Below are 81857 nucleotides of genomic sequence, written 5' to 3' on the forward strand. Positions count from 1 at the left end.
GAGCACGTGAACCGGTTGCCGGAGATTCACCTCGACCTGCTGTCGCATCGCCACGACCTGCGCCCAGAGGATCTCATCGGCCAGCAGGTCAAGATCCGGTTCGACCAGCAGGCGCGCCTGTCGACGCTCGAGCGCGTCGTCGCATCGGGCGCCGCCGACAACGATCGTTACTTCGACGGCTACGTCGCGTCGTTCGACCGCGCCGGCAACCCCGGCAACGTCACGCAATATCATCTGACGGCGGTGCCGTGGTTCTGGTTCCTGACGCGCTCGACCGACTGCCGGATCTTCCAGAACAAGACCGCGCAGGACATCCTCACCGAGATCTTCCAGGAGCACGGCTTCTCCGACTTCGTATTCGATATCCGGACGAGCCAGAAGCCGCTCGAGTACGTCGTGATGTACCAGGAGAGCTACTACAACTTCTGCGCGCGGCTGATGGAGCAGGAGGGGCTGGTCTGGACGCACCGCTACGAGAAGGACAAGCACATCCTGGTGATCGGCGATTCGAACCTGCTGTTCCGCCCGATCGACGGGCTCGCGACGGTGCCGTTCGCGGCCACCGAGGCGAGCGAGGACAGCGGCATCGACCAGTTGCACGAAGGCCGGCGCTTCGGCGTGGGCAAGGTCACGTTCCGCGACTTCAACCACCAGAATCCGTCGTCGCCGCTGATGCTGGTGGAGGCCGGGCCGCAGAACCTCAAGCATGCGCGGCTCGACGCGACCGAGCGGTTCGAGCACCAGTCGCTGTACGACCACGGCGACGACGGCAACCGCTACGCGCGTTTCGCGATGGAAGCCGAGGAGGCGCAGGCCCATCGCTATACCGGCGGCGGCTACGCGTGGCGCATGACCACGGCGGGCGCCGTCACCGTGGCGAATCACCCGGTGCTCGAGAACAACCAGGAATACGTGATCCTGCACGTGCGTCACGAGGCGGTGAACGATTACACGCAGCACAGCGCGAAGCTGCCGTATCGCAACAGCTTCGCGCTGCTGCCGAAGAAGATTCCGTACCGTGCGCCGCGCGGCACGCCGAAGCCGGTGATTCACGGCACGCAGTCGGCGATCGTCGTCGGTCCGAAGGGCGAGGAAATCTACACGAATGGCAGCGCCGTGAAGGTGCATTTCCCGTGGGACCGGCGCGGCAAGAAGGACGGCTCCGATTCGATGTGGGTGCGTGTATCGCAACCGTGGGCGGGCGACGGCTGGGGCGCGGCCGCGATTCCGCGGATCAAGCAGGAAGTGCTGGTGGCGTTCAATCAGGGTGATCCGGATAACCCGGTGATCGTTGGTCGTGTGTTCAACGGCGAGCAGGGCAACCCGTACCATGGGGCGGCCGGCGAGACGATGGGGATCAAGAGCCAGACGCACAAGGGGCAGGGGTCGAACGAAATCCGCATGACCGACACGAACGGCATGCAGGAGTTCTTCATGCATGCGCAGAAGGACATGAACACCGTCGTCGAGAACAACGAGACGCACAAGGTGCTGGGGCCGATGCGTACCGTGCTGGTGGCAACGGGGAGTGAAGAGAAGCAGATCCCGCAGGGCAACCTGACCGAGACGATCGCCGAGAAGCGCAGCACGACCGCGACCACCGTCGAGGTGATGACGCCGACCAAGGATGGCGGCGGCGGCACTCAGGTTTACATGGCCGAGCGCGGCATCCTGCTGAAGGTGATGGACAGCTCGATCTCGCTCGCGCCGGAAGGCATCCGCCTCGAGCACAAGGGCTCCGTGATCCTGATGACCGACGACGGCGTGATGATCAACGGCACGCGCATCGATCTCAACAAATAACTCGAACGAAACCAGCCATGCACTACGCAATCCACGAAGGCACCTTCGAACTGCCGGACGCGGCGCTCGACCGCACCGTCAACATCCTGATGATGAACGTCGGCCCCGGCGGCCTCAATCTCGTGATCGCCCGCGGACGGTTGCGCGACGGGGAGAATCTCGACGCGTTCGTCGCGCGCGAATGGGAAGTGGCGTCGCGCGATGCCAGGATGCTGACCGAGAAGGCGCGTCGGCCGGTGACGGTCGGTTCCCGTGCGGGCGTCCAGATCGATTCCACGCTCGAGCGGGACGGCAGGCTCTGGCATCAGGTTCAGACGATGTTTCCGTCGGACGACGCCGGCCGCGTGCTGGTGATGACGTTGACCAGCGCGGCGCCGCTGACCGAAGAACAGCAGGCGATCGCCGAACGCATGCTCGCCAGTTTCCAGCCGCGCGCGGCGCGGCCGTCCCTGCTCGGGCCGGGTGACGCGTCGTGAGCGCGGAAAACTTCGCGGCCGCGCGCTTCGAAGATCCGATCCAGCACACGTCGTTCCTGGGTGAGCTTGTCGGCACGGTCGGGTCGGTGGTCGGCGGGGCCATCGTCGGTGCGTTGGTGGCAGAGGCGATGGAGGGGCTGATATTCGCCGGCCTCGCCGCGCTCGAGATCGGCACGGCAGGGTTGGCGACGCCGCTCGTGATTGCGATCGGTGTAGGCGTGGCGGTCGGCTCCGGCGCGCTGATGGAAGCGAGCGGCATGAACGATGCCATCGACGACGGCGCGAAGTCGGTGGCCAATTCGCTCGTGCCGCCCGAGATCAAAGGCAAGATCGCGAGTGGGTCGGGGAACGTCTACGTCAACAACAAGCCGGCGGCGCGGGCGGCGAAGCCGGGCGATCTCGATACCGTTGCGTGTACCGATCATCCCGGGCCGCAGATGATTGCCGACGGGTCGGGCAGCGTTTATATCAACAATCAACCGGCCGCGCGGGTCGGTGACAAGACGACATGCGACGGGACGATTGCCGAAGGCTCGGACAACGTTTTCATCGGCGGTGGGACGCAGCGGGTGCGGGATGTGAAGTCGGCTACTCGGCTCGGGTGGCTGGGGGCTGCGCTCGGTATCGCGCTCGCGGTGTGCGGCCGCGGGAAGATGAGCTGGGGCGACTTCCTGAAGAGCAAGGTGCCGTGTATCGCGATGAATTTCGCGGCGGGTGCGTTCGGTACCTGGCTGGGTAGTCTGGCGAGGCCTTCGGCGGGCCATCCGGTTAACGTCATTACCGGCAGCAAGGTTCTCGATGGCACGGACGATACCGATTTCGTCCTGCCCGGGCCGCTGCCGATCGTCTGGCAGCGTTTCTATAGCAGCCTCGATGATCGCGCCGACAGCCTGTTCGGGACCGGGTGGAGCGTGCCGATCAGCGTCGAGCTGCGACTCGCGCGTGAACATGGCGAGGTGGTGTCGATCACGTACTGGGACGAGCAGGGGCGCGATATCGTGTTCCCGGCTGTGCCGCCGGGTGAGAGCCATTTCAGCGTGCCGGAAGGCATTTACCTGATCTGCACCGAGGGCGGCCACTATGTGGTCGAGACGGTCGACGGTGTGTATCGCGATTTCGGTCGTGCCCGTACCGATGCGGATGGCGAGACGCTCAAGCTCTGGCGCCTTGAGGATCGCAACGGTAACTGGATCGAGGTCGAGCGAGAAGCGCACGATGAGGTTGTGCGGCCTGCGCGGTTGCACGATAGCGCCGGCCGCTTGCTGACGCTGTCGTACGACAAGTTGCATCCGCAACGTATTGCCGCGATCGAACTGACTCGTGGTGTCGACGGTGAACAACCCGACACGCTGGTGCGGTATGCGTATAGCAACGCCGGCGAGCTGGCGGCCGTTACCGATCGGAGCGGTCATATCGGGCGGCGCTTCGCATACGAGCATGGACTGATGGTCCAGCACACGTTGCGCGGCGGCCTGCAGTGTTTTTATGCGTGGCAGGGTGTCGGTCGCGACGCGCGTGTGGTGCGCCACTGGACCAACGACGGCGAAGCGTACACGTTCGACGCGGATCTCGCGCAGCGCTCGGTGACGATCACCGACCAGATCGGTCGCGTGACGCGCTGGACGTGGAACGAGGACCAGCAGCCGACGAGTCATACGGATGCCGAAGGCCACGTGTGGCAGCTGGAGTGGAATGCAAAGCGGCAGTTGGTCAGCACGACCGACCCGGCCGGGAACACGACGCGCTTTGAATACGACGAGCGCGGGCGTCAGACGCAGCGCATCGATGCGCTCGGGCAGGTCGAGCGGACCGAGTGGAACGGGTACTACGACCTGCCCGTAGCGGAAACCGATCCGGCGAATTCGCGCTGGATCTATCGCTACGACGATCGCGGCAACCTGACGATGACGCGCGATCCGGCAGGTTTTGCGACCGAGTATCACCGGGACGAGCGTGGGCTCGTGCACACGATTCGCGATGCGCGGGGTGGGTACAAGTTCCTTGAATGGAATGGCCGTGCGCAGTTGACGTCGTATACCGATTGTTCCGGCAAGGTTACGCGGTTTGCGTATGACGCACGCGGTGCGCTTTCGCGTGTGACTGATGCGGCTGGACAGTCGACCGTGTACGAAACGGATGCGATGGGGCGGGTCACGGGGATCGGGACGGCCGATGGTGCTCGTCAGGCGTTTCGGTATGACTTGGCCGGGCGTCTTGTCGAAGTTGTCGACGCGAATCAGCGCAGCACGCGGTATGAGATCAATCCGCGCGGGCTGCTGCTTTCTCGTACTGACGCGGCTAATCGTGTCGTGCGATTCGGGTACGACGATGCGTTCCGGCTCGCGAGCTTGACCAACGAAAACCGCGAGTCGTATCGCTTCCAGTATGACCGTCGCGACTTGGTGGCTGCGCAGATCGGGCTCGATGGCCACAAGCGCACATACGAATACGACGTGTGCGGCCAAGGCACGGTCGTGCGGGATGGAAAGATCGAGACGCGATACGAGCGCGATGCGATCGGTCGACTGACGGCGAAGCAAGCTACGCATGAGCGATGTGAGTACCTGTACGACAAGGCGAGCCGAATCGCGTCGGCCGAGTTGTACACGCTGGGGGCTCGCGGTTCGTCGCTGAAGAATCGGGTCAGCCTGAAGTACGGCGCGCGCGGTGAGGTGCTCGAGGAGTACACGCCGACGGGCTGGCTTGCGCATACCTACGATGAGCTTGGTAACCGCGTCAGCACCACGATCTCGGGCGAGCGCACGATCGACTGGCTGCATTACGGGTCGGGCCATGTGCACCAGATCCGCGTTGACGGTGCCGCAGTCGCCGACATCGAGCGCGATGATCTGCATCGGGAAGTTCTGCGGACGCAAGGCAAGCTGACGAGTCATTTCGGGTACGACGCGGTGGGCCGTCGTGCCCGGCAAGTTGCACAGCGAGGCAGGGCGGCGGACGAGTTGCTGGCGAAGCAATGGCAATACGACGCTGTGGGAGATGTGATCCAGAAGCGGGATCTGCGCTATGGCACGACGAGCTATCGGTATGACCCGACCGGTCGCATTGAACAGGCGGCCGGGCCGGGATTGCCGTCGGAAGTGTTTCGTTGGGACGCGGCAGCCAACCTGGTGTCGAGCGATCACCCGGGAGGCTTCGTAGAGCACAACCGGCTCAAGATGTTCGAGGACAAGCGCTTCGAGTACGACGTTTATGGGCGGTTGGTTCGCAAGTTGAGTGGGCACGGGCCGGCCAAAGAGTTGGTACTTGAGTACGACGATTGGAACCAATTGAAGACCGTCGTGACGAAGGACCGGCTTGGTGTCGGGACGACGCACTTCGAATACGACGCGTTCGGTCGGCGGATTCGGAAGCTCAATGGCGGGTATGCGAGTACGGATTTCCTGTGGGACGGCATGCGGCTCGTGCAGGAGACGTACCACGACCGTCAGGGCGAGGAAGCGCTGACGTACTTGTATGAGTCGAATAGCTATGTGCCGCTGGCGCGGATCGACCAGGGCAAGGCGGCGGCTAACGACGCCAATGCGCGGGATGCGGTCTACTATTTCCACAACGATGTGTCGGGGTTGCCGGAGGAACTGACTAACGCTGAAGGCGAGTTGATTTGGCAGGCGCGATACAAGGTTTGGGGCAACGCGGTGCAGGAGGAGTGGATCGCGCGGGCTCCACAGCAGTCGGTGCCGGAGTGGGGCGAGGTGCAGCCAACTACGCCAACACCTGCTTACTTACCGCGACCGCAGAATTTGCGTTCGCAGGGGCAATATCTGGATCGCGAGACGGGGCTGCACTACAACACGTTCCGGTTCTATGATCCGGACATTGGCCGCTTCATTAACCCCGACCCGATCTCGTTGCGGGGCGGGATCAACCTCTATCAATTCGCGCCGAACCCGATCTCTTGGATTGATCCGTGGGGGTTGACAGGATTCTTCACCCCATCGGTGTTTACTGCTCCGTCCGGGAGTACTCATACTGTTTATCAACAAGCGATTGATTGGGATTTGCCGGTAAACACGCGAAGCGGAACAGTAACGAATCTCGACTTGGCTGCAAGTGGGAAAAGTCCATTTGTTGTGAAAAACGGAGTTTATTCACAGCTTAACCTGCATCATTCAAACCAAGATGGGCTGGGTTCCTTGTTTGAATTGTCGGCGGACACCCATCAACGGTATTATGGTAGCAAGGCGCTGCATCCCTATTTGCCTAATCCGCACCCAGTGAATCCAGTGAATAGAGATACATTCAATGCGGACCGTGAGGAGTATTGGAGGCAGCGTGCTGCCGCTGAAACGGAACGAAGAAAAGCTGCTGTCCGATGTGGAGGTTGATATGCTGTCAAGCAAAATTGTTTCATTTTGTCAGGGTAAGAATTGGTGGTTTGATGATATTGAACCGACATATAGGGATGCCCTCTTAAGGATAGGGGTTGATGTTTCATCAGATTTTTCGCAATTTTACTTGCACGTCGAGGATGGCCCAACATTCACGTCGCGCAATGGTGAGATATATCAAATCTGCTGGTTTTTGAACAACTCTGACTATGATGGCAGATTGAGGGTAGTTCGAGATGTTCTTAAAATTCCAGAGCCATATATTCCGTTGGATTCGTTTTCCGGGGAGCGGGGTTATTTCTGTAATACGGAAACCGGTGAGGTTTTTGATATTGGGCTGGGGGATTCGTTGAGGGATTTTTTGGGTGGAAATATGAAGGCTAGATGGAATGGGTTCAATGAATTTATTGAGTGGTTTTTTGATATTTGATTATTGAGGAAATCAATTTATTTTGAGGTAGTGAGGCTGGTGGATTCTGTTATGTGTGAGGAAGTGGGGTGATGCGGGAAGTCGCGATTTTGTTCGGATCAAATGATTCATGACGCTGAATAGATTGGGACTTTATGTGGACAATTCGATCGAAGCAATGTGCATCACTGAAGAGCGTGGCCATAGCGATATGGGGAAGGCACGATGCTAGACAAACTTACGCAACTCGGAGCTGCTCCGATCGATTTGCCACTAAAGACGAAGACGCATCTGCTGGCCGACTTGGAGGCTCAAGTTGGTCCGCTTCCAGATGACTACAGAAATTTATTGCACCACTTTGGTGGAGACATTGAGTTCACTTCGTTCATCAAATTTCGTACCGATGAGCCGTCGCCATGGGCCGCAGAAGATGGCACTGATGCTCTGGAGATCCTCTACGGACTAGTGAGCAAGTACGGTTTGTCGATGCTCCAGATGTTTGAGACGTATAAGGGGCGTATCCCAGCGGGTTGGATTCCGATAGGAGAAGCGCCGGGTGGTAACCAAATCTGTTTGAGGATCGATACGTCGGACGATTCTCAATCGGTTGGGTTCTGGGACCATGAAAGTGAGGTAGGGCCGGGATTGATGCCCAGTGGTAGCGGTTTAACGAAAATCGCTGGTTCGATAGGGGATTTCGTTAGTCGCCTTACACGAGAGGGCCCACCAGAGAACACGCGTCGCGCTGTCAAGGTAGATCTTCAGTTTTGAAAGGAGCGGGCCCGCGTCCGGCACCCCCAATATGGGCAGCTTGTTCACAAGTTGAGTGATCGCGGGCCTGCGAGGAACTGGTTGTTGCCGTCGTAACGACGACAATGACTGTTATACCGACGTCTGTGGCAACCACAGCCGACCACCCCCAACCCCTCACCAACCGATATTGCAAGACGACCGCGACGTCCCCGCACCGCCCGTCGCCGTGCACTTCGTCCCCGCGCCGTTGTCATAAAACGTCCGCGTTTCCGGTTGCGGCACCGAAGGATCGAACGGATTCGGCGCGCCATGCGGACCGCGCGGCGCATCGTACGGGCGCTGCGGCGCATATGAACCGCCACTACCAGCGGGCCGAGAGCCATTCGCCCGCAGGTATTCATTCCAGTTCTCCGCGCGCTGTTCATAGCCAGGCACTGCACGACCAAAACTATCCGTGCCACCCGCGCCGAGCGCGACTCGGTTCGACGGCAATACCAAATCGGGCTCGTGCTCAACCGAAGGCGTCGGCACCACAAGCGCATCGCCCGTCACCCGCAACGGCCGCGTATCCGGCGTATCGAATGGACCGCGCTCCACCGGCGCGGCGTACTCCAGGCGACTATGGCCCATCCGCGCCGCATGCCCGTCATCCCGAGCCGCAGCCCGACGCTCCGACCGAAACACATTGGCACCCACTGACCGATCGGTCAGCGAATCGTGTCCGGAAGCATCGGCGGTAGAAACAGAAAGCGCACACGCGATCGCGGCGGCGGAAGAAAAGCAGAAAGGGTGATTCATCAGCGTTCCGAAGCAGGTGATATGCGATGAGAAAAAAACGGCAGATCACTGGCTGGCGGCTGGGCGACGGACGGGCGTCGAAGCGGCCCTGAAGCGGCTGCGAGGCGCGGCGTACGCGACTCACAGGAAGGCTGGCTGGATTGCAGAAGCGAATTCGTATTATTTCATATAAATAACAACTAGCTTCCAAATGTTTAGTTTTGTTTGTAAACAGTAGGATTGCCCGCCTCGACCGACCGCCCCGAGTTGGTGCCAACCTAAGCAATCATCAGTTGATTGATTTTCAGCGATCAGACCGTTAGCAACCCGAAAACGCACCGCACGAAAATCCCAGATCGCCGAAAGCCAAGCCCAGCAAGGCATCAACCCAACCCGACCCACCCCATAGCAACCCAATTGCACCCCAGGCAAACGTTCTCGCCCCGCACGCGGTTGCGCCCCCATCGCCACCGCCACCCCCAAAACCCTCCGTGTTTTCCCTCGGTCGACCGGCATTTTTGACAGACGATTTAAAAACGCCCATATAATTTCGACTGCCTTGCCAACGGCTGTCGGACCATCCCTCCGAACAAGCGATTTGGCAAGCGGGGCAGGCGAAACGCTTGCGCAATGCAAGACGCATCACGATGTCTTTCCGAACCAGACGTCCCCTTTTGGGGACTGCAAGAGCCGGGCCCCGCTACGCAACATTCCGCTGGAGTTCCGTCTTCTATGTGTCTCGGGCGTGTCCCATGTCCTCGCCCCGGGTGCTGTTCGATTGCGCAAGTCATGCCGCCTTTGCCCGTATGACTAAACAACATCGAGGAGCTCCCAGATGACGCTGTCCCGTCTTACGTCCATTTCCGCCGCCGTGCTGTTCGCCGCCGGCGCCGCCGCCGCGCAAGCGGAAACCGTGAAGATCGCCATCGCTGGTCCGATGAGCGGTTCGGTCGCCCAATACGGCGACATGGTGAAGGCCGGCGCGCTGACCGCGATCGAGCAGGTCAACGCTGCAGGCGGTGCGGGCGGCAACAAGTTTGAAGTCGTGATGATGGACGACGCATGCGAACCGAAGCAGGCCGTCGCCGTCGCCAACAAGATCGTCAGCCAGAAGATCAAGTACGTGATCGGCCACGTGTGCTCGGGTTCGACGATCCCGGCCTCGGACATCTACGAGAACGAAGGCATCGTGATGGTCACGCCGTCGGCCACCGCGCCGCAGCTGACGGAAGGCAAGAAGCGCCACTTCATCTTCCGCACGATCGGCCGTGACGACCAGCAAGGTCCGGCCGCCGCGCACTACATCATCAACAACGTGAAGCCGAAGAAGGTCGCGGTCCTGCACGACAAGCAGTCGTACGGCCAGGGCATCGCGTCGTCGGTGAAGAAGGACCTCGAAGCCGCGAAGATTCCGGTCGTGCTGTTCGAAGGCATCAACGCCGGCGATTCGGACTACTCGGCGATCATCACGAAGCTGAAGTCGCAAGGCGTCGACTTCGTCTACTTCGGCGGCTACCACCCCGAAATGGGCCTGCTGATGCGCCAGGCGCGCGAGCAGGGCGTGAAGGCCACGTTCATGGGGCCTGAAGGCGTGGGCAACAAGGACGTGACGGCGATCGCCGGCCCGACCTCGGAAGGCATGCTCGTCACGCTGCCGGCCGACTTCTCGGCCGATCCGGCCAACGCGGCGCTCGTGAAGGCGTTCGCGGACAAGAAGCGCGACCCGAACGGCCCGTTCCAGATGCCGTCGTACGCTGCGGTGAAGATCATCGCCGACTCGATCGCCGGCGCGAAGACGACCGATCCGACCAAGGTCGCCGCGTACATGCACAAGACGACGTTCGACACGCCGATCGGCAAGGTCGCGTATGACGCACAGGGCGACCTGAAGGCGTTCAAGTTCGTCGTGTACACGTGGCACAAGGACGCGACGAAGACCGCCGCCAAGTAATACGGAGTACCCGCCCGCGCATTCCGCCCTGTCCGCGACCCGGACGGGGCGGGTGCGTATTGTCCACGCATCTGCCCATTGCGCGGCCATGGGGCGGCCCGAGACGACACCGTGCGTTGCGCGCGGCCACGCCGTGATCCGGCGACGGCAGGCGACACAACGCCAACGGGAGCTTCCCGCACATGACTGACTTCTTTCCTCAATTCGCCCAGCAGCTGGTCAACGGCCTGACGCTGGGTGCGATCTATGCGCTGATCGCCATCGGCTATTCGATGGTCTACGGCATCATCGGCATGATCAACTTCGCCCACGGCGAGATCTACATGATCGGCGCGTACGTGGGCCTCGTGACCCTCACTGCAATCGGCATCTCGGCCGGCTATCCGCTGCCGCTCGTGCTCGGCGCCGCGCTGATCGTGTCGGTGATCGTCACCGGCCTGTACGGTTTCGCGGTCGAGCGCGTCGCGTACCGGCCGCTGCGCGGCGGCCCGCGCCTCGTGCCGCTGATCTCCGCGATCGGCATGTCGATCTTCCTGCAGAACTACGTGCAGATCGGCCAGGGCGCACGCGACGTGTCCGTGCCCGTGCTGATCTCGGGCGCGTTCGACATCCATCTCGGTGGCGACTTCGACGTGACCATCCCGTACTCGCGGCTGATGATCGTCTGCGTGACGCTCGTGCTGATGATCGCGCTCACGCTGTTCATCTCGCATTCGCGGATGGGCCGTGCGTGCCGCGCATGCGCCGAGGACATGAAGATGGCGAACCTGCTCGGCATCGACACGAACCGCGTGATCTCGTTCACGTTCGTGCTCGGCGCGATGCTGGCGGCCGTCGGCGGCGTGCTGATCGGGCTGACGATCGGCAAGCTGAACCCGTATATCGGCTTCGTCGCGGGCATCAAGGCGTTTACCGCCGCGGTGCTCGGCGGGATCGGCAGCATCCCGGGCGCGATGCTCGGCGGCGTGCTGCTCGGCCTCGCTGAAACCTTCGCCGCAGGCTATATGCCGGCCGAGTACAAGGACGTGGTCGCGTTCGGCCTGCTCGTGCTGATCCTGCTCTTCCGCCCGACCGGCCTGCTCGGCAAGTCGGACATCGAAAAGGTTTGAGGGAGACGCAGATGAGTCAAGTCATTTCCGTTCGCCGCCCGGTCGCCGACGCATCGATCGGCCAGGCGCTGAAAAATGCCGTGGCCGCCGCGTTCCTGACGGCGATCCTCACGATTCCGGTGCTCGGGTTGCAACTGAAGCTCGAAGGCTATCAGGTGGTGCTCACGCCGCACTGGCGGCCGGTGTGGATCGCGGTCGCGGGCGTGTTCCTGTTCCAGCTGTTCAAACCGTGGCTCGTACGCGCGAAATCGTCGGTGAAGCTGCCGGCCATGCCCGCGATGGGCGCGCAGCAGCAGCGCGTGATCGTCTGGGTGCTGCTCGCGGTCGGGCTCGTGTGGCCGTTCTTCGGCTCGCGCGGCGCGGTGGACGTCGCGACGCTCGCGCTGATCTACGTGATCCTCGGCCTCGGGCTGAACATCGTGGTCGGTTTCGCGGGGCTGCTGGATCTCGGCTATGTCGGGTTCTACGCGGTCGGCGGCTATACGTACGCGATGCTGAACCAGTACTTCGGGCTGTCGTTCTGGGAATGCCTGCCGCTCGCCGCGATCGCGGCCGCGACGTTCGGCTTCCTGCTCGGCTTCCCGGTGCTGCGGCTGCGCGGCGACTATCTCGCGATCGTCACGCTCGGCTTCGGCGAAATCATCCGCCTGCTCGCGAACAACCTGACGAGCCTCACCGGTGGCCCGGACGGCATCTCGGGCATTCCGAAACCGACCGTGTTCGGCTACGAGATGGCGCGCAGCGCGAGCGTCGAAGGTGCGAAGACCTTCCACGAACTGATCGGGCTGGAATACAGCGGCGACCACGTGGTGATCTTCCTGTACCTGCTTGCGCTCGTGCTGGTGGGCTTCACGCTGTTCGTGACGAGCCGCCTGATCCGCATGCCGATGGGTCGCGCGTGGGAAGCGCTGCGCGACGACGAGATCGCGTGCCGTTCGCTGGGCCTGAACCCGACGCGCATCAAGCTGTCGGCATTCACGCTCGGCGCGGCGTTCGCCGGTATCGGCGGCGCGTTCTTCGCGGCGCGCCAGGGCCTCGTTAATCCTGAATCGTTCACCTTCATCGAATCGGCGCTGATCCTCGCGATCGTCGTGCTCGGCGGGATGGGCTCGCAGCTCGGCGTGATTCTCGCGGCGATCCTGCTGACCGTGCTGCCGGAAGTCGCGCGCGGCTTCGCCGAGTATCGGATGCTGATCTTCGGTCTCGTGATGGTGTTGATGATGATGTGGCGTCCGCAGGGCCTGCTGCCTGCGAGCCGTCCCCACGTGGAGCTGCCCCAATGAGCGCGAATACGGAACTGTTGAAGGTCGCCGGGCTGCAGATGCGCTTCGGCGGGTTGCTCGCGGTGGACGGGATCGATTTCGACGTGCGTCGCGATGAAGTGTTCGCGATCATCGGGCCGAACGGCGCGGGCAAGACCACGGTGTTCAACTGCGTCGGCGGCTTCTACAAGCCGACCGGCGGCGACGTCGTGCTCGACGGCCATGCGATTGGCGGGCTGCCGAGCCACAAGATCGCGTTGAAGGGTCTCGTGCGGACGTTCCAGAACATCCGCCTGTTCAAGTCGCTGACCGTCGTCGAGAACCTGCTCGTCGCGCAGCACCGCAAGGTGAAGGCGGGGCTGCTGCCCGGCCTGTTCTCGACGCCCGCGTATCGCCGGGCCGAGAAGGAAGCGCTCGAACGCGCGGCCGTGTGGCTCGACCGAATGGGGCTGACGTCGGTCGCCAACCGGCCGGCGGGCACGCTGTCGTACGGGCACCAGCGGCGTCTGGAGATCGCGCGCTGCATGATCACCGAGCCGCGCCTGCTGATGCTCGACGAGCCGGCGGCCGGCCTCAACCCGCAGGAGAAGATCGAACTGCAGCACCTGATCGACAAGCTGCGCCGCGAGTTCGGCGTATCGGTGCTGCTGATCGAACACGACATGAGCCTCGTGATGGGCGTGTCCGACCGCATCCTGGTGATGGAGCACGGCAGGCCGATCGTGATCGGCACGCCGGAAGCGGTCCGCAACGACCCGCGCGTGATCAAGGCGTATCTGGGGGAAGAGTGATGCTGAAGCTGGAACAGGTCCATACGCACTACGGCGCGGTCGAGGCGCTCGCGGGCGTGTCGATCGAGGTGAACAAGGGCGAGATCGTCACGCTGATCGGCAGCAACGGTGCCGGCAAGACGACGCTGATGATGACCGTGTGCGGCACGCCGCGCGCGTCGTCGGGCCGCGTGCTGTTCGAGGGCAAGGACATCACCGCGATGTCGACGCACCAGATCATGCGGCAGGGGATGGCGATCTCGCCGGAAGGGCGGCGCGTGTTCCCGAGCCTGACGGTGCTCGAGAACCTGAAGATGGGCGGCTTCTTCGCGAGCCGTCACGAGATCGACGACGGCATCGAGCACGTGTTCAAGCTGTTTCCGCGCCTGAAGGAGCGCGCGACGCAGCGGGCCGGCACGATGTCGGGCGGCGAACAGCAGATGCTGGCGATCGGCCGCGCGCTGATGAGCAAGCCGCGTCTGCTGCTGCTCGATGAGCCGACGCTCGGTCTCGCACCGCTCGTGATCGCGCAGATCTTCGACATCATCCGCACGATCCGCGACGAAGGCGTCACGGTGTTCCTCGTCGAGCAGAACGCGAACAAGGCGCTGGGTGTGGCCGATCGCGGCTACGTGCTCGAAACGGGACGCGTGGTGCTCGCCGATACGGGCGCGAACCTGCTCGCGAACGATCGCATCAAGCAAGCCTACCTCGGCGGTTGATGCCGAAAGCCGCCGGCCTGCAACGGGCCGGCGGCGCTTCCTCTTTCGCTTTCTCATGCAAGGCCGGTTCCCGGCCTTGTCTTCATCCGATCCTGAACGTGCTTTTCAGTACGTCGCGCAGATGCAGCGCGGCGCGATTGCTGTCGTCCGTCAGGATGGTGATCAGGTGCGGCGGGAGATCGGGCAGCACGATCCCGGCGACGTGGCTCGTCAGGTTGCCGGACACGCGATCGTGTTCGATCAGGCCGACCGCGAGGCCGTTCGCGATACACGCCTCGACCGCCGGCGAGCTGGCGCTTTCGAGCAGCATCCGGTGCGGGATCTTCGCCTTCTTCAGCGCATTCAGTGCGGTGTCGCGGTACGGGCAGCCCTGCAGTTGCACGGCGATCGGCAGCGGTGCGTCGGGATTGAACTTGAAGGTTCGCGCGGCGACCCACACCGGATGGGTCTTGCTGAGCAGCTCGCCGTGCGGCGTCGCTTTCGGCACCACGGCGATCGTGATGTCCAGCTGGCCGCGCGAGAACAGCGACTGCAGCTCTTCGCTGGAGCGCGCCTCGACCGTCAGTTCGAGCAGCGGCCGGTCGGCGGCGAAGCGCGGCAGGAATTCCGCCATGAAGTGCGCGGCGTACGAATCGGGGATGCCGAGCCGCAGCTTGCCGGTCAGCATCTGCGGCGACAGCGATTCGACGAGCCGGTCGTGGCTCAGCAGAAACTCGGTGGTGTCGCTCAGCAGCTTGTGGCCGTACTGCGTGAGTTCTACGGCCTGGTTGTTCCGCGTGAACAGGCGCTGCGCGACCATTTCCTCGAGCTTCTGGATCTGCGCGGTGACCGACGACGGGCTGCGATTCACATGAGCGGCCGCATCCTTGAAGCGGCCGAGCTTCGCGACGGCGTGGAAGGTTCGCAGCAGGTCGACGTCCAGGGTGCGCGGCATGATTTGGTTTTTCCGAATCAGTGATTCAGGTAATGTCGATTGACGGAATTATTGGGCATCCCATATTCTCGGTCAACAGGCAGACAACGGCAGGCAGCCGGTCGCGCGTTGCACGTATCCGGGGAACGATTCATGTCGATCAATGATTTCGTTGTAGATGCATTGGTGCGGGACAGGAAGTTGAAGGCCGAGTCGGTATGGACGGTCGAGAATCACGAAAAGTATTCGACGCTCAAGCGCAGCGACGATGACGCGAGGAGAAAGGAAGCAGGGCGCGAGGTGTTTTCGCTGATGCGCAACCTGAACGAGCTGGGCGTGCGGAGCCCCGCGCTGTGCGCGGACCGCGACGGCAACGGTTCGTTGCGCGAAGCGATCGGCCAGTTGAGCGAGCGGCTCGCGACGTTGTCGCGCGGCCGCGATGTGCATTACATCGAGCTCGGGCCGGAGCCGGTCAAGACGACCGAACTCGTGAAGGCCGTCAGCGGCTGCGGCCCGGACCATCTGCGCTATACGGCCGTCGACATCAACGAGTCGTCCGAAGACGCGATGCGGCACGCGATCATGCCGTTCCTGAAAACGCCCGGCTGTTTCAACTACATCGCCGACGATTACCGGAACGTGCAATGGAACCACATCGACGTGGGCCAGGACGTGACGTTCATCACGATGCTCGGTTTCCAGGAAGGCAACGAATTGCCCGTGACGATCGGCCGGCTCATCCGCAATCTCGGCGGCAAATCGACCTACGTCGTGTCGGAGATGCAGTTGCTGGTCGAGGGGAGAGAGGAGCCCATCTACAACTTCTACCGGAACGAGAACATGGTGCGGTTTTCCGAAGTCGTCAGCCGGCAGCAAGGCTTCGAACCGCTCGGCGAGCACCATGTATCGATCGTCCGGCTCAATCTGCTCGGCGACCAGTTCCACGTGGCGGTCACGTTGCAACCGGTATCGAAAGCCGGGGCCGACGGGCATCTGATCACCAACGTCTGCCTGAAATACACGCCGGAGCAATTCCGTCACGTGCGCCACAGCCATGCCAATTGCCGCGTGATCGACGAACTGCACAGCGGCGACGGCAGCGTCGTGTACCAGATCGCCCAGTTCAAGGGCTGAATGCCGCAACCACGACAGCGAGGCACGCGATGAACAAGGGAAATGCATTGCCGGTGTTTGCGCGAGGGTTCGATCGGGTGAGGCTTGCGCTGCAGACGTCGCTGTCCGGCGGCGCGAATGTCGACGGCTCGCTGGACGCCGCGACGGAACCGATGCGCTGGGGCAGCGCCTGCCTGCGCGACGGCTATGAAGTGCGATACCGGCGCAATCTCGACGCCCTCGGCTATCGCGGCGTGCCGATGCGCGGCACGCGCTCGGACGCGCTCAACGCGGTGTGCCATCTTCGCGGCTTGTTTTCGGACGAAGCGGTTCATGCGCTGCGCGAGATCGGCCGCGCGCTGGAGCGCAGTGCGTCGAGCAGCAACTGGATCATCTCGAAGCGCGTGCGTGCGGTGACGGAGCGCTCGCGGTTCATCGACGACATGATGCACGACCGCGCATTCCTGCTGAGGGTGTCGCGTCTGGCCGGTGTGCCGCTGATTCCGTATCCGATGGTCAATGCGCGGTCGCAGTTCAACTACTACTACCCGACGGATCAGCGCGACGGCAAGGAACAGCTGGGCATGTGGCATACCGACGGCACCAGCTTCGTGCTGAACATCGTGCTGTCGGATCGATCCGACTACGAGGGCGGAAACTTTCTGTTCTACGAATCGACCGCGGAGACGTTCGACCGCCACGATCGCGAACGCCGGCATGTGAAGACCGCGAACCTGGACAACGCGGGCGACGCGCTGCTCATCTACGGCAGCAAGCTGTTCCATGGCGTCGAACCGGTCGAGGCGGGACGGCGCATGTCGCTGGTGCTGTCGTTTCATTGCCCGACCACGCGGGAGGACGACAACGGGTTCTGGCATCTCGCGTCGGACGACGGCATCCCGCGCACGGTCGTCAACTGGCTGGCGCTGCAGCGCGCGCTCCGGGACGACGCCGAACTGCAGTATCACCGCCTCGGGATCGAACCGATTCGCCCCGGGGATCTGGCAGACCAGCGTCTGTCCCCGGCAACTTTCTGAGAGCCGTCGCGCCATGCGGTTATTCCTGCTCCAGCTCGTTTTCGTGTTGTCGTGGAGTTCCGGCTTCATCGGCGCCAAGCTCGGCGCGGAGACGGCCGGCGCGTTCAACCTGCTGTTCTGGCGGTTCCTGCTCGTCACGCTGTGCCTGGCGATCGTCCTCAACCGGCAGCTCGGGCGCCTGACGTGGGAGAAGCTTCGCTATCACGCGGTGATCGGCTTCCTGTCGCAGTTTCTTTACCTGGCCTGCGTGTACGTCGCGATTCAGCATGGCCTGCCGCCCGGCATCGCCGCGATCGTCGCCGCGATGCAGCCGCTCATCACGGCCGCGATGACGGCGGTGGAAGGCAGCGAGCGCAGCGGGGCGCGCCAGTGGGCCGGGCTCGTCGTCGGGTTCGTCGGCGTGGGCATCGTGATCGGCGGGCAATATGCGCTGCCGGCCGGGTCGGTCGGGCTCGTGATGTACCTGCTGCCGCTGGTGTCCGCATTGGGGCTGTCGATCGCGACGATCTATCAGCGGCGCCGCGCGCTGACGGCCGCGCGCAGCAACGAGGACGGCCTGTTCCTGCCGCTGTTCGTGCAGGGATGCGTGAGCCTCGTGCTGTTCGCGGTGTGCGGGATCGTCACGGGCGACCTGCACGTGCCGACCCAGCCGAACGTGTGGGTCTCCGTCGTGTGGCTGACGGTGTTCTCGACCTTCATCGCCTACCTGTCGCTGTGGGCGCTGCTCAAGCGCATGCCCGCGACGCGCGTGGCGACCCTCGTCTATCTCGAACCGCCCGTGACGCTGATGTGGGCCGCATGGATGTTCGGCGACCGGATCGAGGTGACGACCTATCTCGGCATCGTGGTCGTCGCGATCGGCGTGTGGCTGGCCGGCAAGCGCGTGGAGCGGCCCGCGCGGGCGCGGCGGGCGAACATGGAGGCGGCCGGCCGCTGACGCACTGGTTGCGCGGGCCGTTCCGGTGTAGCGTCGCGGTACTGTCACGACCCGCGCAGGCACCCGATGAAAGTCAAACGGATCGTCGCCAATATCGACACCCGATCAGTCGACGATGCAAAGCGTTTCTACCAACGGATCTTCGGCCTCGACCTGCTGATGGATCACGGCTGGATCGCGACCTACGGCAATGCCGAGCAGATGGACGTGCAGATCAGCTTCGCATTGGAGGGCGGATCGGGCACGCCGACGCCCGATCTGTCGATCGAGGTCGACGACGTCGATGAAGCACTCGCGCGTGTGCTTGCGGCCGGGATTCCGGTCGAGTACGGCCCGGCTGACGAGCCGTGGGGCGTGCGGCGGTTCTATGTGCGCGACCCGTTCGGCAAGCTCGTCAACGTGCTCGCGCATCGCTGAATCGGGCCGCCGGGGCGGCTTCGCCGGCGTTTAAGCATGCAACGCCAGCCCCTTCACGGCTTTCTCCACCGCCTTCTTCGGCCCACGCAGCGCCAGCCCGACGAAGTCGAGATTCTCCGCATCGCCGGCGCGAAACACTTCGCGGTTGGCCGCGTCGTGCCCGGTCAAAAACATCGCATGCACGTAGGGCACGATCGTGAGTTCGCGCGACAGCGCCTGCCGGTGTGCGGCCTGCAGGCCGTTCAGGTCGGCCGCGAACACCAGCATCGGCTGGCCCAGCATGCGGCCGTAGCGGCGTCCCGCCGCATCCTCGTACGGCTCGCCGAGTGCTTCGGGTGCTTCGGCCGCAATGCCTGTCGCGAGAAACGCGACGACATTGAGTTTTTGCCACGCGGCGAGATCGTCGCGCACGATCAGCGCGACCTTGGTATCGAACATGAGTGCTCCTTGTAGAGACGCTCATGATCGGATGCCGCGCACGATCAGTCTGGAACGTTTGTGCACAGTTGCCGGTAGGCGGCCGGTGTGATCCGGTACGCGCGGCGGAACCAGCGGCCCAGGTGGCTCTGGTCGGCGAAACCGACGTCCGCGGCGGCCTGCGCGGGCGTGCGGCCGGCCGCCAGCAGCCGGCGCGCGGCACGCAGCCGCAAGCGCACCAGGTACGCGTGCGGCGACGTGCCGAACGCACGCTGGAACAGCCGCGTCAGCCGGAACCGGTCGATCCCGGCGACGCTGGCCAGCTCGTCGAGCCCGATGTTGCCGTCCATGTGTTCATGCAGCAGATCGCGCACGCGTGCGATCGCGGGCGGCACGACGGCGCTTTCCAGCACGAGCGGCCCGCGCAGTTCGCCGCCGAGCCGGATCAGCAGGCGGTCGAGCGTCTGGTCGCGCGCGAGCTTGCCTTCGTTGCCGTGGATCGCGAGAAACGCCTGGCGGATCGCGTCGACGAGGCCGCGATCGTCGACGAGTGTATGGCCGAACGACGCCTCGACGCCGACGAGGCCCGGCAGGTCGAGCCGGCGCGCCGCGCACTCGACCCACGCTTGCGGCAGGTACAGCATCCCGTAGGTGAAGCCGCCGGCTTCGGGCGCATGGCCATCGTGCAGTGCGCCCGGCTCGATCAGGATCGCGCGGCCCGGCACGCTCGTATGCATCGACCGGTGGCAGTGGAATTGCTGTACGCCCTGTTCGGTGAAGCCGACCAGCATGTCGTCGTGATCGTGCGCGTCGTATGCATGGCCGTTGAAATGCGCATGCAGGCTTTCGATGCCGGTTTCCGCATCGCGCCGCGCGACGAGCCAGTGGTCGGGTGCGCCGACGTCCTTTGCCGTTGTCGTCATCGAGTGCCTCGTGCATCGCCGTCGCGTGACGGAGCGTGACCGCGTGTCGCGGGAGGGCGGTGGCGGACGCGGGTCATTCGTCGCTCGCTGCGCGTTCGTCGCGCGCATATTGCGCGGGCGGCCGGCCGACGTGCCGCGTGAACGCGACGCTGAAGGTGCTGGCGGAACTGTAGCCGACGCGCCCGGCGATCTCCGCGATGCGGCCTTCGTCGCGACGGAGCAGGTTCTTCGCGAGCGCCATGCGCCACGTGAGCAGGTATTCCATCGGCGCGACGCCGACTGCGCGGCTGAAGCGTTCGAAGAAGGTCGAGCGCGACAGCGCCGCTTCCCTGGCGAGTTCGACGACCGTCCACGGGTGCGCGGGGCGTGCGTGCATGCCGCGGATCGCGGCGGCGAGACGGCTGTCGGCGAGCCCGCGCACGAGGCCGGGCGACGCATCCGTGCCGGCCGAGAACCGCAATGCCTCGATCAGCAACACTTCGACGAGGCGCGACAGCACGAGTTCGCGCGCGGGCCGCTGCGCACGCGATTCGTCCCGCACCAGTTGCACGAGCGTGGTCAGACGCGGCTCGCCGCGCACGTGCACGTATTGCGGCAGCAGCGACACCAGCAGCGCAGCGTCGGGCGAACTGAAGCTGCAATTGCCGGCCATCAGGCGCGTGTCGACCGGGCGGTCCGCGTCGCCGATCCGGTATTCGCTGTTGTCGAGCACGACCGGGGCGGCCGTTTCGACACCCGGCGGCGGCAGTTCGAAGCTGGATATCGAGACGCCGTAGGCGGCCGGAATCAACACGAAATCGCCGGGCAGCAGATCGATCGGCGGATGTCCGTCGATCGCGACCCGGCACCCGCCATCCAGGACCGCGCAATAGAACGGCTCGCCGGCAACCGTCCGGCTGATGCGCCAGGGGCTTGCGCCGTGAACCAGCTTGGAATACCGCGTGCTCGGCTGCAGCAGCGTCACGACCTCGGCCAACGGATCGATCATCGCCGGACTCTCGCAAAAGAAAATCGGATTTTCGATTGTAGCGAATACGGATCCGGCCATCTATCGTACGAACACATGCTCAACACGTCACAGGAGTGAGTTCGCATGAAGACCGTATTGATCACCGGCTGTTCCTCCGGCTTCGGCCTCGAGATTGCCCGTTACTTCCTGGCCCGTGACTGGCAGGTCGTCGCGACGATGCGTACGCCGCGCGAGGACGTGCTGCCGCCGTCGGCGAACCTGCGCGTGCTGGCGCTCGATGTCACGAATCCCGACAGCATCCGCGCGGCGATCGACGCCGCCGGCCCGATCGACGTGCTCGTCAACAATGCGGGTTTCGGCGCGGCCGCACCGGCCGAACTGATGCCGATCGACACCGTGCGCGCGCTGTTCGAAACCAACACGATCGGCACGATCGCGGTGACGGAAGCCGTGCTGCCGCAGTTGCGCCGGCGTGGGGCTGGCGTGGTCGTGAACGTCACGTCGAGCGTCACGCTGAAGGTGCTGCCGCTGCTCGCCGCCTATCGCGCCAGCAAGGCGGCGGTCAATGCGTACACCGAATCGGTGGCGCTCGAACTCGCGCCGTTCGGCGTGCGTGCGCATCTCGTGTTGCCGGGCCGTGCGCCCGACACGCGTTTCGCCGACAACGCACGCGCGCACATGCACGGCTTCGAGCACGAGGCTTATGCGGAATTTTCCGCGGCGGTCTTTGCGCGCATCGTCGACGAAGCCGCGCCGATCACCCACGCGCAGGACGTCGCCGAAGCCGTGTGGCGTGCGGCGACCGATCCGTCGAGCCCGATGCGCATTCCGGCCGGCGCCGATGCGGTCGCGTGGGCGGCCGAAGCGGGCTGACGCTCGCCGACACGAGCGTGAATCGGCTGGCCGTCGACAGGGTCGAGCAGGCTTGTGTGCGTGCGTCATTCGGGATGCCCGCCGGCCTGCAACAAGCCGGCGGCGCGCTGGCATGCACGGTCGTGCATGCATCACGGACGGATACGGTCCGTGCTTTTTTTCAACCTGCCGCGCTCGGCATGAAGGAACGCCGCGCGCGTTTCTGCTCGTCATCCATCCGCCGGCCATGCATGGTCGCGCCAGCCACCCCCACCCGATACACGAGCGACCACGCCGAGCCGGATATCTGCCGCTACTGGCCGCCTTCGTACAGCTGGTTGAGACGCTGGAGTTCCCCCGACTTCTGCATCCGCTGGTATTCCTCCTTGACCTGTGCGCGCGTGAGCCCGGTCGGCCCACCTGCCTGCGCCCCGGCGCTGGGCATGCTGCCCATCGACGTCGCGCTGATCGCCGAGTCGGACGGCTTGCTCGACGCTGACGCTGCGCCATCGTCCTGCGCCCGGGCGAGGCCCGACGCACCCACCACACAAACGACGGCCAGTGCCGCCTTGTACATGCTCTTCATCGTGGCACCTCACATGAACAAGCAATGCAACAACCACGACGCGGATGCTGCATCGTCCGCGTATGTCGACGTTCCGTACGCGCAACGTCGATCCTCCCCCGGCCATTCCCCAAAGTGATCCGGCGACTGACGCATCGGCATGCGCGGCTTCGCGCCATGGTTCTGTCGCACGTGTCGAGTCGTCTTGTGCGCGTTTGACTCGCGCATCGTGAATCGGGTCATTCCGCCCACTGCATCGCGCCGGACAAATCCCCCATGCCGAACGCAGAGTGGTTTCGTCACGCGAATGCAGCCGGAATGGCGGAATGATAGAACCCGCATGCCGGTTTAACGCCCTCTTGAAAGGGGGTATTTGCCGTCGTTGTCATGTGGAATGCCTACACTGCACAGACATCGCGAAACGTATGCAGTCGAGCGTCTCGCCATGACGCGCGAACGAATCTGGTGCATGTTCGAGGAGCGCATTCATGTCTGACAAACACGTCGCGCTTGCGAGTCATATTCGGCGGCTCTGTTCGCTCGCCGTCGAGCCGCGCCTCATCATTCCTCACGTGGTTGAGGCGGCCCGGCACATCGTCGGTGCCGATTGGGGCATGTTCTTCTATGCCGACGAGCACTACGCCGTGTCGGACGTGTACAGCGAAAACGAAGCGGTGTACGCGTTGTTGCCGGCGTATTTCTCGCACATCCACGACACCGAGCGGCAGAAGGTGCCGGGCGTCACGTTTTCCGATGCGATGCGCCGCGGACACGGTTTCGACAACAGCGCGCACCACGACGATGCACTGCTGTCGAGCGAGATGTACGCGGACCTGTGGCGGCCGATGTCGATGCGCCACTGTCTCGAGCTGACCGCGACGGACGGCACGCGCGGCTGGGGCAGCCTGCTGCTGTCGCGCGCATCGGGCTGTCGTCCGTTCTCGGAAAAGAACCATCGCGACATCGAACCCGTGGCGCGGCATCTGGCCCATGCGCTGTCGCGGCCCGTGCAGCCCACGCTGCACGAATCGGAATGCAGCGAGTCCGCGACCCTGGTGGTCGACGACGACGGCCGGCTCCTGCTGCACAACGCGGACAGCGTCCGGATGCTGGCGCTCGCGACCGGCGAGCCGCTCGCGTTCTATCGTCACGAACGCTTGCCGGACTGGCTTGCGCCGCTAGGGTCGAACCTCAAACGAACCTGGCTCGGCTACCCGGCACCCCCTGCGACGCTCGAGCGCCGCAACCCTGCGGGGCGTTTCCGCTTCAAGGCCTATCGATGTACCGACGCGGTCGCGTTGCAACGCGATGCCGCGATCGTGATCCATATCGAACACTTTCCGCCGCTCAGGCTGATGGTCGAACGACTCGGTTTCGCGTTCGGCCTGACCGAGCGACAACGCGAACTCTGTGAGCAGCTCGTGCTGGGCCGCTCGCACAGCGAGATTGCGCGCGACTTCGCGCTGCGTGACAGCACCGTCGTCGATCATGTTCGCAAGATCTATCGCCGGCTCAACGTCCACAACCACGACGAATTGCGCAGTGTGTTCCGGACCGGGCGGCTCGATTAGGTTTCGCAGCGTGCGGTGCCAGGCGTGCCGTTATAGTGCGCGCCGGATCGCCTGTTCGAGCAACGACAACCCGAGATCGATTTCCGCTTCGCTGACGGTCAGCGGCGGCGCGATCCGGAATACGCCGCCCATGCCCGGCAACTGCACGATGTTCATGCTGAGCCCGAGATTCATGCATTCGCGCGTGATCTTCGCGCCGAGCCCGTCCGCCGGTTCCTTCGTGCGGCGATCCTTGACGATCTCGACGCCGAGCAGCAGCCCGCGCCCACGCACGTCGCCGATGCAGTCGAAGCGTTCCATCAGGTCGAGCAGGCCGCGCCGGAGCCGGTCGCCCATCACGTTCGCCCGCTCGACGAGCCCGTCGCGCTGCACGACGTCCAGCACGCGCAGGCCGACGGCCGCCGGCAGCGGATCCGACACGTGCGTCGTGTAGAACAGGTAGCCGAGTTCGTGCGCGCGTTCCTCGATTGCCGCGGACGTCACCATCGCCGCGAGCGGCAGCCCGGCGCCGAGTGTCTTCGACAGCGTCAGGATGTCGGGCGTCACGCCGTCGCGCTGGCACGCGAACATCGTGCCGGTGCGGCCGACGCCCGTTTGCGCCTCGTCGAGGATCAGCAGCATCCCGCGTTCCTCGCACTTGCGCTTGAGCGCCGCCATATAGCCGTCCGGCAGCTCGATGATCCCGCCCGAGCTGAGGATCGGTTCCGCGATGAACGCCGCGAGGTTGCCGCTCGACTGGCGATCGATCAGGTCGAACGCGTAGTCGAGTTCGGCCAGGTAGTCGTAGGCGCCGTTGCGCTCGAAGCGCGGCCGGTACGTGAACGGCGCCGGAATCGCGAACGAGCCGACGGCGGCCGGCCCGACGCCCTTGCGGCCGGCGCTGTACGTGGCCGACGCGGCCGCGCCCGTCATCCCGTGCCACGACTGCGCGAAGCCGACGATCTCGTACTTGCCGGTGACGAGCTTCGCCATCCGGATCGCCGCTTCGTTCGATTCCGCGCCGGTGCTGAGCAACAGCGCGCGATCGAGTCCGGCGGGCGTGACGTCGGCGAGGCGCGTCGCAAGGTCGACGACCGGCCGCGACAGCATCCCGCTGAACAGGTGGTCGAGCTTGCCCGCGTATTCGCCGATCACGGACACGATCTCCGGATGGCTGTGGCCGAGCACCGCGCTCATCTGGCCCGACGTGAAATCGAGGATCGCGCGGCCGTCCGCGTCATACACGAAGCTGCCTTGCGCGCGCTCGATGATCATCGGCTCGAACGTGCCGCCGTAGCGGACCAGGTGCTGCCTGGCATGGCGCCAGAAGGTCGGGTCGTCGTTCAGGGACATCGGGCGTCTCCAGGAAAGGGGCAGGGGGCGCTTGCAGTCTAGGCGTGCGTCTGGTTTGATGGAAACGAATAGTTCTAATGCAAGGTAGAAAAGGAGCTAATACCTTGGCGCTTTCGCTCGAAATCGACCTGCTGCGCTCGTTCGTCGTGATCGCCGAGGTGCGCGCGCTCAGCCGCGCGGCCGCGCGCGTGGGCCGGACCCAGTCCGCGCTCAGCCAGCAGATGAAGCGGCTCGAGGAGGTCGTCGACCAGCCGCTGTTCCAGCGCACCGGGCGCGGCGTGGTGCTGACCCACCCGGGCGAGCGGCTGCTGGTGCACGCGCAACGCATCCTGCGGCTGCACGACGAGGCGATGGCCGACCTGTGCGGCACGGGGTTGTCGGGGACGATCCGCTTCGGCTGCCCGGACGATTACGCGGAAGTCTGGCTGCCGTCGCTGTTGCGGCAGTTCTCGAGCCAGCATCCGCAGGCGATCGTCGAAGTCGTGTGCGGGCCGACGCCGCGGCTCATCGAGCAGCTGGAGAAACGCGCAGTCGATCTGGCGATGATTTCATTGCCGGACGACGGATCGAACGACGCCATCATTCGCCGCGAGCAACTGGTCTGGATCGGCTATCCGGGGCTCGAACCCGCATATTTCGATCCGTTGCCGCTGGCGCTGTCCGATCGCGACACGCTCGATCACATCGCCGCCTGCGAGGCGCTGGATCGCGCGGGCCGCGATTACCGCGTCGCGTATGCGAGCAGCAGTCTCGCGGGGCTGATCGCGCTGGTGCGTTCGGGGCAGGCGTTCGCGGTGATGACGCAGACGGCGGTACCGGCCGACCTGGCGATCGTCACCGGCGATCCGCGCCTGCCACCGTTACCGGCGGTGGGCATTGCGCTGAAGTTCGATCGCAAGCGGCCGTCGCATCTGACGGCGGCGTTCGCCGAGCATATCCGGCTCACGCTGCCGCTATTGTGATGCGCGCGGCCGCCACGCGGACGCATCAGTCGACCGTCGACGAGGCCGATACCTTCGCCGGGCCACGTGCATAGGCATCCGCCGTCGCATCGCGCACGCGGATCGCCGCCTGCATGCCCGACAACTTGAGTTCGGTCTCCTGATATTCGTTGACCGGATCGGAATCGGCGACGATGCCGCAGCCCGCGAACAACCGGCAGGCGCCGCCGTCGACCAGCGCGGAGCGCAGCGCGACGATGAAGTCGCCGTTGCCGTGCGCGTCGATCCAGCCGACGGGCGCCGCATACCAGCCGCGATCGAAGCCTTCATGCGCGCGGATGTGGTCAAGCGCTTCGGCGCGCGGATGGCCGGCCACCGCCGGCGTTGGGTGCAGCGCCGCGACGACCTGCAGCAGCGTCGCATCCGCCTTCAGCGTCGCGCGGATCGGCGTGCTCAGGTGCTGCAGCCTCGGCAGCCGGTGCAGCGACGGTTGCTCGGGCACGTCGAGCGCGCGCGACAGCGGCGCGAGCGCCGCGCGGATCGCGTCGACGACGAGCGCGTGTTCGAAGCGTTCCTTCGCGGAATCCATCAGCGCCGCGCCGAGCGCGCGATCGTCATCAGGCGTGGCACCGCGCCGGATCGTCCCGGCCAGCGCATGCGTGCGCACGTCGCCGGCCGCGACACGCGCGAGCCGCTCCGGCGTGGCGCCGACGAAGCAGGCGCCTTCACGGCGGACCGCGAACAGGTGCGCATGCGCGTCGCGCTTGCGCAGCCGGCGCAGCAGCGGCACGACGGCAACGGGCCGCGCGTACTGGTCGAGCACGTCGCGCGCGAGCACGACCTTGCCGAACCTGCCGCCGTGGATCGCGTCCACCGCGCGCCGGACTTCGTGTTGCCATTCGCTCGCTTGCAGCGCCTGCGTGTGCAGCAGGTGCGGCGCATCGTCGTCATGGGCGGCGGCGAGCGTGCCGAGCGACTCGATGCGCGCGAGGCACGCATGCGCGAGCGCGGCCGGATCGTCGTGCGCGGCGACGACGTGCTGGCAGACGGCCCAGTGCGCGTCGCCTTCGCGCACGATCAGCAGCTTCGCCACCGTCATGCTCGCGTCGGGAAACGGCGCCCAGTGTGCGCTGCGCGCGCCGTGCGAATCGAACCGGAAGCCGCCGACGAGGCGCGGCGGTTGCGGGCCGGCCGTCACCGCATCGCGAACGAGCGCGCGCCAGCGCGCATCGATCTGCGCGAAGCGCGTGTCGCCGGTGGCGGTCAGTTCGAGCGCGCCGTCCCAGCCGAACAGCGTGACGGACGCATCGCCGGCTTCGTGGAAGAACCACGGCGTGGCGCCGTCGTCCCACGCGGCGATCAGGTCGAAGAAGTCGAGCGGGCGCAGCGGCACCGACACCGACGCGAGCGTCGGCGTGCCGGTGTCGGCGGCGCGGCGGGCCGCACGGACGAACGTATCGTGCAGCAGCGGGAGGCCGGCGTTCATGCGAGCCCCCGCTGTTGCCGCCAATATTGTGTCTGCTGCGCGATGTACCACGCGATCAGGCCCGAGAACAGCGTCTCGACGTAGTCACCGTCGAGGCCGGCCTGTTCGGCCCAGCGGCGCCGGTCGGGCAGCATCGCGGCCACCCGTTCCGGCGCGGCGATGCTCGCTTCGTCGGGCTTGAATCGCGATGCAGCCTTCACGTATTGCATGCGCAGGCCGAGCGCCTGGATGATGTCGGCGTCCAGGCGATCGATGGCTTCGCGAATGTCGGGCAGCCCCGTGCAGGCGTCCGGTGTCTTCATGTGTACTCCTTTCCGTAACGAAGGGATTGGTCGATCCGTTCGACCAGATGCGCGATCACCGTCGGGTATTGGTGGCGCAGATAGAAGTGGTCGCCGCTGAACGTCTCGATGCGGATCGGGCGCGACGCGACGTCCTGCCACGCGTACGCTTCGTCGTTGTCGAGCTCGGAATCGGCAAGCGGCAGCATCACGCTGAGCGGCGTATTGAGCCGCGGCGGCCGGTCGCGGCGATACGTCTCGATCGCGCGGTAGTCGCTGCGGATCATCGGCAGGTAGATCGCGCGCATTTCCGGGTCGGCGAGCAGCGCGGCGTGCTCGCCGGACAGCCGCGCGACATCGCCCACGAGCGCATCGTCGGATTGCAGGTGCAGGTCCGACAGGCGCTGGCGATGCGGCGGCGGCAACGCGGACACGGCCAGGTAAAGCGGCGCCGCGCCACGCGCTTCGAGTCGCGCCGCCACCTCGAAGGCAAGCGCCGCGCCGAGGCTGTGCCCGAACAGCACGAGCGGCGCATGGGTATAGCGTTGCAGCGCGTCGGCGGCGGGACCGGCGAGTGCGTCGATCGACGTCAGGCACGGCTCGCCGAAGCGTTCCTCGCGGCCCGGATACTGCAGCGCGAGCAGGTCGACATCCCACGGCAGCGCGCGGCTCCAGCCGCGAAAGAAATTCGCGGTGCCGCCGGCGTGCGGAAAGCAGACGAGCTGCGCGCGCGGGCACGGCGACAGGCGCAGTTCGCGGATCCAGCTCGACTCGGTCGGTCGTGCGCTCATGCGGCCGCCGCCTGCAGCTGGCGGCGCAGCAGGTCGCGCAGCGATTTCTTGCTGGTCTTGCCGATGCCGGTTTCCGGGAAGCGCGGCATGAACTCGATGCGATCCGGAATCTTGAACGCCGCGAGCCCGCAGTCGCGCAGGTAGCGTTTCAGCACGAGCCTGGACGGTGCGGGTGCGCGGGCGACGACGAACGCGCACGTGCGCTCGCCGAGCAGCGGGTCGGGCATCGCGACCACGGCCGCGTCATGCACCTGCGGGTGGGCGAGCAACAGGTTCTCCACTTCCTCGGCGGAGACCTTCTCGCCTCCGCGATTGATCTGGTCCTTGTCGCGGCCTTCGACGACGAGGTCGCCGTCCGCGGTGCGACGCACGCGGTCGCCGCTGCGATAGAAGCCGTCGGCCGTGAACGCGGTCGCGTTGTGCTCGGCGAGCCGGTAGTAGCCGCGGATCGTGTACGGGCCGCGTACCTGCAGTTCGCCGATTTCACCGGGTGCGACCGGTTCGCCGGCATCGTCGACGATGCGTATTTCGTCGCCGTCCGACACGGGGCGGCCCTGCGTGTGCGCAATCCGTTCGGGCGGATCGTCGAGCCGCGTGCAGCAGATGAGCCCCTCCGCCATCCCGAACACCTGTTGCAGCCGGCAGCCGAGCACGGGCGTCACGCGCGCGGCCGCGTGGTCCATCAGTCGTGCGCCGCCGACCTGCAGCACGCGCAGGCTCGACAGGTCGGCCTGCCGTTGCGGCTGTTCGTCGAGCCACAGCAGCGCAAGCGGCGGCACGAGCGCGGTATGCGTGACGCGCTCCTGCGCGATCAGCGCGAAGCTCTGTTCGGGCTCGGGCCGCCCGGTCGTGATGACGCGACCGCCCGCGAGCAGCGCGCCGATCGTGCCGGGGCAGCACAGCGTGAAGTTGTGCGCCATCGGCAGCGCGGCGAGATACACGGTATCGGCGTCGAAGCCGCTCGCGGCGCTGCACGCGCGCGCGTTGTACAGGTATTCGCGATGACGGCGCGGAATCAGCTTCGGCGTGCCGGTCGTGCCGCCCGACAACTGGAAGCACGCGATGTCGTCGGCGCGTGCCGCGCATTCGCGCAGCGGCGGCGCATCGTACAGCGCGTCGAACGGCGTGAACGCGTGATCGTCGCCGGCCATCACGATGTGCTCGAGCGTCGGGCAATCGGCCTGCAACGCGGCTGCGAGTGGCCGGCAGTCGAATTCGCCGAGTTGCGCCGCGCCCAGATACGCACGCGCGCCGGCGAAGCGGCAGAACGCGCCGATCTCGTAGTGCCGGTGCGCGGGGAGGGCGAGCACCGGCCGCACGCCGAGCTGGAACAGCGCGAAACACGTCTCGATGAAGCGTGCGCCGTTCGGCAGGTGGACGACGACCGCGTCGCCGCGCGTCAGGCCGAGACGCGCGAAGCCGCCCGCCAGCTGGCGGATGCGCGCCAGCAGGTCGCGATAGCTGAGCCGGCTGGCGCCGTCGACGATCGCGAGCGCATCGGGATCGCGCTGCGCTTGCGCGTCGAGCGCATCGAAGAAAGTCGTGTCTTGCCAATAGCCGGCGTCGCTGTAGCGGTGTGCGAAGTCGTCGGGCCAGTCGGGCGCGTCGGCCGGGGAGGCCGGGGAGGCCGGCGCCACGGAGGGAAGGGAGGATTGCATGGGCTGACCTTGGGTTCCGGCAAGTTGTCAGAAAATGTAAATGAGAGGTATTATCATTTGTCACAAGTGCCGCGATAGCGTCGTTTCTTTCGATATCGCGGCAATTTCATTCGATCGGGCGCCTGTCGCGCGGCGCCCGCCCGGCCCGGCCGGACAATCGGCCGGTTGTCGCCGGCGCGCGCCGGGCCGCGCGTGCCGCCTAACCAACGGACCACCGATGAGCTCGACCTCCTTCGCTTCGTCACGACGTCACCCGCCGGTGCTCGTGCCCGGCAATCATCCGGGCGTGGTGCACATCGACGCGGGCATGAAACTCTTGAGCGGCACGCTGTGCTCGGACAGCCGCGACTGGTACGAGGAGCCGCTCGAAAAAGGGCTGAAGCTCGTCCTCGTGCAGAGCGGGCAGCTGCGCTGCCGTGTGCCGGGCCAGCCCGAGCAATGCATCAAGGGGCCGGGCCTGTGCGTGATCGCCAACGACGGCGAATTCACGACGCACCAGATCTACGACCGCGACACGCCGCTGCGCTACACGATCGTGCAGCTCGGCCTCGACGCGCTCGACCGCAACCTGAGCCTGTTGCCGGAGAAGATGCTCGCGCCGACGGGCGGCGATCCGCGCATCGTCAGTTGCCCGGCGTCGAAGGCGCTGCAGGCGCTCGCGGTGCAGATCGCGACTTGCCCGTTCGAGGGCGCGGTGCGCGAGTACTACCTGAAGGCCAAGGCCTTCGAACTGACGGCGTTGAGCGCGCAGCTGCTGGCGACGCAGCGGCAATTCGCGCCGGCCGACGTGCGCGTCACGTCGTCGGACGTGGAGCGCGTGTACGCGGCGAGCGACATCCTGACGCGCGAGCTTCAGCAGCCGCCCACACTTGATGCGCTCGCGGGCCGGGTGGGGATGAATTCGCGCAAGCTGACGGCCGGTTTCCGCAAGGTGTTCGGCACGAGCGTGTATGCGTACCTGCAGGAATACCGGCTGCGGACTGCGCACGCGATGCTGTGTGCAGAGGACGCGAACGTGTCGACCGTCGCGTACCGCGTCGGCTATAGCCCGGCACATTTTTCGATCGCGTTCCGCAAGCGCTACGGCATTTCGCCGAGCGATATTCGTGCGTCGTCGAACGCGATCGACGACGTCGAGATGGCGCGCGCGGCAATCTAAAACAACTGACCGGCAGCCTAAAGCAATCGACCGGGCTCATGGGCGTGAATGAGATAGATTCTCATTCACGGGTGGCCGCCGCCGCGCGGATCCGCCATCGAACGACCCCTATAAGGCGTGCCCATGAGCCAGACCGCTGTCGATTCCAGCATCGATCATTCCGATCCTTCCCGTTTTTCTCCCATCGCCTTTCGCTCGCAGCTCGTCGCGATGATCGCCGAGCTGCTCGACGAGCCCGTCGATGAAATCGCGTCGCTCGACGATGACGAGGACCTGCTGAGCTGCGGCCTCGATTCGATCCGGCTGATGTATCTGCAGACGCGCGTGAACCGCCTCGGCTACGCGCTGACCTTCGATGCGCTCGCGCGCACGCCGACGCTCGGCGCGTGGGCCGAACTCCTCGCGAATGCGCCGCGCGTCGCCCCCGCGGCGCCTGACGTCGAGACGGCCGAGGTCGTCGAGGTCGACGTGCATGCGCCGTTCGACTTGTCCGCGGTGCAGCAGGCGTACTGGCTCGGCCGCGGCGACGGCGAAGTGCTCGGCAACGTGAGCTGTCACGCGTTCCTCGAGTTTCGCAGCCGCGCGATCGATCCCGTTCGTCTCGACGCGGCATGCCGGCTCGTGCGCGAGCGTCATCCGATGCTGCGTGCGCGCTTCACCGGGGGCCGCCAGCAGATCGTCGCGGCGCCGGACGCGCCGGTGTTCGCGCATGCGGACTGGCGCGACAGGACGGCCGCCGAGGCGGAAACCGAATGGGTATCGCTGCGCGCGCTCCGGTCGCACGAATGTCTCGACGTCGAGCACGCGCAGGTCTTCATGATGGGGCTCGTGCAGATGCCCGGTGGTGAAGATCGCGTGTGGCTGAGCGTCGACCTGCTCGCGGCCGACGTGGACAGCGTGCGGCTGCTGATGCAGGAGATCGGCGCCGCGTATGCCGAGCCGTCGGCGTTGCCCGACGCGCCGTCGACGTGGTTCCCGGCCTGGCTCGCGCGTCGCGAGGCCGATACGGGCGAGGCGCGGACCGCGGCGCGTGATGCATGGCAGGCGCGGCTCGCCACGCTGCCGGAAGGGCCGGCGCTGCCGCTCGCCCGTGCACCGGAAACGATCCGTGCGCCGCGTTTCAGCCGCATCGCGCATACGCTGAGCACGGCCGAACTTGCGCGCCTGCAGGCGCGGGCCGCGCAGCATGGCGTCACGCTGTCGTCGGTGTTCGGCGCGGCATTCGCCGCGGTGCTCGCGCGCTGGAGTGGTCGTCACGCGTTCCTGCTCAACGTGCCGCTGTTCGACCGGCATGGCGATGCGCCCGATCTTGGCCGCGTGATCGCCGATTTCACGACGCTGCTGCTCGTCGAATGCGACCTGCGCGCCGACGCGAGCGCGGCCGATACGGTGCGCGCGTTCCAGCAGCGGCTGCATGGTGCGATCGCGCAGGCCGCGTATCCGGCGCTCGACGTGCTGCGCGATGCGCGCCGGCAGGGTGCGCCGCGCGCGGCGCCCGTCGTGTTCTCGTGCAATCTCGGCGATGCGCCGTTCGTGCCCGACGCATTCGCGCGCGTGTTCGGCGATCTGCACGACATGATTTCGCAGACGCCGCAGGTGTGGCTCGACCATCAGCTCTATCGCGTGCCGGACGGCGCGCTGCTCGCGTGGGACAGCGTCGACGGCCTGTTTCCCGACGGGATGATCGATGCGATGTTCGGCGCGTATGTCGCGCTCGTGCAGGCGCTGTGCGATCGCGACTGGCGGCTGCCGATCGCGGTCGAGCTGCCGTCCGCGCAGCGACGCGTGCGCGATGCGCTCAACGCGGTGCCCGCACCCGGGCAGCCGCGCACGCTGCATGCCGACTTCTTCGCATTGGCCGCGCGCGAGCCGGCGGCCGTCGCATTGCGGTGCGGCGAACACACGATGACGCGCGGCGAACTGGCCGCACAGGCGCTCGCGATCGCGGGCGGCTTGCGCGCGGCCGGCATCGGTCACGGCGACGCCGTCGAGATCAGCCTGCCGCGCGGGCCCGCACAGGTGGCCGCGGTGTTCGGCGTACTGGCTGCCGGTGCGTGCTATGTGCCGCTCGACATCGCGCAGCCGGCCGCGCGCAAGGCGTTGATCGAACGCGCGGCCGGTGTCAAGGCCGCGATCGGCGACACGACGCTCGCCGATGCGACGCTGCCGCATTTCGGCGTCGCGGCGCTGATGCGGCGCGAACCGCTGGCCGCGCCGCTCGCCGTGGCACCGCAGGCGACCGCGTACGTGATCTACACGTCCGGTTCGACGGGCGTGCCGAAGGGTGTCGAGATGACGCATGCGGCGGCACTCAACACGATCGATGCGATCGATGCGCTGCTCGGCCTGAATGCGCAAGACCGGTTGCTCGCGGTATCGGCGCTCGATTTCGACCTGTCGGTGTATGACCTGTTCGGCGTGCTCGGTGCCGGTGCCGAGCTTGTGCTGCCGACCCAGGACGACGCGCGCGACGCGGCGCGCTGGATCGAGCTGATCGCGCAGCATCGCGTGACGCTGTGGAATTCGGCGCCCGCGCTGCTGGAGATGGCGCTGGCGGTGCCGGCCGCGGCCGACGCGTGCCGCAGCGTGCGCGCGGCGCTGCTGTCCGGCGACTGGATCGCACTCGATCTGCCGGCGCGCCTGCGCGAACGATGTGGCGATGCGTGTGCGTTCCATGCGCTCGGCGGCGCGACCGAGGCCGGCATCTGGTCGAACGTGCAGACGGTGCGCGACGTACCGCCGCACTGGCGTTCGATTCCGTATGGCCGGCCGTTGCCCGGGCAGGCGTATCGCGTTGTCGATGCCGACGGCCGCGACGTTCCGGACTACGTGCCGGGCGAACTGCTGATCGGTGGCGACAGCCTCGCGCGCGGCTACCGGAACGATCCCGAGCTGACCGCGCAGCGCTTCGTGCAGCAAGCGTCGGGCCGCTGGTATCGCACGGGCGACCGGGGCCGCTACTGGCCCGACGGCACGCTCGAATTCCTGGGGCGCGAGGATCGTCAGGTGAAGGTGCGCGGGCACCGGATCGAACTGGGCGAGATCGAGGCCGCGCTGGCCGCGCATCCGCTGATCGACGGCGCGTGTGCGAGCGTGGTCGGCGGCGAAGCCGCGCGCATTGCCGCGGCATTCGTGCCGGCCGATCGCGCATCGGATGCAACGCCGTCATCGCCTGCACTCGCGGAAGCGGACGTTGCCGATACGGCGCACGCGGAAGCGGCCGTCGCGCGCGCGGTCGCCGATCGGCTGCTCGACGGCGATGCGGGCTTGCCGCCGTCGCTGCGCGCCCATTGGCATGCAAAGGATGACGTATCGATTTCCATCGACGGCGCGCTCGATCTGCTCGACTGGTATGCCGCCGATCTCGACGACCTGACCGGAGCGCTGCGCGCGCTCGCTGCGGATCCGGAAGGCGCCGCGCGGCGTGTGCCGCTCGATCCGCGGATCGCACCGCTGGCGTTCGCGGCGCGTCTGCCGGATGGCGCACGCGCGCTGCGCCAGTTTGGCGATGCGCTGCAGGCCCAGGCCGCTGCGCGTACCGAACCGATGCGGGTCGCGGTGCTCGACGCGCGTGCCGGGCAATGGTTCGATGCGGGGCTCGGCGTGCTCGACGATCCGCGCTTCGACGTGACGCTGTTCGACGCGTCGCCGGGTCTGCTGCACAACGCGCAGGCGTACTTCACTCGAACGATACCGACGTTGCAGACGATGCAGGACGGCCTGCTGCCCGCTCGCCATCTCGGCCGGTTCGATTGCGTGATCAGCTTCGCGGCGGCGCACCTGCGTGACGATCCGCGCGATACGTTCCGGGTGGCGGCAGCGTTGCTGGCGCAGCATGGCCGCCTGCTGCTCGCCGATGTGCTGCGCGATTCGCCGCTGCGCGAACTCGTCGCGGGCGTGACGGGCGATGCGTCGCTACCGCGGCCGTTTGCACACGATGCGCTGGCGTCGGCGGCACACGCATGCGGCTTTGCGCTGGAAGATTCCCGGAGCTGGCGCTCGACTGCCTTTGCCTGTATCGACGCGCGCCGTGTCGGCGAACCGGTCGTGCAAGCGGCGCTGGCCGACTGGCTGCGCGACCGGTTACCCGATGCGATGCGTCCCGATGCGCTGTGGTGCGTCGCGCGCTGGCCGCTCAACGCGAACGGCAAGATCGATCGGCGAGCGGTGGGCGATGCGCTCGCGCGGGCGCTCGGCGACGCTCCGGCCGCACACGATGCGTTCGTGCCGGCCGACGACCGGCAGGCGACGCTGCTCGCGTGCTGGGAGCACGCACTCGGCCGCCCGGCGAATGCGCGCGACGCGACGTTCTTCGCACTCGGCGGCGACAGCCTGCTCGCGACGCGCCTGCTCGCGCAGCTGCGCGAGCGGCTCGGCGTGCGGGTCGGGATGGCGGCGTTCTACCGGCAGCCGACGCTCGCGGGGCTCGCCGCGCAGCTCGACGACGCCGCGCCAGCCGCACCGGCCTCGCCGGCCGAAGGCAACGCGCCGGTTGCGACGATCGAGGAGGGCGTGCTGTGAGCTTCGATGACGTGCTCGATCTTTGCCGCGAACGCCAGATCGAACTGTGGTGCGATGACGGCGGGCAATTGCGCTATCGCGCGCCGGCCGGCGCACTCGATGCGGACCTGGCCGCGCGCATCAAGGCCGAACGCGATGCGTTCGTCCGCTTCCTGCAGGACGGCGCGTGGCGCAGCGATCCGGCGCGCCGGCACGAGCGGTTCGCGTTGACGCCGGTGCAGGCCGCGTATGTGCTCGGCCGGCACGAGTCGTTCGAGTTCGGCGGCAATGCGTGCCATCTGTACGTCGAATACGGCGAGCCCGCGAATCTCGACTGCGTGCGCTTCGAGGCGGCGTGGAATGCGTGCGTTGCGCGGCACCCGATGCTGCGCGCGATCGTCGAGGACAACGCATGGCAGCGCGTGCTGCCCGACGTGCCGTGGCAGCCGCTCGCGGTGCACGACCTGCGCGAGGCCGATGCGAACGCATTCGACGCGCACGTAAGCGGCGTACGCGAGCGCCTGGACCATGCGGTGCATGCGCTCGACCGCTGGCCGGTGCTGCAGCCGGAAGTGAGCCTCGGGCCGGATCGCGCGGTGCTGCACTTGTCCGTCGATTTCACGCTGATCGACTACGCGAGCCTGCAATTGCTGCTCGCCGAATGGCGGCGACGCTACGACGATCCGCAATGGCAGCCGGCGCCGCTCGACGCGACGTTCCGCGATTACGTCGTCAATGAAGCCCATGCCGGCACGCGCGCCGATCATGCGCGTGACAAGGCTTGGTGGCTCGCGCGCATCGACGATCTGCCCGCGCGGCCCGATCTGCCGGTGGTGCCCGCGATGCAGTCCGACGCGCGGCCGCGCTTCACGCACCGGCATGCGCGGCTCGATCGCGCGCAATGGAGTGCGCTGAGCAGCTACGCAAGCCGCTTCGGGCTGAGCGCGGCAAGCGTCGCGCTGGCCGCGTTCGCCGAAGTCGTCGGCCGCTGGAGCCAGTCGCCCGCGTTCTGCCTGAACCTGACGGTGCTGAACCGGCCGCCCGTGCATCCGCGCATCGACGCGGTGCTCGGCGATTTCACCGCACTGAGTCTGCTTGCGGTAGACGCGACGCAAGGGCGCGATTTCGTCGAGCGTGCGCGCACGATCGGCGCGCGGATGTTCGACGACCTCGACCATCGCGCGTTTACCGGTGTCGACGTGATGCGCGAACTCGCGCGGCGGCGCGGCAAGGATGCGGCGCTGATGCCGGTGGTGTTCACGAGCGGCATCGGCAGTGTGGGCCGCCTGCTCGGTGAGCAAACGACCCGCGCCGAGCCGCCTCTCTACATGATCAGCCAGACGCCGCAGGTCTGGCTCGACTGCCAGGTGACCGACCAGTTCGGCGGGCTGGAAATTGGCTGGGACGTGCGCGACGACCTGTTCCCGGACGGGATGCCCGCGGCGATGTTCGACGCGTACGTCGCGCTGCTGGGCCGGCTTGCGGCTGAAGCCGAATGGTGGTCGCGCGAGGGTGACATCGTGCTGCCGTCCGCGGCGCCCGCCGCCGAGGTCCATCCGGATGCGGATACGCATATCGCGGCCGGCTTCGCTGCGCAGGCGTTGCGTACGCCCGATGCGCCGGTGGTGATCGACGCACAAGGGGCACGCACGTATCGCGACGTCGCGCAGCATGCGGCGGCGTTGCGGCCAGCGCTCGAGCAGGCCGGCGTCGGCGTGGGCGACACCGTCGCGGTGCTGATGCCGAAGTGCGCGCACCAGCTCGCGGCCGTGCTCGCGATCGTCCAGGCGGGCGCCGCGTACGTGCCGGTCGACAGCCGCCAGCCGGCGCTGCGGCAACAGGCAATCCTGCGCAATGCGCGCGTGCGTGCGGTCGTCAGCGTGCAGGCGCTCGACTTCGAACATGATGGTTGCACGCGCATCGATATCGACACGTTGCCGATCGATCCGCAATGGCCGCCGCGTGCTGCGCATGAGATTGACGGCGACGCGCTCGCGTACGTGATCTATACGTCGGGTTCCACCGGCGAACCGAAGGGCGTGATGCTGAGCCACGCGGCCGTGTGCAACACGCTCGCCGACATCAGCGCGCGCCACGAAGTCGGTGACGGCGACGTCGTGCTCGGCCTGGCCGAACTCAGCTTCGACCTGTCCGTCTACGACTTCTTCGGCGCGACCGCGCGCGGCGCGTGCATCGTGCTGCCCGATCCGTCGCGCGGCAACGATCCGTCGCACTGGGCCGAGCTGATGGTGCGCCATCGCGTGACACTGTGGAACTCGGTGCCCGCGCAAGGGCAGATGCTGATCGATTACCTCGAAGGCGAACCGGCGCTCGACGTGCCGGGCCCGCGCCGCGTGCTGTGGTCGGGCGACTGGATTCCGGTGACGCTGCCCGCGCGCTGGTGGCGGCGCTGGCCCGACAGTGCGCTGTTCAGCCTGGGCGGCGCGACCGAGGCGTCGATCTGGTCGATCGAGCATCCGATCCGTGCGGCGGACACGCAGCTTGCCAGCATTCCGTACGGCCGTGCGCTGACCGGGCAGACGATGGAGGTGCTCGACGCACTCGGCCGGCCGTGCCCGCCCGGCGTGCGCGGCGAGATCCATATCGGCGGGGTGGGGCTCGCAACGGGTTACGCGAACGATCCCGTGCGCACGGCCGAACGCTTCATCCGTCATCGCGACGGGCGCAGGCTGTATCGCACCGGCGATCTTGGCCGCGTGCGCGCCGACGGTTCGCTAGAATTCCTCGGGCGGCAGGACGATCAGGTGAAGATCCGCGGCTACCGGATCGAGCTGGCCGAGATCGATGCGGCGCTGACCGCGCATCCGCTCGTCAGCGCGGCCGCGACGATCGTGCTCGGCGAAGGCGCGGAGCGCCGGCTTGCCAGTTTCGCTTCGCTGCACGGCGTGGAACCGGCACCGAACGCACAGGACGACGCGCTGCACGATATCGCGAAGCAGGTGCGTACGGCGTTCGACGCTGCGCGCTGGCCCGCGCATGCGGACGTGGTACGGTCGGTCGCCCAGCTCGAAGCGGCCTGCGTTGCGTCGCTGGCAGCCTGGATCGTGCCGGCAGGCGAGCTGACCGAGGAGGCCGCGACGGATTTCGCGACGTTGTGCGAACGGTTGCGCGTGCCGGCGGCGCGACAGCATCTGCTGCGTCACTGGCTCGCGATGCTCGACAAGCATGGTGTGCTGCACGCGGATGCCGAAGCAGGGGGCTGGCGTTTGCGGCCCGATACCCGCCACGTCGATGCTCACGCATGCTGGGATGCGTTTGCGCGGGATGCGTCGCCCGAGCTGTGGCCGGCCGTCCTCGTCGACTACTTCCGCGACAGCGCGGGATGCATCGACGCGCAGGTGGACGGCAGCGTGTCGCCGGCCGGCCTGATGTTCCCGGAAGGCGCATCGCATATCGCCGACGCGATGTACAGCGAAGGCGAACATGCACACGCACTGCACAACGGGATGGCACGGGCCGTGCGCGCGATCGTCGCGCGCGAGCCGCAGCGCCCGTGGCGCATCCTCGAGATTGGCGCAGGAACGGCCGCGGCGACACGCTCGATCGTCGACGCCCTTGCACCGCTGGTCGAAGCGGGCGCGCGGATCGACTACCTGTTCAGCGACGTGTCGAGCTATTTCCTTGCTGCGGCGCGCGAGCGCTTCGCCGCGTATCCGTGGATGCGGTTCGTGCGGTTCGACATGAACGCACCGCTGGACGCGCAGGGCATCGCGCCGCATTCGATCGACGTCACGATCAGCTCCGGCGCGCTGAACAACGCGCGCGACACGGTCGCGCTGGTTGCCGGGCTGCGTGCGCTGTCGTCGGCGGATGCGTGGTGGGTGATCCAGGAACTGACGACCGAGCATCCGGAGATCAGCATCAGCCAGGGGCTGATGATGGAAACGCCGAATGACGCGCGTGCCGAGTCGGCGCGATTGTTCGTGTCGCGCGCGCAGTGGCTCGAATGGCTGCAGTCGGACGGCGGCGATCGTGCGCTCGGTTGCGTGGCGCCCGGCACGCCGCTTGACGCGCTCGGCTACGACATCCTGCTCGCGCATGTGAAGCGCGGCGCGGCGCGCATTGCGCCGGACGCGCTGCTGGCGTTCGTCGCGGAGCGCGTGCCGGGCTACATGGTGCCGTCGCAACTGCGCGTGCTCGACCGTCTTCCCGTGACCGCGAACGGCAAGATCGACCGCCGTACGTTGGCAGGCATCGCCGACATCCGCGAACCGGAGCCGGCGGTCGCGCGACCGGCCCACACGCAGACCGCCGCCGATCCGCTGCTGGCCCGGTTGATCGGCTTGTGGGAAGCCGTGCTCGATACGCGCAACGTCACGCCGGATCAGGACTTCTTTGCGGCCGGTGGCGATTCGCTGCTGATCGCGCAGCTCGTGTCGCGGCTGCGTGGCGAGGAACCCCTTGCGCAAGCGCATCCGTTCGACCGGCTGCTGCGCTGGGTGCTGGCGCAACCGACGCCGGCTGCGTTCGCGCAATGCCTGCGCGATGCGGGTGAGCAGAAGGTAGCCGGAACGCCGCCTGCCGCGACGCGCGCGACTCACGCGTCGGCGGTCATCCATGCGCCCGCGCCACGTGTGCGTGCCGACGTACGCCCGATTCCGCTGGCACCGGGCGACGGCGTGCCGCGCGTGATCGTCCACGAAGGGCTCGGCACCGTGCATGCGTATCGTCCGGTCATGCCGGCGCTCGCGCGGCTCGGCCCGGTGCTCGGCTTCGCGGTGCGCGACGCGCAGGACTATCTCGACGTGCCGGCGCGCCACCTGAACGCGACGCTCGGCCGGCGCTATGCGGATGCACTGTGGCGCACCGGCGTGCGCGAGGTCGACGTGCTCGGCTACTGCTCGGGCGGGCTGGTCGCGCTCGAAATGGCGAAGTCGCTGGTGCAGCTCGGCGTCGACGTGCGCACGCTGGACATCGTGTCGAGCTACCGGATTCCGTACCTGATCGAAGACGAACGGCTCGTGCTGTTCAACTTCGCGGCGACGCTCGGGCTGCCGCTCGACGCACTGGGTTTTCCGGAAACGTACGTGCTGGCCGACGCGCTCGCCGACGCATTGAAGGCTGACCCCGCGCGTCTCGCGCCCGGCAGCCTGCAGGCGCAGCTGGAGATTTTCGGCGATCGCTGCGAGCCGCTCGATGCATTGCGCCGCCGCGTGCTGCGCGCGGCCGCCGGATTGTCGATGCAGGACGCGGTCGCGCATCCGCTGCTCGACGAACGCGAACGGCTGTACCGGCTCTTCATGCATTCGGTGCAGGCGAGCCACTGGGCGGGCGACGCGCCGTATGCGGGTGCGCTGCGGCTGTTCGTGCCGGAGCGCTGCAACCCGCTGATTCCGCAGCAGCGCGCGGCGCTCACCGAATACTGGACGGCGCAGGCGCTCGGCGGCATCACGGCCGTCGATATCCCCGGCGGTCATTTCGACTGCCTGAATGCCGCGTTCGTCGACACCCGCCTGAAGGAGGCGCAATGAAGGTTCATCCGCTGCCGGTCGTCGTGGCCGGCTCCCGCTTCGGTCAGTTCTATGCGGCGGGCCTCGCGGCGTCCAGCGCGTATCGTGTCGCGGGCATCCTGGGGCAGGGCAGCGCGCGCACCGCCGCGCTGGCCGCGCGTGTCGGCGCGCCCGTGTTCGACGCGCCTGAATCGCTGCCCGAGGACGTGCGCGTCGCGTGCGTCGCGGTCGGCGGCGCGGCGCGCGGCGCCGACGGGGCTGCGCTTGCGTGCCGGCTGCTCGAACGCGGAATCGATGTCGTGATCGAGCATCCGCTGCTGCCAGACGAATGGAGTCGCGTGCTGCGCACCGCGTCGCGTCATGGCCGCCGCTGCCTGCTCAACAGCTTCTATCCGAACCTGCCGGTCGTCTCGCGCTTCATCGCCGTCGCGCGACGGCTGCGCGAAACGAGCGCGCCCGTGCATGCGGATGTCGTGTGCTCGGTGCAGGCCAGTTTCGCGGCGCTCGACGTGCTCGCGGCCGCGCTGCAGGGCGTGGGCCCGTGGTCGGTCGAGCCGGTCGGGCCGGCGCTGTCGTCGATGCGCGAATGCGCGATGGTGCTCGCGGAAACGCCGGTGTCGCTGCGTGTGCACAACGAGATGGCGGCGGCCGACGATGGCCGGATGAGCCTGCTGTTCAGCATCACGCTGACGACGGACGCCGGCACGTGGACGCTCGCGTCGCCGCACGGCCCGCTGTGGTGGGCCCCCGCGTTGCGTGAACCGGAGATCGACGAACACGGGCTGTTCCCGATCTTCGGCGATACGGCGGGCAGCGACCTGCCGAGCATCCAGATCTGCGACGACGCGCGCGACACGTGGGGCGCGATTCATGCGCGCAGTTGGCCGCAAGCGGCCGTGCGCGCGGTCGATCGGCTCGTGTCGGGTGAAGGGCTGCACGCGTGCAACCAGCGCACGATCGACGTGACGCGCGTCTGGCAGCAACTGACGATGCAGCTTGGTTTTCCGGAGCAGCCGCCGGGCGACGCGCGCGCGGCCACGCTCGGCATGCTGCTGGAGCGTGCCGCATGAAAGGGCCGCTTCTTTCGATGTTGCGGCCGTTCGCGGTGCCGCTCGTCGCGGCGGTCGTGCTGCAGGCGCTGGCCGGCGTCGCCTCGCTCGTGCCGTGGCTCGCGCTCGGCCGGGTCGCCGACGCGTGGCGCGCGACGGCGCACCTCGACGCGACCGCACGCGGCTGGCTCGTCGCGGCCGTGGTGGCCGGCGTGTGCTGGCTGGGCGGCCAGACGGTCGCGTTGCACCTGACGCACCGGGTCGACGCCGATCTCGCCGATCGCTTGCGCAGGCGCCTCGCCGATCATCTGCAACGCTTGCCGCTCGGCTGGTTCGCCCGTGCGGGCAGCGATCGCGTCGCCCGTCACGTCGACCAGGATGTGCGTGCGCTGCACCAGCTCGTCGCGCACGCACCGGCCGATGTCACGCAACTCATCGTCGTGCCGTGCGCGGCGCTCGCGTGCCTGCTTTATCTGAATCCCGCGCTGCTTGCGTTCGCGCTCGTGCCGCTCGTCGCGGGCGCCGCGCTGTTTCGCTGGATGCGTTCGGCGCGGTTCGCGCCGGCCGTCGCGTCACGCAACGCGGCGCTTGAACAGCTGATGGGCGACTACGCCCAGCTCGCGCAGAACCCGGCGCTGGTGCGGCAGTATCCGGGCGCCGGCATCGAGGCGGCGGCGCTGGCGTCGACCGGGCGCTTCGAACAGGCGTTTTCGGCGTGGGTCGGCCGCGTCGGCGGCCCCGGTGCGTGCACGCAGGTGCTGCTCGGCACGCCGTTCCTGCTCGCGTGGGTCGTGTTCGGCGCGATGTGGCTCACGGCCGGCCGTTTGCCGGTGGGCGAACTGTGCGCGTTCGCGCTGCTGATCTGGGCGGTGGCCGCGCCGGTGCGCGCGCTCGGCCATGGTGCCGACGCATTGCGCGAGGCGCGCGCGGCCGCGGCACGCCTCGATGCGTTGCTCGCACTGCCGGTCTTGCCTGAACCTGCCGTTGGCGCCGCACAGGTGCCGCGCGATGCGTCGATCGAGCTGCGCGGCGTGCGTGTCGACATCGACGGCACGCCGATCCTGCGCGACATCGACGCGACGATCGCGGCCGGCACGACCACCGCGATCGTGGGGCCGTCGGGCGCGGGCAAGAGCACGCTGCTGATGCTGCTCGCGCGCTTCATGGATCCGGACCACGGTACGGTGCGGCTCGGCGGCGCCGATCTGCGGCGGCTCGCGTCGGATACGCGGCGCGAGCAGGTGGCGATGGTGTTCCAGCAGGCCGCCGCACTCGACGTGTCGATGGCCGCGAACATCGCGCTTTACCGGCCCGATGCCGATCGCGACGCGATTCGCGCGGCCGCGCGCGCGGCCTGTCTCGACGAACGCATCGACGCGCTGCCGGGCGGCTACGACTGCGTGTGCGGGCGCGACGTGCGGCTGTCCGGCGGCGAACTGCGGCGGCTGGCGATCGCGCGTGCGTTGTTGTCGCCCGCGCCGCTGTTGCTGCTCGACGAACCGGCCTCGGCGCTCGATCCGCAAACCGGGCGCGCATTGCGCAATGCGCTGCGCGGCGACGCGCGCACGCGCGTGATCGTGAGCCACGATCTCGACGCGATCCGGCATGCGGACCAGATTCTCGTGATGGATCGCGGCCGCATCGTCGAGCGCGGCACGCATGCGGCGCTGCTGGCCACGCGCGGGCTGTATGCGCGGCTATGGCGCGAACGCGGTGCCGCGGGCGGGGAGGCCGCATGACGATGAAATCGCTCAAACGTTTGCAGTGCCTGCCCGCCGAAACCCGTCGCGCGCTGTGGCGCGGGATCGGCTGGGCGGTGGCCGCCGCGTTGCTCGACGGCGCCTGCGGGTTGCTGCTCGTGCCGTTGATCCGCGCATGGTTTGCCGGCGCGCAGGCGGCGGTGCTGCACTGGACGATCGCGCTCGGCGCGCTGACGCTGTGCCACGCCTTCGTGCTGTACGTCGCGCAACGCGGCGGCTATCGCGCGGGCGGCGCGCTCGCGGCCGGTCTCGTCGAACGCCTCGTGCGCCACCTGCCGCGCATCGCGTCGTGGCAGGCCGTGCGCGACAGTCATCCGGCCGGGCTGCTGCGCGGGCCGGTGATGCAGGCGATGGGGATTCCCGCGCACCTGCTCGGGCCGCTGATCGGCGCGGTCGTGACCCCGCTCGCGGTCGTCGCGGGGCTCGCGTGGATCGACTGGCGCATCGCGCTGTGCCTCGCGGCCGCGGCCGTTCTGCTGTTCGCGCTGCTCGAACGCGGCGGCGCGCGCACGCTCGCGTTCGAGCAATCGCGCGCGTCCGGCGATCGCGACATGGCCGTGCAGCTTCAGACCTTCGCCGCGCATCAGGGGCTGTTGCGCTTCGCGGGCCAGGAAGGCGACGCGCGCGCGGCTTTGCAGCACGCGTTCGACGAGCAGCATCGCCGCACGCGTGCGCTGATGCGGCGCTCGCTGCCGATCGAACTCGGCTTCGCGGGCGCGGTGCAGGGCGTGTTCGTCGCGATGCTGGTCGGCGGCGCGTGGGCCGTCTCCGCCGGCCGGCTCGATGCCGCGACGGCCGTGGCGGTGCTCGTGCTGCTCGTGCGTTTCATCGAGCCGCTCGCGCAGCTCACGCAGCTAGACCAGGCGTTGCGCGGCGGCTGGCGCGCGCTCGACACGGTGCTCGCGGTGCTGCATGCGCCGCTTTTCGACAGCCCCGAGCGCGGCACGCCGGTGCACGATGCGAGCGTCGATGCGATGCGCGTCGGCTACCGGTCGGCCAGCGGCGCGACGCTGCTCGACGGCGTCGACCTGCATTGCCCGGCGGGCGGCTTCGTCGCGATCGTCGGCCCCACGGGGGCCGGCAAGAGCACGCTGCTGGGCCTGCTCGCACGGCTCGACGATCCGGGCGCCGGGCGCGTGCTGCTCGGCCGCTCCGATGTGCGGCACCTGAGCGAGGCGACGCTCGCCGCGACGCGCAACCTCGTGTTCCAGGACAACGGGCTGTTTCGCGGCAGCCTCGCGTGGAACGTGCGGATGGGCCGCCCGGACGCGACCGATGCCGAACTGCGCGACGCGCTGGACGCGGTCGGCCTGCTGCGCGACGCCGAGCGGTTGCCGGACGGGCTCGAGTCCGACGTGGGGCCGGGCGGCCAGTTGCTGTCGGGCGGGCAGCGCCAGCGGGCGTGCCTCGCGCGCGCGCTGCTGGCGCGTGCGCCGGTGCTGATGTTCGACGAGCCGACCGCGAGCCTCGACGAACTGAGCGCGCGGCGCGTGCGCGACAGCCTCGTCGCGCTGCGCGGGCAGCGCACGCGCATCGTCGTCACGCACCAGCCGGCGCTCGCGGCGGCCGCCGACACGATCGTCGTGCTCGACGCGGGCCGGGTGCGGGCGACCGGCACGCACGCGCAGCTGGTCGAGACCGACGCGTGGTACGCGACGTTCGCCCGCGCCGGACGGCCGTCCGACGCGTCGCCGACGGCCGATCTGGACGCGCAAGCGCGGCCGGCCGAATCCGAACACTGACGTGAACAATGCGATCCGGCATGCCCGGAATCGATAGGAAAAGCCCCTCGATCGAAAAAGCGCCCGCCGGTTCTATTTGATAATGAGAATGATTATCAAATACGGGGGCGTGAATGCGGTACGAGGTGCTGGAACCTGGGAGATCAAGGTCGAAGGGCGCGCGCGTCGCCCGTTTGGGGCGAGGGCGCTGGCGTCCGTCGCTGTATCTGGGCCTGCTGATCGCCGCGCATCCGGCGGCGGCGTTCGCCGAGACGGCGCCGGCGCCGGCTTCTGCGTCGGCGGCCGGCGCGGAAGTCCGGAAGGAGGACGCGACCACCGCGAAGCCCGCCGCGGGCGAGTTGAAGGCGATTTCGGTGACCGCGTCGCGCGGCGTGGCCGACGATCCGTCGGTGGCGACGGTCGGCAAGATGCCGCTGGCGTTGAGGGAGATTCCGCAGTCGGTCAGCGTGACGACGCGCGAGCGGATCGACCAGCAGAACCTGTTCTCGCTGGACGAGGTGATGCAGCAATCGGCCGGCGTGACCGTGCAGCCGTACGTACTGCTCACCACCGCGTATTTCGTGCGCGGTTTCAAGGTCGATTCGTTCGAATTCGACGGCGTGCCGGTGGTGATCGGCGACATGGCGAGCGCGCCGCAGGACATCTCCGTATACGAACGCGTGGAAATCCTGCGCGGCGCGAACGGCCTGCTGCACGGCTCGGGCAACCCGGCCGCGACGGTCAACCTCGTGCGCAAGCGGCCGCAGTACCAGTTTTCCGCGAACGCGAGCGTCAGCGTCGGCAGCTGGGACCGCTATCGCGCGGAAGCCGACATCGGCGGCCCGCTCAATGCGGCCGGCACCGTGCGCAGCCGGCTCGTCGCCGCGTACGAGGATCGCCATTTCTTCTACGACCACGCCAAGCAGGACACGCGCTCGATCTACGGGATCACGGAAGTCGACGTGACGCGCGACACGCTGCTCACGTTCGGCGCGCAATACCAGACGACGCGTTCGATACCCGACATGTCCGGCGTGCCGATGGCCCGCGACGGCTCGAGCCTCGGCCTGTCGCGCTCGACGTTCCTCGACACCGCGTGGGGCCACTTCGACTGGGACACGACGCGCGCGTTCGCGTCGGTCGAGCAGAAGCTCGGCGCGGGCTGGAAGGCGAAGGTCAGCGGCGAATACCAGAGCGTGCGCTCGGACCTGAAGTACGCGGGCTCGTTCGGCGCGATCAACCCGGCGACCGGCGCGGGCGGTGCGCTCATGGGCGGCGCATACCAGTTCAGCAGCTACAGCCGCAGCGTCGATGCGAACGTGCAGGGCCCGGTGCATGCGTTCGGGCTCACGCACGACCTGCTGTTCGGCGTGACCTACGCGAACAGCAGCAGCGGGCAGATGTCGGCGCAATTGCAGGGCAACGTGGTCGGCACGCCGGTGAACGTGTACCGCTGGAACCCGAGCAGCGTGCCCGAGCCGGGTGTCGGCCCGTACCAGCAGTCGCAGCAGAACGACATTTCGCAGAAGGGCGTGTACGGGCTTGGCCGCATCAAGCTCGCGGAACCCGTCACGCTCGTGCTCGGCGGCCGCCTGAGCTGGTGGAACCAGGAAAGCCTCGGCGCGCACTACAACACCGGCCACCAGTTCACGCCGTACGGCGGGCTGATCTGGGATTTCGCGCGCGACTGGTCGTGGTACGCGAGCTACGCGGAAGTGTTCCAGCCGCAAACCAAGTCGATGTGGGGCGGCGGCATCCTGACGCCGGTGAAGGGGCGCACCTACGAGACGGGCGTGAAGGGCGAACTGGCGGGCGGCAAGCTGAACGTGTCGCTCGCGGCGTTCCGCATCGACCTCGACAACAACCCGCAGGTCGATCTCGCGCATCCGTGCGCGGGGCCGAACTGCTACTACGTGAACGGCGGCAGCGTGCGCAGCCAGGGCTTCGAATTCGAGGCGAACGGCCACATCACGCCGTGGTGGAGCGTATGGGCGAGCTACACGTACGACACGATGAGCTACGCCGACAACCTCGCGAACGCGGGCTCGTCGTTCGCGCCGCTGCTGAACCCGCGCCACCTGTTCCGGCTGTGGACGAACTACGACCTGCCGTGGCAGGAGCGGCGCTGGAGCATCGGCGGCGGCGTGCAGGTGCAGAGCAGTTACTCGGCGCAGGCCAACGGCATCACGCTGAGCCAGGGCGGCTACGCGCTCGCGAGCGTGCGGCTCGGCTACCGCTACGACAAGCACTGGAGCGCGGCGGTCAACGTCAACAACCTGTTCGACCGCAAGTACTACCTGAGCCTGAGCCAGCCCGGCTGGAACAACCGTTACGGAGAACCGCGCAACGTGATGCTGACCGTGCGCGGGCAGTTCTGATGGCGGGCGGCTGGGGGACGAGGGCGGCGCTGGCGATCGGCGGCGTGCTGCCGGGCGCGGTCGCGCTGGCGGTCACGCTGGCCCGTCATTACCCGGCCGACGGCCTGAACCGGCTCTACGCGGCCGTGCTGCTGTCGCTTGCCGCGGGCGTCGCCGCGCTGCTGTGGGTGCTGGTTGCGCGCGGGCGGCGGCAGGCTGCGTGGCGTGCCTGCATATGGCTCGCGGTGCTCGTGCCATGCGCGTTGCTGTGGGGAGGGCGCTGACATGGACGCCTCATTGCGTTCGCACTGGCGTGCGTTGCATCGCGGCGCCGGTGCGCTGTTCGGCGTGGTGCTGTTCGTCGTGCTGTTCAGCGGCACGTGGAGCCTCGCGACCGATTCGATGCAGGGCTGGTGGCGGCCATCGTCGGTCGCCGTCGCGCGGCCGTTGCTGCCGCTGAATGAACTCGTCGCGCGCGCGGCGGCGCTCGGCGTGCCGTTGCGCGAGGCGCGCATCGTGCTGCCGCAACCGGACGATCCGGCGATCCGTTTCTGCGACGCGCGCCAGGCGTGCACGCTGGCGCTCGACCCGGCGACGGGCGAGCGGCTGGCCGACAGCGGACGCGCGGCGGTGCTCGTCACGCTGCACAAGACGCTGTTCGCGGGCTTTCCCGGGCGCATCTTCGTGAGCCTGTGGGGGATCGTGCTGCTCGTGCTCATCGTTGCGGGCGTGGTCGTGCATCACCGGCGCTGGCCCGACGCGGCACGCATCCGGCGCGGCAAAGGATTGCGCGCCGCGCTGTTCGACCTGCACGCGTGGATCGGCCTGTGGGGCTCGCCGTGGCTCGTGTTGTTCGCGTTCACCGGCGCGTTGTCGGGGCTCGGCGCGCTCGGCACGGTGTCGCTCGCGGGCGTCGCGTATCCGGGGCAGCCGCAGCGCGCGTTCGCCGAACTGCTCGGCGGGCCGCCGACTGCAACAGCCGGCGGCGCGTGGCAACGTGCGCCCGATCTCGATGTGCTGCTGTGGCGCGACGCGGCGCGCATGCCGGATTTTCGGCCCGAAGCGGTCGTGCTGCATGGCTGGGGCGATGCGAACGCGCGCGTCGAGATTGCCGGCACGACAGTCGGCCTGCCGAGTACGGCGGTGTTCGAGCGTCACCTGTATCGCGCGGCGGACGGGCACTGGCTCGCGGACGCCACCTCGCGCGGCCGAGGCTTCTGGCTGCGCACGTTCATCGCGGTGCAGCCGCTGCACTTTGCGCAATACGGCTGGGTGGGGGCGATGGGCGGCGTGCTGCGCGTCGTGCATTTCCTGATGGGGCTCGCCGCGTGCGCGCTGTGCGCGACGGGGCTGCATCTGTGGATCGAGCGACGGCGCGCGCAGCAGGATCGTTCCGCGAACGTGCTGGCCGCGGTCGCCGTCGGCACCTGCGGCGGCCTCGTGCTCGCGGGCGGCGTGCTGCTGCTCGCCGGGCGTGCGTTGCCCGATGGCGTGCACGTCGACCATCTGCTCGCGATGCTGTTCTGGGCCGTGTGGGGCGGCGCGGTCGCGCTGGCGGCCTGCGTGGCCGATCGCGCGGCCTGGCTGCGCAGGCTGATGCGTGCGGCCGGCGCCGCGTACGGGCTGGCCGGTGTGACGCACTGCGCGATTGCGCTGCTTGGCGCGGGCGAACCCGTGTACTGGCCGATCGACGTGGCACTCGTCGCATTCGGCGCGTTGCTGCTGCGTGCTGCGTGCCGCGCGCCGTCCGCGCCGGGATGCGATGCGGACCGCGCGCATGCCGGCCGGCGCCGAACCTTTTTAATTTCATGCAACTGGAGACTTCGATGCGCGATCTGCTCGAACATCGCCGCCTGGTCATCACGATCACGCTGCTTTACCTGTCACAGGGAATCCCGATCGGCATTGCGATGGACGCAATGCCGACCCTGCTGCGCCATGACGGCGCGCCGCTTCACGCACTGGCGTTCCTGCCGCTCGTCGGTTTGCCGTGGGTCGTGAAATTCCTGTGGGCGCCCGTCGTCGACAACCGCTGGTCGCCGCGCATCGGCCGGCGGCGCAGCTGGATGCTGCCGATGCAGACGCTCGTCGTGCTGTGCCTCGGCAGCCTCGCGCAGATCGGCATGACGGTCGCGACGGCCGGGTGGGCGGTCGGCCTGCTGGCCGTCGCGTCGCTGGCGAGCGCGACGCAGGACATCGCGAACGACGGAATGGCCGCCGAGCACTTCAGTGGCGACACGCTCGCGAAGATCAACGCGATCCAGATCGCGGGCGTGATGATCGGCTTCTTCGGCGGCGGCGCCGGCACGTTGACGCTGATCGGCCTGTTCGGGCAGCGTGCCGCGTTTCTCGCGCTGGCCGTCGTGCCGCTCGCGAGCCTCGCGTGCGTGCTGTGGGTGCTGCCGCGCGATGCGGACCGTGCACGTGTGCAAGCCGACCACAACGCGAGCCTCGTGCGCTTCGCGAAGCGGCCGCGTTCGTGGTCGCTGCTGTCGCTCGCGCTGCTGTCGGCGATGACGGCCGTATCGGGCTTCGGCCTCTCGAAACTGTTTCTCAACGACGCGGGCTGGACGCTCGACGCGATCGGGAAGCTCGGGATGGCCGGCGGCATCGTGACGGTCGTGCTCGGTTGCGGCGGCGGTGCGTGGCTCGTCAGGCGGCTCGGGTTGTGGCCTGCGTTTACGGCCGGCGTGAGCTGTGCGGGCGCGGCCGCGCTGCTGTGGTTCGCGCAGGCGAGCGGATGGCTGCCGGTGTCGTCGTCGTGGGCATGGCTGTGCACGGTGCTCGGTTCGCTGGCGACCGGGATCACGTCGGTGTCGATCATGACGGCCGGCATGCGCTTCGCGGGCGGCAGCGACCAGGCCGGCACCGACGTGACGGCCGTGCAGAGCACGCGCGACCTCGGCGAGCTGATCGCGTCGTCGACGATTTTGTCGCTGACCGCGAAGGTGGGTTATACGGGCGGGTTTCTTGCCGGTGTGGCGCTGGCGGTGCTGGCCGCGTTGATCGCGATGCGGTTGCGGCGGCGGGAGGCGGCGTATGCGGTGAAGGGGGATGATGCGCTGGCGTCGTGAGTGACGTGGCGTACACGTACGCTTCCGGCTGTCCGGACGGCGGTCGGAAGCGCGCGCGAATTCGCTGCAGCGTGGTGCCTGGTTGAAGCCTGATGTGGGAATCGGAAACAGCGGTGCGCGATTGCGCGGGATGATCGTCGATCGTTGCCGGAATGCGTTTGTCGCATGTCGCGCAACGATGAGAGAAGAAATCCTGGTGCCGACGGCGAGACTCGAACTCGCACAGCTTTCGCCACTACCCCCTCAAGATAGCGTGTCTACCAATTTCACCACGTCGGCACTGCAAGGGGCGCAATTCTAGCGCGACGTTGCGCGTTTGTGAAGGGGGTGTGACACATTGAAGGGATGCGCGCAGGCGATCCCGGTAGAATTCGGGCGATCGACCCGACGATCGTCGCAACCGCCACCCGTTTTCTCCGCGTGACACACACCCTCGACCAACTGCAGTCCGGCCAGCTCGCCGGCGCACGGCAACTCAAGCTCGCATGCGGGTTGACGGAATTCCCGCGCGAGATCTTCGATCTTGCCGACACGCTCGAAGTGCTCGACCTGACCGGCAATGCGCTGTCCGCGCTGCCGGACGACCTGCCGCGGCTGCACCGCCTGCGCATCCTGTTCGCGTCCGGCAACCGCTTTACTGCGTTCCCCGACGTGCTCGGCGCGTGCGGGCAGCTCGACATGATCGGCTTCAAGGCGAACCGGATTCAGACGGTGCCGAGCGGGTCGCTGCCGCGCGCGCTGCGCTGGCTGATCCTCACCGACAACGCAATCGACGCACTGCCGGCCGATATCGGCGATTGCTCGCGGCTGCAGAAGCTGATGCTCGCGGGCAACCGGCTGCGCGCGCTGCCGGCGGAGATGGCCGCATGCCGCGCGCTCGAACTGGTGCGACTGTCCGCGAACCGGCTGGACGCACTGCCCGACTGGTTGCTGCGCCTGCCGCGCCTCGCGTGGCTCGCCACCGCAGGCAACCCGTTCGGCGCCGCGCCGGAAGCCGCTGCGTCGGCCGGGCCCGAGGTCGCGGACGTCGACTGGGCATCGCTGGCATGCGAGCAGAAGCTGGGCGAGGGTGCGTCGGGCGTCATTTACCGCGCGCAGTGGCGTGTGGACGGGCATCCGCCACGGGCGGTCGCGGTCAAGCTGTTCAAGGGCGCGGTGACGAGCGACGGCCTGCCCGATTGCGAAATGGCCGCGTGCCTGCACGCCGGCCGCCACCCGAACATGATTCCGGTGATCGGCAAGGTAAGCGGGCATCCGGACGGCACGCACGGCCTCGTGATGGAACTGGTCGATCCCGCGCTCACGAATCTCGCCGGGCCGCCGAGCTTCGCGACCTGCACGCGCGACGTGTATGCGGCCGACGCGAGATTCACGCCGGTGGAGGCGGTGCGGATCGCGCATGGCATCGCGTCGGTGGCAGGCCATCTGCACGCATGCGGCATCATGCATGGCGACCTGTATGCGCACAACATCCTGCACGACGGCGCAGGCGGTGCGCTGCTCGGGGATTTCGGCGCGGCGTCGCTCTACGATGCGAACGATCGCACGCGCGCTGCCGGGTTCGAACGGCTCGAGGTGCGGGCGTTCGGCTATCTGCTCGGCGAGTTGCTCGAGCGATGCGAGCCGCGCACGTGGGCTGGCAGACACGCGCTCGATACGCTCGCGGTGGCTTGCCTGAACGAAGCAATCGATGCGCGGCCGTCGTTCGGCGAGATCGCGGCCGAGCTGGCCGCACACACGCGCTGACGGGCGCGCGTCAGCTTACGCCTGCCGCGCAGTCAGCAGCCTGATCCCCAGCCCGACGAACAGCAGCCCGCTCGCACGCTTGAGCGCACGCACCGCGCGGCTCATGCCGAAGCCGCGATGGAACCGGCGTACGCCGGCCGAATAGACGCTGTGAACGATCACCACCGTGCACGCGATCGTCGCGTACATCACGACGAATTGCAGCGCGAGCGGGCGGTCGTGCACGATGAACTGCGGCATGAACGCCGACAGGAAGATCATCGTCTTCGGGTTGCTGCCCGATACGAACAACGCTTCGCGGAACAGTTTCCCGCGGTCGGGCGCGGCGATTTCCGCTTCCCCGGTCGCAGCGGCGGCCTTGCGGTCGCCGCGCAACTGCCGGACACCCAGGAACATCAGGTACGCGGCACCGACCACCTTCATCGCGACGAACAGCGGCGGCATCGCGGCCAGCACCGCGCCGACGCCGAGCGCGACGAGTACTACGACCACCCCTTGCGCGACGAGGTTGCCCGCGATCGTCGCGGCCGTGCCGTGCGTGCCGTAGCGCACCGTGTTGCGGATGACGAGCAGCACGTTCGGCCCCGGCGACAGCGTCGTGACGAGATAGGCTGCGGCAAACAGCATCCAGGTCTGAATGGACATGCGGCGCTCCGAGAGGCGGTTCCGGCGGTCGGGATGAAGCGATGATGCCACGCCAATAATTGGTGCAGGCTTGCGCCGGAACCGTACCGTCGCGGTACGTCAGCTCGCGTCGCGCATGCAGTACGCCGGGATCGACGGCGGCGTATCGATCGCGGCGGGCCGCGTCATCCACGCGATCCACCCGGCCCATATGCCGCAGACGATCATCACGGCGACGTTCAGCGGCGTCCGGTAGCGGACGATCAGGTCGGCCAGCGGCAGGCGATGTTTCATGTGCATCTCCTTCGATCGGGGGCGGTGGACGTTACTGGCCGGCGTAGGTCGGCGCCTTGGCGTCGCAGGTCACGGACACCGTCGAGCCGTCCGCGAAATGCAGCCGGAACGGCACCTTCGCGCCGGGCGCGACGGCCTGGCGCGGTTGCTCCAGCATCACGTGATAGCTCTTCGGCTTGAAGGTCACCGTGCCGTGCGCGGGTACTTCGACTGCATCGACATGGACCATCTTCGCAGTGCTGCCGCTCGTTTGCGTTTCGTGCAGCATTGCCATCCCGTACGCCGGCGAGTCGAGGCCCGTCAGCGTGACGGGCGCGTCGCCGTCGTTCTTCAGCGTGAAGTAGCCGGACGACGGCACGGTTGCCGGCATCGCGCGAATCCAGCAGTTTTCTGCCTGCACGGCCGGCGCGGCGAACGTGGCGGAGGCTTGTAGCGCCAGCAGGGCGAACAGCAGGCCGGTCGGAATCGAGCGCTTCATGGGTGGTTTTCCTGATGGGTAGATGTAGCGGGAAACGGGGCGACGCGGCCGGTGCGGAACGCCGATGCGCATCGCGGACATCATTTCAGCGTGAACGCGTAGTGGCCTTGTGTGCGATGGCCGTCGCTGGCCACCGCGATCCACGCGACCGTATACGTACCGGCCATCAGATTGGTCAGCGCGACCTGCATGCGTTTCCGGTTGCCTGCATCGACGGACGATTTCCCGTCGACGACCGATTGCCCATGGCTGTCGGTGACGGCGATCGAGCTGAAAGCGGGCTCGAGCGCTTCGCTGAAACCGATCGTGACCGCGTGCGGCGCGACCGAAAGCGTGGTGTCGGCGGCGGGTGTCTGCGTCTTCGGGAGCGCGTGGGCCTGGGCGGCCTGGAAGACGATGAAGCCGAGCGCGGTGAGCGCGCCGCGAACGAAAGAGGTGGTATTCATGGTCGAGTGTGCGAGTAGCGAATCGGATGGAGCAACACGGATTCGACGGACGGATGCACGAGCCCCCTCGCAGCAGCACCGGTGGCGGCTGGCACCAGCGCGAACGTGTGCGGCCGGACGCTCGCCCGCGAGCGAATGTCGGCGCGACGGTACGAACCGGAAGCAGCCAGCCGCACGCACGGCACGACGCCGCGCGCAATACGGTGACACATGATCGTCCTTCGAAACGTGACAGGTCGCGCACGCCGGCGGCGTGCGCGGGCCACGCAATGCTTCATGGCATCACGGGCATTGACGACGAATCAGGACGCGATCGGAGGGGCGCGCGGTTGCGCGGCCGTGAGCGGCAGCGCGCGGCGCAGGCTGTCGAAGCGGGTCGCTTCGCGATGCTGAATGACGTGCACGTTGGCCGCGAACGTCAGTTCGGGCGCGGGCAGTGCAGGTGTGTGAGCAAGCAGGCTGCAATAGCCGCATGCCTGGAGGTGGGCCGTCAGGCTCTTCCGTGACGAATCGGCGGCGCGCTCGCCGGTGGCCGGCGCGGCCGTGCAGTAGCCGGCCAGCAGCGTATCGACGCGCTGCTGCGTCGTCAGTGCCTGCGAGATCGTCGGCGCGAGCGCCGTCATCAGGATGGCGAGCATCCCGATCAGACTGCCGATCTTCCGGAGGCGACGACTCAGCATGCGATGTGCGGCGACGTACAGGCGACGATGGAGCGGATTATGCCACGCACGTCGCTTCGCATGTCGGCCCGGACGTGCGGCGTGGCGGCGCGCTACGCGTGCTTCGCCAGGTATTTCGTGATCAGCATCATCTGCGCGGCCCAGCCCTGGTCGTTCATCTCGCGTGCCTTCGCGCGGCGGGCTTCGATCAACTGATCGAAGCCCGTTTCGGTGACCGTGAGCAGCGTGCCGCCAGCCTGCGCGGCGAGCGCGAACGTGACGAGCGTCATCGGCTCGGACGAGTAGTCAAAATTCGGATCGATCGCGAACGGATGCCAGCGAAACGAGAACAGTTGCTTCGGCTCGATGCGATCGACAACGATTTCGAACACAGTGCCTGCATACGGTTCTTGCGCCTTGGCGACGTCGTCGTCGACACGCGTCGGCGTGATGCGGCCGAACAGCGGCTGGCCGGCCGCGAACGGCCCGTCGAACGTGACGCCGAACCACTGGCCGAACTCGCCGGAGTTGCTGACGGCTTCCCACACGCGGTCGGGCGACGCGTTGAGCTGGGCCTGTTTTTCAATGCGATCGGTTTGCTGGGTCATGACGTTCTCCACTCAGGATCAAGCTTTGCCGGACGGCGCGCGCGAGCGCGCGCCGCGTCTAGTCGAGCATGACCGCGTCGGGCACGTCGAGCACGAGGTCCGACGTCGCGACGGCCACGCACGGCAGCGTATAGCCGTCGGCCTTTTCCTCGCGGCTCAGCCCCGGCCATTCGATCGTGTAGCGCACGCTGCCGCTGACGATCCGGCAAAGGCAGCTTCGGCACGTGCCGTTGCGGCACGAGCGCGGCAGCGACACGTGCGCGAACGCGGCAGCTTCGAGCAGCGTCAGCGAATCGGGCGCATCGAAGGTCGCGCCGAGCGGCTCGATGCGCACGAGGGGAAGGTGTTCCGGGTCGGTCATGGCGGAGGCAGGGACGGGCGGCGGTTCGGCGGCAACGCGCCAAGCATACCCGAACGTGCTGGCGGCCGGCGCCGGCCGGCCGCCGGCGTCAATGCCGGCGCAGGTGCCGGTACACGGTATTGCGGGCGAGACCGAGCTCGCGCGCGGCCGCCGACACGTTGCCGCCATGCCGCGCGAGCACGGCATCGATCACCGCGGCCTGATGGCTTTGCAGCGTCGTGCCTTCGCGCGTGCCGGCCGATGCGGCCGGCGTTGCGGTGGGCGCCGCCGGTGCGTCGTCGCAATCGAGCCAGAAATCGTCGGGCAAATGGGCGAGCGTGATTTCCGCTTCGTCTTCCGCGAGCATGCCGGCCGTGCGCAGCACGTTGGTCATCTGGCGCAGGTTGCCGGGCCAGCGGTGGCGCGTGAACGCGTCGAGCACGTCGGCCGCGATGCGGCGCGGCATCGGTTCGCTGCGCGCGAGCCGCGCGAGAATCCGCTCGACGAGCGCGGGCAGGTCGGTGCGTGCGGCGAGCGCCGGCAGCGTGACCGCGAGCCCGTTGATCCGGTAGAACAGGTCTTCGCGGAACGTGCCTTCCGCGATCATCGCGCGCAGGTCGCGGTGGGTCGCGCAGACCACGCGCACGTCGACCGGCACCGCGCGTGCGCCACCGAGCGGCATCACTGCGCGTTCCTGCAGCACCCGCATCAGCCGGACCTGCTGCGCGAGCGGCATGTCGCCGATTTCGTCGAGAAACAGCGTGCCGCCGTCGGCCTGCACGATCTTGCCGGGGCTGCCGCGCTTGCGTGCGCCGGTGAATGCGCCGTCCTCGTAACCGAACAGCTCGGCCTCGATCAGCGAATCGGGCAGCGCCGCGCAGTTGACCGCGACGAACGGGCCGTCCGCGCGCGGCGATGCCTGGTGCAGGGCGCGCGCGAGCCATTCCTTGCCGGTGCCGGTCTGGCCGAGGATCAGTAGCGGCAGGTCGCGCCCGCGGATCTTCGCGACGCGTTCGAGCACGGCGGCCATGCGCGCGTCGCCCGTGTCGAGCGTCGCGAACGTGATCGTGTCGGGGTCCGGCGTGCGCACCCGTGCGGCTGGCGCGGGCGGCGTGACGGCGACGGTGGTCTTGTGCGCTTCCGCGAATTCGCAGCGCGCCAGCACGCGTACGCCGGTCGACAGCGTGAGGCGGAACATCGCACCGGGCGCACGTGCCGCCTGTTGCGCGAGCTGGCCGAAGCGCATGCCGAACAGCGCGTCGCTGGCCTGATGCTGCAGTGCGTCGAACGATGCGCCGAGCTGGAATTGTGCGCTGCGGTTCGCGGCGATCAGCCCGCCGTCGGGGCCGAACGCGACGAGCCCGGCGAACAGCGAATCGACGCATTCCTCGTGCGCATGAAAGCGCAGCCGCAACGCTTCCGCGCACTGGTTCGCGAACAGGTGGTTCTCGATCAGTTGCGCGGACATCCGCACGAGCGCGAGCGTATGCGGGCTCGAGCCGCGCGGGTCGCCGCTGACGTCGAGCGTGCCGAGCGTGCGGCCGAACGGGTCGAAGATCGGTGCGCACGAGCAGGTGAGGATGTGATTTGCGCGCAGGAAGTGTTCGGACCCATGCACGGCGACGGCCTGGCCCGATGCGAGCGCGGTGCCGATTGCGTTGGTGCCGCGTGCGCCTTCCGCCCACGACACGCCGGTACATAGTGCGACGCGGTTGGCTTTCTCGATGAAGTCCGCGTCGCCGATGCTGTGCAGGATCACGCCGTCGGCGTCGGTCAGCAGCACGAGGCTTTGCGTGTCGGCAATCTGCGCGTGGAGGTTCTCCATCACCGGGCGCGCGTGCGAGAACAGTGCGTGATTCGTGTCGAGCAGTTCGCGCAGCGCGACGCGCGACAGCGGCGAGAAATCCGGGCGTTCGTGCGCACGCAGGCCGACCGCGGTCGAACGCGCATGCGCCTGCGCGAGCAGGTCGGTGCGACCCGCGGTGGCGGGCAGCACGAAGGGTTGCGGCATGACTTGTCTCCTGTCGACCCGAGTTAGCGCTTTAGCGCTTACTCGGGTCCCATGCTTCGCGGTCGGTCCCAGTTGGCGCTTCAGCGCTTACTGGGACCCCATGCTTCGCGATCGACAGCAGTCAGCACTTCTACCGCTGTCCCATGCTTCGCGGTCGAGCCCGGTCAGCATTTCAACGCTCACTCAGGCCCCATGCTCCTCGAAATCGGCCGATCCGGCGCACGCCTACGCACTGAAATCCTCGACGGATTTCCGCCTTCGCGTGCGGCGCACCATCGGTGTGCGACCGGCAACCATCCGGGTACGCATCATCATACAAGCGCCGCGTACGAAGCGCGACCGCGAACAAAATCCGCTTGCTTTTAAATGCCCGCCTGCAATGATGGAAATGGAGCACGCACGCGCCGTGTTCCGCATTGCAACATGCATGCGACGCGACATGCATCCGTTCGGGAGACGCATCATGGTTCGGACGGAACTGAGAGTCGTGCTGGCGGCCATCGCCACCTTCATCATGCTGGGCGGCATCGCCGTGGCGATCCACGGGCTGCTGTTCGATCTGACCGATGCGGTGCGATACGGGGCGGCCGCGATCGCGGTGGGCGCCACGACTGCTGCCATCGCGCTCAACGTCTGGCCGAACGACCCTCACTGACGCCGTTTCCGAAACGGTGCCGGATGCCGCGCATGATCAGATGAAATGCGCGTCGGAACGACGCACGCCGGAAAATTTGTCTCCTGCGCGAAACCGTCTAAAGTGGAAATCAACCGGCATGCATTGTCCGCGCCTATCCCCGCGGGCCGTGCCTCCGCCGGCGAGCCCGCGTACACTTCGTCCGGCCGGTAGCGGACGACGGACGCGGTCATTCGTTTTCTACCGGTCGAGGCGGCTCCCAATGCAGATCCATTTCACGAACGAGAAGCCCGAGTATTCGGGGCGCGACTTGATGCTGGCGTTCACGGCGTTGGTCAATGGCGAGCGCGTCCAATGTCAGATCACCGCCGAGGCGCTGGAAGATCACTTCGGCGCGGCGTCGCCGCGCTTCGAGGACATGGTCGGCGCGTTCGACCAGCACCGCGACCGTATCGAGGCGGCTGCGCGGCGCCTGCTGTCGGAGACGCGCGCGCAATGCGTGACGCTGCGCAGCGGCTACGTCCGCTTCTACGAGGCCAACTGGCGCTGACGACACGACGCTCGTCTTGCGGCGCAGGTCGCTGAACGCTGCGCACGCGAAGACGTTGCCTTGCACGCAATGCCGTTCGGCGGGGCCGGGCGGCATTTTCGTATGCGGGCCGCGCCGGATTGGCCGAGCGTCGGTATCGCCGTGCGTGTCGCTTCTTAAGGATCGCAGAAGAATCGTCCGAAAACGGAAACGCCACCCGAAGGTGGCGTTTTTTCATCGTGCATCATGCAGCGCGCCGAAGCGCCGCCGTCATTCGCTGCCGAGATAGAAGAAGCGGAACAGGAACACGGCGGCGATGAGCCACACGATCGGCTTGACCGAGCGGGCCTGGCCCGTCAGCAGCTTGAGGCCGCCGTACGCGATGAAGCCGAATGCCACGCCGTTCGCGATCGAGTACGTGAACGGCATCAGCAGTGCGGTCAGCGCGGCCGGCACGGCTTCCGTTGCATCGTCCCACGGCACCTCGACCATCTCGCGCAGCATCAGGCACGACACGTACAGCAGTGCCGGTGCCGTCGCGTATGCCGGCACGACGCCGGCGAGCGGCGCGATGAACAGGCACGCGAGGAACAGCACCGCGACGGTGATGGCCGTCACGCCGGTGCGGCCGCCGGCCTGCACGCCCGATGCGCTTTCGATATACGCGGTGGTCGACGACGTGCCGAGCACCGAGCCAGCGACGATCGCCGTGCTGTCGGCGAGCAGCGCCTTGTTCAGGCGGTTCATCTTGCCTTCGACGAGCAGGCCCGCGCGGTTCGCGACGCCCATCAGCGTGCCCGTCGCGTCGAACAGCTCGACGAGGAAGAACACGAGGATCACGTTGATGATGCCGGTCGACAGCGCGGCGCCGATGTCGAGCTTGAACAGCGTCGCGTCGATCGACGGCGGCGCGGAGAACACGCCGTGGAACTGGTTGTCACCGAAGAAGAACGACAGGACCGTGACGCCGATGATGCCGATCAGGATCGCGCCGCGCACGCGCAGGTGGTCGAGCGTGACGATCGTGAAGAAGCCGACGATCGCGAGGATCGTGTCGTGCTTGTGCAGGTCGCCCAGCGTGACGAGCGTGGCCGGGCTGCCGACGATCACGCCCGACGTCTTCAGCGAGATGATGCCGAGGAACAGGCCGATACCGGCGGTGATCGAGATCCGCAGCGATTTCGGAATGCCGTTGACGATCGCCTCTCGTACGCGGAACAGCGTGACGAGCAGGAACAGGCAGCCGGAAATGAACACCGCGCCGAGCGCGGCCTGCCACGTGAAGCCCATCCCCTTGACGACCGTGTACGCGAAATACGCGTTCAGGCCCATGCCGGGCGCGCATGCGATCGGGTAGTTCGCGTACAGCCCCATGATGAGCGACGCCAGCGCCGCGACGAGGCAGGTCGCGACGAACACGGATTCCTTCGGCATGCCGGCGTCGCCGAGGATTGCGGGGTTGACGAAGATGATGTAGGCCATCGTCAGGAACGTGGTGACGCCCGCGAGTATTTCGGTGCGGAAGTCGGTGCCGGCTTCAGCGAAGCCGAAATACCGCTTGATGGATTCCATGAAGGCGTTTCTCCGGTCGGTTGTCGTGTTGCTTGTTGTGCCGAATTGTTGTAAAGGCAGCGCGGCCGGCGTACTGTAACCAGCCACTATTGCCCGGCTATCGGCGGATTGTAATAGCGCGGATAGCTTGGACGATATAGTTGGAGGGCACGATCGACAGATCGATCGGCTGCCTGCGCGCGAACGGTCTGGTAGCCCGGCCGCGCGACGAAGGCGCGCATTTTACCGGTTCGGGCGGAGCGGGCCGGAAGAAATGGCTCAAACGGGAGCGGGATGCGCGAAGCACGCCGGCCGATGCGCGCGCAACGGCATGCAAGACGGCACGCGCGGTGTAGCGCGCGTGGCCGGTGCGGGATGACATCGGACTGAAACGGAGCGCCCGCATGCTGCACGAACGCGGTGCAGGCAGCGCAGGTGCGCGAATGCACGTGCGCGGCCGGTACGGATGGCCGGCAGCGGCGTGCGGCGGCCATCCGTCAGTCCAGGCGGGTGCAGAGATCGGGCTATCGTGCGCCGAAGCCGTCCCGTCCGCAACTGTCATTTCGTGATGCGGGTGGCGACTGTGGTTTCTGTGTAAAAGATTGCAAGACCCCATCGCATAAACCGGCAAGTCTTTCTAGGATAGATACACCGCGCATGCACACGCCGGCTGGTAATTGCCGACGCGGGGGAGTCGCAGTCCGTGCAGGCCGGGCGGTGAAGTGCGGTCAAGGCCGTTGCGTGTTCGGGCAGGCACGGCCGCTTGCGATTGCCCGATGCGGGTTCGTCCGTAATCACGGAGGTCAGCATGTTGAACTGGATCAGCCGTTGGGCGATGCGACACGCCCCCACGCCGGAAAAAACCGCTGCGTCGATGCTCGTGACGGCGCGCATGGAACTGTTCGCTGCCGAACAGCGCGTCATCGACGCGAAATTACAAGCGGATTACTGGCGCACACGTGTGTCATTCCTGGAAGAGGTGCAGAAGCAGGGCATCGATCCGTGGGTGACCTCGCAGGCATCGCAACGTCCCGACCTCGAGTCCACTCCACGAAGCACGGGCCCGCGTCTCGCCGCCAGCACCTGATGCACCTGCTGCATCCCGTCGCTGCGCACGGCGCGCGATCGGTCGCGGCGCGCACCGGCGTGCCGCGTCATTCGATGCGCACCTGCGGCGCGTTACGCCGCGGGTGCGTCCGTTTTCGGTCGCGGCCGTTCCGCGTCTCGCGTGCCTGACGGCGCGTCGCTCATCCACTCGTTCTCCCTGCCCCGAAGAGCAAACGTTGCACTTGCGCGAGCATGCGCCGGAAGCGCTCGCCGCGACGCACGTATGCCGTCGTGAGCGTGGCTTCGGCCGACCGGTCGGCGTCGGTGCCGAGCCAGATGCGCTCGCCGCGTGCGATGCGCAGCACGTCGCCGGGCTGCACCCAGTAATCGTCGACGCACGGCGGGCGCGTGACCCACAGCGCCGCGCCATGCGCGCGGAGCTCCGCGTCCCGCGGCGCGCGCCACGTCAGTGTCGTACGCGGCGCGACCGGGAAACGGATCACGACAGTCGGTAACGCGATCGTGCCGGCGCAGCGCCGATCGGAACGGTCAAACAGCGGGCTTGCCTGGTCCATCGTCTTCTCCATTCAGTGAGCCGGACGGATGACGCGCACCAGAACAAAAAGGCCTCATCCGTTTCCGGTGAGGCCTTGTGTGACATGCGGTACTGCTCGACTGCTAACGCACACGCGCCTCCCGTGAACCATTCTTTCGAATGTTCATCGAGAAATGAATCGCGGCGGCGATGAGCGTGTACGTAGGCATGCGAACGAGTTTGTCTGCGTGGAACGGCGTTGTCAACGATAATTTTCGGGATAGGCGGGCGCGATGCATCGACGAGCGCGCCCGGCATTTCGTGGCGCCGCTGCGTACCCGCATGGCGTGCGTAGCGGTGCGTTCGTCATGATCGACTTCGACTTCGACTTCGACTTCGTTCAAGCAGCAAGCTGCGCATTCGTGCGAGCACATGCGCGAGCCACGCGCCGCGACTCATCGCGTACGCGGTCGTGATCGATGCTTCGGCCGGACGGTCGTCGTCGGTGCTCATCCAGATGCGATCACCGCGCCGCACGCGCAGCACGTCGCCGGTTCGTATCCAGTAATCGTCGACGCTGCCCAGCCGCGTGACCCACAGCGTCGCGTCGTGCACGCGGATCTCGGCGTCGTTTTGCGCGCACCATGTCAGCGTCTCGCGCGGCGCGACCGTGAATTGCATCACGACCCGCGGCAATGCGATCGCATCGGTGCGGCACCGATCGGGGCAGACAACCAGCCGGCTTGCTTGGTCCATCGTCATCTCCATCCGTTGAGCCGGGCGGGATGACGCGCACCAAAACAAAAAGGCCTCATCCGTTTCCGGCGAGGCCTTGTGACATGCGCAACTGAATCTCGATGCTAACGCACAAGCGCCTCCGGTGACCGCCACGCATGGGCGTTCACTCGGTTTTTATTCGCGATGGCGACTGGCTTGAGCATAGGCATGCGAATGAGTGTGTCGTGGCAGCGCAGCGATGTCAACGGATATTTCGAGATACGTGGCGGTCACGCGTCGCGTTGCGCGAGCCCGTTCACGAGCAGCTCGGACAGCAGGCCCGTCATCCCCTCCGGGTGCGTGGCCGCACGTGCCTTGAGCTGTTCGACGAGTTCTGCGTTGAGCTTGCAGGCGAACGGCACGAGGCCCTGTTCCTGGTCGAGCTTGCGCTGCGCGCGGCGGTCGAGCTTGGCGGTGTCTTCGGCACCCTTGCCGAAACGCGCGGAGCTGGATTGCTTCAGCGCGTGCGTCAGCTTGAGCGCCTTGTTCTTTTCGAGATCGGTTTTCTTCATGGCCATCGCGGCACCTCCGGGAAATTGAAGCCGCGATTGTACGCATTTCGGCGGGCGCCGCCGGCCGAGCCGGCAGGAAACCCGGTCAGGCGCCCTTCGTCGTACCCCAGTTGCCGCCGTGCGCGGCCGCCTGTGCGGCCGGCGAGCGGGCGAGATAGGCGAGCGCCTGTTCGGTCGAGCCTTCGTGGTGCGGCGTATAGCTCGGCTTGAAATAGCGCAGCGCCGCGCCGATCACCTTCCAGAACGACGGCAGGTGCCCGCGCCGCGAGCCTTGCCACCACGCGAGCACGAACCCCGGGTAGCGGCCGGCGGCCGGGTCGCGCCGGTACATGAACTTCGCGCCCGTCGTGATGTAGTAGAGCAGCAGCAGGATCACGAACGCCATGTGCACGCAGCGCTCCGGATAGGTGCCGCCCAGGTGCCGGTAGATGTCGAACGCGACCGTGCGGTGCTCGACTTCCTCCGCGCCGTGCCAGCGCAGCAGGTCGACCATCGTCGGGTCGGCCTTTCCTTCGTCGAGCCCGTGCGCGTTGAGCACCCAGTTGCCGAGATAGCCGAAGAAATGCTCGAGCGACGCGATCACCGCGAGCTGCTGGCGCAGCCAGAAGCGCGTGTGGCCGATCTTCAGCCCGAGCGGCTGTTCGCCGAGCACGCGCGTGAAGAGGCGATTGAGCTTCTGCGTGAACGGTTTCGTGTCGATCCCGTGCCGGTCGTAGTAGTGCTTGAGCACGCCGCCGTGCGAACGCGAATGCACGGCTTCCTGCCGCAGGAAACCTTCGGCCTCGTCGCGCAGCCGCGCATCGGTGATCAGCGGCAACGCCTTGTTGTACACGCGGCAGAACCACAGCTCGCCTTCCGGGAACAGCAGGTTCAGCGTGTTGATGATGTGCGTGCTGCCTGGGTCGTTCGGCACCCAGGTAATCGGCGTGTCGCTGAAGTCGAACTTCACGTGCCGGGCCTTGATCTTGTGATAGTCGGCGGTATCGGTCATCTGTGTCTCCCTGTGCGGCGTCGTGCGCCGTCAATGCGATGCCATGCTGACGCGGGCGATCATCCGGCCGAGCCACGGCATGAAGCGGCCGACGAAGCGCATCGCGTGCGCCTCGCCGCCGACCGCGACGACGGGGCGGTTGCGCAGCACGCCGTCGACCATCGCCTGCGCGACGGTTTCGGGTTTCAGGCCGCGCATCTGGTACAGCTTCGTCGCGCGCTTGCGCAGCCGCGCTTCGTCCTGTGCGTTGGCGCCCGCGTATTGCGTCGACGCCATGATTCCGGTCTCCGCGAAGCCGGGGCACACGGCCGTCACACCGATGCTTTTTTCCGCGAGTTCCGCGCGCATGCATTCGCTGAGCATCAGCACGGCGGCCTTCGTCGTCGCATACGCGGGCAGGTCGCGCGACGGCCCGAACGCGGCGGCCGATGCGGTGTTGACGATGTGCCCGCCGGTGCCGCGCGCGGCCATCTGCTGCGCGAACAGCCGCGAGCCGTGGATCACGCCCCACAGGTTCACGTGCAGGATGCGCTCCCAGTGCCGCGTGCTCGTGTCGAGGATGCCGCCGGCCATGCCGATGCCCGCGTTGTTGATCACGACGTCCGCGCCGCCGAGTTCGCTGCCGACCCACGTCGCCAGTGCTTCCATTTCGTCGGCGGACCCGACGTCGACCCGCTTCGCGTGCGCTTGCGCACCGGTGAGCCCGATCAGCAGCGCGGTGCGTTCGGCGCTCGCGAGATCGATGTCGCACGCGACGATCGTCGCGCCTTCGCGGGCGAATGCGAGCGCCGCGCAGCGGCCGATGCCGCTGCCCGCGCCGGTCACCACCGCGACCTTGCCGCTGAAGCGGCCGCTCGTGGCGCGGCGGCGCGCGTTCGCGAGCGCGGGCGGTTCGTTGCCCGATTCGACCGCGTCGATCAGTTGCCCGGCGAGCGCCGCGAAGCGTGTCGGATCGGCGAGCGGCAGCCAGTGGCCGGCCGCGACTTCACGGCGGTAGTACTGCGGCACCCAGCGCGACAGGTTCTCGGACAGTGCCGGGCTCACGTATTTGTCGCCGAGCGGCACGATCGTCTGCACCGGCGCATGCGCGTAGCGTTCGCGCGGCGCGAACAGGCAGCGGATGAAGTTCGCGCGATAGAGGCGCACGCCGCGCGCGCCGTCGTCGGCCTGCGTCGGGCGCGGCGCGGCGGGCGTTTTCTCGAGCCGGCGCAGCAGGCGGGGCCACGCGCGGCCGAGCCACAGCCGCCAGCCGAGCTCGGGGATGAACGGCAGGTGGAACAGGTACACGTACCACGACCGCAGGAGCTGGCCGCCGAGCTTGCCGAGCGACGCGGGCGTCGGGCGCAGCACGCGTTCGCGCAGCCAGAAGCCGACATGGTCGAGGCACGGCCCCGAGCACGACGTGTACGACGCGATGCGGCCGGCGAGGCGCGGATCGGTGACGAATTCCCAGCCCTGGATCGAGCCCCAGTCGTGCGCGACCAGGTGCACGGCGCGGCCGGGGCAGAGCGCGTCGATCACCGCGACGAAGTCGTCGGTCAGCTTCGCGAGGTGGTAGTCGGCGGTGCGCTGCGGCACGCCGGACAGGCCCGCGCCGCGCACGTCATATGCGATCACGTAGTGCTTGCGCGCGAGCAGCGGCGCGACGTGCTGCCAGACGCTGCTGTCGTCGGGATAGCCGTGCACGAGCACGACCGGCGAGCGGGCCGGGTCGCCCCAGGTCTTGACCGCGAGCGTCAGGTCGCCGGAGGCGACCGCCGTTTCGCTATGAACCGATTCGAACAGGGCCAGCGGCGCTTCGTCGGAAAGAGGCTGCATCGTGAGTCCGTCGTTCAGGGAGTCGGGAAGAAGGGCGCGTTCGGGTCAGGCGGCGGCCGGCACGGTCGCGACGGCCTGCGTGCGCTCGGCCTGGCGGCGCTGCCAGCGGCGCACGTGCGGCAGGTCTTCGTCGAGCCAGTACGCGTCGTCTTCGGTGATGACGAGCAGCTCTTCGAATTTCGCGCCGACGCCGGCGAAGCCGAGATGCGGCTCGACGGCCCACAGGCCCGGCACCGGCGCATGCTCGGAGCGGCGGTCGATCGACCACAGCGGCGACCAGCCTTGCTGTTTCGCCGCGCGGCCTTGGTCGAGCAGCAGGTTGCGCGTCGCGTTCAGCCCGAAGCGTGCGACGAAGCGCGGCTTCGACAGCTTGTGGATCTTCGCGACGCGATGCGCGAGCACCTTGAACGGATAGGCCTTGTGGCGCGGCTCGACGCCCTGGCGGCGGCACAGCGCGTCGACTTCCTGCGCGACTTCGGCCATCGGCCGGCGTGCCTTCACGAGCCGCACGATCATGTCGCGATGATCCATCAGGTCGTCCTGCAGCTGGTCGAGGATCGGGTTGCGGCCGAGGCAGTGCGCGTAGCCGACGTCGGCCACGATGCCGTCGAGCACCGGCGCGACGTCGAGGATCACCGGCATGTCGGTTTCGAGCTGGCGGTTGCTCGGGAAGAACGCGAGATTGAAGCCGCCCATGTGCTTGAGGCCCGAGAAGCCCTCGAACGCGGTGCGGTCGCCGAACCATGCGAACGGCTTGTGCAGCCAGTCATGCACGCCGTTGTCCTGCAGCCATTCGGTCAGCAGGCGCGCGGCTTCCTTTTCGGTGATGCCGGGGTAGAGCATCGCGCCGACGGTTTCGACGCAGCGATACGCCAGCTGCTGGACCGCACGGAATTGCGGCAACTCGTCGAGGTGGACTTCCGGCAGCGGGTGGTGGTCGGCCATGATGCGTCTCCGTTGGGGGCGCTGATCTGGAATGCACCGCCGGCGTCACCGTCACGGGTTATTCAGTCAGCATTTAATGTGTCATTGAATGATGTAATGATCATAGACGGTTCCGGTGCGCGCGCCAGCCCCCCCAAGGGTGAGGATTTGTCCTAATGAAGGGCCGAAGTGGAGTGGAAACTCTAGATTTCCGGAAGTTGGGCCGGACGGCCCCCTGCGCACCCGTCCGGGTCGGGGGCACAGGCCGGGATCGTCACGAGCCGTCTGCCGGCGCCGGCCCGGATGGCCGCGCGCGCGGCCGCCTTGTGACGGTGCGACATGTCGCGCCGGATCAACTCCCCGTCGTGTCGCGACGTGACGCTGTCAAATTGCCGAAATAATTTCGTCACATCATTCGCCCCCGGTTCGGAGCCGTCCCGGCTTCGCCGCGCCGATCGGCGGCCGGTGCGCGGTGAGCCGCGCGGAATAGCGACTGAAACCGATTCGACATTTCCAGGGAGAGAGACCATGCAACGCCGCCAGTTCATGAATACCCTTGCCGCGGCGACCGCCGCGACATCGCTGATGCTCAAGGCCGGCACGGCCGGCGCGAAGAGCGCAGCCGTGCCGGATGCGCTGGACCCGGGCCGCTGGTCGCCGTTCAACGCCGCGCGCCTGCAGGCGGTGCTCGACCAGCATGGCGTCGCGAGCGCGCACTACGACGACAAGCGCCGCCCGTACGCGGTGTTCGACTGGGACAACACGTGCATCATGAACGACTGCGAAGAGGCGCTGCTGATGTACCAGATCAACCATCTGCAGTACAAGCTGACGCCGGCCGAATTCGTCGACGTGATGTGGAAGGACGTGCCGAAGGGCGCCTTCATGAAGGACTACGCGACGGTGGACGGCAAGCCGGTGACGATGGAAGACCTCGCGGCCGACATCGAATCCGACTATCGCTGGCTCTACGCGAACTACCAGGGATTCGGCGGCGACAAGAGCATCGACGAGATTCGCGAGACCGATCAGTTCAAGGATTTCCGCGCGAAGCTGTACTTCATGTACGACGCGATCTGCGACACGCATCCGCTCGAGATCGGCTACAAGTGGATCATCTATTTCTACAAGAACATGACGACCGCCGAGCTGCAGGCGATGGCGGAAGCGTCGAACAACTACGGCATCGGCGACGCGTTGCGCAAGGTCCGCTACGAAAGCCCGAAGACGCTGCCGGGCAAGGCCGGCGTGGTGGCCGACACGCATTTCCACGGCATTCGCATACATGAGGAAATCCGCGCGGTGATGCATACGCTGCGCGCGAACGGCATCGACGTGTACGTCAGCACGGCGTCGCTCGACGATGTCGTGCGCGTGTTCGCCGGCAATCCGAACTATGGCTACGGCGTGCCGCCCGGGAACGTGATCGGCTTGCGTCTCGACATGCGGGACGGCAAGTACACGAGCACGTATCCGGCCGGCTGGCATTTCAACTGGGGGCCCGGCAAGACGGTGGGCATCCGCAACGTCCTCGCGTCGAAGAAGGGCTACGGCCCGCTGCTGGTGTTCGGCGACAGCGACGGCGACGCGTGGATGCTGCGCGACTTCAAGGACACCGCGGCCGGCGTGATCGTCAACCGGATGAAGAAGGGCGAGATCGGCGCGGACAGCAAACTCGCGGCCGAACAGATCGGCCAGTCGGACGCGCGCTTCCTGCTGCAGGGCCGCGACGAGCACACGGGCCTGATGATCCCGGACGAGAAGTCGATCAAGTACGGCAAGACCGAGCGCAAGCTGCTGGCTTGACGTGCGCTGGGCGCTGGGCGCCGGGCGCCGGGCGCCGGGCCGCCGCGGCTTCGCGGCCAGCGGGATCGATGGCCGCGCCGCGCGGGCCGGAACACGAGCGTCTCAGCGCTCGCGCGGCGAGCCCAACCGCTCCAGCAACGCCCCCAGCAGATCGATCGGCAGCGGAAACACGATCGTCGAGTTCTTGTCGGCCGCGATCGTCGTCAGCGTCTGCAGGTAGCGCAACTGCATTGCCTGCGGCTGCAGCGCAAGCCGCTGCGCGGCCTGCAACAGCTTCTCCGACGCCTGCAATTCGCCTTCCGCGTGAATCACCTTCGCGCGCCGCTCGCGCTCGGCCTCGGCCTGCCGCGCGATCGCACGGATCATCGTTTCGTTGAGGTCGACGTGCTTGATCTCGACCGTCGACACCTTGATCCCCCACGCGTCGGTCTGCGCGTCGAGCGTCTTCTGGATATCGGCGTTCAACTGTTCGCGCTCGGCGAGCAGCGCATCGAGGTCGTGCTTGCCCAGCACCGAGCGCAGCGTCGTCTGCGAGAGCTGGCTCGTCGCGTCGAAGAAGCGCGCGACCTGGATCACGGCCTTCTCCGGATCGACGACGCGGAAATACACGACGGCATTCACCTTGACCGACACGTTGTCGCGCGTGATCACGTCCTGCGGCGGCACGTCGAACACGACGGTGCGCAGGTCGATGCGCACGACCTGCTGGACGATCGGGATGATCAGCACGAGCCCCGGCCCCTTTACCTTCCAGAACCGGCCGAGCATGAACACGACGCCGCGCTCGTATTCGCGGAAGATGCGGATCGACGATGCTACGAGCACCACGACGAAGACGATCAGGACGCTGCTGAAGCCGAACGTGTAACCCATCATGTTGGTTCTCCCTGGTGTTGTTGTTCCTGCGTCGGCATGTCGTAGAGCGGCGCGACGGTGAGCAGCAAGCCGTGGCGGCCGGTGACACGCACGCGGCAGCCCGCGGCGAGCGGTACGCTGCTCGCGACGCGCCAGCGCTCGCCATGCACGCGCACCCAGCCCGCGGCGGACGGCGCGGCGCCGGCCGCACCTTGCGGCTGGTCGGCCAGCAGGCCGTCGTCGAGCACCTCGCCGATGCTGCCGACCATCGCCTCGGCGCCCGTTACGACCGGGCGGCGGCGCGCGCGCAGCGCGACGCTCGATACGCCCGCGACGAGCAGCCCGCCGCCGAGCGCGAGGCTCGCGATCACGGGCCACGGAATCCCGTAGCCGGGCACGTCGGTGTCGATCAGCATCAGCGCGCCGATCGTGAACGACACGATCCCGCCGAAGCCGAGCACGCCGAAGGTCGGCAGGAACGCCTCGGCGACCAGGCAGCCGAGACCGAGCAGCACGAGGCCGAGGCCCGCATAGCTGATCGGCAGCAACTGCATCGCGAACAGCCCGACCAGCAGGCAGATCGTGCCGGCGACGCCCGGCAGCACGAAGCCGGGGTTCGCGAACTCGAAGAACAGGCCGTAGATGCCGATCGTCAGCAGGATCAGCGCGACGTTCGGGTCGGCGATGATCGCCAGGAAGCGGCTGCGCCAGTCGGGCTCGACCACGACGAGCGGCGCATGCGCGGTCGCGAGCCGCACCGTGCCGGCAGTGGTGGTCACGGCGTGGCCGTCGAGCTGGCGAGCGAGGTCGGCCGGATCCTGCGCGATCAGGTCGACCACATGCTGCGCACGCGCCTCGCTTGCCGACAGGCTCACGGCCTCGCGCACCGCGCGCTCGGCCCACTCGGCATTGCGCCCGCGCAACTGCGCGAGGCCGCGGATATACGCGGAGGCGTCCTGCATCGCCTTGCGGATCTCGGTCGATTGGGTATCGGTCGGCAGCGCGACCGCGGTGGCGGACGCATCGGACGCCCCTGACGCCCCTGGGGTGCCGGCCGGCGCACGCGGTGCGGCGGGGTTCCCGCCCGGCGGCGCGGCGCCGCCGATGCCGAACTGCACGGGCGACGCCGCGCCGAGATTGGTGCCGGGCGCCATCGCCGCGAAGTGGCTCGCATAGACGATGTAGGTGCCCGCGCTCGCGGCCCGCGCGCCGCCCGGCGCGACGAACGCGGCGACCGGCACCGGCGAGCCGAGGATGGCCTTGATGATCTGCCGCATCGACGTGTCGAGGCCGCCGGGCGTGTCGAGCTGCAGGATCGCGAGCGGCGCGTGCTGGCGGGCCGCGCGGTCGAGCGAGCGCACGATGAAGTCGGCGCTGGCCGGGCCGATCGCGCCGTTGATCGGGATCACGACCACCGGGTGAGTGGCGGCGGGCGCTTCGGCAGGCGACGGTGCAGCGAGAGCGGCACACACGACGAGCAGCGCCGCGAACAGCGCGGCGCGTGCGACCCGCGCGGACAGCGGGTGACGAGGGTGGCCGCCGGGCGTGGCAGGCGCCGACGGCGGCCCGTGACGGTGAAAGTGCATCGAGACGTCCGGGCGGCGCGCGGCCGCGTGTCGTCCGGTGGCGGAAAGGGCGTGGGCCCGATGCTTAAAGATTAGGCGGTTTCGGCACAAAGCGCGAAGCGACGGCCGTGCCGGCCGGTTTCAGCTCGCGCCGCCGCCCCGCGCGAGCACTTCGTCGCGATAGTCGGCCGGGCTGCGTCCGCTCCATTTGCGGAACGCGCGGTAGAACGCACTCGGTTCCGCGAAACCGGTGGCAGCCGCGACGTCGGCGATCGTGCGCGCGGGGTCGGCCAGCGCCTCGAACGCCAGATCGCGCCGCAGCGTGTCCTTGATCGACTGGTATGCGTGGCCTTCCTGGTGCAGCTTGCGGCGCAGCGTCGCCTCGGCCACGTGCAGCCGCGCGGCCATCCCGCCCGCGCCCGGCCACGCGGCGGGCGGCATTCCGCGCAGCACCGCGCGCACGCGCTGCGCGAGCGCGTTCGGGTTGCGGTACTTGACGATGAAGCTCGCCGGCGCGTTGCGCAGGAACGTCTTCAGCGTCTTCGCGTTCTGCACGACCGGCAGCGTCGCGAATTCGGGATCGAAATCGACATACGAATCAGGCTCGTTGAAGCGCATGTCGTCACAGAACATCGACGGGTATTCGTGGTCGGCGGGCGGCGTGTCGCAGCGGAAGCTCGCATGCAGCAGCGGGATGCGCCGCCCGATCAGCCAGCAGGTGAGCCCGTAGACGATAATGAAATAGGTCGCGTACGTGAACATCGCGGGCGTCGCGCCGTTGTTGCGGTGCACGAAGCGCAGCCGAACGCGCTGCGGATTCGCGTCGAGCTCCGCGTGCAGGTCGTCGAGCACGCAGTGCATGAAATTCACCGCGCGCGCCATCGCGTGCAGGCCGTCGCGCGCGGACAGCGCCGCCTGGCTCATCGCGATGAAGCTGCCGCTGCGCATCGGGTGGCGATCCTGCCCGAAAAACTCGTCGTCGAGCGTGCGCGCGATCGCGTTCCACAGCGCGCCGTATTGCTGCGCGGACACGCGGGCGCGCGGCTGCCCGAGCAGCGCGGGCGCGATGCCGGCCTGCGCGAGCAGCGGCTCGGCCGCGACGCCGCGCCGCGTGGCCAGCGCGACGCTGTAAGCGACGAGACTGATCGCGACGGTTCCCTTGTCTTCCTGCTTCATCCGTGCCGCCGGTGTGGCAAAAACGCTCAGTGTAAATGAGCGACGCGAGCATCGAACAGTCGCGCCTGCTTGCCTACACTTGTTGCATCGAAACGCAAGGACGGTCGCGCCCGGCGGCCGCGGGAGACAGCAGCACCATGGACGAGCTTTACACCGAAGACCAGCGGATGATCCGCGACGCCGCGCGCGCGTTTGCCACCGAGATGCTGGCGCCGAACGCCGCGCAGTGGGACCACGATGCGCACCTGCCCGACGCGATCGTCGCGCAGCTCGGCGAACTCGGCCTGCTCGGGATGATCGTGCCGCAGGAGCTGGGCGGCTCGTATACGGACTACGTGGCCTACGCGCTGGCGATGGAAGAGGTCGCCGCCGGCGACGCCGCGTGCGCGACGATGATGAGCGTGCACAACTCGGTCGGCTGCGGGCCGATCCTCGGCTTCGGCACGCCCGCGCAGAAGGATCGCTGGCTGGCCGACATGGCGGCTGGCCGCGTGATCGGCGCGTTCTGCCTGACCGAGCCGCATGCCGGCTCCGAGGCGAACAACCTGCGTACGCGTGCGGAACTGCGCGACGGCAAATGGGTGCTGAACGGCGCGAAGCAGTTCGTGACCAACGGCCAACGTGCCGGCGTCGCGATCGTTTTTGCCATGACCGACCCGGAAGCCGGCAAGCGCGGCATTTCCGCGTTCCTGGTGCCGACCGACACGCCGGGCTTCATCGTCGGCAAACCCGAAAAGAAGATGGGCATCCGCGCGTCGGATACGTGCCCGATCACGTTCGAGAACTGCGCGATTCCGGAAGAGAACCTGCTCGGCAATCGCGGCGAAGGGCTGAAGATCGCGCTGTCGAATCTTGAGGGCGGGCGTATCGGCATCGCCGCGCAGGCGCTCGGCATCGCGCGCGCCGCATTCGACAAGGCGCGCCGCTATGCGGGCGAGCGCGTGCAGTTCGGCAAGCCGATCGCCGAGCACCAGGCGATCCAGCAGAAGCTCGCCGACATGGCCGTGCAGATCAACGCCGCGCGCCTGCTCGTGCATCACGCGGCGAAGCTGCGCACGGCCGGGCTGCCGTGCCTGTCGGAAGCATCGCAGGCGAAGCTGTTCGCATCGGAGATGGCCGAGCGCGTGTGCTCGGACGCGATCCAGATCCACGGCGGCTACGGCTACCTGGTCGATTACGAAGTCGAGCGCCACTATCGCGACGCGCGCATCACGCAGATTTACGAAGGCACCAGCGAAGTGCAGCGGATGGTGATCGCGCGGCAGCTTTGAGCCGTGGCGGTTATCCCGGCGACGACATCACGCAGGGCACGAGGGCAGCGCGGCGAACGCGGCACGCAACGACGTGACCGTGCGCCGCAACGGAGGCAACCGGGCATGGGCTGCAGCGCATGCCCGGTTGACCGTGAGGCATGGAGACTTGCCAGGGCATGGGATCCACGTAAGCGATAAAGCGCTCACGCGGGTCGACCGCACGAGGCACGGAGACTGGAGGAAACGATGACGGTACAGGCATTCCTGGACGCACGCGACTTTCTGCTGCGCCATCGCACCGACTACGACACCGCGTACCGCGAGTTCGAGTGGCCGGTGCTCGACGCATTCAACTGGGCGCTCGACTACTTCGACCCGATGGCGCGCGGCAACGACCAGCCCGCGCTGTGGATCGTCGATGCGGCGACCGGCACGGGCGATCCGTATTCGTTCGCGCAGATGTCCGAGCGCTCGTCGCGGATCGCGAACTGGCTGCGTTCGATCGGCGTCGTGCGCGGCGACCGGATCCTGCTGATGCTGCCGAACCGTGTCGAGCTGTGGGACGCGATGCTCGCCGCGATGAAGCTCGGCGCGATCGTGCTGCCTGCCACCACGCAACTGTCGCCCGACGACGTGCGCGACCGCGTGCAGATCGGCGGCGCGAAATACGCGATCGTCGACGAGAACGAAGCCGCCAAATTCGAACAGCCGGATCTCGGCCTCGCGCAGAAGATCGTCGCCGGCGCGCCGCGCGCGGGCTGGCTCGCGATGAACGAAGGCTATGCGGCGAGCGCGGCATTCAACCCCGACGCCGTCACGCAGTCGAACGAAGCGATGCTGCTGTACTTCACGTCGGGCACGACGTCGAAGCCGAAGCTCGTCGAGCATACGCACCGCACCTATCCGGTCGGCCATCTGTCGACGATGTACTGGGTCGGCCTGCAGCCGGGCGACATCCACTGGAACATCAGCTCGCCGGGCTGGGCGAAGCACGCGTGGAGCTGCTTCTTCGCGCCGTGGAACGCGCAGGCGTGCGTGTTCGCTTTCAACTACGCGCGTTTCGAGCCGAAGGTCGTGCTCGATGCGCTCGTCAAATACCAGGTGACGACGCTGTGCGCGCCGCCGACCGTGTGGCGCATGCTCGTGCAGCAGCCGCTCGCGTCGTTCGACGTGAAGCTGCGCGAGATCGTCGGCGCGGGCGAGCCGCTGAATCCCGAGATCATCGAGCGCGTGAAGAAAGCGTGGGGCATCGCGATCCGCGACGGCTATGGCCAGACCGAAACGACCTGCCTGATCGGCAACTCGCCGGGCCAGCCGGTCGTCGCGGGCTCGATGGGCCGGCCGCTGCCCGGCTACCGGATCGAATTGCTCGATCCGGACGGCGCGTCCGTGACCGAAGGCGAGGTTGCACTGCCGATCGGCGCGGGCGTCACGCGCCCGGTCGGGCTGATGAAAGGCTATGCGAACAACCCCGACGCGACGGCCTACGCGATGCGCGACGGCCACTACCGCACGTCGGACATCGCGATGCGCCGCGACGACGGTTACTACGTGTACATCGGCCGCGCGGACGACGTGTTCAAGTCGTCAGACTACCGGCTGAGCCCGTTCGAACTTGAAAGCGTGCTGATCGAGCATCCGGCGATCGCCGAGGCGGCCGTCGTGCCGAGCCCCGACCCCGTGCGGCTGTCGGTGCCGAAGACCTTCATCACGCTGCGGCAGGGCTACGAGGAAAGCCCCGAACTCGCGCTGGACATCTTCCGCTTCTCGCGCGAAAAGCTCGCGCCGTACAAGCGCATTCGCCGCCTGCAGTTCGCGGAGCTGCCGAAGACGATCTCGGGGAAGATCCGCCGCGTCGAATTGCGCCGCCGCGAGATCGAGCGTGGCGCCGATGCAAGTGAACGGATGCCCGGCGAATACTGGGAAGAGGATTTCGCCGCCGAACTGAAGTGACGTGACCGCGGGCCGCGCGCGCCGCATGTCGCGGCCGCCGCCCGCAGCCGAATTGAACCGGCCGCGCGGCGCTATCGCGCTTCGCGGCCCTCTGTCAGGAGAAAGGATCGATGAACGCGAATTCGAAAGACGTGCCGACGGTCAAGCTGCTGATCGACGGCGCCTTCGTCGAGTCCGCCACGAACGAGTGGCGCGACATCGTCAACCCGGCGACGCAGCAGGTGCTCGCGCGCGTGCCGTTCGCGACCGTCGCGGAAGTCGACGCGGCCGTGCAGGCCGCGCACACCGCCTTCGCGACGTGGAAGAACACGCCGATCGCCGCGCGCATGCGCATCATGCTGAAGTTCCAGGATCTCGTGCGCACGAACCAGCAGCGCATCGCGAAGACGCTGACGGCCGAGCAGGGCAAGACGATTCCCGATGCCGAAGGCGACATCTTCCGCGGCCTCGAAGTGGTCGAGCACGCGTGCTCGATCGGTTCGCTGCAGCTCGGCGAGTTCGCGGAGAACGTCGCGGGCGGGGTGGATACCTACACGCTGCGCCAGCCGCTCGGTGTGTGCGCGGGCATCACGCCGTTCAACTTCCCCGCGATGATTCCGCTATGGATGTTCCCGATGGCGATCGTCTGCGGCAACACGTTCGTGCTGAAGCCGTCGGAGCAGGATCCGCTGTCGACGATGGAACTCGTCGAGCTCGCGGTCGAGGCCGGCGTACCGAAAGGAGTACTGAACGTCGTGCACGGCGGCAAGGAAGTCGTCGACGCGATCTGCACGCATCCGCTCGTGAAGGCGATCTCGTTCGTCGGTTCGACGGCGGTCGGCACGCACGTGTACAACCTCGGCAGCGCGCACGGCAAGCGCGTGCAGTCGATGATGGGCGCGAAGAATCACGCCGTCGTGCTGCCCGATGCGAACCGCGAGCAGACGATCAACGCACTCGTCGGTGCGGGCTTCGGCGCGGCCGGCCAGCGCTGCATGGCGACCTCGGTCGCGGTGCTCGTCGGCAACGCGCGCGACTGGCTGCCGGACATCGTCGAGAAGGCGAAGGCGCTGAAGGTCAATGCGGGCGCGGAAGCCGGCACGGACGTCGGGCCGGTCGTGTCGAAGGCCGCGAAGGAACGCATCCTGTCGCTGATCGACGCGGGCGTGAAGGAGGGCGCGAAGCTCGAACTCGACGGCCGTGACGTGAAGGTGACCGGCTACGAGCAGGGCAATTTCGTCGGCCCGACGATCTTCTCGGGCGTGAAGACGAACATGTCGGTCTACACGCATGAAATCTTCGGCCCCGTGCTGGTCGTGATGGAAGCCGACACGCTCGACGACGCGATCGCGCTCGTCAACGCGAACCCGTTCGGCAACGGCGTGGGGCTGTTCACGCAGAGCGGCGCGGCCGCACGCAAGTTCCAGAGCGAAATCGACATCGGCCAGGTCGGCATCAACATCCCGATCCCGGTGCCCGTGCCGTTCTTCAGCTTCACCGGTTCGCGCGGCTCGAAGCTCGGCGATCTCGGCCCGTACGGCAAGCAGGTCGTGCAGTTCTATACGCAGACGAAGACGGTCACCGCGCGCTGGTTCGACGACGACACGACGGCCGGCCCGGTGAACACGACGATCCGGCTGCATTGAGCGGCGGAGGACACGAACATGAAAATCGGTTTTATCGGACTCGGCCACATGGGCGCGCCGATGGCGCTGAACCTGCTGAAAGCAGGCCATGAAGTACATGCGTTCGACCTGAGCGCCGACGCATTGCGCGCGCTGCAGGATGCCGGTGCGCAGGTGGCTGCTTCGCCGCGCGATGCGGCCTCGGGCGCGACGTTCGTCATCACGATGCTGCCGGCCGCCCCGCACGTGCGCTCGGTGTTGTCCGGCGAGAACGGCGTGCTCGCCGGCCTCGGCGCGGGCGCGACCGTGATCGATTCGAGCACGATCGACCCGGCGAGCGCGCAGGCGTTCGGCGCGCTCGTGCGCGAGCACGGCGGCGCGTTCGTCGATGCGCCGGTGTCGGGCGGCACCGGCGGCGCGGCGGCCGGCACGCTGACCTTCATGGTCGGCGGCAGCGACGCGGATTTCGAGCGCGTGAAGCCGGTGCTCGCGGGCATGGGCAAGAACATCGTCCACTGCGGCGCGACGGGGATGGGGCAGGTCGCGAAAGTCTGCAACAACCTCGTGCTCGGCATCTCGATGGCGGCCGTGTCGGAGGCGATGTCGCTCGGCGTCGCGCTCGGCATCGACCCGAAGGTGCTGGCCGGCATCGTCAATACGTCGACGGGCCGCTGCTGGAGTTCGGATACCTACAACCCGTATCCGGGCGTGATCGAGACCGCGCCGTCGTCGCGCGGCTACTCGGGCGGCTTCGGCACCGACCTGATGCTGAAGGATCTCGGCCTCGCGAACGACGCCGCGAAGCAGGCCCGCCAGCCCGTCTATCTGGGCGCGCTCGCGCAGCAGCTGTACCAGACGATGAGCAGCCGTGGCGACGGCCAGCTCGATTTCTCGGCGGTGATCCGCCTGTACCAACCGGCAACGAAGAAGGACGCCTCATGATCGAACTCGACTACGTCGACGACGGCGCGATCGCGTGCGCGACGCTCAAGCGTCCGCCCGCGAACGCCTTTACCGCCGACGGGCTGCGGCAACTGCAGGAAACCGTCGCCGAACTGAATGCGAACCCGCGCGTGCGCGCGCTGGTGATCACCGGCGACGGCCCGAAGTTCTTCAGCGCGGGTGCCGACCTCAACACGTTCGCCGAAGGCGACCGCGCGGTCGCGCGTGCGATGGCGTCGCGCTTCGGCGCGGCGTTCGAGGCGCTGCACGATGCGCGCGTCGTGACGATCGCGGCGATCAACGGCTACGCGATGGGCGGCGGTCTTGAATGCGCGCTCGCGTGCGACCTGCGGATCGCGGAGACGCATGCGCAGATGGCGCTGCCCGAGCCGTCGGTCGGCCTGCTGCCGTGCGGGCTCGGCACGCAGACGCTGCCCTGGCTCGTCGGCGAAGGCTGGGCGAAGAAGATCATCCTGACGGGCGCGCGTGTCGATGCGGCCACCGCGCTGCGGATCGGCCTCGTCGAGGACGTCGTGGCGTCGGGCGCGTCGCGCGATGCGGCGCTGGCGCTCGCGCGCAACGTTACGCGGCAGAGCCCGCACGCGGTTGCGTACAGCAAGGAGCTGATCGGCCTCGCGCGCCGCGGCGTGCCGCGCAGCGCGGCGCTCGCGGTCGAGCGCGAACGCTTCGTCGACCTGTTCGACACGAACGATCCGCGCGAAGGCGTGGCTGCGTTCCTCGGCAAGCGCGCGCCGCAGTGGCACAACGAGGGAGAGCCGCAACGATGAGCACGCCGGTGACGAATCACGACGCTTTCGTGGAGCACGCACCCGAGGTGCTGTTCCGCGTGGTGAACCGCGTGGCACTGATCACGCTGAACCGGTCGGCGGCGCTCAATGCGCTGTCGTACGCGATGATCGGCGAACTGGCCGCGCTCCTCGAGCGCTGCCGTAACGACGACCAGATCGTCGCGGTCGTGCTGCGCGGCGCCGGCGAGAAGGGTTTCTGCGCGGGCGGCGACGTGCGTGCGCTGTACAGGATGGTCGCGCAGCGCGAAACCTGGCTGCCGTTCTTCGTCGACGAATACCGGCTCGACTACGCAATCCATACGTTCCCGAAGCCGGTGGTCGCGCTGATGGACGGCGTGACGATGGGCGGCGGCATGGGCCTCGCGCAGGGCGCGGCGCTGCGCGTCGCGACCGAGCGCAGCAAGATCGCGATGCCGGAGACGCGCATCGGCCTCGTGCCCGACGTCGGCGCGACGCATTTCCTGTCGCGCATGCCGGCCGAGCTCGAGCTGTACGTCGGGCTGACCGGCGCGATGCTGTCGGGCGCCGACGCGCTGACCGCAAAGCTCGCGGATCTGTGCGTGCCGTCCGCGTGGCTCGACACGTTCGAGACGCGCATCGAAAGCGTCAAGTGGGAAGGCGATGCGCTGCCGTTGCTGCGCAAGGTGTTCGAGCCGCCGTGCAACGTCGTGCCGCACGCGGCGCTCGACAGCCAGATGCCGTGGATCGTGCGTCACTTCGACAAGCGCTCGACCGTCGAGCGGATCGTCGCGACGCTGACGCAGGATCTCGCACGCGAGGAGCTGTCGCGCGAGCACCGTCAATGGCTGCAGGCGACGCTCGATGCGCTCATCGGCCATTCGCCGACGATGCTGTGCGTGACGCGCGAGGCGCTGCTGCGCGGCCGCCAGATGACGCTGGCCGAATCGTTCCGGATGGAGCTCGGCATCGTCGCGCGGGCGATCGAGGAAGGCGACTTCTGCGAAGGCGTGCGTGCGCATCTCGTCGACAAGGATCGCAAGCCTCGCTGGGCGCCCGCGTCGCTCGTCGAACTGCGCGCCGAACGCGTGCGGCATTTCCTTACGTCACCGTGGAAGCTGTTTGCGCATCCGCTGGCGGCGCTGGGCGCGGATTGAACCACCGGCGCGGGGCCGGCAACCTGCAAGGCGGCGCAGGCTTCGGCATGCGCCGTTTTTTTTTTGAGGTCGGCGCGCATCCAGTGCCGTGCATGCGGTAACGCGCGCTACCATCCGCTGCGTGAAATCACAACTGCCCGGAATAGATGAAAATATCAATAATAATTTCCGGATTTTGAGGTGGTGGGGGAGGGTTTCTGCTTGTCACGAAATCGATAAATCCATTAATATCGTCAAGCAAAGTTTGATTGGTAGTTGGATGATTTAAAGTCTTCGGGCATAAAGTGCGAATGAAACCGCCGTTATTCGATAAAAATCCCGAAGCAAGCATGATAAGCCTTCGACATGAAATGTCTCTACAATCGTGGTTCGAACTGGACGGGACGAGCAACGAAGCTGATGGCATTGAAAGCGCTGGAACTGACGCAGGAAGAACGTACAAAGCTTGAAGCGATGGCGAGAAGCCGTCGTGATTGGCGAATACGAGACCGGTCGCGGACGATTCTGATGTTCAGCGACGGCGTGCGAGCGAAAGAGATCGCCAGACGACAGGAACTGACGTTGGAGGCGGTGTATGAG

70 protein-coding genes and 1 tRNA gene (1 of these 71 only partly in view) are annotated in these 81857 nt (G+C 67.3%); 40 read left to right on the plus strand and 31 right to left on the minus strand.

Annotation, left to right across the window (positions count from 1 at the left end; translation table 11 throughout):
• The 5 genes from CFB82_RS21535 to CFB82_RS21555 form a co-directional block, all read left to right on the plus strand.
• A protein-coding gene (locus CFB82_RS21535; RefSeq protein ID WP_089485201.1) for a type VI secretion system Vgr family protein crosses the window boundary here: on the plus strand, window positions 1–1803 show its 3' portion. 336 nt of this gene lie to the left of the window's left edge; 1803 of the gene's 2139 nt are visible here — the last part of the coding sequence; its start codon lies off the left edge, out of view; its stop codon occupies window positions 1801–1803.
• Between the two features lie 17 nt (window positions 1804–1820).
• On the plus strand, window positions 1821–2279 hold the full coding sequence (locus tag CFB82_RS21540) for a DcrB-related protein (protein WP_069252319.1): 459 nt from the start codon (window positions 1821–1823) through the stop codon (window positions 2277–2279).
• A complete protein-coding gene (locus tag CFB82_RS21545; protein ID WP_179255434.1) occupies window positions 2276–6625 on the plus strand; it encodes an RHS repeat-associated core domain-containing protein in 4350 nt (1449 codons plus the stop codon). The genes CFB82_RS21540 and CFB82_RS21545 overlap by 4 nt, the downstream gene beginning before the upstream one ends.
• Complete coding sequence (locus CFB82_RS21550) at window positions 6573–7058, plus strand: hypothetical protein (RefSeq protein ID WP_218829075.1); 486 nt, start codon at window positions 6573–6575, stop codon at window positions 7056–7058. The genes CFB82_RS21545 and CFB82_RS21550 overlap by 53 nt, the downstream gene beginning before the upstream one ends.
• A 204-nt stretch (window positions 7059–7262) precedes the next feature.
• Complete coding sequence (locus CFB82_RS21555; RefSeq protein WP_089485203.1) at window positions 7263–7808, plus strand: SMI1/KNR4 family protein; 546 nt, start codon at window positions 7263–7265, stop codon at window positions 7806–7808.
• 156 nt (window positions 7809–7964) lie between these two features.
• Here CFB82_RS21555 and CFB82_RS21560 read toward each other — a convergent pair whose 3' ends face one another.
• Window positions 7965–8588, minus strand: a complete 624-nt coding sequence (locus CFB82_RS21560; RefSeq protein WP_089485204.1) for a hypothetical protein — start codon at window positions 8586–8588, stop codon at window positions 7965–7967.
• A gap of 814 nt (window positions 8589–9402) precedes the next feature.
• Here CFB82_RS21560 and CFB82_RS21565 point away from each other — a divergent pair.
• From CFB82_RS21565 to CFB82_RS21585, 5 genes are all read left to right on the plus strand, one after another.
• Window positions 9403–10518, plus strand: coding sequence for a branched-chain amino acid ABC transporter substrate-binding protein (locus CFB82_RS21565; protein ID WP_089485205.1), 1116 nt, complete (start codon window positions 9403–9405; stop codon window positions 10516–10518).
• A gap of 182 nt (window positions 10519–10700) precedes the next feature.
• A complete protein-coding gene (gene livH, locus CFB82_RS21570; RefSeq protein ID WP_041493199.1) occupies window positions 10701–11627 on the plus strand; it encodes a high-affinity branched-chain amino acid ABC transporter permease LivH in 927 nt (308 codons plus the stop codon).
• A gap of 11 nt (window positions 11628–11638) precedes the next feature.
• Window positions 11639–12910, plus strand: coding sequence for a high-affinity branched-chain amino acid ABC transporter permease LivM (locus tag CFB82_RS21575; protein WP_089485206.1), 1272 nt, complete (start codon window positions 11639–11641; stop codon window positions 12908–12910).
• On the plus strand, window positions 12907–13680 hold the full coding sequence (livG, locus tag CFB82_RS21580) for a high-affinity branched-chain amino acid ABC transporter ATP-binding protein LivG (protein WP_069252315.1): 774 nt from the start codon (window positions 12907–12909) through the stop codon (window positions 13678–13680). The genes CFB82_RS21575 and livG overlap by 4 nt, the downstream gene beginning before the upstream one ends.
• Entirely contained in the window at window positions 13680–14381 is a 702-nt protein-coding gene (locus tag CFB82_RS21585; RefSeq protein ID WP_039366289.1) for an ABC transporter ATP-binding protein, read from the plus strand. The genes livG and CFB82_RS21585 overlap by 1 nt, the downstream gene beginning before the upstream one ends.
• A gap of 82 nt (window positions 14382–14463) precedes the next feature.
• Here CFB82_RS21585 and CFB82_RS21590 read toward each other — a convergent pair whose 3' ends face one another.
• Window positions 14464–15315, minus strand: coding sequence for a LysR substrate-binding domain-containing protein (locus CFB82_RS21590; protein WP_069252314.1), 852 nt, complete (start codon window positions 15313–15315; stop codon window positions 14464–14466).
• 132 nt (window positions 15316–15447) lie between these two features.
• On the opposite strand from CFB82_RS21590, the gene CFB82_RS21595 reads away from it, so the two are divergent.
• From CFB82_RS21595 to CFB82_RS21610, 4 genes are all read left to right on the plus strand, one after another.
• Window positions 15448–16428: a hypothetical protein gene (locus CFB82_RS21595; protein WP_089448182.1), complete on the plus strand. Its 981-nt coding sequence runs from the start codon at window positions 15448–15450 to the stop codon at window positions 16426–16428.
• A gap of 29 nt (window positions 16429–16457) precedes the next feature.
• The gene (locus CFB82_RS21600; RefSeq protein ID WP_089485207.1) at window positions 16458–17444 is read left to right on the plus strand and encodes a 2OG-Fe(II) oxygenase family protein; all 987 of its coding nucleotides are present in this window, start codon (window positions 16458–16460) and stop codon (window positions 17442–17444) included.
• Between the two features lie 13 nt (window positions 17445–17457).
• Complete coding sequence (locus CFB82_RS21605) at window positions 17458–18381, plus strand: DMT family transporter (protein WP_089485208.1); 924 nt, start codon at window positions 17458–17460, stop codon at window positions 18379–18381.
• A 66-nt stretch (window positions 18382–18447) separates the two neighbouring features.
• Window positions 18448–18798 (plus strand): VOC family protein, encoded by a 351-nt coding sequence (locus CFB82_RS21610; RefSeq protein ID WP_089485209.1) that lies wholly within the window; start codon window positions 18448–18450, stop codon window positions 18796–18798.
• A gap of 30 nt (window positions 18799–18828) precedes the next feature.
• Here the strand turns inward: CFB82_RS21610 and CFB82_RS21615 are convergent, their stop codons facing one another.
• The 3 genes from CFB82_RS21615 to CFB82_RS21625 all read right to left on the minus strand — a co-directional run bounded on the left by CFB82_RS21615 (window position 18829) and on the right by CFB82_RS21625 (window position 21186).
• Window positions 18829–19236 (minus strand): DUF2000 family protein, encoded by a 408-nt coding sequence (locus CFB82_RS21615; RefSeq protein ID WP_089485210.1) that lies wholly within the window; start codon window positions 19234–19236, stop codon window positions 18829–18831.
• A 44-nt stretch (window positions 19237–19280) separates the two neighbouring features.
• A complete protein-coding gene (locus tag CFB82_RS21620) occupies window positions 19281–20138 on the minus strand; it encodes an AraC family transcriptional regulator (RefSeq protein ID WP_089485211.1) in 858 nt (285 codons plus the stop codon).
• A 73-nt stretch (window positions 20139–20211) separates the two neighbouring features.
• Window positions 20212–21186 carry an AraC family transcriptional regulator gene (locus tag CFB82_RS21625; protein ID WP_089485212.1) on the minus strand — a complete coding sequence of 325 codons (975 nt, stop codon included), beginning with the start codon at window positions 21184–21186 and terminating at the stop codon, window positions 20212–20214.
• A 45-nt stretch (window positions 21187–21231) separates the two neighbouring features.
• On the opposite strand from CFB82_RS21625, the gene CFB82_RS21630 reads away from it, so the two are divergent.
• Window positions 21232–21981 (plus strand): SDR family oxidoreductase, encoded by a 750-nt coding sequence (locus CFB82_RS21630; protein WP_089485213.1) that lies wholly within the window; start codon window positions 21232–21234, stop codon window positions 21979–21981.
• A 292-nt stretch (window positions 21982–22273) separates the two neighbouring features.
• Here the strand turns inward: CFB82_RS21630 and CFB82_RS21635 are convergent, their stop codons facing one another.
• On the minus strand, window positions 22274–22546 hold the full coding sequence (locus CFB82_RS21635) for a hypothetical protein (protein ID WP_069252305.1): 273 nt from the start codon (window positions 22544–22546) through the stop codon (window positions 22274–22276).
• A 467-nt stretch (window positions 22547–23013) separates the two neighbouring features.
• Here CFB82_RS21635 and CFB82_RS21640 point away from each other — a divergent pair, with 467 nt between their 5' ends.
• Entirely contained in the window at window positions 23014–24096 is a 1083-nt protein-coding gene (locus tag CFB82_RS21640; protein ID WP_089485214.1) for a helix-turn-helix transcriptional regulator, read from the plus strand.
• Window positions 24097–24126: 30 nt separating this feature from the next.
• Here the strand turns inward: CFB82_RS21640 and CFB82_RS21645 are convergent, their stop codons facing one another.
• A complete protein-coding gene (locus tag CFB82_RS21645; RefSeq protein WP_089485215.1) occupies window positions 24127–25428 on the minus strand; it encodes an aspartate aminotransferase family protein in 1302 nt (433 codons plus the stop codon).
• A gap of 77 nt (window positions 25429–25505) precedes the next feature.
• Here CFB82_RS21645 and CFB82_RS21650 point away from each other — a divergent pair, with 77 nt between their 5' ends.
• Window positions 25506–26390, plus strand: a complete 885-nt coding sequence (locus CFB82_RS21650) for a LysR family transcriptional regulator (protein ID WP_069252302.1) — start codon at window positions 25506–25508, stop codon at window positions 26388–26390.
• 25 nt (window positions 26391–26415) lie between these two features.
• Here the strand turns inward: CFB82_RS21650 and CFB82_RS21655 are convergent, their stop codons facing one another.
• From CFB82_RS21655 to CFB82_RS21670, 4 genes are read right to left on the minus strand one after another with little or no spacing between them, the layout of a single operon-like run.
• On the minus strand, window positions 26416–27855 hold the full coding sequence (locus CFB82_RS21655) for an isochorismate synthase (protein WP_089485216.1): 1440 nt from the start codon (window positions 27853–27855) through the stop codon (window positions 26416–26418).
• A complete protein-coding gene (locus tag CFB82_RS21660) occupies window positions 27852–28157 on the minus strand; it encodes an isochorismate lyase (RefSeq protein ID WP_089485217.1) in 306 nt (101 codons plus the stop codon). Before CFB82_RS21660 ends, CFB82_RS21655 begins: the two co-directional genes overlap by 4 nt.
• A complete protein-coding gene (locus CFB82_RS21665) occupies window positions 28154–28927 on the minus strand; it encodes a thioesterase II family protein (RefSeq protein ID WP_089485218.1) in 774 nt (257 codons plus the stop codon). The genes CFB82_RS21660 and CFB82_RS21665 overlap by 4 nt, the downstream gene beginning before the upstream one ends.
• Complete coding sequence (locus tag CFB82_RS21670; protein WP_089485219.1) at window positions 28924–30585, minus strand: (2,3-dihydroxybenzoyl)adenylate synthase; 1662 nt, start codon at window positions 30583–30585, stop codon at window positions 28924–28926. Before CFB82_RS21670 ends, CFB82_RS21665 begins: the two co-directional genes overlap by 4 nt.
• Window positions 30586–30802: 217 nt before the next feature.
• Between CFB82_RS21670 and CFB82_RS21675 the strand changes: the two genes are divergently transcribed.
• From CFB82_RS21675 to CFB82_RS21720, 10 genes are all read left to right on the plus strand, one after another.
• Window positions 30803–31744: a helix-turn-helix transcriptional regulator gene (locus tag CFB82_RS21675; RefSeq protein ID WP_069252297.1), complete on the plus strand. Its 942-nt coding sequence runs from the start codon at window positions 30803–30805 to the stop codon at window positions 31742–31744.
• 123 nt (window positions 31745–31867) lie between these two features.
• On the plus strand, window positions 31868–36265 hold the full coding sequence (locus CFB82_RS21680; RefSeq protein WP_089485220.1) for a non-ribosomal peptide synthetase: 4398 nt from the start codon (window positions 31868–31870) through the stop codon (window positions 36263–36265).
• Window positions 36262–41736 (plus strand): non-ribosomal peptide synthetase, encoded by a 5475-nt coding sequence (locus tag CFB82_RS21685; protein ID WP_089485221.1) that lies wholly within the window; start codon window positions 36262–36264, stop codon window positions 41734–41736. Before CFB82_RS21680 ends, CFB82_RS21685 begins: the two co-directional genes overlap by 4 nt.
• Window positions 41733–42785: a Gfo/Idh/MocA family oxidoreductase gene (locus tag CFB82_RS21690; RefSeq protein WP_089485222.1), complete on the plus strand. Its 1053-nt coding sequence runs from the start codon at window positions 41733–41735 to the stop codon at window positions 42783–42785. Before CFB82_RS21685 ends, CFB82_RS21690 begins: the two co-directional genes overlap by 4 nt.
• Entirely contained in the window at window positions 42782–44503 is a 1722-nt protein-coding gene (locus tag CFB82_RS21695; protein WP_089485223.1) for an ABC transporter ATP-binding protein, read from the plus strand. The genes CFB82_RS21690 and CFB82_RS21695 overlap by 4 nt, the downstream gene beginning before the upstream one ends.
• On the plus strand, window positions 44500–46266 hold the full coding sequence (locus CFB82_RS21700; protein WP_089485224.1) for an ABC transporter ATP-binding protein: 1767 nt from the start codon (window positions 44500–44502) through the stop codon (window positions 46264–46266). Before CFB82_RS21695 ends, CFB82_RS21700 begins: the two co-directional genes overlap by 4 nt.
• 113 nt (window positions 46267–46379) lie before the next feature.
• Window positions 46380–48623 (plus strand): TonB-dependent siderophore receptor, encoded by a 2244-nt coding sequence (locus CFB82_RS21705; RefSeq protein WP_089485225.1) that lies wholly within the window; start codon window positions 46380–46382, stop codon window positions 48621–48623.
• Window positions 48623–48886, plus strand: coding sequence for a hypothetical protein (locus CFB82_RS21710; protein ID WP_089485226.1), 264 nt, complete (start codon window positions 48623–48625; stop codon window positions 48884–48886). The genes CFB82_RS21705 and CFB82_RS21710 overlap by 1 nt, the downstream gene beginning before the upstream one ends.
• Window position 48887: 1 nt before the next feature.
• Window positions 48888–50603: a PepSY-associated TM helix domain-containing protein gene (locus CFB82_RS21715; protein WP_256990402.1), complete on the plus strand. Its 1716-nt coding sequence runs from the start codon at window positions 48888–48890 to the stop codon at window positions 50601–50603.
• A complete protein-coding gene (locus CFB82_RS21720) occupies window positions 50513–51676 on the plus strand; it encodes a RhtX/FptX family siderophore transporter (RefSeq protein WP_256990403.1) in 1164 nt (387 codons plus the stop codon). The genes CFB82_RS21715 and CFB82_RS21720 overlap by 91 nt, the downstream gene beginning before the upstream one ends.
• Before the next feature lie 194 nt (window positions 51677–51870).
• On the opposite strand, the gene CFB82_RS21725 is transcribed toward CFB82_RS21720, so the two are convergent.
• Window positions 51871–51955, minus strand: a tRNA-Leu gene (locus CFB82_RS21725).
• Window positions 51956–52096: 141 nt separating this feature from the next.
• On the opposite strand from CFB82_RS21725, the gene CFB82_RS21730 reads away from it, so the two are divergent.
• Window positions 52097–53422: a leucine-rich repeat-containing protein kinase family protein gene (locus tag CFB82_RS21730; RefSeq protein ID WP_089485256.1), complete on the plus strand. Its 1326-nt coding sequence runs from the start codon at window positions 52097–52099 to the stop codon at window positions 53420–53422.
• Between the two features lie 15 nt (window positions 53423–53437).
• Here the strand turns inward: CFB82_RS21730 and CFB82_RS21735 are convergent, their stop codons facing one another.
• From CFB82_RS21735 to CFB82_RS21765, 8 genes are all read right to left on the minus strand, one after another.
• Complete coding sequence (locus CFB82_RS21735; protein WP_089485228.1) at window positions 53438–54067, minus strand: LysE family translocator; 630 nt, start codon at window positions 54065–54067, stop codon at window positions 53438–53440.
• Between the two features lie 99 nt (window positions 54068–54166).
• Window positions 54167–54340 carry a hypothetical protein gene (locus CFB82_RS43325; RefSeq protein WP_166895179.1) on the minus strand — a complete coding sequence of 58 codons (174 nt, stop codon included), beginning with the start codon at window positions 54338–54340 and terminating at the stop codon, window positions 54167–54169.
• Between the two features lie 31 nt (window positions 54341–54371).
• Entirely contained in the window at window positions 54372–54818 is a 447-nt protein-coding gene (locus CFB82_RS21740; RefSeq protein WP_089485229.1) for a copper chaperone PCu(A)C, read from the minus strand.
• Between the two features lie 80 nt (window positions 54819–54898).
• Complete coding sequence (copC, locus tag CFB82_RS21745; protein ID WP_089485230.1) at window positions 54899–55264, minus strand: copper homeostasis periplasmic binding protein CopC; 366 nt, start codon at window positions 55262–55264, stop codon at window positions 54899–54901.
• Between the two features lie 302 nt (window positions 55265–55566).
• On the minus strand, window positions 55567–55944 hold the full coding sequence (locus CFB82_RS21750; protein ID WP_089485231.1) for a DUF2946 domain-containing protein: 378 nt from the start codon (window positions 55942–55944) through the stop codon (window positions 55567–55569).
• A 92-nt stretch (window positions 55945–56036) separates the two neighbouring features.
• On the minus strand, window positions 56037–56531 hold the full coding sequence (locus tag CFB82_RS21755) for an SRPBCC family protein (protein ID WP_089485232.1): 495 nt from the start codon (window positions 56529–56531) through the stop codon (window positions 56037–56039).
• Between the two features lie 58 nt (window positions 56532–56589).
• On the minus strand, window positions 56590–56892 hold the full coding sequence (locus tag CFB82_RS21760; RefSeq protein WP_089426933.1) for a 2Fe-2S iron-sulfur cluster-binding protein: 303 nt from the start codon (window positions 56890–56892) through the stop codon (window positions 56590–56592).
• 88 nt (window positions 56893–56980) lie between these two features.
• Window positions 56981–58882: a sigma-54-dependent Fis family transcriptional regulator gene (locus tag CFB82_RS21765; protein ID WP_089485233.1), complete on the minus strand. Its 1902-nt coding sequence runs from the start codon at window positions 58880–58882 to the stop codon at window positions 56981–56983.
• 379 nt (window positions 58883–59261) lie between these two features.
• Between CFB82_RS21765 and CFB82_RS44445 the strand changes: the two genes are divergently transcribed.
• Window positions 59262–59537 (plus strand): DUF2964 domain-containing protein, encoded by a 276-nt coding sequence (locus CFB82_RS44445; protein WP_264163869.1) that lies wholly within the window; start codon window positions 59262–59264, stop codon window positions 59535–59537.
• A gap of 241 nt (window positions 59538–59778) precedes the next feature.
• The gene (locus tag CFB82_RS21775; protein WP_011354308.1) at window positions 59779–60066 is read left to right on the plus strand and encodes a DUF1488 domain-containing protein; all 288 of its coding nucleotides are present in this window, start codon (window positions 59779–59781) and stop codon (window positions 60064–60066) included.
• A 249-nt stretch (window positions 60067–60315) separates the two neighbouring features.
• Here the strand turns inward: CFB82_RS21775 and CFB82_RS21785 are convergent, their stop codons facing one another.
• Window positions 60316–61617, minus strand: a complete 1302-nt coding sequence (locus CFB82_RS21785) for an NCS2 family permease (RefSeq protein ID WP_069252280.1) — start codon at window positions 61615–61617, stop codon at window positions 60316–60318.
• 140 nt (window positions 61618–61757) lie between these two features.
• On the opposite strand from CFB82_RS21785, the gene CFB82_RS21790 reads away from it, so the two are divergent.
• Window positions 61758–61952: a hypothetical protein gene (locus CFB82_RS21790; RefSeq protein ID WP_256990405.1), complete on the plus strand. Its 195-nt coding sequence runs from the start codon at window positions 61758–61760 to the stop codon at window positions 61950–61952.
• Between the two features lie 452 nt (window positions 61953–62404).
• Window positions 62405–62683, plus strand: coding sequence for a hypothetical protein (locus CFB82_RS21800; protein WP_089485234.1), 279 nt, complete (start codon window positions 62405–62407; stop codon window positions 62681–62683).
• Between the two features lie 160 nt (window positions 62684–62843).
• Here CFB82_RS21800 and CFB82_RS21805 read toward each other — a convergent pair whose 3' ends face one another.
• The 6 genes from CFB82_RS21805 to CFB82_RS21830 form a co-directional block, all read right to left on the minus strand.
• Complete coding sequence (locus CFB82_RS21805) at window positions 62844–63218, minus strand: DUF2917 domain-containing protein (RefSeq protein WP_089485235.1); 375 nt, start codon at window positions 63216–63218, stop codon at window positions 62844–62846.
• Window positions 63219–63544: 326 nt separating this feature from the next.
• Window positions 63545–63934 (minus strand): DUF2917 domain-containing protein, encoded by a 390-nt coding sequence (locus tag CFB82_RS21810; protein WP_089485236.1) that lies wholly within the window; start codon window positions 63932–63934, stop codon window positions 63545–63547.
• A 251-nt stretch (window positions 63935–64185) separates the two neighbouring features.
• Window positions 64186–64473 (minus strand): hypothetical protein, encoded by a 288-nt coding sequence (locus CFB82_RS21815; protein ID WP_089448157.1) that lies wholly within the window; start codon window positions 64471–64473, stop codon window positions 64186–64188.
• Window positions 64474–64552: 79 nt separating this feature from the next.
• Window positions 64553–65458, minus strand: a complete 906-nt coding sequence (locus CFB82_RS21820; RefSeq protein WP_069252278.1) for a metal-dependent hydrolase — start codon at window positions 65456–65458, stop codon at window positions 64553–64555.
• Window positions 65459–65488: 30 nt separating this feature from the next.
• Window positions 65489–67276 carry an SDR family oxidoreductase gene (locus CFB82_RS21825; protein WP_089485237.1) on the minus strand — a complete coding sequence of 596 codons (1788 nt, stop codon included), beginning with the start codon at window positions 67274–67276 and terminating at the stop codon, window positions 65489–65491.
• A 45-nt stretch (window positions 67277–67321) separates the two neighbouring features.
• Window positions 67322–68221 carry a M24 family metallopeptidase gene (locus CFB82_RS21830; protein ID WP_089485238.1) on the minus strand — a complete coding sequence of 300 codons (900 nt, stop codon included), beginning with the start codon at window positions 68219–68221 and terminating at the stop codon, window positions 67322–67324.
• Between the two features lie 507 nt (window positions 68222–68728).
• Between CFB82_RS21830 and CFB82_RS21835 the strand changes: the two genes are divergently transcribed.
• On the plus strand, window positions 68729–70006 hold the full coding sequence (locus CFB82_RS21835; protein WP_089485239.1) for a haloacid dehalogenase-like hydrolase: 1278 nt from the start codon (window positions 68729–68731) through the stop codon (window positions 70004–70006).
• 102 nt (window positions 70007–70108) lie between these two features.
• Here CFB82_RS21835 and CFB82_RS21840 read toward each other — a convergent pair whose 3' ends face one another.
• The 3 genes from CFB82_RS21840 to CFB82_RS21850 all read right to left on the minus strand — a co-directional run bounded on the left by CFB82_RS21840 (window position 70109) and on the right by CFB82_RS21850 (window position 73602).
• Window positions 70109–70882, minus strand: a complete 774-nt coding sequence (locus CFB82_RS21840; protein ID WP_089485240.1) for a slipin family protein — start codon at window positions 70880–70882, stop codon at window positions 70109–70111.
• Window positions 70879–72447 carry an NfeD family protein gene (locus CFB82_RS21845; protein ID WP_089485241.1) on the minus strand — a complete coding sequence of 523 codons (1569 nt, stop codon included), beginning with the start codon at window positions 72445–72447 and terminating at the stop codon, window positions 70879–70881. The genes CFB82_RS21840 and CFB82_RS21845 overlap by 4 nt, the downstream gene beginning before the upstream one ends.
• A gap of 120 nt (window positions 72448–72567) precedes the next feature.
• Complete coding sequence (locus tag CFB82_RS21850) at window positions 72568–73602, minus strand: AraC family transcriptional regulator (RefSeq protein WP_011354321.1); 1035 nt, start codon at window positions 73600–73602, stop codon at window positions 72568–72570.
• A gap of 137 nt (window positions 73603–73739) precedes the next feature.
• Between CFB82_RS21850 and CFB82_RS21855 the strand changes: the two genes are divergently transcribed.
• The 6 genes from CFB82_RS21855 to CFB82_RS21880 all read left to right on the plus strand — a co-directional run bounded on the left by CFB82_RS21855 (window position 73740) and on the right by CFB82_RS21880 (window position 81278).
• Complete coding sequence (locus CFB82_RS21855; protein ID WP_023477775.1) at window positions 73740–74873, plus strand: acyl-CoA dehydrogenase family protein; 1134 nt, start codon at window positions 73740–73742, stop codon at window positions 74871–74873.
• A gap of 228 nt (window positions 74874–75101) precedes the next feature.
• Window positions 75102–76808 (plus strand): AMP-binding protein, encoded by a 1707-nt coding sequence (locus CFB82_RS21860; protein ID WP_089485242.1) that lies wholly within the window; start codon window positions 75102–75104, stop codon window positions 76806–76808.
• Window positions 76809–76918: 110 nt separating this feature from the next.
• Complete coding sequence (locus tag CFB82_RS21865) at window positions 76919–78433, plus strand: CoA-acylating methylmalonate-semialdehyde dehydrogenase (protein WP_089485243.1); 1515 nt, start codon at window positions 76919–76921, stop codon at window positions 78431–78433.
• A gap of 18 nt (window positions 78434–78451) precedes the next feature.
• Window positions 78452–79354 (plus strand): 3-hydroxyisobutyrate dehydrogenase, encoded by a 903-nt coding sequence (gene mmsB, locus CFB82_RS21870; RefSeq protein ID WP_089475353.1) that lies wholly within the window; start codon window positions 78452–78454, stop codon window positions 79352–79354.
• The gene (locus tag CFB82_RS21875; protein WP_089485244.1) at window positions 79351–80142 is read left to right on the plus strand and encodes an enoyl-CoA hydratase; all 792 of its coding nucleotides are present in this window, start codon (window positions 79351–79353) and stop codon (window positions 80140–80142) included. The genes mmsB and CFB82_RS21875 overlap by 4 nt, the downstream gene beginning before the upstream one ends.
• A complete protein-coding gene (locus CFB82_RS21880; protein ID WP_089485245.1) occupies window positions 80139–81278 on the plus strand; it encodes an enoyl-CoA hydratase/isomerase family protein in 1140 nt (379 codons plus the stop codon). Before CFB82_RS21875 ends, CFB82_RS21880 begins: the two co-directional genes overlap by 4 nt.
• A gap of 127 nt (window positions 81279–81405) precedes the next feature.
• On the opposite strand, the gene CFB82_RS42355 is transcribed toward CFB82_RS21880, so the two are convergent.
• A complete protein-coding gene (locus CFB82_RS42355; RefSeq protein ID WP_143750950.1) occupies window positions 81406–81609 on the minus strand; it encodes a hypothetical protein in 204 nt (67 codons plus the stop codon).
• A gap of 14 nt (window positions 81610–81623) precedes the next feature.
• On the opposite strand from CFB82_RS42355, the gene CFB82_RS42360 reads away from it, so the two are divergent.
• Window positions 81624–81857: hypothetical protein (locus CFB82_RS42360; protein ID WP_218829058.1), on the plus strand; the 234-nt coding region annotated here is incomplete at its 3' end.

It is taken from the genome of Burkholderia sp. HI2714 (genome assembly GCF_002223085.1).
Lineage (GTDB): Bacteria > Pseudomonadota > Gammaproteobacteria > Burkholderiales > Burkholderiaceae > Burkholderia > Burkholderia lata_D.

Excerpts from the sequence above, each read along its gene's own strand:
- CFB82_RS21540 (WP_069252319.1), top strand. The coding sequence starts at position 1,821 with ATGCACTACGCAATCCACGAAGGCACCTTCGAACTGCCGGACGCGGCG.
- CFB82_RS21555 (WP_089485203.1), top strand. The coding sequence starts at position 7,263 with ATGCTAGACAAACTTACGCAACTCGGAGCTGCTCCGATCGATTTGCCA.
- CFB82_RS21560 (WP_089485204.1), bottom strand. The coding sequence starts at position 8,588 with ATGAATCACCCTTTCTGCTTTTCTTCCGCCGCCGCGATCGCGTGTGCG.
- CFB82_RS21565 (WP_089485205.1), top strand. The coding sequence starts at position 9,403 with ATGACGCTGTCCCGTCTTACGTCCATTTCCGCCGCCGTGCTGTTCGCC.
- livH (WP_041493199.1), top strand. The coding sequence starts at position 10,701 with ATGACTGACTTCTTTCCTCAATTCGCCCAGCAGCTGGTCAACGGCCTG.
- CFB82_RS21575 (WP_089485206.1), top strand. The coding sequence starts at position 11,639 with ATGAGTCAAGTCATTTCCGTTCGCCGCCCGGTCGCCGACGCATCGATC.
- livG (WP_069252315.1), top strand. The coding sequence starts at position 12,907 with ATGAGCGCGAATACGGAACTGTTGAAGGTCGCCGGGCTGCAGATGCGC.
- CFB82_RS21585 (WP_039366289.1), top strand. The coding sequence starts at position 13,680 with ATGCTGAAGCTGGAACAGGTCCATACGCACTACGGCGCGGTCGAGGCG.
- CFB82_RS21590 (WP_069252314.1), bottom strand. The coding sequence starts at position 15,315 with ATGCCGCGCACCCTGGACGTCGACCTGCTGCGAACCTTCCACGCCGTC.
- CFB82_RS21595 (WP_089448182.1), top strand. The coding sequence starts at position 15,448 with ATGTCGATCAATGATTTCGTTGTAGATGCATTGGTGCGGGACAGGAAG.
- CFB82_RS21600 (WP_089485207.1), top strand. The coding sequence starts at position 16,458 with ATGAACAAGGGAAATGCATTGCCGGTGTTTGCGCGAGGGTTCGATCGG.
- CFB82_RS21605 (WP_089485208.1), top strand. The coding sequence starts at position 17,458 with ATGCGGTTATTCCTGCTCCAGCTCGTTTTCGTGTTGTCGTGGAGTTCC.
- CFB82_RS21610 (WP_089485209.1), top strand. The coding sequence starts at position 18,448 with ATGAAAGTCAAACGGATCGTCGCCAATATCGACACCCGATCAGTCGAC.
- CFB82_RS21615 (WP_089485210.1), bottom strand. The coding sequence starts at position 19,236 with ATGTTCGATACCAAGGTCGCGCTGATCGTGCGCGACGATCTCGCCGCG.
- CFB82_RS21620 (WP_089485211.1), bottom strand. The coding sequence starts at position 20,138 with ATGACGACAACGGCAAAGGACGTCGGCGCACCCGACCACTGGCTCGTC.
- CFB82_RS21625 (WP_089485212.1), bottom strand. The coding sequence starts at position 21,186 with ATGGCCGGATCCGTATTCGCTACAATCGAAAATCCGATTTTCTTTTGC.
- CFB82_RS21630 (WP_089485213.1), top strand. The coding sequence starts at position 21,232 with ATGAAGACCGTATTGATCACCGGCTGTTCCTCCGGCTTCGGCCTCGAG.
- CFB82_RS21635 (WP_069252305.1), bottom strand. The coding sequence starts at position 22,546 with ATGAAGAGCATGTACAAGGCGGCACTGGCCGTCGTTTGTGTGGTGGGT.
- CFB82_RS21640 (WP_089485214.1), top strand. The coding sequence starts at position 23,014 with ATGTCTGACAAACACGTCGCGCTTGCGAGTCATATTCGGCGGCTCTGT.
- CFB82_RS21645 (WP_089485215.1), bottom strand. The coding sequence starts at position 25,428 with ATGTCCCTGAACGACGACCCGACCTTCTGGCGCCATGCCAGGCAGCAC.
- CFB82_RS21650 (WP_069252302.1), top strand. The coding sequence starts at position 25,506 with ATGCAAGGTAGAAAAGGAGCTAATACCTTGGCGCTTTCGCTCGAAATC.
- CFB82_RS21655 (WP_089485216.1), bottom strand. The coding sequence starts at position 27,855 with ATGAACGCCGGCCTCCCGCTGCTGCACGATACGTTCGTCCGTGCGGCC.
- CFB82_RS21660 (WP_089485217.1), bottom strand. The coding sequence starts at position 28,157 with ATGAAGACACCGGACGCCTGCACGGGGCTGCCCGACATTCGCGAAGCC.
- CFB82_RS21665 (WP_089485218.1), bottom strand. The coding sequence starts at position 28,927 with ATGAGCGCACGACCGACCGAGTCGAGCTGGATCCGCGAACTGCGCCTG.
- CFB82_RS21670 (WP_089485219.1), bottom strand. The coding sequence starts at position 30,585 with ATGCAATCCTCCCTTCCCTCCGTGGCGCCGGCCTCCCCGGCCTCCCCG.
- CFB82_RS21675 (WP_069252297.1), top strand. The coding sequence starts at position 30,803 with ATGAGCTCGACCTCCTTCGCTTCGTCACGACGTCACCCGCCGGTGCTC.
- CFB82_RS21680 (WP_089485220.1), top strand. The coding sequence starts at position 31,868 with ATGAGCCAGACCGCTGTCGATTCCAGCATCGATCATTCCGATCCTTCC.
- CFB82_RS21690 (WP_089485222.1), top strand. The coding sequence starts at position 41,733 with ATGAAGGTTCATCCGCTGCCGGTCGTCGTGGCCGGCTCCCGCTTCGGT.
- CFB82_RS21695 (WP_089485223.1), top strand. The coding sequence starts at position 42,782 with ATGAAAGGGCCGCTTCTTTCGATGTTGCGGCCGTTCGCGGTGCCGCTC.
- CFB82_RS21700 (WP_089485224.1), top strand. The coding sequence starts at position 44,500 with ATGACGATGAAATCGCTCAAACGTTTGCAGTGCCTGCCCGCCGAAACC.
- CFB82_RS21705 (WP_089485225.1), top strand. The coding sequence starts at position 46,380 with ATGCGGTACGAGGTGCTGGAACCTGGGAGATCAAGGTCGAAGGGCGCG.
- CFB82_RS21710 (WP_089485226.1), top strand. The coding sequence starts at position 48,623 with ATGGCGGGCGGCTGGGGGACGAGGGCGGCGCTGGCGATCGGCGGCGTG.
- CFB82_RS21715 (WP_256990402.1), top strand. The coding sequence starts at position 48,888 with ATGGACGCCTCATTGCGTTCGCACTGGCGTGCGTTGCATCGCGGCGCC.
- CFB82_RS21720 (WP_256990403.1), top strand. The coding sequence starts at position 50,513 with ATGGACGCAATGCCGACCCTGCTGCGCCATGACGGCGCGCCGCTTCAC.
- CFB82_RS21735 (WP_089485228.1), bottom strand. The coding sequence starts at position 54,067 with ATGTCCATTCAGACCTGGATGCTGTTTGCCGCAGCCTATCTCGTCACG.
- CFB82_RS43325 (WP_166895179.1), bottom strand. The coding sequence starts at position 54,340 with ATGAAACATCGCCTGCCGCTGGCCGACCTGATCGTCCGCTACCGGACG.
- CFB82_RS21740 (WP_089485229.1), bottom strand. The coding sequence starts at position 54,818 with ATGAAGCGCTCGATTCCGACCGGCCTGCTGTTCGCCCTGCTGGCGCTA.
- copC (WP_089485230.1), bottom strand. The coding sequence starts at position 55,264 with ATGAATACCACCTCTTTCGTTCGCGGCGCGCTCACCGCGCTCGGCTTC.
- CFB82_RS21750 (WP_089485231.1), bottom strand. The coding sequence starts at position 55,944 with ATGCTGAGTCGTCGCCTCCGGAAGATCGGCAGTCTGATCGGGATGCTC.
- CFB82_RS21755 (WP_089485232.1), bottom strand. The coding sequence starts at position 56,531 with ATGACCCAGCAAACCGATCGCATTGAAAAACAGGCCCAGCTCAACGCG.
- CFB82_RS21760 (WP_089426933.1), bottom strand. The coding sequence starts at position 56,892 with ATGACCGACCCGGAACACCTTCCCCTCGTGCGCATCGAGCCGCTCGGC.
- CFB82_RS21765 (WP_089485233.1), bottom strand. The coding sequence starts at position 58,882 with ATGCCGCAACCCTTCGTGCTGCCCGCCACCGCGGGTCGCACCGACCTG.
- CFB82_RS44445 (WP_264163869.1), top strand. The coding sequence starts at position 59,262 with ATGATGGAAATGGAGCACGCACGCGCCGTGTTCCGCATTGCAACATGC.
- CFB82_RS21775 (WP_011354308.1), top strand. The coding sequence starts at position 59,779 with ATGCAGATCCATTTCACGAACGAGAAGCCCGAGTATTCGGGGCGCGAC.
- CFB82_RS21785 (WP_069252280.1), bottom strand. The coding sequence starts at position 61,617 with ATGGAATCCATCAAGCGGTATTTCGGCTTCGCTGAAGCCGGCACCGAC.
- CFB82_RS21800 (WP_089485234.1), top strand. The coding sequence starts at position 62,405 with ATGTTGAACTGGATCAGCCGTTGGGCGATGCGACACGCCCCCACGCCG.
- CFB82_RS21805 (WP_089485235.1), bottom strand. The coding sequence starts at position 63,218 with ATGGACCAGGCAAGCCCGCTGTTTGACCGTTCCGATCGGCGCTGCGCC.
- CFB82_RS21810 (WP_089485236.1), bottom strand. The coding sequence starts at position 63,934 with ATGGACCAAGCAAGCCGGCTGGTTGTCTGCCCCGATCGGTGCCGCACC.
- CFB82_RS21815 (WP_089448157.1), bottom strand. The coding sequence starts at position 64,473 with ATGGCCATGAAGAAAACCGATCTCGAAAAGAACAAGGCGCTCAAGCTG.
- CFB82_RS21820 (WP_069252278.1), bottom strand. The coding sequence starts at position 65,458 with ATGACCGATACCGCCGACTATCACAAGATCAAGGCCCGGCACGTGAAG.
- CFB82_RS21825 (WP_089485237.1), bottom strand. The coding sequence starts at position 67,276 with ATGCAGCCTCTTTCCGACGAAGCGCCGCTGGCCCTGTTCGAATCGGTT.
- CFB82_RS21830 (WP_089485238.1), bottom strand. The coding sequence starts at position 68,221 with ATGGCCGACCACCACCCGCTGCCGGAAGTCCACCTCGACGAGTTGCCG.
- CFB82_RS21835 (WP_089485239.1), top strand. The coding sequence starts at position 68,729 with ATGCAACGCCGCCAGTTCATGAATACCCTTGCCGCGGCGACCGCCGCG.
- CFB82_RS21840 (WP_089485240.1), bottom strand. The coding sequence starts at position 70,882 with ATGATGGGTTACACGTTCGGCTTCAGCAGCGTCCTGATCGTCTTCGTC.
- CFB82_RS21845 (WP_089485241.1), bottom strand. The coding sequence starts at position 72,447 with ATGCACTTTCACCGTCACGGGCCGCCGTCGGCGCCTGCCACGCCCGGC.
- CFB82_RS21850 (WP_011354321.1), bottom strand. The coding sequence starts at position 73,602 with ATGAAGCAGGAAGACAAGGGAACCGTCGCGATCAGTCTCGTCGCTTAC.
- CFB82_RS21855 (WP_023477775.1), top strand. The coding sequence starts at position 73,740 with ATGGACGAGCTTTACACCGAAGACCAGCGGATGATCCGCGACGCCGCG.
- CFB82_RS21860 (WP_089485242.1), top strand. The coding sequence starts at position 75,102 with ATGACGGTACAGGCATTCCTGGACGCACGCGACTTTCTGCTGCGCCAT.
- CFB82_RS21865 (WP_089485243.1), top strand. The coding sequence starts at position 76,919 with ATGAACGCGAATTCGAAAGACGTGCCGACGGTCAAGCTGCTGATCGAC.
- mmsB (WP_089475353.1), top strand. The coding sequence starts at position 78,452 with ATGAAAATCGGTTTTATCGGACTCGGCCACATGGGCGCGCCGATGGCG.
- CFB82_RS21875 (WP_089485244.1), top strand. The coding sequence starts at position 79,351 with ATGATCGAACTCGACTACGTCGACGACGGCGCGATCGCGTGCGCGACG.
- CFB82_RS21880 (WP_089485245.1), top strand. The coding sequence starts at position 80,139 with ATGAGCACGCCGGTGACGAATCACGACGCTTTCGTGGAGCACGCACCC.
- CFB82_RS42355 (WP_143750950.1), bottom strand. The coding sequence starts at position 81,609 with ATGCTTGCTTCGGGATTTTTATCGAATAACGGCGGTTTCATTCGCACT.